Below are 87,369 nucleotides of genomic sequence, written 5' to 3'. Positions count from 1 at the left end.
GGGGACGGACGGCTCAGCGAAGGAGGACGCGTCCGCTGGGGCGGACGGCCGGGCGAGAGGCGAGGGATCCGCGGGGACGGACGGCTCAGCGAAGGAGGACGCGTCCGCTGGGGCGGACGGCCGGGCGAAGGGTGAAGGGTCCGTGGGGGCAGACGGTTGCGGCAGGGACGAGGGGTCGGCGCCCGCGCGGCCGCCGGCGGTGCCGTGCGGGGTCTGGGCGGTGCTGCCCTGCGAAGTCCGGCCCGTGCCGCCGTGCGCGGTCGTGCCGTAGGGCGAGCCGCCGTGGTCCTGGCCCAGGGCGGGTGCGGCGGCCTGGCGGGTGCGGTCGCCGTCCGCCGCACGGGGCGGGGGTGCCGCCACCGAGCGGGACATGCCCTGGGCGACCGCGTCGTGGATGGTGCCGGCGAGCCGGTGCGCCTGGGGCAGGCCCTGGTCGGTGAGGAGCTCGGCGAGGCCGCCGGCGTAGCCCTGACCGACGGCGCGCACCTTCCAGGCGCCCTGGCGGCGGTAGAGCTCCAGCGCGACGACCGCCGTCTCGGCCTCCAGGCCGGTGATGGTGTAGCTGGCGACCTCGCTGCCGTCGAGTCCGGTGACCGCGACGAAGGGGGCCGCCACGGCGCCGAAGCGTGCCGGTCCCCCGGCGCCGGTGGGCAGAGCGAGCAGCACATGGACGCGGTGCACCGCGTCCGGCAGGGCGTCCAGGTCCACCGCGAGACGGTGCTCGGCCGCCGCCTGGCGCGGTACCTCCAGTCCGGGCAGGGTGGGTGCGCCCGGGTGGGCCACCCGCTCCGTGTCCCGGACCTTGCCCTGCTCGTCGCCGATCGTGGCCGCGGCCACGATCGGCTTGCCGGCCGAGACCCTGATCTCTAGGCGGGCCTGGGGCAGCGGGTGGTTCTGCCCCCGCACCAGCTCGGCCGTCATCGCTCGATCCCCCTGTGTGGCAGTTGTTGTCGTGTGTCACTCACCCGCGCCGCGGGCGGGTGCCGCGCCCGGGCCTCGCCGGCTCAGAGGAGCGGCAGGATCGCCGGCATCAGGTCCTGGAAGGTGCGGCCGTTGGCCGGGGTGCCGAGGGCCGTCATGGACCAGCCCGTGCCCGCGCGGTGCACCTTCGCCATGATCTGGGCCGTGTAGGAGCCGCCACCGGCGAGCGTGTAGCGGGCCAGTTCCTGGCCGTTGGTCTCGTCCACGAGACGGCAGAAGGCGTTCTGCACCTCCTGGAAGGTCTGGCCCGTGAAGGAGTTCACGGTGAAGACGATCTGGTCGATGTGGACCGGAAGGCGCTCCAGGTCGACCAGGATCGCCTCGTCGTCGCCGCCCTGGCCCACACCGCCGACGAGGTTGTCGCCGGTGTGGCGCACCGAGCCGTCGTCGCTCACCAAGTGGCGGAAGAACACGACGTCGACCGGCTGCTTGTCCGCGAAGAGGACGGCGGAGGCGTCGAGGTCGATCTCCCGGGTGCGCGAGCCGAACAGGCCGCGACGCGGGGCCGCCTGCCAGCCGAGACCCATGCGCACCGCGGTCAGGCTGCCTCCGTCGTTCTTCTGCAGACTGATGGCCTGACCCTTGGTCATGTTGACGGTCACGCGCTGATTCCCCTCTCGAACAATCCCCTGTTGCCGCGAAGTCGCGGATGACCAGCACCTTACGCAGGGGCACTGACAGCGACGTAGGCCGGTCCGTACTTTGTGTCGGTCTTGCAACACAGCGCGTTCCGGCGGGGTCACAGGGGTCCCGCCGGCCCGTCAGGCCAGGCCGGCCTCCTTCATCTGGCGCAGTTCCTTCTTCATCTCCGACACCTCGTCGCGCAGCCGTGCCGCGATCTCGAACTGCAGGTCCGCGGCGGCGGCGCGCATCCGCTCCGTCAACTGCTCGATCTGCTCGGCGAGCTCCGCGGCCGGGCGGTCGGTCGGCACGGTCTCCGCGGCCTTGCCCTTGGCGCGCCTGGCGGGCTTCGCGTCATCGACCGCGTGGTCCTTCAAGGAGGGCACCGGGGCCCTCGTCCCGCGGCCGTCCTTGCGGGCCTGGCGGTAGCCCGTGCCGAGCAGCTGCTCGGTGTCGACGCCCTCACGCGCGATCTGCGCGACGATGTCGTTGATCTTCTTGCGCAACGGCTGGGGGTCGATGCCGTTCGCCTTGTTGTACGCGATCTGCTTCTCCCGGCGGCGGTTGGTCTCCTCGATGGCCTTCTCCATCGCCGGGGTGATCTTGTCGGCGTACATGTGGACCTGGCCGGAGACGTTGCGCGCCGCGCGGCCGATGGTCTGGATCAGCGAGGTGCCGGAGCGCAGGAAGCCCTCCTTGTCGGCGTCGAGGATCGCCACCAGGGACACCTCGGGCAGGTCGAGGCCCTCCCGGAGGAGGTTGATGCCGACCAGGACGTCGAACTCGCCGGAGCGCAGTTCGCGCAGCAGTTCGACGCGGCGCAGCGTGTCGACGTCGCTGTGCAGGTAGCGGACCTGGATGCCGAGTTCCAGGAAGTAGTCGGTGAGGTCCTCGGCCATCTTCTTGGTGAGCGTGGTGACCAGGACGCGCTCGTCCTTCTCCACCCGGGTGCGGATCTCGTGCACCAGGTCGTCGATCTGGCCCTCGGTGGGCTTGACCACGACTTCGGGATCGACCAGGCCGGTGGGCCGGATGATCTGTTCGACGACGCCGTCGGAACGGGACAGCTCGTACTGGCCGGGGGTGGCCGACAGGTAGACGGTCTGGCCGATGCGCTCCTGGAACTCCTCCCACTTCAGCGGGCGGTTGTCCAGGGCCGAGGGCAGCCGGAACCCGTGGTCCACGAGGGTGCGCTTGCGGGAGGCGTCGCCCTCGTACATGGCGCCGATCTGCGGCACGGTGACGTGCGACTCGTCGATGACGAGGAGGAAGTCCTCGGGGAAGTAGTCCAGCAGAGTGTTCGGCGGGGAGCCGGGCAGGCGGCCGTCGAAGTGCATCGAGTAGTTCTCCACGCCGGAGCAGGTGCCGATCTGGCGGAGCATCTCGATGTCGTACGTGGTGCGCATCCGCAGCCGCTGGGCCTCCAGGAGCTTGCCCTGCTTCTCCAGCTCGGCGAGCCGCTCCCCCAGCTCCTTCTCGATGTCGTTGACGGCCCGCTCCATGCGCTCGGGGCCGGCGACGTAGTGGGAGGCCGGGAAGACGTAGAGCTGCTGGTCGTCGCTGACGATCTCGCCCGTGAGCGGGTGCAGCGTCGACAGCGCCTCGATCTCGTCGCCGAACATCTCGATGCGGACGGCCAGCTCCTCGTACACCGGGAAGATCTCGATGGTGTCGCCGCGGACCCGGAAGGTGCCCCGGGTGAAGGCCATGTCGTTGCGCGTGTACTGGATGTCGACGAAGCGGCGCAGCAGCTGGTCGCGGTCGACCTCCTCGCCGACCCGCAGCGGCACCATGCGGTCGACGTACTCCTGCGGCGTGCCCAGGCCGTAGATGCAGGACACCGAGGCGACCACGACGACGTCGCGGCGGGTGAGCAGCGAGTTGGTCGCGGAGTGGCGCAGCCGCTCGACCTCCTCGTTGATCGAGGAGTCCTTCTCGATGTAGGTGTCCGACTGCGGGACGTACGCCTCGGGCTGGTAGTAGTCGTAGTACGAGACGAAGTACTCGACGGCGTTGTTCGGCAGCAGCTCGCGGAACTCGTTCGCCAGCTGGGCGGCCAGCGTCTTGTTCGGCGCCATCACCAGGGTGGGGCGCTGCAGCTTCTCGATCATCCACGCGGTGGTGGCGGACTTGCCGGTGCCGGTCGCGCCGAGCAGCACGACGTTCTTCTGCCCGGCTGCGATGCGCCGGGCGAGGTCGGCGATGGCCGCCGGCTGGTCGCCGCTCGGCTGGTAGGGGCTGACGACCTCGAAAGGCGCCACCGTGCGTTCGATCTTGGAAACGGGCCGCATGCCATCCACCGTACGACCCCGCACTGACAACCGGCTCCTATCAGCGGTTCTGCGGGGTGCGGGAGGTGCTGCGGGCCGGGATCCGGCGAGTGCGCGGCGTGAGCCGGCGGGGCGGGTGCGGCACCGCCGGGTGGGCCGGGACGCCGGGCTTGTGCTCGGGCCGGGGCACGGGCTCCTTGCCCATGACGATCAGCGGGTCGAACACGACGACGACGCCCGCGAGGAGCAGGAAGGCGAGCGGGCCGAGCAGCATGGGGGCGAGCAGCGCGGCGGGCGGGTCGCCCGAGACGGGGTCGGCGGTGCCGTGCAGGTGGACGCTGAGGGCCGCCATGCCCGTGTAGTGCATGCCCGTGACGGCGAGTCCCATGACGAGGCTGGCGCCCACGCTCCACAGGAGCCCTCTGACCTGTCCGGCCGCCCACAGGGCGGCGGTGGCGGCGATCATGGCGATGAGGACGGAGGCGGCGACGGTGAGCGTGTTGTACTCCAGCTCTCCGTCCAGCTGCATGCCGGCCATGCCCAGGTAATGCATCGACGCGATGCCGAGGCCGGTGATGGTGCCGCCGGTGAACAGGGCGGTGCCGGACGCGCCCCGGTAGCCGACGATGAAGATCCCGATGCCGACCATCAGGACGGCGACGCCCAGGCTGGCGTACGTCATCGGCTTGTCGAAGTGGATCGGCGCCTCCCGGACCGTGAAGCCCATCATCGCGATGAAGTGCATGGTCCAGATGCCGGAGGCGATCGCCACCGATCCCAGGGCCAGCCAGGAGGGGCGCCAGGAGCCGCCCACGAGAAAGGCTCTGGTGGTGCAGCGCAGGCCGAGGGCACCGCCGAGGCAGGCCATGACGAAGGCCACCAGCGGTGTGACGAGGCCGTAGCTGAATCCGTCGACCGTGCCCTGCATGTGCGGCTGTCCTTCCGCCCCGTTCCGTCCGGAATTACGCGAAATGCTCCCCCTCCCAGGACCGCCCGAGCGGTCAGGGTCGTGGCAGAGAGTATGACTCCCACCGGAATGGCCGAACGACTCTCCGGCAAAGAAACACGCCTCTGCCCCAGTTGTGCCGCACTGGTGTGCGACCTCGGGCTCCTCCATTCAATCTGTGTCCATCCTGTACCCCTCCGGAGTTGACCGTCCGCTGCCACGGTGGGGCCTGTCCGTGTCCGGTTCGACGCGAGGAGTCCGCATGCACGCGCGTGCAGCCGCCGCCACGACCACCGCGCTCCTGGGGGGCGTCGCCCTGCTGTTCCCGGTCTCCGACGCCGGAGCCGACGCCGGAGCCGAACGGCCTCCCTCGGTCTTCGCCCACCGGGGCGCCTCCGCCTACGCGCCCGAGAACACCCTGGCCGCCGTCGACAAGGCCGCCGAGCTGGGCGTCCAGTGGGTCGAGAACGACGTGCAGCGCACCAAGGACGGTGAGCTGGTGGTGATCCACGACGACAGCCTGCGGCGCACCACCGACGTGGAGCGGGTCTTCCCCGGCCGGTCCCCCTGGAAGGTCGGGGACTTCACCGCGGCCGAGATCGCTCGCCTGGACGCGGGGAGCTGGTTCGGGGCCGCCTACGCGGGCGCGCGCGTGCCGACGGTCGCGGAGTACCTGCGCCGGGTCGAGCACCACCATCAGAGGCTGCTGCTGGAGATCAAGCAGCCGGAGCTGTACCCGGGCATCGAGGGGCAGACGCTGGATGTCCTCGGCAACGAGGGCTGGCTGGACCGGCAGCACCTGGCGGACCGGCTGATCGTGCAGAGCTTCAGCGCGGACAGCATGCGGGCCGTGCACGAGCAGGAGCCCGCGGTCAGGACCGGCTTCCTCGGCACCCCCTCTCTGGCGCGCGTGGCGGAGTACGCCGGATTCGTCGACCAGATCAACCCGTCCCACACCCTGCTGACGCCCCGCTACGTCTCCGCGGTCCACCGGGTGACCGGTGCGCACGGCAGGCCGCTCGAGGTCCTCACCTGGACCGTCGACGACGCGGCCACCGCCCGCAAGGTCGCCGGGTACGGCGTCGACGGCGTCATCACCAACAAGCCCGACGTCGTCCGGGACGCGCTGGGCGGGCAGTGACGTTCCGGCACCGGTCCGGGGCGGGCGGTGTCAGTGGCGGGTCGTACCGTGGGCGCATGGACAGCCATGGGCAGTACGGGCAGCAGGTCGTGTGGACCGTCGTCGCCGCCGACATCGGTCCACTGCTGCTGGCCGCGACCGGCGAGGGCCTGGTCAACGTCGTCTTCCACGCCACGGACCCGGTGCGCGACCGGGCGCTCGGCCGGCTCGCGTCCCGGCTGGGCACCGAGCCCGCCGAGGCACCCGGCTCCCCTCTGCTGGCCGAGGCGATACGTCAGGTCCGGGCGTACTTCGCGGGTGAGCGCCGCGATGTCGAGCTGCCGCTGGACTGGTCGCTGATCTCGGGCTTCAACCGCCAGGTGCTGCGCGAGCTGGCGTCCGGCGTGCCGTACGGCACGGTCGTCGGGTACGGCGAGCTGGCCCGCCGGGTGGGTCAGCCCGGCGCGGCCCAGGCGGTGGGGACGGCCATGGGCGCCAACCCGCTGCCCGTGGTCGTGCCCTGCCATCGGGTGGTGGAGAGCGACGGCGGCATCGGCGGGTTCGGCGGCGGTCTGGAGACCAAGCGGCAACTGCTGGCGCTGGAGGGCGTGCTGCCCCAGCCGCTGTTCTGAGACACGGGGCCCCGCCGCGCGGGCCCCGTGCGTCCGGCTCAGGCGTAGTGGCGTGCCTCGAAGAAGTTGCCGTCGGGGTCACGGAAATAGAAGGTGCGCCGGGCGTTGCCGCGGGCGCCGAAGGAGTCGTGGCCGATGTCCGTCACCGGGACCGAGCGCTCCCGCAGACGGTCGCGCAGGGCGTCGAAGGCGTCCTCGGGCAGTGCGAGGCAGACGTGGTTGAGGGGGTGCCCCGAGCTCTCCGCCGCCCCGGGGAGCATCTCCATGCGTTCCGCCATGGTGAGCGGCATCAGATCGATGATCGTCTCGTCGTTGACGCGTACCGAGGGGAAGGGCGCCTGCCCCTCGGCGAACTCGCCGAGCCGGACCGGCTCCAGGCCGACCGCCTCCTCGTAGAACTCGGCGGCGGCCACCGGATCCCGCACCCAGAGGACGACGTGGTCGAGACGTGGCGTGTTGTCCGTCATGCCCCCAGGCTGGTGTCGTGCCGCGCCGGCCGCAAGGGTTTGACCGGGCGCAGGGCCCGCCAGGGATGAGGGATGACCGACGGACAGGAGGCGGGCCCGTGACGCTGGTGGTGTCCGAGGAGGTGCGGGAGGCGGTCCACGCGCGCCGGGCCGTGGTGGCCCTGGAGTCCACGATCATCGCGCACGGGCTGCCGCGTCCCCGGAACATGCAGGTGGCGCTGGAGCTGGAGGAGGCGGTACGGCGGCAGGGCGCCGTACCGGCCACGATCGCCGTGCTGGACGGGCGGCCCCGGGTCGGTCTGGACGAGGGGCAGCTGGAGCGGGTCGCGAACGAGGACGGAATCCGCAAGCTGGGCCACCGCGATCTGCCGCTCGCGGTGGCCACCGGGGCGAGCGGGGCGACCACGGTGTCGGCGACCGCGCTGCTGGCGGCGCTGGCGGGGATCCGGGTGTTCGCGACGGGCGGGCTCGGCGGGGTGCACCGGCGATGGACGGTGACGCAGGACGAGTCGGCCGACCTGGGTCTGCTGGCCCGTACGCGGATCACGGTGGTGTGCGCGGGCGTGAAGTCGATCCTGGACGTACCGGCGACGCTCCAGCGGCTGGAGACCCTCGGCGTCGCGGTGGCCGGATACGCCACGGACCGCTTCCCGGGCTTCTGTCTGGCGGACTCCGGGCACCCCGTGGACTGGACGCTGGACAGCCCCCGCCAGGTGGCCGACGTCATGCGGGCCCAGGACGCGCTCGGCGGGCCGGAATTGGCACTGGTCGTGGCCAACCCGGTACCGGAGACCGAGCAGCTGGACCCCGCGCTGCACGCGCGCGTGCTGGCCGACGCGTTGCGGTCGTGCGAGGCGGAGGGCGTCACCGGGCAGGCCGTCACGCCGTTCCTGCTCGACTACCTGGTACGGCACACCGAGGGCGCCTCGCTGAGTGCCAACCTGGCGGCCGTGCGCGGCAACGTCCGGCTGGCGGCACGGATCGCGGTGGCCTGGGCCGGGGCGTGAGCAGGGCCGGACCCGGCACGCGGGACAGCGGCCTGGGCCGAGACGTCAGCGAGGCCGCGCCCGGCGGGCGGGGCGGCGCCCGGCCGATCGTCGGGGACGTCGTGACGGACGTCGTCGCCCGGCACCGGGGGCCGCTGGCCGGGGGCACGGACACGGCCTCGGTGATCCGGACGCTGCCCGGTGGCGCGGGCGCCAACGTGGCCTGCCCAAAGGCCCATTGAGGATGGGCGGAGGTACGGCTGCTCGGCCGGGCCGGTGCGGACGCGGTGGCGTGGCACGAGCGGGCGCTGACCGCGGCGGGGGTGCGTCCCCGCCTGGAGGGGCGCACGGCGGGGACGCGAGCGGTCGAACAGGTGGGCGGCAGACCGCCCCTGCCCCCCGGTGCCGGATGAGCCGGCCGGGCGTCGGACCACCGGCAACTCCGTCGTCCACAACCGGGAACCAAGCGGAACGCACGCTTTCCACAGGCTTGCCCGCTGCTCACACGGTCCTGGCACACTGGCGCGACAGGCGCAGGATTGCGGCGCGAGAGGATCCACGCAAGGAGATCCAGATGTCCATGGCAGGGAATCTGCGGAAGGTCACGGGCCTCGGCAGGGTCGGCGGCCTCCGGAAGGTGGCGCGGCTGGCACGGCGAGGCCGCCGGGTCGACCTGAGCCACCCCGCGCGATCCCCGCTGGGCTCCTCGGTGGTCAACTGTGTGGCCTACGAGGAGGGGACCCGGCTGCCCCTCGACGGTGACCTCGTCGACACGGTGGAGCGGGTGCGCAAGCACGGCGCGGGTTTCGTCTGGCTGGGCCTGCACGAGCCGACGAACCAGGAGTTCGCGGGCATGGCCGGGCTCTTCGACCTGCATCCGCTCGCGGTCGAGGACGCGATCGAGGCGCATCAGCGCCCGAAGGTGGAGCGGTACGGTGAGACGCTGTTCGCCGTGTTCAAGACGGTCTGCTACGTCGAGCACGAAGAACTGACGGCGACCAGCGAGGTGGTGAGCACCGGTGAGCTCATGGTGTTCGTCGGCCAGGACTTCGTCATCACGGTGCGGCACGGCATGCACGGCTCGCTGGGCCCGCTGCGCGAGGAGCTGGAGGCCGACCCCGGCCAGCTCGCCAAGGGCCCGTCCGCGGTCCTGCACGCGGTCGCGGACCATGTCGTCGACGAGTACCTCAACGTCATCGACGCGGTGCAGGGGGACATCGAGCAGGTCGAGACGGACGTCTTCGCGGAGAACGGCGCCCGTGCCGACCCGGGCCGCATCTACCAGCTCAAGCGCGAACTGCTGGAGCTGAAGCGGGCCGTGGTCCCCCTGGGCCGACCGCTGCTGGACCTCTCCGACCGGCCGATGCGGGTGGTGGAGCCGGAGATACAGGCCTACTTCCGCGACGTCTCCGACCATCTGACGCGCGCCTCGGAACAGCTCGCCGGGTTCGACGAGTTGCTCAACTCGATCCTGCAGGCCCACCTCGCCCAGGTCACGGTCGCGCAGAACGCGGACATGCGGAAGATCACGGCGTGGGCCGCGATCGTCGCCGTCCCCACGATGGTCTGCGGGGTGTACGGCATGAACTTCGACCACATGCCCGAACTGCACTGGAAGTACGGCTACGGCATGGTCATCGGCGTCATATCCGTGGCCTGCCTGGCCCTGTACCGCGCCTTCCGGCGCAGCGGCTGGCTGTGACCGACCGGTGCGGGCGAGGCGGGCGGGCGGTCAGCGGTTCGTGCCCCTGGCGTAGACCCGCTCCGCCCAGGAGGCGATCTGGTCCTCCGTCAGGTGCTGGGCGAGGTCGGCTTCGCTGATCATGCCGACCAGGCGCTTGTTCTCGATGACGGGCAGCCTGCGGATCTGGTGGTCCTCCATCTCCTGGAGCACCTCGCCGATGTCGGCGTTCGCGTCGATCCAGCGCGGTGTGCCCTTGGCCATCTCGCCCGCGGTGACCTTGGACGGCTCATGGCCCAGGGCGACACAGCCGACCACGATGTCGCGGTCGGTGAGGATGCCGCAGAGCCGTTCGTTCTCGTCGCTGATGGGCAGCGCCCCGACGTTCAGCTCACGCATCAGCTGGGCTGCGCGGTCCAGGGTCTCGTGCGCGGGGATCCACTGGGCGCCCCGGTGCATGATCTCTCCGGCGGTGGTCATGGAGTACCTCCCGGTGCCGGCCGGCGCGGCGCGGGACGCACCGCTAGTCCCGGCGCCCTTCATTCTCGCCGGGTCACCGGGCGCACGCACCCGGGGCGGCGGTGGGGGACGCGTGCCGCGGGCGCGCGGGGGCGGCCCGGCGGCCGGCCCGGGCGGGCGGGGTGCGGTCAGCCGCTCCACGCCGGGCGGCGCGGATCGTCGGCGCGCACCAGGACGTCGGCGGCGCCGGCGGGGTCGGTCTCGGCCTCGTACCGCGCGAAGGCGGGCAGGGTCCAGTGCTCGGCCTGCGGTGTGCGGCGGCGCAGGGCGGCCGGGGAGAGCAGGAGGTGGACGGTCAGGTCGAAGGGGAACCAGTGGCGCAGCAGGATCGGACCGTGCAGCAGCAGCACACCTCCGGGCGGGAGTTGGACGTACGGACTGCGGGTGGCGCGGTCGGTGACCGGGTCCAGGAGGTCGGGCAGGACGCGCCCGTCGCCGCCGGGTTCGAGAGGGCCGAACACCTCGCGCCACAGGGCACCGGTGTCGAACCAGCCGTCGTAGTAGGCGTCCACGTCCTGGTGCCCGTGCTCCAGGCGGACGGAGGCCGGCCGCAGGAAGCCCTGGGTGCCGACGGCCAGCGAGGGGCGGCCGCGCAGGCGCAGGGCCTCGTGGACGCGTACGGCGAGCTCCCCGGGCCCGGCCGCCGGGGCGCCGTCGAAGGCGACACGCGGCCAGGGGCTGCCGTCGGCCGGCTCCAGGGCGAGCAGACGTTCGGTGAGGCGGTCGGCGAGCCGGTCCCAGGTGATCGCTTCGAGTCGCACATGACCATGATTGCGGATGCGGGGGTGGTGCGGGGAACGGCCGGCGCGCGGGGGCGTGGAGGCGGGCGTGCAGGGGGGAAGCAGGTGGGAAAGAAGCGGATATGGCCGTGCGTGCAACCCCGTCGTCCTCCGGCGAGGTCAGTCCTCTCACCGGTTCCCGGACCGCTCCCGTCGTCATCCAGTCACCGAAGAAGAAGCGCTGCGCCCGGTGCCGGCGCGGGCCGCTGTCGCTGCTCGTCATGGTGGAGGGGGCGCCGCGGTGCCTCGACTGTGCCGACCTGGGGCACCTGGTCTTCCTGCCGCGGGGCGACACCGCGCTGACGCGCAGGGCGCGCGAGGAGAGCGGGCTGTCGGCGGTCGTCGTGCGGTTCAACCGGCGCAGGAGCCGTTATGAGCGGCAGGGCGTCCTCGTCGAGGAGGCGGGGCTCGCGCGGGCCGAGGAGCGGTGCCTGGCGGACGCGGAGGCCCGGCGGCGCCGCCGGGCCAGGGACGCGCGGCGCAGGGCGGCGGAGGACGCCCGCTTCGCGGAGGCCTTCGCGGCGGAGGTCCTGCGGCTGTTCCCCGGGTGCCCGCCGGAGCGGGCGCGGGCGATCGCGGCGTACGCGTCCTTGCGGGGCAGCGGGCGCGTGGGGCGGACGGCGGCCGGGCGGGCGCTGACGGAAGGGGCGGTGACGTCGGCGGTGGTGGCGGCGGTGCGGCATGTGGACACGCCGTACGACCAACTGCTGATGAGCGGGGTGTCCTGGTACGAGGCACGGCGCAGGATCGCGGCGCCCGTGGCGGCGGTCCTGCGGGAGTGGCGGGCGGAAGGGCTGGGCTCCGTCGGGTGAGCGGCCGATGTTGAGTGAGCGGCCGAGGTCGAGTGAGCGGCCGAGGTCGAGTGAGCGGCCGGGCAAGGGGCGTGCGGGCGCGGGCGTGAGCCGCCTCGCGTCTTCCGCGCGCCGGACCCGGGCGCCCGGGCGGTCTCCCCCGGCCGGATGCTCGCGCGGAGAGCCGCGCGGTCGGGTCGTGGTCCGGTCCGGCCGGTCCGGGATTCACTGGTGGTGCAGGGTGGGGCAGGGGAAGGGCCGAGGAACCGGACGGGACCCGGCAGGGCGTGGGAGGAGTGGGTGACGTGGTGGACGGGCCGTACTTCGTGCTGACGGTCGCGGGGATCGTCGGGGCCGGGCTGGTGGCCGGGGTGTTCTGTGCCTTCTCGACGTTCGTGATGCAGGCGCTCGCCGCGCTGCCGCCCGCGCAGGGGGTGGCAGCGATGAAGGCGATCAACGTGACGGCGGTGCGGCCCGCCTTCATGGCCGTGTTCCTGGGATCGACGCTGCTGTGCGCGGTGATCGCCGTGGTGACCTTCGTGGTGTGGCCCGGCGCGGGGGCGGCGGAGCTGCTGGTGGGCAGCGCCCTGTACCTGTTCGGGTGCTTCGGGGTGACCGTGCTCGCGAACGTGCCGCGCAACAACGCGCTGGCCGAGGTGGAGGCCGGGACCGCGGAGGCGGCCGCGTACTGGCCGGCGTACGTGCGCGGGTGGACGGCGTGGAACCACGTCCGGACGGTCGCCGCGGCCGGCGCCGCGGTGGCGTACGTGCTGGCCCTGGTGTGAGCCGGCGCTGCGGGGCCCTGCGCGGGCGGCCGACGGGACGTATCGTGGCCCAAAGGGTGCCGCCGATGACGCACGGCCCGTCGTACCCCTACGCGAGGAAAACCGGCCATGGCCGATCCCAAGGGTTTCATGACCACCCCCCGCCAGGACTGGCCCCGCCGGCCGGTCGAGGAGCGGGTGCGGGACTGGAACGAGGTCTACGTCCCGGGGGCGCTGCTCCCCATCATCAACCAGCAGGCGGACCGCTGCATGGACTGCGGCATACCGTTCTGCCACCACGCCTGTCCGCTGGGCAATCTGATCCCGGAGTGGAACGACCTGGTCTCCCGGGACGACTGGCGGGTGGCGAGCGACCGGCTGCACGCCACGAACAACTTCCCCGAGTTCACGGGGCGGCTGTGCCCGGCGCCGTGCGAGGCGGGGTGCGTGCTCGCGATCAACCAGCCGGCGGTCACCATCAAGAACGTCGAGTGCGCGATCGCCGACCGGGCCTGGGCGGAGGGCTTCGCGCCGCCGAGCCCGCCGGAGCGGCTGAGCGGGCGGACGGTCGCGGTGATCGGCTCGGGGCCCACGGGGCTGGCGGCGGCACAGCAGCTGACGCGGGCGGGGCACACCGTCGCCGTGTACGAGAAGGACGACCGGCTCGGTGGGCTGATGCGGTACGGGATCCCCGAGTTCAAGATGGAGAAGCACCATCTGGAGCGGCGGCTGGAGCAGATGCGGGCCGAGGGCACCAAGTTCCGTACGTCGACGGCGGTCGGGCGGGACATCGGGGCGGCGGAGCTGCGCTCGCGGTACGACGCCGTGGTGATCGCGACCGGGGCGACGGCCTGGCGTGAACTCCCCGTCCCCGGGCGGGAGCTGGCCGGTGTCCACCAGGCGATGGAGTACCTGCCGCTGGCCAACCGGGTGTGCGAGGGCGATCTGGAGGCCTCGCCGCTCTCAGCGGCCGGCAAGCATGTCCTGATCGTCGGGGGCGGGGACACGGGCGCGGACTGCCTGGGCACGGCGGTACGGGAGGGGGCGGCGTCGGTGACGCAGCTGGACATCTACGCCCAGCCGGGGGCCGAGCGGGACGACGACACCGAGCCCTGGCCGACGTACCCGAAGATCTACCGGCTCTCGGCGGCGCACGAGGAGGCGCGCGAGCTGGAGAGCGCGCCGGCGGCGGACGCGGACGCGCGGCTGTTCGCGGCGTCCACGCTGCGCTTCACGGGGGACGCGGAGGGGCATGTGCGGTGGCTCCACCTGGTCGAGGTGGACGCGCGGCGGCAGCCGGTGCCCGGCACCGAGCGGGCGCTCCCCGCCGACCTGGTTCTGCTCGCCCTCGGCTTCTCCGGGCCCGACCGGGAGGACGGGCTCATCGACCAGCTGGGGCTGGGGGTCGAGCCACGCGGCACGCTCGCCCGGGACGCCGGCTTCGCGACGAACGCCCCCGGTGTCTTCGCCGCGGGGGACGCGGCCCGGGGACAGTCGCTCATCGTGTGGGCGATTGCGGAGGGGCGGGCGGTGGCGGCGGCTGTCGACCACTATCTGACGGGGAGTTCGGCCCTGCCCGCGCCCATCGGGCCGTACGACCGGCCGATGGCGGTGTGAGGGCGCGGCGGGGACGGGACCACCACGGCACGGCGGCGCCACCCGCGCGGATACTGCCCCGCACGGATACCGCCCCGCACGGATGACCACGGCACGGCAGCACTCCCGTCCTTCAGCGGCGGCGCTCCTCCGTCCCCGCCACCTTCGCCGTCGACAGCGCCACCCGGTTCCACGTGTTGATCGTGCAGATCAGGGCGATGACCTGGGCCAGTTCCCGGTCCTCGAAGTGGGCCGCGGCCCGCGCGTACACGGCGTCGGGGACGCCGGCGTCGGCGACCAGGGTGAGGCCTCGGTGAGCGCCAGGGCGGCCTGTTCCTTCGGTGTGAAGAAGTGCCGGGCCTCGCGCCACACGGCGACCATGTGCAGGCGGTCCTCGCTCTCGCCTGCCCCGCGGGCGTCGTTGGTGTGCATGTGCAGGCAGTACGCGCAGTGGTTGAGGTGCGAGGAGCGGATCTGGATCAGTTCGACGAGGGCCGGGTCGAGGCCCTCACGGGCCGCCGCGTCCAGTCCGATCAGGGCGCGGAAGGCCTTCGGGGCGAACCGGGCGAAGTCGAGCCGGGTGCGCTCCGCTCCGGCCCCGGCGGCGGCACGGGGCACGGCGCCCGCCGCCACCTCCCGTCCACCACGCTCGCAGCACTCGTAGTCGCACCCGCCGCACCCGTCGCACGCCGCCCGGCAGGGCGTCGCCCTCGACGGCCTCGCCGCGTTCCGGCACCCGGAGACCGCCATGGGCGCGGGGGACGGCCTGGTCGTCGGCTACGCGACCCCGCCGGAGCACGCCTGCGTGGCGGCACTGGACGCCCTGTGCGGCGTCCTGCCGCCCCCGTGACGCCCCCACGGGCGCAAACGCTCACGCCCCCTCCGCGTCAGCGTTTGCGCCCTCCACCGGGACACGAGCCGGCGCCGGCGCTCACGCCTTCCGCGCCACCGCCCCGTACCCCGGAATCACCCCGTCGTCCTGGCCCGGCACCGGCTCGCCCAGCTCCGGATGCCACTCGTGCACCACCACGACCCCCGGCTCGACCAGTTCCAGCCCGTCGAAGAACCGGGTGAACTCGTCCCGGGAGCGCAGCGCGAGCGTGACGCCCGCCGCCCTGAGCTTCTCGGTGGCCGCCGCCGAATCCTCCGGGGTGAAGTCGGAGGTGGCGTGGGTCATCATCAGGTAGCTGCCGGACGGGAACGCGGACAGCAGCTCGGTGACCAGCTCGTGCGCGCCGTCCTCGTCGGAGACGAAGTGCAGCAGCGCCACGAGGGAGAGCGCCACGGGCCGGCTGAGGTCCAGGACCTTGCTGGCCCCCTCGATGATGGCGGCGGGCTCGCGCACGTCCGCCTGGAGGTACTCGGTCACCCCCTCGGGCGTGCCGCGCAGCAGGGCCGCCGCGTGGGCCAGCACGATCGGGTCGTTGTCGCAGTACACCACGCGCGCGTCCGGCGCCACGGACTGAGCGATCTGGTGCAGGTTGGGCTCGGTCGGGATGCCCGTGCCGATGTCGAGGAACTGCCGTACGCCGTTCCCGGCCAGCCAGCGGGTGGCCCGGTGCATGAACGCGCGGTTGACGCGCGCCATCACCGGCACCCGCGGGTCCAGGGCCAGCATCTGCCGGCCCAGCTCCTCGTCGATCGGGTAGTTGTCCTTGCCGCCGAGATACCAGTCGTACATCCGCGCGGGATGGGGCCTGCTGGTGTCGATCCCGGTCATGAGGCACTCCGTAAGCGTCGATTGCGAAAAGTCATCAATTCAGCACCAGGATAAGGAAGTTAATCTGTCAAGCTTCAATAGGGTCTGCAAACACTCCAAACAATGAGCGTCACGAATTATCACGACAGAAGGAAGTCGGCCACCCCCGCCTTCGCGCCCTCGATGAACGCCGTCATCTCGTCGGAGGTGTAGATCAGCGCCGGCCCGTCCGGGTCGGTGGACTGCCGGACGGCGATACGGCCGTCGGCGAGCTTCATCGCCTCCAGGCAGTTGCCGCCGTTGCCGCCGCTCCACGGCTTGTGCCAGCCCTCGCTGCCCAGTTCGCGGGCCGGCATGCCGTTGTAGATCCGCTCGGCGCGGGCCCGCGGCTTGGGCTGGGACGTGATGCGATCCATTCACAGCTCCTTGCGGAGATCCTCGAGGATCTCCTTCGTGCGATGTGCCGTAGCGGCCTGCGCCGCCATGCGGTCCATGACCTCCAGGTGGGTCGCCACCTCGGCGCGCGCGTCCAGGTAGACGGCGCCGGTCAGGTACTCGCTGTAGACCATGTCCGGAAGTTCGGGCATGGCGAATCGGAACAGCACGAAGGGCCCGTACGTGCCGGGGTGCGGCCCCGTGGCGAACGGGACGACCTGCAACGTCACGTGGGGCAGCCGCGCGACGTCGAGCAGTTTGTCGATCTGGGCACGCATCACCTCAGGGCCGCCGACCGGGCGGTGCAGCGCGGTCTCGTCCATCACGGCCCACATCCGCGGCGCGTCCTGACGGGTGAGCAGGTCCTGGCGTTGCATCCGCAGGGCGACGTGCCGCTCGATGTCCTCGGGCCGGGTCTGGCCGACGGCGCCCGACGTCAGGACGCCGCGCGCGTAGTCCTCGGTCTGCAGGAGCCCGGGCACGAAGTGCGGTTCGTAGCTGCGGATGAGGGAGGCGGCGCCCTCCAGGCTGACGTACATCGAGAACCAGCCGGGCAGGATGTCGTGGAACCGCTGCCACCAGCCGGGCCTGTTGGCCTCCTCGGCCAGCTGGACGAAGGCGTCGGCCTCGGCGTCGGCGACGCCGTAGGCCTTCAGGAGCAGTTGCAGATACGGGATCTTGAAGGCGACCTCGGCGGTCTCCATGCGGCGGATGGTGGCGGGGGCGACGCGCAGGACGCGGGCCGCCTCCTCGCGCTTGAGACCGGCGCGTTCACGCAGGTCGAGCAGGCGCCGGCCGAGGACGACCTGGCCGACCGTCGGTGCCGACCGCGGCTCGCTCATGCTCCACCTCCCCTCATCGAGACCCCGACCCCTGTACGTTCCGTAAGGAGTACGAAACTGGCACAGAATCAGACGAATACCGACAGTCCGGCGGCGCCATTCGAAGATCTATTCGATAGCCGGTGCCGACCTCGGGGATCTCAACTGGCGCTGCATCACATGCTGTTGCGAGCAGTGTGCCATGGCCCTTCACTACGTCACACATCACTCTGCAATTTTCAGAGTGGCACTTGCCAAGCTGTTCGAGGCAGGGCGATAGTGGCAAGCGTGATTCCGTCCGCGCCCTTAGGAACAGATACCGCCGCAGGCCCTTCCGGCCTCGGTGCCGCCTCGGCAGCCGGCCCCGCGGGGTCCGCCGCCGAGCGCCGGTTCCGCTTCGAACTGGCCGCACACCCGGGCTCCCCCGCGCAGGCCAGACGCCTGACGCGGACCAGGCTGACCGGCTGGGCGGTGTGCGAGGACACCTGCGACACGGCCGCGCTGGTGGTGTCGGAGCTGGTCACCAACGCGATCCTGCACACCGCGAGCGACGTCGTCGTCTGCGAGCTGCACGACGGTGACGGCATGGTGCGTATCGCCGTGCGCGACCAGGGGTGCGCGGCGGGTGAGCCCCAGCCGTCACCGGGCCGGCCCGAGGAGGAGCACGGGAGGGGGCTCCTCCTCGTCGACGCGGTGTCGCACGCCTGGGGCGCGCAGGAGCAGGGCCCCGGGCTGCTGGTCTGGGCCGAGCTGCCGCGGCAGGCCTACGCTCCGAGCAGCGACCTGGGCTGGGGCGCCCGTCCCAAGCCGGATTCGTCCGGCGACTCGGACGAGGACGACCAGCCCCACGCGCGCGTGTGCCGGCCGGCGCGCGGTGAAACGGGGACCGGATGGGGCTGAGGGCTGCCTCCGGCGGGGCACGGACACACACCCTGGACACGCTCGTCCGGCTCCACCGCGGGCTGCGCCGGCCGGACGAACCGCCGCTGCGGCTGTCCGTGCCGGACGGCATGACGGCCCCGCTGGGCTGCGACGCGGTGCAGGTGCCCGCCCGCTTCGGCCCGCTCGTCCTGCCCCGCCTCCCGCGCGTGGGATGCGTCTACGCCGACGAGGCGCACTGGTGGTGGCTGGTCCCGTCCGACTCGGACTACGCCCTGGAGTGGCCCGCTCCCGCGCGTTACGCCACCGGCGCGGTCGTCCCCGAGGCGCCCCACCTGATCCACCGGCCCGACGGCACCCTGCCCTACACCCCGCCGATCCCGCTGTACCTCGCCCTGTGCCGCATCCTCGGGACGACGCCGAGCTGGTCGCGGGCGGTCACCGCGTAGGGCCCCGCGGGGGCGTCCCGGCGGAGCTCCAGCCCCGCGGCCGACACGCGCTCCCGGACGACGCGCCTCGCGGCCGCCCCGGGCTCCCGGACAGGCGCCCCGCAACCGACACGCGCTGGCGGACAGGCGCCCCGCGGCCGACCCGTTGCTGGCGGACGACGCGCCCCGCGCCCCCTCGCCCGCGAGCAACGCAGCCCGGAGACCCCGGGCCCCCGGACATCCGCGCCCCCGCGCCCCGCCCCACGGCTCAGAGCCGCTCACACCCCGGCGTGCGCCCCCACCCCCTCCCTGCGCCCTGCCCAGTCACCGGCCGTGCCGCGATAGTGGCCGTTCGTGCGGGACCGGGGAGGTCGGCGGTGGGAACGAGGGGCGGCGTGGGCGAGCCGGAGGTGTCCGAGTCGGAGCGGCTGCTCTTCGGTGGCCCCCTGCGCTACGACATGGGCTGGAACCAGCACGCGGACGCCTTCCTGGAGCTCACCTTCCGGGCCATGATCACGCGGATGCCCGCCCTGCTCGGTGCCAGCTTCCGGCTGGCCCGGCAGGCCGACCGGAGCGCCGCGCGAGTCGTCCTGGCGGCCGAGGCGGGCCGGGGCGTGGCACAGGCGGTGAGCCTGTTCGCGGTCAACAGCGTGCTCGGCCGGCTGATGGGCGCCGGGCCGGTCGAGGACCGGCTGCGCGGCGCCGTCCCCGCGCTGACCGCCATCGCCGTCGTCCTGCTGCTCGGCGCGCTGCTGCGGGCGGCGTCGACGTACGCCACCGGCCGGCTGGAGCCGAAGGTGGAGCGGGTCGCGACGGAGCGCTACCTGGAGCGGGCCGCGGCCGTCGAGCTCGCGGCGATCGAGGACCACGCCTTCCACAAGCTGCTGGACACCGCCCAGTACGGGGCGTCCTCGGCCCGCCGGATGATCATGTACGGCACACGCGTGGTGAACGCGGCGATCTCCCTGGTCGCGGCGGCCGGCGTGCTCACCGTGCTGCACCCGATGCTGCTGCCGCTGCTGGTGACGATGACGCTGCCCAGCGCGTGGAGCGCGCTGACGAACGCCCGGCGCCGCTACGAGTCGTTCCACACCTGGGTGCAGCACGCGCGCGCGGGACATCTGATCAGCAGCCTGCTGACGGAACCGGCGGCGGCCCCGGAGATCCGGGTGCACGGCGTGGGCCCGTTCCTCCTGCGTCACTTCCGCGCGATGTCGGAGGCGGCGGAGGCGGAGCAGGCCCGGCTGGCGCGGCTCGCGGCCCGGACCGGCCTGATCGCGGCGGCCTGGACGGGCCTGGCGACGGTGTCGACGTACGCCACCCTGGGCGGCCTGCTGCTCGCCGGGGCGATGTCGCTGGCGGTGGCGGGGACGGCCGTGATCGCGATCCGGACCGGCTCGGCGAGCCTGGAGACGCTGGTCCTGGAGATCAACCAGTTGCACGAGGAGGCTCTCTTCGTCGGCGATCTCGAACGTCTGTACGTCGAGGCCGCCGACCGGGCGATCCCGGCCGGCGGCACGGCCCTGCCGGAGGACCCGCGCGAGATACGCTTCGAGAACGTCACGTTCAGCTACCCGGGTGACGCCACCCGCCCCGCGCTCGACGACGTCACCCTGACGCTGCCGCTGGGCCGGATCATCGCGCTGGTCGGCGAGAACGGCTCCGGCAAGACCACCCTGGTGAAGCTGCTCGCCGGGCTGTACACACCGGACCGGGGCCGGATCCTGTGGGACGGCGTCGACGCGGCGACCGCGGACCGGCACCGGCTGGCCGAGCGCATCGCGATGGTGGCGCAGGACTTCAAGCGGTGGCCCTTCACGGCCCGGGTGAACGTCGCCGTGGGGCGGCCCTCGGTGCCGGTGACCGAGGAGCGGCTGGCCGCGGCGGTCACGGAGGCGGGCGCCGAGGAGGTGGTCGCGGACCTGCCGCGCGGTCTGGACACCCTGCTGGCCCGCAACTTCAGCGGCGGGCACGAGATGTCCGGCGGGCAGTGGCAGCGGCTCGGCATCGCCCGCGCGGCGTACCGGCGGGGCAGCATCCTGATCGTGGACGAGCCGACCGCGGCGCTGGACGCCCGGGCCGAGCTGGAGGTGTTCGACAAGATCCGCGCGCTGGCCGGGACCGGCCAGACGGTCGTGCTCATCACCCACCGCCTGGCGTCCGTACGCCATGCGGACCTGGTGCACGTCCTGGACGAGGGCCGGCTCGTGGAATCGGGAACTCCGGAGGAACTGCTCGTCAAGGGCGGCGTCTACGCGGAGCTGTACGGATTGCAGGCGGACCAGTTCACGATGCCGGCGCCCGCACCGAAAGCGGGCTGACCCCGCCCGCGCCGGCAACGGACCGGCATCGCCCCTGTCGAAGCGCCCGCGCGGACAGCGCGCCGATCCCGCTCAGTCCGTGCCGTCACCGCCCCGGACGATCACCAGGAACGTGTCCGTGGCGAGGTCCATCACCACCTCGGCGGGCAGGCCTTCCGACCGGCGCGCCTGCGCGAACTCCTCCGCCGGCCACGACCCTCGCGGCCCGCCTGCGGGAAAGCGCTCGAGCACCTTTCGCCCGTTCACCGCACCTCCAGAAAGCGTCGTACTTGTAGGAGTTAACGCCCTCCGAAGGGAAATCGCCTCGCCAAGTGACGCTACTGAGACGTAGTTGACACCCGTTCACCGCCAAGAGTGAGGAATTCCGCCCCCTCTGCGCATACACCGTTACCCTCCGCTTCACTCCTCGTACTCGTTGTGATAACGGATCGGCTCACTTCCCTCGATGCGCCATGGAGGAGCGGTCGGCGAAGCAGGTGACGCCGCCCCGGATCATCCCGGCGCGGGCGAGCCGCGCGCCCAACTCCACGTCCCGCTCGGTGAGGTGGGACTCGACGGGCCGTCGTTGGACCACTCCTCGACGGGCAGGTCCTCGGCGAGGCCGCGCACGGCGACCACGGGGGTGTGGGTGTGGCAGTCGACGCGTCCCGGCAGGGCGGCCTGCCCGGCGGCGTCGATGCGCTCGACGGCCGGCCGGTGCCGTACGGCGTCGGCGGTCGTGACCGACTCGACGGCTCCGCCGCGTACCACCACCTCGGCGTTCTCCTCGAACCCGATCCCCTCCCGGTCGTCGCGGACGAGGACGGCGCATCCGGTGACGACGAGGTCGGCGGGGGCGTGCGCGGGAGCGGGCGTCATCACGCCGACGTACGACGCGCTCCCCGGCTCGCCTGAAGTGAACGGCGCGTCCTGCCGTGGGGCTGTCCAGGCACCGCGAGCACGGGCACGCTGGCCTCACCGCACACCGCCGTCCGGCCTCTGAGAGGAGCCCGGCATGCTGCTCGGCACCTGGAACCTGGAGAACCTGTACCGGCCCGGCGGGCCGTTCGGCCCCGAGGACGAGGCCGCCTACGAGACCAAGCTCGCCGCCCTCGCCGACGTGATCACCCGGCTCGACCCGGCCCTGCTGGGGGTGCAGGAGGTCGGCGACGCGGACGCGCTGGCCGACCTGGCCGGAATGCTGGCCGGCACCTGGCACATCGCCCTGTCCGAGCACGCCGACAGCCGGGGGATCCGGGTCGGCTTCCTCAGCCGTACGCCGCTGGTGGTGCTCTCCGACACGACGGCGTTCCCGGCGCCGCTGCGCCCGGTGCAGGCGGACGACTCCGGGGCGGCGGTGGCGGAGGCGGGCCGCGGTCTGCTGGCGGTGCGGGCCGGTGCGCTGTCGGTGGCGGTCGCGCATCTGAAGTCGAAGCTGCTGTCGTACCCGGACCACCGTTTCCACCCCCGCGACGAGGGCGAACGCGCCCGCTGCGGGGCCTACGCCCTCTACCGGCGGACCGCCGAGGCGACGGCGCTGCGCGCGCTGGCCGACAAGCTGCTGGCGGGTGACGGGCGGGCGCGGGACGTCGTGGTGCTGGGCGACCTGAACGACGAGCCCCGGGCGGCGACCACCCAGATCCTGCTCGGCCCGCCCGGTTCGGAGATCGGCACGGCCGGTTTCGCGGCGGACGACAGGGGCGACGCGACCCGGCTGTGGAACGTGGCCCCGCTGATCCCCGTCGAACAGCGGTTCTCCCGGGTGAACTCCGGGCGGCGCGAGCTGATCGACCACGTCCTGTGCAGCCACCGGCTGATCCGCCGGGTGACGGCGGCGGGGACCGGACTGCCGAACTCCGGTGTGCCGGAGCTGCCGTCGGTGGGCCCGGACCCGGCACCGCGACGGAGTGCGGCGGGGTCGGATCACGCACCGGTGTGGGTGCGGGTCGGGAACTGAGGCGGGGCGGGGGTCCACGCGCCGGTACGGACCCGGTCGGGAACCCGGCACCCGGACACCCGGACACCGAGCACCCGAGCGCGGCGGAGTGCCGGGCGGTCAGACGGCGGCGGGCAGCTCCGATTCACGCAGGCCGAGGCGCCGGCGGCCGGCCCGGAGTTCGCCGGCGAGGGCGGCCAGCCGCTCGGTGTGGCGCGGCGTGAGCCGGCCGGTGTCGTCGAGGTGGACGGCGCAGGCGGTGGTCGTGTCGACAAGTCGCTCCAGGGTGCCGGCGACCTCGTCGGCGCCCGCCGTGTGCCGGGCGAGCGCGGGCAGTTCGGCGGCGGCCAGGGCGATGGTGCCGCGCGCCTCGGCGAGTGCGCGGTAGGCCTCGCGGCGCAGAGTCCAGCGGGCGGCCCGGTCGTCGGACCCGCTCAGCACGTGGGCGAGATAGGCCTGGGCCGCGCGTCCGGCCACGGCGAGCCGCGCCCGCACCCGCCCCCCGTGTTGCCCCGGCAGCGGCAGATGCCCGACGACGAGGACGATCGCGCAGGCCAGCAGGGTCTCCCCGATCCGGCCGGCGGAGGCCTGCGGCTCGCCGCCCGCCATCACGAGGGCGAGGACGAGCACGGTGACGACGGCGGTCTGGGCGGCGAAGTGCCGGGTGGCGACGGGGATGAGGGCCCCGCTGACGGCGACCAGCGCGACCAGCCCCTCGGGCCGGGGCAGCACCGCCGCGCACCCGGCGAAGAGGAGCGCGCCGAGCACGGTTCCGGCGGCACGGCACAGCACACGCGAGACGAGTGGCCCGAGGTCGGGCTTGACGAGGAAGACGACGGTGGCGGGGAGCCAGTACCAGTGCTCGTGCGGCCCGTACCACTGGGCGTGGCGCAACGCCTGGGCCAGGGCGACGCCGGCGCCCATGCACAGGGCGACGCGCAGGCCGTACTCCCGGCCGCCGGCCCCCAGGACGGCCCGCAGCAGGTCCCCGGCCGTGCGCCGCCGGCGGGGCGGGTCGCCGCCCTTGCCGCGGTCGAAGGCCTCGGCGGCGTGCAGCAGGGCGTCGTCGAGGGCGCGCAGGGCGGGCAGTGACCGGGACGGTGCGGGCAGCGGCCCGCTGTGCGTGTTCCCGCGGACGGCGGCGGCCAGCCGCCGCGGCCCCGCGGAGGCCCTCCCGCAGTGCCTCTCCCCCGCCCAGGCGAGCGCGGTGGCGGCTTCGGCGAGGGGCAGGGCGGCGGCGTACTGCGCGCGCAGCCGCCGCTCGGCGGCCGAGGAGGCGTACCGCCGCAGCCGGGGACCGGTGAGGGCGTCCTGCGCGTGGTCCAGGGCGGCGGTGAGGGCGGCGCGCCGGGCGGTGGCGTGCTCCGTGGCGACGGCGTCCAGCAGGTCGGCGACGGCGTCGTACACGTCGGCGACCGCCTGCCGCTCCCCGCCGTGGCGGTGGTCCCCGGCCGGCGCGCCGGGCGTGGGCAGGAGCAGTCGCAGCACGAGCAGCCACCCGGCGCCCGCGAGGAAGGCGAGCGCGCGCTGCCATCCCGGCTCGGGCAGCGGCATCCCGGCACCGACCGCGCTCGCGACGAGCAGCTGGGTACCGGCCGCGGAGGCCACGGGCCCGACGGCACTGACGCTTCCGGCGGCCAGTCCGAGCCCGGTGAGCAGCAGCGTCTGCGCCGTGGCGCCCGCGTGCTGTCCGGCGTACGTCCCGATGAGCAGCCCCGCCGCGCCCGCGAGCGCGGGCACCCCGAGCCGCCGGACGGCCGCCCGCCGGCTGCCGGGCCGGTCGTTGATCCCGGCGAGCATGGCGGCGATCGCGGCGACGACCCCGGCCGAGGGGCGCTCGAGGAGCACGGCGGCGCACAGCAGCGGCCCCGCGGCCAGCGCCCCGCGCCCGACGGCACTCCACGGCACGGGCCCGCGCTGGGCGCGGAGCGCGTGCGCGAGCCAGGGCGGAAGGGCACGGACGACACGGCGGTACACGGGGCTCCTGTCGGGGCGAGGGCGGGGGGTGCCATCGGACGACGGTGGCCGGGCGGTGGACGGTGCTGTCCACCGTAGATCGTGTTTTCGGAGAGCGGGAGACGGGGGCGTTTCCGGGACGTGACGGTGCCGGGAGGGGCGGCGTCAGGAGCGTGTCCCTCACGCGCACGCGGTCGCCGCGGAGGCCGGCCCCGGACCGTCAGGGGTGCTGCTCGCCGGCCGGTGCCGGAAGCTGCCCGGACCAGACCTCGCGCATCAGTGCCCGTCTCTCGTCGGCTGCGGGCAGTCGACGGAAACCGCGTGGCGGTACGCGGTGGACGCAGTCGATTCCGTAGCGGTGGAGGAGTTCCACGTCGGCGTGTTCCGGCGGCTCCGGGAACAGGGCGGTGAGGCGCCGGGCGGGGGACGGACTGTGCGGAGCGTAGTCGAGGAGCTGTGCCAGGGCCTCTCGCACGTAACGGTGGCCGGCGCAGCTCTTCGCCTCGATCAGCTCCGTCTCCCCGGCGGCGTCGAAGTACATGTCCGTGATGCCGGACGGGCAGAAGAAGCGACTGGCGGCCAGCCCGCGGCCGGCGAGGACATCACGGTACTCACGGACGAGCCGGGCCTCCCGACGGTCGACGACGATCAGGCCCCGCCTCGGCCGGTAACCCGTGCGGTGCGTGCGCAGCTCCTCCAGGGCGGCGACGCGCACCGGATCCGTGCCCTGAGCGGTGGGCTGTGGCGGTACGGACGGCTGCACCGTACTCGGCGTGATCAGGAAATCGTCGAGAACCGACCGCGCCTTGTCTCCCCTGAGGACCATCTGGCCGGGGAACTTGTAAGTGAGCTTGTATCCGATGGCCGTGTTGAGTTCTTCGTACGGGATGTCGGCGGGGACCAGGTCCAGAAGGCTGTAGACGGTGTGCCAGCTCGCGCCGCCGTCCCGGGGCGGCCACAGGAGGTCCGCCAGTTCGCGGTTGCGGAAGAGGGCGCCGACCTCGCCTATCGCGCGGACGTGGTTCTGTCCTGTGAACAGGACGACGTCACCCGTGTCCACGTCGGCGAACTTGCTGTCGTGCGCCGAGGTCGCGCCCCAGAACCGGGCGTGGCCTTCCGGATGGAGGGTCAGGAGCTTCGCCCGCTGGTCGGCGGTGAGCAGGCTGTCGAGTTCCGGCGCGGCGAAGTCCACCTGCCGGTCCACGGTGTCCGCCCAGTGGCGCCGCGTCTCGGAGCCGCCGTACGACGGGGATATGAGCACCCTCACCTTGCGTCCTTCCTCGTCCGATGATCAGTCGCCCGCGCCCAGGCGGTCCGCACTCCGGTCGTCCGCGACCCGGTGGTCCGCTGCTGAAACGGCCTGCGCGAAAAGTGCCTCGACCTGCCCGATCGCCGCGGTCAGAGAGTCCTGATCACTTCCTGCCGACAAGGACGCGATCACCCCGTCCACGGTTCGCAGCCCGGCCCGCTCCAGCAACCGCTTCTCATTGGTCACCCACTCCCCCCGCGCCGCCAGCACAGCGTGCCCGGTCTGCGCGGCCGCCGTGGCGACGGCGCCGGCGACCTCGGTGAGGCGGCCCGCCGGAGCGTGGTGGGTCTTCGCGTAGGCGAGGGTGGCGCAGGCGGTGCCGTACCAGCGTCGGCTCGCCGTGTGACGCAGCCTCTCCGGATACGCCGCCGGCCGCGGCAGCTCACCGCGCAGCACCCGGTTGACCGCCAGCTCCGCGACGACCAGGTAGCTGGGGATCCCGGCGAGATGGAACAGCAACGGCTCCACCCGGAAACGCCCCTCCGCCGCCTCCGCCAGCTCCCGCTCGACCACGTCGAGATCCCGGTAGTGGACATCGACGCGCCGCCCGTCGATCGTCAGCCACGCGCCCCCGTCGAACACGCCCCCGCCCCAGCCGCCGACCTCGGACACCTCGCCCTCCCAGCCGAGGGCGCGGAGGTGGGCCGGGTCGAAGGGGCCGCGGTAGTAGACGGCCAGGTCCCAGTCACTGCCGGGCCCATGGGTGCCCTGCGCGCGCGAACCGCCGAGCGCCACGGCCCGGACCGTGGGCAGCGCCGCCAGACGCTCGGCGGTGGAGTCGAGGAAGGCGTCGTCCTGCGTCACGAGACCCCCTGACGGGCCGCGTACCGGTCCGTCGTTGCGATCGGGAGATCCTTCGTCCCCGGCGCACCCGCGTCGTGCCCGGCCTCCTCCACCAGCAGCAGTTCGCTGCCGGGCCAGGCGTGGTGCAGTCGCCAGGCGGTTTCGAGCAGGTTGCCGAAGTCCAGGCCGCCCTGGACGAGGGTGCCGGGGATGCCCTTCAGCAGGTGGGCGTCGCGCAGGACGACCCTCTCGTCGCCCTCGCCCAGGAAGTGGCCGTTGCACCAGTAGTGGGTGACCGTACGGGCGAAGCCGCTGCGGAACACCGGGTCCTCGTAGCGCGGCACGGAGCGCGGCGCCGGAACGATCGCCGTCTCTAAGTCCGTCCGGTCCCGCACCGCCCGCTCCCGCGCACCCGCGTCCGTGGACCCCAGCAGCCGGTTGCAGGCGGCGGCGAGACGGCCGTCGCGGTCGCCGTCCGGCAGTGCGCCGACGAACCGCCCGAACGCCTCCGGGAAGATTCCGCCGAGGCCCCTGGTCAGCAGCGCCACCTCGGCGTTCGAGCCCGTCGCCGCGACGCCCGTCAGCATCAGATCGGACACCGCGCCGGGACGCGTCTGCGCATACCGCAGCCCCAGCACGGACCCCCACGACACACCCCACACCAGCCACCGTTCGATCCTCAGACGCCGTCGCAGCCGCTCCAGGTCGGCGATGAGATGAGCCGTCGTGTTGACGCTCACGTCGGTCTCGTACGCGCTCGCGCTCGGCGTCGAACGCCCGCACCCGCGCTGGTCCAGCAGCACGACGCGGTACGCCGCCGGGTCGAAGGAGCGCCGGAAGCCCGGGGAGCACCCGCTGCCCGGCCCTCCGTGCAGCACCACCGCGGGCTTGCCGCGCGGGTTCCCGCAGGTCTCCCGGTAGACGCGGTTGCCGTCGCCGACGTCGAGCATGCCGTGGTCGTACGGTTCGATCTCCGCGTAGAGGCCCGTCGCGGCACCGTAGCGCCGCCACGACGGCACCGTCCCCTCACTTCCGGGCCGCCGTCAGGCCCGCCGTACGCGCCGCCCGGCGCAGGACGTCCCGCAGCATCTCCGGGGTGAGGCGGCCGGTGAAGGTGTTGCGCTGGCTGACGTGGAAGCAGCCGAAGAGATGGAGGGGGGCGGCTCGGGGGTTCGCAGGGGCGGCTTCCTCAGAAGCCGGAGGGGCCGGGAGGGCTGAAGGGACCGGAGGGGCCTCGGAGGCCGGGAGCGTCACCTGGGCGCCGTGCGCGAAGGCGGGCCTCGGCCTCGGCACCGTCCAGCCCGCCGCCGTGAACGCCGGCAGCGCCGCCTGCCAGCCGAAGGCGCCGAGGACGACCACCGCCCTGAGCGTCGGCCGCAGCAGGGCCAGTTCCCGGACGAGCCAGGGGCGGCAGGTGTCGCGCTCCCCGGGGGTCGGCTTGTTGGCGGGCGGCGCGCAGTGGACGGGTGAGGTGACCCGCACGCCGTACAGCTCCAGCCCGTCGTCGGCCGACACGGACGTGGGCCGGGACGCGAGCCCCACGTCGTACAGCGCCTCGTACAGGACGTCCCCGGACCGGTCGCCGGTGAACATCCGCCCGGTGCGGTTCCCGCCGTGCGCCGCCGGGGCGAGCCCGACGATCAGCAGCCGGGCGTCCGGCGGACCGAAGCCGGGCACCGGCCGTCCCCAGTACGTCCAGTCGGCGAAGGAGGCGCGTCTGGTACGGGCCACCTCCTCACGCCAGGCGACCAGCCGAGGGCACGCCCGGCAGCCCGTGATCCGCTGGTCGAGGCCGGGGAGACCGGCGGGGGTACCGCTGTCCATGCGTCCACCGTAGGGCCGTGCCCCGCCACCGCGGGGCGCCTTCCAGGAGGCCGCCGACGCGGAGCCGGTAAGGGGGGTACGAAAAGCCGTCCGGGGTTCCGGGGCCGGGGAGCTAAGGTCAGTGGCATGGCTTCCGATCGCACGGACAAGGCGGGCAGCGGCGGGACCAGCCGGAACGCCCCCGACACGACCACGGACCCGGCCAGGGGCCCGGCCGCGGACCCGGTCGACGGCCGCGCCCTGCGGACACCCCCGGCCGGAGAGACCGGCGGCCGGGAGGCGGCCGACGCCCCGCGGACCGAGGCCCCGCACGCCGTCGACCCGAAGGTCGCCGCCGCGATCGCCGCCGCCGAGGCGGCCGGTCCGGGCAACGGCGAGAGCGTCCGGATCGACAGCTGGATCTGGTCCGTACGGCTGGTCAAGACCCGCTCCCAGGGCGCCACGGCCTGCCGGGGCGGTCATGTGCGGCTGAACGGCGAGCGGGTCAAGCCCGCCCACGCGGTGCGCGTCGGCGACGAGGTACGGCTCCGGCAGGAGGGCCGGGAGCGGATCGTCGTCGTCAAGCGGCTGATCCGCAAGCGGGTCGGCGCCCCCGTGGCCGTCCAGTGCTACGTCGACAACAGCCCGCCGCCCCCGCCCCGCGAGGCCGTCGCCCCCGCCGGGATCCGCGACCGCGGCGCCGGCCGCCCGACCAAGCGCGACCGCCGCGAGATCGAACGCCTGCACGGCTTGGGCGGTTTCGGCGGCCTGGCTGGGTTCGGGGGGCCAGGGGGACCGGGGGGTCCAGGCGGTCTCGGGGGTCCGGGGGTTCCTGGCGGCCCGGGAGGGCCTGGGGGTCCGGGCGGACGTGGCGGCCGCGGTGGACGGAGTGGCCGGGGCGGCCGGGGTGGCCCGGGTGATCTCGGCGGCGCGGGGGGATTCGGCAGCCCAGGCGGACGGGGCGGTCCAGGTGGCGGGCGGGGCGGTAAGGGCGGCCGCGGCGGTACGGGTGGAGCGGGCGGCGGCTCCGGTCGGCCGGGCGGCCCCAGTGGCCGTCCCGGAGGACGCTGAGCCGCGGGAACGGGCCTCAGCCGACACGGGTCAGCCGACTCGGGTCAGCCGACTCGGACCGGCGGAAAGGGCAAGCAGCGCGGCGTACGGCGGCCGCCGGTCGATCACCCAGGCCCCTAGCCCCCACCGCAGCAGCACCCGCGACAGCTCCGCGTTCCGCCCCCGCCGCGCCCAGGCGCCCACGCGCCCAGGCGATCAGGCGCCCACGCGATCAGGCCGAGCGGCGCCAGCAGGATCAGCGGTGTCGCCGCGTTCTGCCCGTCGAAGACGGTGAGCTGCACGACGAAGGCGCATGACGGACCGCTTCACGAGGAAACGCCATGGCCGAGACCACCGCTCCCGTGGTCACCGAGGCAGACCGGTCCCCGGGCCCGGGCTCGCCGGCGCCTTCGGCCGCTGCCGTGTCCCTGGAGAACGCCCGTAGCCGGGGGTACTTTTCAAGCGAGGAGTGGTGATCCGATGCGTACGGGCAGTGAGCCGGTGACCGCGCGCAGTGCGCTGCGGGCGCGCTTCTGGCTGAGTGTGTGGGGGCTGGCCTGGGCGATCTTCGGAACGGTCGCCTTCCTTCTCGTCGGCCGCCCTGGCTGGGCGATCGCCTGCGGCGTCCTCTGGCTGGTGATCTCCATCGACCTGGCCGTCATCGTCCGGCACATCCGCCAAGGCCCGCACTTCCAGCCGGGCCGGGACATCCCGCCGTACCGCCCCGTCCACGACCACCCACCGAACCGGCCCCCGGGCAACCGAGCACCGAACCGTCCCCCGGACGACCGCACGTCCTAGCCGCAGCCCGGCCGCCCGCCTCCGAAGTCCGCCCCGTGCCACCGGCGTACCGCCGACAAGCGAACCGACAGCCCCTCCCGCCCGGCTCAGCTGTCGAAACGCGCCGCCTTCACATACTCCGGCTTCGGATCCAGCGCGGCAGCCAGCCGGAAGTGCCGCTTGGCCTGCTCCGGCCGGTTCTGCCGCTCATACGTGCGCGCGAGCGCGAAGTGGGCGAACGCGTTGTCCGGCTCCCGCTCCAGAACGATCGTGAACTCCAGCTCCGCGGGCCGCAGTTGCGCGGCGGCGAAGAACGCACGCGCGCGCAGCAACCGCGCCGCGGTGTTCTCGGGGTGCGCGGCGATGACGGGATCGAGCAGCTTCACCGCGCCCCGCGGATCACGCGCGGCGAGCAACTGCTCGGCGGCGCGGAAGTCGATGACATGCGTCTCCGGCGAACGTCCGGTCGAACCGCTGGTCTCGGGCACGGCAGAGTCCTTCCCTTGCTGGCCGGTTTCAACGCCCGCGGGCGGCACCGCTATTCCCGCACGACGACTGCCCCACACCGGCTCCCGCACGACGAAGACCCTGCGACGACTGCCCCACACCGACTCCCGCACGACGAAGACCCTGCGACGGCTTCCGCACGACGGCGCCCCTGCGGCGACTCCCCTACGACGGACACCCGTACGACGACCGAAGACTCCCGTACGACGACTGACGCGCGAACGACTCCCGCACGACGGCGCCCCTGCGGCGACTCCCCTACGACGGACACCCTTACGACGACCGAAGACTCCCGTACGACGACTGACGCGCGAACGACTCCCGCACGACGGCGCCCCGTCCCCGGGCCGAGCAGCCCCTCGTCCGCCCCCGCCCGTCACCCCCCGGGCGACTCCTCCGGCTTGCCCTGAGCCCCACGCGCCCGGCGCACCAGCTCCGCCCACACGTCCTTCACGCGCCGCTGCACATCCGGCAGCGGGCCGTCGTTGTCGATCACGATGTCCGCGATCTCCAGACGCTGCTCCCGCGTCGCCTGCGCCGCCATACGCGCGCGGGCGTCCTCCTCCGTCATGCCCCGCAGCCGCAGGAGCCGGTCGAGCTGGGTCTCGGGGGCGGCGTCGACGACGATCACGAGGTCGTAGAGGGGCGCGAGGCCGTTCTCCGTGAGGAGCGGCACGTCGTGCACGACGACGGCGTCCGCGGCGGCCGCGGACTCCAGCTCACGGGAGCGGGCGCCCACCAGGGGGTGGACGATCGAGTTCAGGACGGCGAGCCTCTCCGGGTCGGCGAAGACGATGGAACCGAGCTTGGGCCGGTCGAGGCCGCCGTCCGCGGCGAGCACCTCCTCGCCGAAGGCCTCGACGACCGCGGTGAGTCCGGGAGTGCCCGGCGCGACCACCTCGCGCGCGATGCGGTCCGCGTCGATCAGCACGGCCCCGCACTCCACGAGCAGCCGCGACACCTCGCTCTTGCCGGCGCCGATCCCGCCGGTCAGGCCCACCTTCAGCATGAGCGGAAGCTTAGGCCCTGCCGGTGACGGCGCACCTCACGGGGCGGGCGGTGCTCCCCTCCGGTGGCCGGTCACGCCCCGCGGCCACCGGCCGGCCGCTTCCTCAGCCGTCCCCTTCACGCTCCGCCAGGAACCGCTCGAACTCCTGCCCGATCTCGTCCGCCGACGGGATCTCCACCGGCTCGGCGAGCATGTTGCCCCGCGTCTCGGCCCCCGCGACGGCGTCGTACTGGTGCTCCAGGCCCTGGACGAGCGCCGTGAGCTCCTCGTCGCCCTCCTGGACCTGCCGGTCGATCTCCGTCTGGGTGCGGTGGGCCTCGGTGCGCAGGGAGTGCGCGATGCCGGGCAGCACCAGTCCCGTGGCGGCCGTGACGGCCTCCAGGACGGTCAGCGCCGCGTCCGGGTACGCGGAGCGGGCGATGTAGTGCGGGACGTGCGCGGCGACGCCCAGGACGTCGTGCCCGGCCTGCATCAGGCGGTACTCGACGAGCGACTCGGCGCTGCCGGGCACCTGGGCCTCGTCGAAGGGGCTGCGGTGCCCCGGGACCAGGTCGGTACGGTTGCCGTGCGGGGTGAGGCCCACCGGGCGGGTGTGCGGCACGCCCATCGGGATGCCGTGGAAGTTCACGGCGAGGCGCACGCCGAGGCGCTCCACCACCTGTTCCACGGCCGCGGCGAAACGCTCCCACTCCACGTCCGGCTCCGGGCCGGACAGCAGCAGGAAGGGCGCCCCGGTGGCGTCCTGGACGACGCGGACGGCGAGCGTGGGCTCCTCGTAGTCGGTCCAGCGGTCGCGCTTGAAGGTCAGCAGCGGGCGGCGGGCGCGGTAGTCGATGAGCCGGTCGTGGTCGAAACGGGCGACGACCTGGTGGGGCACCGAGTCGAGGAGCCGGTCGACGATCTGGTCGCCGGTCTCGCCCGCGTCGATGTATCCGTCGAAGTGGTAGAGCATGACAAGGCCGGCCGATTCCTGGGCGAGCGCCATGTCCACCACGGCCAGGCCCTTCGGCTCCCACGTGTACAAACCCTGCGGATCAAGCACGGTGACCGCTCCTCCTCGTGTCCGTACGTGACAACGCGCGCACGCGCGCGGGCATTCCCGTAGGACAGGATCATGATCCGAACGAGGGACCCCGACCCGGACGAGCGCCACCGAGACCGGCTGAGCAGGACCCGGGCCCCTGGGCGACACCGGGCCCCGCTTGGGCAGCACCGAAGGCCCGCACCTCGAAAGGTGCGGGCCCTCGGTCATCGCCGGGTCTCAGCGGTGAGCGTTCAGCTCTGGCCGCCCGCCAGCTTCTCGCGCAGCGCGGCCAGCGCCTCGTCCGAGGCCAGCGCACCGGAGGTGTCGGCGCCCTCGGAGGAGTACGAGCCACCGCCCGCGGCCGGAGCCGCACCCGCGGCGTCGCCGCCCTCGGCAGCGGCGGCAGCGTCGGCCTCGCGGCTCTTGATGACCTGCTGCTGGTGCTGCTCGAAGCGCTGCTGCGCCTCGGCGTACTGGCGCTCCCACTCCTCGCGCTGCTTCTCGTAGCCCTCGAGCCAGTCGTTGGTCTCGGGGTCGAAGCCCTCGGGGTAGATGTAGTTGCCCTGGTCGTCGTAGGACGCGGCCATGCCGTACAGGGTCGGGTCGAACTCGACCGACGCCGGGTCGGCACCGAAGGACTCGTTGGCCTGCTTCAGCGAGAGGCTGATGCGGCGGCGCTCGAGGTCGATGTCGATGACCTTGACGAAGATCTCGTCGTTGACCTGGACGACCTGCTCCGGGATCTCCACGTGGCGCTCGGCCAGCTCGGAGATGTGGACCAGACCCTCGATGCCCTCGTCCACGCGGACGAACGCGCCGAACGGAACCAGCTTGGTGACCTTGCCGGGCACGACCTGGCCGATCTGGTGGGTCCGGGCGAACTGCTGCCACGGGTCTTCCTGGGTCGCCTTCAGCGACAGGGAGACGCGCTCGCGGTCCATGTCGACGTCGAGGACCTCGACGGTGACCTCCTGGCCGACCTCGACGACCTCGGAGGGGTGGTCGATGTGCTTCCAGGACAGCTCGGAGACGTGGACCAGACCGTCGACGCCACCCAGGTCCACGAAGGCACCGAAGTTGACGATCGAGGAGACGACGCCGGAACGGACCTGACCCTTCTGGAGGGTGGTGAGGAACGTCTGGCGGACCTCGGACTGGGTCTGCTCCAGCCAGGCACGGCGGGACAGGACCACGTTGTTGCGGTTCTTGTCCAGCTCGATGATCTTCGCCTCGAGCTCCTTGCCCACGTAGGGCTGGAGGTCGCGGACGCGGCGCATCTCGACCAGGGAGGCCGGCAGGAAGCCGCGGAGGCCGATGTCGAGGATGAGACCACCCTTGACGACCTCGATGACGGTACCGGTGACGATGCCGTCCTCTTCCTTGATCTTCTCGATGGTGCCCCAGGCACGCTCGTACTGGGCGCGCTTCTTCGAGAGGATCAGGCGGCCTTCCTTGTCCTCCTTCTGGAGGACCAGGGCCTCGATCTCGTCGCCGACGGCGACGACCTCGTTCGGGTCGACGTCGTGCTTGATCGAGAGTTCGCGGCTCGGGATGACACCTTCGGTCTTGTAACCGATGTCGAGCAGGACCTCGTCCCGGTCGACCTTCACGATGACGCCGTCGACGATGTCGCCGTCGTTGAAGTACTTGATCGTCTCGTCGATCGCTGCGAGGAAGGCTTCCTCGTTACCGATGTCGTTGACCGCTACCTGCGGGGTGGTGGCGGTGGTCTCGGTGCTGCTCGTCATGTGGGAAAGGGCTCCGGTACGGACATTGAAGTCGTAGGTACTGCTTACGCCGGGAGCCCGTTTCGCTCTGCAGAAGCCGGACAGCCAAGGAAGCGCCCTGCCGGCGAACCGGCGACGGCGCCTCGACAACCGAGGGGACATACAACAGATGCGAGCGCAGCCTGCTACGTCTGAGGTGCGCAGGCCCGCAGCGCAACTTGTAGCATACGGGGGCAGCCGGGCAGGGTCAATGCGCGAAGGCGCACACCCGGGGCGGATCATCCCATTCCCGGCACAAAAGCCGTCTTCTGAGGCCACGCGAGCCCGGGGAAACCCCTCCAGTGACACCCCCGAGGCGGGTCGGACGGAAGATCACGACGAGGGAGCCGATCATCCAAGAGCCGGAAGCGTTCGAACCGGAGGCCACCCGACGTGCGGCCGGGGTCACCGAGAGTGCCCGCGCCAACCGGGGCTGGTGGGACCGCAACGCGGACGAGTACCAGGTCGAGCACGGCACCTTCCTCGGCGACGACCGCTTCGTGTGGGGCCCCGAGGGCCTGGACGAGGTGGAGGCGGAACTGCTCGGCCCGCCGGAGGAACTGAAGGGCAGGGACGTCCTGGAGATCGGCGCCGGCGCGGCGCAGTGCGCGCGCTGGCTGGCCGGGCAGGGCGCCCGGCCGGTCGCCCTGGACCTCTCCCACCGGCAGCTCCAGCACGCGCTGCGCCTCGGCGGCTCGTTCCCGCTGGTGTGCGCCGACGCGGCCGCGCTGCCCTTCGCGGACGCCTCCTTCGACCTGGCGTGCTCGGCGTACGGGGCGCTGCCGTTCGTCGCGGATCCGCGGCTGGTGCTGCGGGAGGTGCGGCGGGTGCTGCGGCCGGGCGGCCGTCTGGTGTTCTCGGTGAGCCACCCGGTCCGCTGGGCGTTCCCGGACGAGCCCGGCGCGGAGGGGCTCAGCGTCTCGGGTTCGTACTTCGACCGCACGCCCTACGTCGAACAGGACGAGCACGGCCGCGCGGTCTACGTCGAGCACCACCGGACGCTGGGCGACCGCGTCCGGGACGTCGTCGCGTCCGGCTTCCGGCTGGTGGACCTGGTGGAGCCGGAGTGGCCCGCGTGGAACACCGCCGAGTGGGGCGGCTGGTCGCCGCTGCGCGGCCGGCTGATCCCCGGCACGGCGATCTTCGTGTGCGAGCGGGACTGAGCCCCCGGCCCGGCCGGCCGGGCCCGCGCGTGCGGGGCGGGCCGGCGGGCGTACGACACTGGGGTGCGTGATCCGATACGACGCCCTGGAGGCGCTGCCCGTCCGTACCGCGCTGCCCGCCCTGCGCGAGGCCCTGGACGGACACGGCACGGCCGTCCTCGTCGCGCCCCCGGGCACCGGAAAGACCACGCTCGTGCCGCTGGTGCTGGCCGGGCTGGTCGGCGAGGGGCCCGCCCGGCGGGTGGTCGTGGCCGAGCCGCGGCGGATCGCGGCCCGGGCCGCGGCCCGGCGGATGGCGTGGCTGCTGGGTGAGCCGGTCGGCGGGAGCGTCGGCTACACCGTGCGCGGGGAACGGGTCGTCGGGCGGCACGCGCGCGTGGAGGTCGTCACGACCGGTGTGCTGCTCCAGCGGCTCCAGCGGGACCAGGAGCTGGGCGGCGTCGACGTGGTGGTGCTCGACGAGTGTCACGAGCGGCATCTGGACGCGGACACGGTGGCGGCGTTCCTGTGGGACGTGCGGGAGGCGCTGCGGCCGGAGCTGCGGCTGGTGGCCGCCTCGGCGACGACCGACGCGCAGGGCTGGGCGCGGCTGCTCGGCGGGGCCCCCGTGGTGGCGGCGGAGGGTGTCTCGCACCCGGTCGAGGTGGTGTGGGCGCCGCCGGCGCGTCCGGTACGGCCGCCGCACGGCATGCGCGTCGATCCGGCGCTGCTCTCCCATGTGGCGTCGGTGGTGCGGCGGGCGCTGGCCGAGCGGGCGGGGGACGTGCTGTGCTTCCTGCCCGGGGTCGGGGAGATCGCCCGGGTCGCCGGGCGGCTGGGGGACCTGGGAGACGTCGAGGTACTGCACGTGCACGGGCGGGCGCCGGCGGACGTGCAGGACGCCGTGCTGTCGGCGGGGGCGCGGCGCCGGGTGGTGCTGGCGACCTCCGTGGCCGAGTCGTCCCTGACCGTCCCGGGGGTGCGGGTGGTCGTCGACGCGGGGCTGGCGCGCGAGCCGCGGGTGGACCACGCGCGCGGGCTGAGCGCGCTGACGACGGTGCGGGCCTCGCGGGCGGCCGGGCGGCAGCGGGCGGGGCGTGCCGGGCGGGAGGCCCCCGGGGTGGTGTACCGGTGCTGGGCGGAGGCCGAGGACGCGCGTCTGCCGCGGTTCCCGGCGCCGGAGATCCAGGTGGCCGACCTGACGGCGTTCGCGTTGCAGGCGGCCTGCTGGGGGGATCCGGAGGCGTCCGGGCTGGCCCTGCTGGACCCGCCGCCGGGCGGGGCGATGGCGGCGGCGCGGGGCGTACTGCGGGCGGTGGGGGCGGTCGGCACCGACGGGCGGGCGACGGAGCGCGGGGCGCGGCTGGCGCGGGTGTGGCTGCATCCGCGGCTGGGGCGGGCGCTGCTCGACGCGGCCCCGCTGGCCGGGGCCGAGCGGGCCGCCGAGGTCGTCGCCCTGCTGAGCGAGGAGGCGCCGCGGGAGTACGGGGACGAGCTGGCCGCGGCGATGCGGGCCGCGCGGCGCGGCGGTGACGCCTACGCCGGGCGGTGGCGTGCCGAGGTCGGGCGGCTGCGCGCCGTGGTGGCGGAGTCCGCCCCGGCGCCCGCGGCGGCCCCCGGGCCGGACGAGGCCGCTGCCGGAGCCGGGAACGCGGTCGGGGTGGTCGCCGCGCTCGCCTTCCCGGAGCGGGTCGCCCAGCGCGACGGCGAGTCGTACCTCATGGTCTCCGGGACCCGGGCCGAGGTCGGGGAGGCCTCGCCGCTGCGGGGCGCGCCCTGGATCGCGGTGGCCGTGGCCGACCGCCCCGTCGGCCGGGGGCACGCGCGCGTGCGGCTCGCCGCCGAGGTGGACGAGGACGTCGTGCGGCTCGCCGCGGGCGCCTTCCGCACCGAGGCGCAGGAGGTGCGCTGGGCGGACGGTGACGTCGTGGCACGGCGGGTGGAGCGGTTCGGGGCCGTGGAGTCGGCGGTGCGGCCGCTGCCCGGGGCCGCGCCCGGCCTCGTCCGCGCCGCGCTGCTGGACGGGCTGCGCCGGGAGGGGTTCGGCCTGCTGCGGTGGTCGCGGGAGGCGGACGTCCTGCGGCAGCGGCTCGCGTTCCTGCGGTGGCGTCTCGGGGAGCCGTGGCCGGACGTGTCCGACGAGGCGCTGCACGCGCGCGTCGAGGAGTGGCTGGAACCGGAGCTGGGCCGGGCGCGGCGGCGCGGTGACCTGGCGCGGATCGACGCCGGTGAGGCACTGGCCCGGCTGCTGCCCTGGGCCTCCGGGGAGGCGGCGCGCCTCGGCGAACTCGCCCCCGAGCGGTTCACGGTGCCGAGCGGGTCCCGGATTCGGATCGACTACACGAACCCCGAACGGCCGGTTCTGGCCGTGAAGTTGCAGGAGATGTTCGGGCTGGCGGAGTCGCCGTCCCTCGCCGGTGTCCCGGTGGTCGTGCACCTGCTCTCCCCCGCCGGCCGTCCCGCCGCCGTCACCGCCGACCTCGCCTCCTTCTGGCGGGACGGCTACCGGGGCGTACGGGCGGAGTTGCGGGGCCGCTACCCGAAGCATCCGTGGCCGGAGGACCCGGCCACCGCCGAGCCGACCCGGCACACCAACGCGCGGCTCAGGCGCTGACCGGGTCCGGTGCCGCGCACACCGAACCGGGCGCGACGGCGGCGGCGCCCCTGCCGGGAACCGGAGGGGCGCCGCCGCGGTCGTACGCGCTCTACGGGGTGGGCTCGGCCGACGCGGTCGCGCTCTCGGTGGGGGTGGCCGACGCGGTCGCGGTGGGGGTGGCCGACGCGGTCGCGCTCTCGGTGGGGGTGGCCGGCGTGGTGGTTTCGGCCGCCGTCACGGTCAGCGGGACGTCGAGCGTCGCGCCGCCCTCGGTGGTGAGCCGCAGCGTGTACGAGCCGGCGGTGGCGTCCGCGTACAGCTTCGGCAGCTTCAGCAGGCCGTTGGCGTCCGTCTCCAGGCCGGTCAGGGTGCGCACGGCGTTGCCGCTCGCGTCCTCGAAGTACGGGCCCGTGTCGTTCTCGGCCGGGTCGAGGACCGACCTGACCAGGGTGGCGGTGACCGCCACGCCGTCCGCGGCGGCGCCCCGGTAGGTCGCCTTCACCTCGACCTGGCCGGCGAACTCGCCGCCCGCCGTGCAGGTCAGCGGGGCGTCGCCGGTGCGGGCGAGGGCGTCGGCGGCGCGGGCGGTGACGGTCGCGGTGTAGTCCACGCCGGGGATCGTGCGGCCCACGACGGTGGCCCGCACGGTGAACGAGCCGGTCTTCTCGCCCGCCCGCAGGGCCGGCGCGACGGCCACGCCCGCGGTGCCGGTGACGACCGTGGCGACCTTCTCGCCGCCGGTGAAGGTGGCGTCCGTGTCCCCCACGACGGTGAAGCGGACGCGGACCTTGGCGACGCCCTTGCCGGCCTCGGTCTCGGCGCGGGTGCTGACCCGCTCGGCGAACGCGTCGCCCGCCGTCGCGGTGAGCTGCGCGGTGCCTCCGTCCTCCAGGTGGTCGACCGTGTCGGTGGCGGTCGGCGGAGTGGTGGGCGGGGTGGCCGGCGGCGTGGGCTTCGGAGTGGGCTTCGGGGAGGTGGTGCCGCCGCCCGAGGGCGGGGCCGGCTTCGGGCTCGGCGAGCCGGTCTGCGGCCGCTGCGACGGCGTCTGCGGCGAGGGGCCGGTCCCGGCCCGGTCGTCGCTGCGGTTGCCGGGCAGCGCGCCGGTGCCGTCGGGGATCTCGTGGGTGCCCTTGCGGTAGTACTCCAGCCAGGACAGGACGGTGTTCAGGTACTCCGTCGACTGGTTGTAGCTCAGGATCGCCGAGTGCAGGTCGTCCTCGACGGACAGGTCCCAGCCGAAGCGGCACAGGTAGTGGCCGGCCGCGAGGGCGGCGTCGTAGATGTTGTTGGGGTTCGCGACGCCGTCGCCGTTGCCGTCGCGGCCCGCCCAGGCCCAGGTGGACGGGATGAACTGCATCGGGCCCACGGCCCGGTCGTACGTGCTGTCCCCGTCGAACGCGCCGTCGTCGGTGTCGCTGATGTGCGCGAAGCCGTCGCCGTTCAGCGCGGGGCCGAGGATCGGGGTGATCGTGTCGCCGTTCGCGTTGACGTTGCCGCCGCTCGCCTGGCCGGACTCGACCTTGCCGATGGCGGCGAGCAGTTCCCAGGGCAGGTTGCAGCCGGGCGTGCTCCGGCGCAGCTCGGCGGCGGCCTGCCGGTAGGCGTCGAGGACGGTCGCGGGTATGCCCGCGGCGGCGTCGCCCGCGGCCTCCGGGCCGGTGGTGGGGCCGGTGGTGGGGCCGACGGTGGGCGCCGGGCTGGGGCTCTCCAGCGGCGGCAGGTCGGTGTAGTAGGGCGAGTTGCCGGTCGCGCTGTCCTCGGCGGGGGCGTCGGACGAGGGCTGGGTACCGGTGGCGGTCCGTCTGCCGGCGTCGTCGGGCTCGGCCCCCGGGGCCTGCGAGGCGACCAGTGCCGCCGCCACGGCCGCGGCCACGGCGGTGTTCGTCGCGCCCTTGCGCAGCCTCCTGCCGAAATGCGCCGCCATGAAGAGAACCCCTCCCCTGGGCGTCCGATTCGCCCGCATATGCCCTGTTTGCACTGTGGTGTTGACGCTGCTGTGGTGCATACTGCCCTGCCGGCGGCCGCGCGCACTCCCCGGTCCGTCAACTCAGGCGACCCTACGACAACTTCGTCGGGCCGGGCACCCGCTCCCGCGCGGTTTTCACCGCCCCGCCACACGGTGTTGGGGCGTCGGCCGCGGCCCAGGTCCGCCCGGCCGCGCGGGCCGCCGCTCATACTGGGCTGTCAGCGTCCGTCCCGGGGAGCACCGTTGCCGTTCACCCTCAGCCACGCGGCAGCCGTGCTGCCCGTCGTCCGCCCCGACGGGACCGGCCGCGGCCCGCTGGTCCCGGCCGTACTCGTCGCGGGATCGTTCGCGCCGGACGTGACCTACTACCTGGCGAGCGTGCTGTCCGGCGCGATGGGGTTCGGTGACGTGACGCACTCCTTCGCCGGTGTGTTCACGGTCGACGTGCTCATCGCCTGGGCGCTGGTGGGGGTGTGGCTGCTGGTGCGCGAACCCCTGGTGGCGCTGCTGCCGCACGGGTGGCAGCCCCGGGCGGCCGCACTGCTGCGCTGCGGGGCGGCCCGCGCGCGGGTACGTCCTTCCCTGGTGGCGCGGTGGTACGCGTCCGCCGCGCTCGGCGCCCTCACCCATGTCGTCTGGGACGCGTTCACGCACCTCGACCGGTGGGGGATGCGGCTGTTCCCGGTGCTGGGCCGGGAGGTCGCGGGCGCGCCGCTGTACTGGTACCTGCAGTACGGCGGCTCGGCGGTGGCGGCGGTGGTGATCGCCCTGTTCGTGGCGGTGGCGCTGCGACGGGTGCGGGCGGCCGGCCCAGTGGGCGTTCCCGCGCTGTCGGTACGGGACCGGGCGCTGGCCGGCGCCGTGATCGGCGGGTGCGCGGCGGTCGCGGCGGTGCACCGGTCGGCCCGGTGGTGGGCGTACTGGAAGGTCACGGCCAAGCCCTGGGAGCTGATCCCGACGCTGTGCTTCGGGGCCGGGGCGGGGCTGGTCCTGGGGGTGCTGGCGTACGCCGTCGCCGTGCGCGTGCGCCGGCCCGCCCCGGTGCCTAGGGGTGCGGCAGCGGCCGGCAGGGAGCGGGACCGGAGCCGTCCGGGGGCTTGATCGCTCCGGCGACGGTGGGGAGCGGCGCGGCGAACACGGTGAGGGTGCGCGCCGGGCGGGGCAGCCGGGTGAGGCCGCGGGCCAGACAGTCGCGGGCCAGCTTTGCCCATACCCGCCACGCGGCGCGGTCGCGGCGGCGCAGCGCGGCCTGGGCGGCGGTCCTGCGGCTCTCCCAGCGGGCGGCGACACGGCGGCGGAGGTCCACCGCGGCGTGGCACGGGGCCGACGCCGGGCCGGTGGGGACGCGGGCGGTGCTCGCACCGGCCGCATGGGCCGGGGGCGGAGCCTGAGCCGGTGCCGTTCGGCGGCTGAGCATGCGTATACCCATGGCGGCATCTTGACGGGCGCGGGGGGCGGGAGGCCTTTTCGCGGGGGCCACGCGGGTGACGGGTCCCAGGGGGTGTCTCGCCGATCAGGCCGGGGTCTTCGCGGGGAGGTGCGACGCGGCTCCGCGGGGCTGCCGGGGAGCCGCGCGACGATGCCACGGGGCCACAGGGACGAGCGACGGTATCGCAGGGCCGCCGGGGAGTCAGGCGACCGTTCCGCGAAGACGCCAGGGAGACAAGCGACCCTTCCGCGAAGACGCCAGGGAGACAGGCGACCCTTCCGCGAAGACGCCAGGGAGACAGGCGACCCTTCCGCAGAGACGTCCCAAGGGGAAGCGCCGTTCCCCCCGGCGTCCCTGCCGGGGGGAACGGCGGCAGCTTCCGGCACCCCTGCCGGGGGCTCCCTGTGCGGGCGGGGGGCGGCCGCCCTCCGCCGGCCGGCCGGCTAGTGCGCGGCCGACTCCCAGTCGGGGCCGACGCCCACCGAGACGTCCAAGGGCGCCCGGAGGTCGACCGCGTGGGCCATCTCCCGGCGGACCAGCTCCTCCGTCGCCTCACGCTCGCCCGGGGCGACCTCCAGGACGATCTCGTCGTGGACCTGGAGGAGCAGCCGGGAGGCGAGGCCGGCCTCGCGCAGCGCGCGGTCCACCTTCAGCATGGCGATCTTGACGATGTCGGCGGCCGTGCCCTGGATGGGCGCGTTGAGGGCCATCCGCTCGGCCGCCTCGCGGCGCTGGCGGTTGTCGCTGTTGAGGTCGGGGAGGTAGCGGCGCCGCCCGAAGAGCGTCGCCGTGTAGCCCGTCGCCCGCGCCTCGTCGACGGCCCGGCGCAGGTAGTCCCGGACGCCGCCGAACCGCTCGAAGTACGCGTCCATCAGGGCGCGGGCCTCGCCCGCGTCGATGTTCAGCTGCTGGGACAGGCCGAACGCGGACAGCCCGTACGCCAGGCCGTACGACATCGCCTTGATCTTGCGGCGCATCTCCGCGTCCACCGCCGAGCGGTCCACCGCGAAGACCTGCGAGGCCGCCGTGGTGTGCAGGTCCTCACCGGAGGTGAACGCCTCGATCAGGCCGGCGTCCTCGGACAGGTGGGCCATCACGCGCAGCTCGATCTGGCTGTAGTCGGCCGTCAGCAGCGACTCGTAGCCCTCGCCGACGACGAAGCCGCGGCGGATGGCCCGGCCCTCGTCCGTGCGGACCGGGATGTTCTGCAGGTTCGGGTCCGTGGAGGACAGGCGGCCGGTCGCGGCGACCGTCTGGTTGAACGTGGTGTGGATCCGGCCGTCCGTCGCGATGGTCTTGATCAGGCCCTCGACCGTGACGCGCAGCTTCGCCTGCTCGCGGTGGCGGAGCATGATCACCGGCAGTTCGTTGTCCGTCTGGGTGGCCAGCCAGGCCAGGGCGTCGGCGTCCGTGGTGTAGCCGGTCTTCGTCTTCTTCGTCTTCGGCAGGGCCAGCTCGCCGAAGAGGACCTCCTGGAGCTGCTTGGGCGAGCCCAGGTTGAACTCGTGCCCGGCCGCCGCGTGCGCCTCCTTCACGGCCTGCTGCACGGCACCGGCGAACATCTGCTCCATGGCGTCCAGGTGGGCGCGGTCGGCCGCGATGCCGTGGCGCTCCATCCGGGCCAGCAGGGCGGACGTCGGCAGCTCCACGTCGCGCAGCAGGTCCGCGGCGCCGACCTCCGCCAGCCGGCCCTCGAAGGCCTCACCCAGGTCGAGAACGGCCCGGGCCTGGATCATCAGCGCCTCGGCCTCGGCACCGTCGTCCGCGCCGAAGGCGAGCTGGCCGTCGGCCGCGGCGGCGGGGGCCAGCTCGCGGTGCAGGTACTCCAGGGACAGCGCGTCCAGGTCGAAGGAGCGGCGGCCCGGCTTGACCAGGTAGGCGGCGAGGGCGGTGTCCATGGTGACGCCCTCGACGGTCCAGCCGTGCTCGGCGAAGACCCGCATCGCGCCCTTGGCGTTGTGGAACACCTTGGGCCGGCCGGCGTCGGCCAGCCAGGCCGTGAACGCCTTCTCGTCGGCCTCGTCCAGCTCGGCCGGGTCGAACCAGGCGGCCGCGCCCCCGGGCGCGGCGAGCGCGACCTCGGCGACCGAGCCCGTGCCCAGCGCCCAGGTGTCGACGGTGGCGACACCGAGCGGGCCCGTGCCGTGCCCGGCGAGCCACGGCGCCAGCTCGCCCGTGCCCAGGACCGTGCCGTCCAGCTCCACGCCTTCCGTCACGACCGGGGTCGTCTCCGCCTCCTCGGCGCCCGGGTCGACGCCGAACAGCCGCTCGCGCAGGGAGGGGTTCCTGATCTCCAGGGTGTCCAGCACCATCGAGACGGCCTTGCGGTCGTACGGCACGCGCGCGAGGTCGGCGACGCCCCGGGGCAGCTCGACGTGCCGCTCCAGCTCGGTGAGCCGGCGGTTCAGCTTCACCGCCTCCAGGTGGTCGCGCAGGTTCTGCCCGGCCTTGCCCTTGACCTCGTCGACGCGCTCGACCAGCTCCGCGAACGAACCGAACTGGTTGATCCACTTGGCGGCCGTCTTCTCGCCGACGCCGGGGATGCCGGGCAGGTTGTCCGACGGGTCGCCGCGCAGCGCCGCGAAGTCGGGGTACTGCGCGGGCGTCAGCCCGTACTTCTCGAAGACCTTCTCCGGGGTGAACCGGGTCAGCTCCGAGACGCCCTTCGTGGGGTAGAGCACCGTGGTGTGCTCGGAGACGAGCTGGAAGGAGTCGCGGTCGCCGGTGACGATCAGCACCTCGAATCCCTCGGCCTCGGCCTGCGTGCCGAGCGTGGCGATGACGTCGTCCGCCTCGTACCCGTCGACCGCGAAGCGCGGGGCGTGCATCGCGTCGAGCAGCTCGCCGATCAGCTCGACCTGGCCCTTGAACTCGTCCGGGGTCTTGGAGCGGTTCGCCTTGTACTCCGTGAACTCCTCGGAGCGCCAGGTCTTGCGGGAGACGTCGAAGGCCACCGCGAAGTGCGTGGGCGCCTCGTCGCGCAGCGTGTTGGCCAGCATCGACGCGAAGCCGTAGATCGCGTTCGTCGGCTGGCCGGTCGCGGTGGTGAAGTTCTCCGCGGGCAGCGCGAAGAACGCGCGGTAGGCCAGCGAGTGCCCGTCCATGAGCATCAGGCGCGGACGGGTGCCGCCGGGGGTGTTCTCGGTCTTCTTCGATGCTGTCTCTGCCACGCCCCCGATCCTGCCACGCCCCACCGACAGTCGGCCCCGCCCGCCCCACGCGCCCCCGCCGCCGGCCCCCGCCCGCCCCTCACATGACCTCGCACCTCACATGGCCCGCCCGCCCACACGGCCCCGCAGTTCACACGGCCCCGTCCGCCTCACATGACCCCGCCCCCGGCCGGCTCGGCCCACGAGGTCCTGCCCCGGCCCCGGCTCGCGTCGCGCGCCCCGCCTCCGGCCCCGGCTCGCCCGAGGCGGCCCCGCTTCCAGCCCCGGCTCGGCCCGCGCGGCCCCGCCGCCGGCCAGCCCCGGCCCGCCCCCTCGCGACCCCGCTGCCGGCTGACCGCGGGACGAGGGTGCCCCCGGACGGTGAGGGCGTGACGCCGGTCCGTGTCGGCGGCACCCCGCCCCGCAACCATTGCGCGCGCCCCCCGCACGCCCGCCCCGCCCCGTTGTCGCCGCTCCGTGCGAGGATCGGAGACAGAGCCCACACGTGTAGGCGAAGGAGAGCCGCGATGGCAACGAAGCCGCCCAAGGCCGACCCGGTTCAGGACGCGCCGCATGTCGCCGAGCCGCAGCACGCGGCGGCCGGGCTGCCGGCCATCGGGCACACCCTGCGCGTCGCCCAGCAGCAGATGGGCGTCAAGCGGACCGCGCTGACGCTCCTCAGCGTCAATCAGAAGGAGGGTTTCGACTGCCCCGGCTGCGCCTGGCCGGAGCCGGACCACCGGCACAGGGCGGAGTTCTGCGAGAACGGCGCCAAGGCGGTCGCCGAGGAGGCCACCCTGCGCCGGGTCACCCCGGAGTTCTTCGCCGCGCACCCGGTGTCGGACCTGGCCCACCGCAGCGGCTACTGGCTGGGCCAGCAGGGCCGGCTCACGCACCCCATGTACCTCCCCGAGGGCGGGGACCACTACGAACCGGTCGCCTGGGAGCGCGCCTTCGACATCGTCGCCGAGGAGATCGCCGCCCTCGGCTCGCCCGACGAGGCCGTCTTCTACACCTCGGGACGCACCAGCAACGAGGCCGCGTTCCTCTACCAGCTCTTCGCGCGCGAGCTCGGCACGAACAACCTGCCCGACTGCTCCAACATGTGCCACGAGTCGTCCGGCTCGGCGCTGTCGGAGACCATCGGCGTCGGCAAGGGCAGTGTCCTGCTGGAGGACCTCTACCAGGCCGACCTGATCATCGTGGCCGGCCAGAACCCCGGCACCAACCACCCGCGGATGCTCTCCGCCCTGGAGAAGGCCAAGGCGAACGGCGCGCGGATCATCAGCGTCAATCCGCTGCCCGAGGCCGGCCTGGAGCGGTTCAAGAACCCGCAGACGGCCAGGGGCCTGGCCACCGGGTCCGCGCTCACCGACCTGTTCCTGCAGATCCGCATCGGCGGCGACCAGGCCCTGTTCCGCCTGCTCAACAAGCTGATCGTGGAGACCGAGGGGGCCGTCGACGAGCGGTTCGTGCGCGACCACACGCACGGCTACGAGGAGTTCGCCGCGGTCGCCCGCGCCGCCGACTGGGACGAGACGCTCACCGCGACCGGTCTCACGGCGCAGCGGATCCACGAGGCCCTGGACATGATCCTGGCCTCCGAGCGCACCATCGTGTGCTGGGCCATGGGCCTCACCCAGCACAAGCACTCCGTGCCCACCATCCGCGAGCTGGTCAACTTCCTCCTGCTGCGCGGCAACATCGGCCGGCCGGGCGCGGGCGTGTGCCCGGTGCGCGGCCACTCGAACGTGCAGGGCGACCGCACCATGGGCATCTACGAACGCCCGGCGCCCGCCTTCCTGGACGCCCTGGAGCGCGAGTTCGGCTTCGCGCCCCCGCGCGAGCACGGCTACGACGTCGTGGGCGCGATCCGCGCCCTGCGCGACGGCGAGGCGAAGGTCTTCTTCGCCATGGGCGGCAACTTCGTCTCGGCCTCCCCCGACACCGAGGTCACCGAGGCGGCGATGCGCCGCGCCCGCCTCACCGTGCACGTGTCGACGAAGCTCAACCGCAGCCACGTCGTCACCGGCGCGCGGGCGCTGATCCTGCCCACCCTGGGCCGCACGGAGCGCGACCTCCAGGGCGGCGGCGAGCAGTTCGTGACCGTCGAGGACTCCATGGGCATGGTGCACGCCTCCCGCGGCCGCCTGGAGCCCGCCGGCGGCCACCTGCTGTCGGAGCCGGCGATCGTGTGCCGTCTGGCACGCCGCGTGCTGGGCGACGCCAGCCGCACGCCCTGGGAGGAGTTCGAGAAGGACTACGCCACGATCCGCGACCGCATCGGGCGCGTGATCCCCGGCTTCGAGGACTTCAACGCCCGCGTGGCCCGCCCCGGCGGCTTCGCCCTCCCGCACGGCCCGCGCGACGAGCGCCGCTTCGCCACGGCCACCGGCAAGGCCAACTTCACCACCGCGCCCGTCGAGTACCCGAGGCCGCCCGAGGGCCGGCTGCTGCTGCAGACGCTGCGCTCGCACGACCAGTACAACACCACGATCTACGGTCTCGACGACCGCTACCGGGGCATCCGCAACGGCCGCCGGGTCGTGCTGGTCAACCCCGAGGACGCCCGGGAGCTGAAGGTCGCCGACGGGTCGTACGTCGACCTGGTCGGCGAGTGGACGGACGGCGTGGAGCGGCGGGCGCCCGGCTTCCGGGTCGTGCACTACCCGACCGCCCGGGGCTGCGCCGCCGCCTACTACCCCGAGACCAACGTCCTCGTCCCGCTGGACGCCACCGCCGACGTCAGCAACACTCCGGCCAGCAAGTCCGTCATCGTCCGTCTGGAACAATCGGCGACCGACTGAGCGTTTGCTCAGCGATGCGTCCGACGACGAAGACGACGAAACGGAGCCGGTCCCATGGGCGAGCAGCACCAGGTGAAGTTCCCGCAAGAGGTCATCGACGAGTACGCGGCGCTCGGCGTCGACCTGCCCGCCCTGTTCTCCGCCGGGCACCTGGGCACGCGTATGGGCGTGCAGATCACGGAGGCCTCGGCGGACCGCGTCGTGGGCACCATGCCGGTGGAGGGCAACACCCAGCCGTACGGCCTGCTGCACGGCGGCGCGTCCGCCGTGCTCGCCGAGACCCTCGGCTCGGTCGGCTCCATGCTGCACGGCGGCAGCTCCAGGATCGCCGTGGGTGTGGACCTGAACTGCACCCACCACCGCGGTGTCCGCTCCGGCCTGGTGACCGGCGTGGCCACGCCGGTGCACCGGGGCCGCTCCACGGCGACGTACGAGATCGTGATCAGCGACGAGGACGACCGGCGCGTGTGCACCGCCCGTCTGACCTGCCTGCTGCGGGACGCGCAGCCCGTCAACGGGGACGGGATACGGGCGGCGGGCTGACCTCCCCCGGCCCGGCCGGCCCGGGCCGCGCCCCCCACCGACCCAACCCCCCGGACGAGCCCTCCACTTGAGGTCGCCGCCGGCCGGCGCCCCGCCGATCGGGCGCGCCGGCCCCCTCACGCCGCCGCCGGGCGAGGCGGCGTGACGCCCGGACCGCGACGGCCGGGCCCCGCACCGGCGCGCGGCCGCCCGCGGCACTTTCCCCGGCGGCGATTCCCGCCCGGTATGCCCCCCATTCCGCACCGGACGGAATCCCCCACAAGATCGGGATCACCCTGAAGGCCGCCGATTACGCGAAAGCACCGCGGAACGTCTGACTCCTTTTCCCGCGCGTAACTCTGCGTAATACAGGTGCAATAAACTACCCACTTTCCTCCGGGGTGAGCGAGTTGCCCAGGGGTTTCGACCGCCCTTCCAGTAGCCTGCGGCAACGAGTTCCTGCCATCAGCAAAATCCGCGACACTCCTGATTAGGGGCGGAGAGTCCTGCGCGTCTCATCATGCGGACTGGGCGAATCAACCGGAATTCCGCGCTTCCACCCGCTCAGTACCGCTCTGCATTACGCCGTGTCATAACAAGAGCGTCACAGCCTTGGTCAGACTCTCCTCCGCGTTCCCCGCACGCGCTTAGAGTCACCGCCAGTCACCGCGCCGTCGGATTCGACGTCAATGGCCGTCTGTTCGGCCCCGCGCTCGACTCGGCGTCTTCCACCGGGGAGAGCCGTGCCAGGGAAAGGACTGATCGTGCGTCAACGTTCGCTCATCGCCATGACCGCCGCGCTGGCGGCGGGAGCGCTCACTCTCACCGCCTGCGGCTCGCGCGACGGGGACGGCGGCTCGGACTCCAGCGGCGGCACCACCGTCGTCATCGGCGTCGACGCCCCGCTGACCGGCGACCTGTCCGCACTGGGCCTGGGCATCAAGAACTCGGTGGACCTGGCCGTGAAGACGGCCAACAAGGAGAAGTACGTCGAGGGCGTCACCTTCAGGATGGAGGCGCTCGACGACCAGGCGCAGCCCTCGTCCGGCCAGCAGAACGCCACCAAGCTCGTCGCGAACAAGGACGTGCTCGGCGTGGTCGGCCCGCTGAACTCGTCCGTCGCCGAGTCCATGCAGAAGGTCCTCTCCGACGCCAAGCTGGTCGAGGTCTCGCCGGCCAACACCAACCCCGCCCTGACGCAGGGCCCGGACTGGCAGACCGAGAAGGTCCGCCCGTACACGTCGTACTTCCGCACCGCGACCACGGACGCCATCCAGGGCCCGTTCGGCGCGCAGTACGTCTTCAACAAGGCCAAGAAGAAGAAGGTCTTCGTCATCGACGACAAGAAGACCTACGGCGCCGGCCTGGCCGCCACCTTCTCCGAGGAGTTCGAGAAGCTCGGCGGCCAGGTCGTCGGCACCGAGCACATCGACCCCGACACCAAGGACTTCTCCGCGGTCGCCACCAAGGTCAAGAGTTCCGGCGCCGACGTCGTCTACTACGGCGGCGAGTACCCGCAGGCCGGCCCGCTGAGCAAGCAGATCAAGGCCGCCGGCGCCAAGATCCCCCTGGTCGGCGGCGACGCCCTCTACGACGCCACCTTCATCCAGCTGGCCGGCACCGAGAGCAAGGGCGACCTGGCCACCTCCGTCGGCGCGCCGATCGAGGAGCTGCCCTCCGCCAAGGAGTTCCTCGCCAACTACAAGGCCGAGGGGTACAAGGAGGGCTACGCGGCGTACGGCGGCTACTCCTACGACTCGGCCTGGGCGATCATCGAGGCCGTCAAGCAGGTCATCGAGGGCAACAACGGCGAACTGCCCGACGACGCCCGCGCCAAGGTCACCGAGGCCATGCAGGGCGTGTCGTTCGACGGCGTGACCGGCAAGGTCTCCTTCGACGAGTTCGGCGACACCACCAACAAGCAGCTCACCGTCTACTCGGTCGAGGGCAGCGACTGGAAGCCCGTCGACTCCGGCACCTACGAGGGCTGACCCACTTCCCGCACCGACACGCCGCGCGGGGCGCTGCACCACTGGCGCCCCGCGCGGACCCACATCCGGCCCTGTCGTCGAATCATCCGAACGTCTCGGAGGACATGCGGTGAACGAACTGCCGCAGCAGCTGGTCAACGGCCTGCTACTAGGATCCATGTACGGGCTGGTCGCCATCGGCTACACGATGGTCTATGGCATCGTCCAGCTCATCAACTTCGCCCACGGCGAGATCTTCATGGTGGGCGGCTTCGGTGCCCTCACCGTCTACCTCTACGTGCTGCCCGACGGCACGAACATCTGGGTGGCGCTGCCGCTGATGCTCCTCGGAGGCGTCATCGTCGCCGTCCTCGTCGCCGTGGGAGCGGAACGATTCGCCTACCGCCCCCTGCGCACGGCCCCCCGCCTGGCACCCCTCATCACCGCCATCGGCCTCTCCCTCGCGCTCCAGCAGGCGGTGTGGGCCTGGTACCCCGAGGCCCGCTCCGCCATCACGTTCCCGCAGATCGGCGGCGGCCCCTTCGAGATCGGCGGCGTCACCATACAGACCGGTGATGTCTTCCTGCTGGTCGCGGCCCCCATCAGCATGGCGATCCTCGCCTACTTCGTGATGAAGACCCGCACCGGCCGCGGTATGCAGGCCACCGCCCAGGACCCGGACACCGCCAAGCTGATGGGCATCAACACCGACCGCATCATCGTGGTCGCCTTCGCCCTCGGCGCCGCCTTCGCCGCCGTCGGAGCCGTCGCGTACGGACTGAAGTACGGCGAGGTCCAGTTCCGCATGGGCTTCATCCTCGGCCTCAAGGCCTTCACCGCCGCCGTCCTCGGCGGTATCGGCAACATCTACGGCGCCATGCTCGGCGGCGTGGTCCTCGGCGTCGCCGAAGCCCTCTCGACCGCCTACATCGCCGAGATCCCCGGCATGGACCAGTTCGGCAGCCAGTCCTGGGCCAACGTCTGGGCGTTCGTACTCCTCATCCTCGTGCTGCTGCTCAGGCCGCAGGGTCTGCTCGGCGAGCGCGTCGCGGACAGGGCGTGATCCACCGATGACCACACAGACCACCGCACCAGAGACCGCCCGCGAGGCCGACGCCGGCCGGCACGCCGGCCTCATCGGGATCCCCCCGCGGATCGGCCGCGCCCTCGCCACCGCCGGCGGCGCCCTGACGATCGTCTCGACCTTCCTCGCCTGGACCTGGACCGCCGAGTTCCCCGGCGACCTCACGGTCTACGGCTACCCGGGCGGACTGCAGGTCCTCGTCCTCGTCGGCGGCGCCCTCACCACGCTGTTCGGCCTCGCCTCCTACGGCGTCAAGGGCCTGCGCCGGCTCGCCCCCGCCGGTGCCGACAGCGCCCTGAAGCTGTCCGCGCTCGGCGCCTTCGCCACCGCCTGGTACACGATCGTCGCGATCAGCGTCCAGCTCGGCGGCCTGGTCAACCTGGAGCCGGGCGGCTGGGCGGCGGCGGTCGCCACCCTGGCCGCCGTGCTCGGCGCGTTCGCCCTGCCGTTCGACCGGCCCGTCGCCGAGCCCGCCGACCCCGAGGACTCCGCCAGGGACCGGTACCTGCAGCGGCGGCGGCACGCCCTCGCCGTCGTCAAGGCCTCCCTGGCCTCCGGCACCGCCGCGCCCGCGCGCACGCTGCCGGCGTACGCCGAGATCCTCGTCATCGTCGCCGCGCTCGCGCTCGGCCTGACCGTCTTCACCTACGGCATCGGCACCGAGTACGACGAGCTCTTCGTCGGCTTCCTCATCACCGCCGGCTTCGGTTTCGCCGCGGCCGCCAAGGCCGGTCTGGTCGGCCGCGTCTCGGCGCTCACCGCCAGGCACCGCAACGTGACGATGATCGGCGCGTTCGTCGCGGCCGCCGCCTTCCCCTTCACCCAGTCCGACGACCAGTACGCGACGATCGGCGTCTACATCCTGATCTTCGCCACCGTCGCCCTCGGCCTGAACATCGTCGTCGGCCTGGCCGGCCTGCTCGACCTCGGATACGTCGCCTTCCTCGGCGTCGGCGCCTACACCGCGGCGATGGTCTCCGGCTCGCCCTCCTCGCCGTTCGACATCCAGCTGCCCTTCTGGGCCTCGGCGCTGCTCGGCGCCGCCGTCGCCATGGTGTTCGGCGTCATCATCGGCGCCCCCACCCTGCGGCTGCGCGGTGACTACCTCGCCATCGTGACGCTGGGCTTCGGTGAGATCTTCCGGATCACCGTCCTCAACCTGGACGGCACCTCCGGCCCGGACGTCACCAACGGCTCCAACGGCATCTCCTCGATCCCCAACCTCGACATCCTGGGCTTCGACTTCGGCGTGGAGCACTCCATCGCCGGCTTCACCATCGCGCGGTTCGCCAACTACTTCCTGCTGATGCTCCTCATCACGCTGGTGGTCGTGGTCGTCTTCCGGCGCAGCAGCGACTCCCGGATCGGCCGGGCGTGGATCGCCATCCGCGAGGACGAGACCGCCGCCCTCGCCATGGGCATCAACGGCTTCCGGGTCAAGCTCATCGCCTTCGCCCTCGGCGCCGCGCTCGCCGGCCTCGCCGGTACGGTCCAGGCGCACGTCACCTACACCGTGACGCCCGAGCAGTACCAGTTCGCCCATGTGGTGCCCCCCAACTCGGCGTTCCTGCTGGCCGCGGTGGTCCTCGGCGGTATGGGCACCATCAGCGGCCCGCTCGTCGGCGCCGCGCTGCTCTACCTCATCCCCGCCAAGCTCCAGTTCCTCGGCGACTACCAGCTCTTCGCCTTCGGTCTCGCACTGGTCCTGCTGATGCGCTTCCGCCCGGAGGGCCTCATCCCCAACCGGCGCCGCCGGCTCGAGTTCCACGAAGAGACGGAAGCACCCACAGTCCTCAGCAAGGCAGGGGCCTGACCCATGACAACCGACACCATCACCACCGGTGAGGCCGTCCTCGACGCCCGCGGCGTCACCATGCGCTTCGGCGGCCTGACCGCCGTCCGCGGCGTCGACCTCCAGGTCAACAGCGGCGAGATCGTCGGCCTCATCGGCCCCAACGGCGCCGGCAAGACCACCTTCTTCAACTGCCTGACCGGCCTGTACGTCCCCACCGAGGGCGAGGTCCGCTACAAGGGCACGGTCCTGCCGCCGAAGTCCTTCAAGGTGACGGCGGCGGGCATCGCCCGCACCTTCCAGAACATCCGTCTGTTCGCCAACATGACGGTCCTGGAGAACGTGCTCGTCGGCCGCCACACCCGCACCAAGGAAGGGCTGTGGTCCGCCCTGCTGCGCGGCCCCGGCTTCCACAAGGCGGAGGCCGCCTCCCGCGAACGGGCCATGGAACTGCTGGAGTTCGTCGGCCTCGCGGCCAAGGCGGAGCACCTCGCGCGCAACCTGCCCTACGGCGAGCAGCGCAAGCTGGAGATCGCGCGGGCGCTGGCGAGCGAGCCGGGCCTGCTGCTGCTGGACGAGCCCACGGCCGGCATGAACCCGCAGGAGACGCGCGCCACCGAGGAACTGGTCTTCGCCATCCGCGACAAGGGCATCGCCGTGCTCGTCATCGAGCACGACATGCGGTTCATCTTCAACCTCTGCGACCGCGTCGCCGTCCTGGTCCAGGGCGAGAAGCTGGTCGAGGGCGACAGCGCCACCGTGCAGGGCGACGAGCGGGTCGTCGCCGCCTACCTCGGCGAGCCGTTCGAAGGCGCCCCCGGCACCGCCGAGGCCGCGGAGGTCGAGGCCGCGGAGCGCGGGGCCGCGGGGGCACAGGCCGACACCACGGCGTCCGGCAAGGAGAACGACCGATGACCGCACTGCTCGAAGTCGAGGACCTCCGGGTCGCGTACGGCAAGATCGAGGCCGTCAAGGGCATCTCGTTCACGGTCGACGCCGGCGAGGTCGTCACCCTCATCGGCACCAACGGCGCCGGCAAGACCACGACCCTGCGCACCCTGTCGGGCCTGCTGAAGCCGGCCGGCGGCCAGATCCGCTTCGACGGCAAGTCGCTGAGGAAGATCCCCGCCCACCAGATCGTCTCCCTCGGACTGGCGCACTCCCCCGAGGGCCGGCACATCTTCCCGCGCATGACGATCGAGGACAACCTGCGCCTCGGCGCGTTCCTGCGCAGCGACAAGCCGGGCATCGAGAGGGACATCCAGCGTGCCTACGACCTCTTCCCGATCCTCGGGGAGCGGCGCAAGCAGGCCGCGGGCACCCTCTCGGGCGGTGAGCAGCAGATGCTGGCGATGGGCCGCGCCCTGATGTCCCAGCCCAAGCTGCTCATGCTGGACGAGCCGTCGATGGGCCTCTCGCCGATCATGATGCAGAAGATCATGGCGACGATCGCCGAGCTGAAGGCCCAGGGCACGACCATCCTGCTGGTCGAGCAGAACGCCCAGGCCGCGCTGTCCCTGGCCGACCACGGACACGTCATGGAGGTCGGCGCCATCGTCCTGTCCGGCACCGGCCGGGACCTGCTGCACGACGAGTCGGTCCGCAAGGCCTACCTGGGCGAGGACTAGGCCGTCCGGCACCCCCGACGAGGCCCGCGTCCCCTCTGCACCAGGGGGACGCGGGCCTCGTGCCGCGGGGGGAGGTCAGCCCTTGTCGGAGGACTTGGCCGCCTTCTTCTCGGCGGCGTCCTGGATGACCGCCTCGGCGACCTGCTGCATGGACATCCGCCGGTCCATGGACGTCTTCTGGATCCACCGGAACGCGGCGGGCTCGGTCAGCCCGTACTCGGTCTGCAGGATCGACTTCGCCCGGTCGACGAGCTTGCGCGTCTCCAGGCGCTGGCTGAGGTCGGCGACCTCCCTCTCCAGCTCCTTCAGCTGCGTGTACCGCGAGACGGCCATCTCGATGGCCGGGACGACGTCGCTCTTGCTGAACGGCTTCACGAGGTACGCCATCGCTCCCGCGTCCCGGGCGCGCTCGACGAGGTCGCGCTGCGAGAAGGCGGTGAGCATGAGGACGGGCGCGATGGACTCCTCGGTGATCCTCTCGGCCGCGGAGATGCCGTCGAGCCTGGGCATCTTCACATCGAGGATCACCAGATCGGGCCGGTGCTCCCGGGCCAGCTCCACGGCCTGCTCACCGTCCCCGGCCTCACCGACGACCGTGTAGCCCTCTTCCTCCAGCATCTCTTTGAGGTCGAGCCGGATCAGGGCCTCGTCCTCGGCGATGACGACACGGGTCGTCAGCGGAGGCACGTGCGACGTGTCGTCGTCGGGCGCGTCAACGGGCTGGGGCGACTCGGGGGCGGTCACGGGGGCTCCTTGGTGCGGGCCGGCGGGTGCTGCTGCGTATGCAGCCTACCCAGAGGCAGCGGGCTGTGGTGACCCGGTATGCTTCCGTGCAGCCGGTCCTGCCGGGTTGGTGGAATGGCATACACGGATGTCTCAAACACATCTGCCCGTGAGGGCTTGCGGGTTCGAATCCCGCACCCGGCACCACGGACGACAGAAGGCGGAGGCCCACCCTCGGGTGGGCCTCCGCCTTCTGTCACGTGCCGACGCCCCCGGTCACGCCGGGCGACCGGCGCCGGGACAGTGCCACGGCAGGCGACGTTCGCCCGTCGCGACGCCCGCCACGGGCAAAAACGTCGCCTGCCGCGGCACTAGCACGAGGTCTCGCCGATGCGATGCACCCGCACCATGTTCGTCGTGCCCGGCAGGCCGGGAGGCGAGCCGGCCGTGATGATCACCGTGTCGCCGGGCGCGCAGCGGCCGTACTCGGTCAGCAGCTCGTCGACCTGGGCCACCATCGCGTCGGTCGACTCCACGTGCGGGCCCAGGAACGTCTCGACCCCCCACGTCAGGCTCAGCTGCGAGCGCGTCGCGGGCTCCGGGGTGAAGGCGAGCAGCGGGATCGGGGAGCGGTAGCGGGACAGGCGGCGGGCCGTGTCGCCGGACTGGGTGAACGCCACCAGGAACTTCGCGCCGAGGAAGTCACCCGTCTCCGCCGCCGCCCGGGCGACCGCGCCGCCCTGCGTGCGGGGCTTGTCGAGCGCGGCCAGCGGGGACAGTCCCTGGGCGAGCAGGTCCTCCTCGGCCGCCTCGACGATCTTCGCCATCGTCCGGACCGTCTCGATCGCGTACTTGCCGACGCTGGTCTCGCCGGAGAGCATCACCGCGTCCGTGCCGTCGATCACGGCGTTGGCGACGTCGCTGGCCTCGGCGCGGGTCGGCCGGGAGTTCTCGATCATCGAGTCCAGCATCTGCGTCGCCACGATCACCGGCTTGGCGTTCCGCCTGGCCAGCTTGACGGCGTGCTTCTGGACGATGGGCACCTGTTCGAGCGGCATCTCCACGCCCAGGTCGCCGCGGGCCACCATGATGCCGTCGAACGCCGCCACGATGTCCTCGATCGCGTCGACCGCCTGCGGCTTCTCCACCTTGGCGATCACCGGGAGGCGGCGCCCCTCCTCGTCCATGATGCGGTGGACGTCCTCGATGTCCCGGCCGCTGCGGACGAAGGACAGGGCGATGACGTCGAACCCGGTGCGCAGGGCCCAGCGCAGGTCGGCCTCGTCCTTCTCGGAGAGCGCGGGTACGGAGACCGCGACGCCGGGGAGGTTCAGCCCCTTGCTGTCGGAGACCATGCCGCCCTCGACGACCCTGGTGTGCACGCGGGGCCCGTCGACCTCGGTGACCTCCAGGCACACCTTGCCGTCGTCCACGAGGATGCGCTCGCCGGGGGCGACGTCGCCGGCGAGGCCCCGGTACGTGGTGCCGCACGCGTGCCGGTCGCCCTGGGCGCCCTCCTCCACGGTGATGGTGAAGGTGTCGCCGCGTTCAAGGAGTACAGGGCCTTCGGCGAAACGGCCGAGCCGGATCTTCGGGCCCTGAAGGTCGGCGAGCAGGCCGACGCTGCGGCCCGTCTCGTCGGAGGCCTTGCGAACGCGCTGGTAGCGCTCCTCGTGCTCGGCGTGTCCGCCGTGGCTGAGATTGAACCGGGCGACGTCCATTCCGGCGTCGACCAGTGCCTTGATCTGGTCGTACGAGTCGGTGGCGGGACCCAGGGTACAAACGATCTTTGCTCGGCGCATGAGGCGAGCCTAGGCCTTACCGGCCGGTAGACCATTGGCCCGGCATGACTACTCAACAACCTTTGCGTGAAGGGGTGTTGACAACCGTTGAAGTGTGCGGCAAGTCGCTCCGATGAGCGCCGCCGGGCCGTGCTCACAGCCGCGGCGGCACCATCGTGAAGCGCGCGTCGACCTGGGCCCGGACGTGCTGACGCCGGGGTTCGAGGTCGAGCGGGGCGGCGACCGCGTCCTCGGCGGCGCCCGCGTGGGCCGCGGACCGCATGCGCGCACCGGCGGCCTGCGGGTACGGCGGCGGGCTCTCGGCGCCGAGGTCGGCGAGTTCGACCAGGGCCGCCAGGGTCGTGCCCAGCGCCTCGGCGTATTCCCGGGCACGCTGCACCGCCTCGCGGACGGCCTGCTGACGGGCCTCGCGGTGGGCGGGGGAGTCCGGGCGCAGCCCCCACCGGGGGCCGTCGACGCGGGTGAGGTCGAGGTCGGCGAGGCGGGAGGTGAGCTCGCCGAGGGCGGTGAAGTCGGTCAGCTCGGCGGTGATGTGGACGACGCCGTGGTAGGTGCGCACCCGTTCGCCGCGGCCGTGCTCGGTGAGTTCCGGGGTGACGGAGAAGGCGCCGGTCTCGACGTGCGCGACGGCGTCGCCGTAGGACTTCACCAGGCCGAGGGCGGTGGCGTTGCGGCGGGTGAGGTCGCCCAGGGCGGAACGCCGGTCGCGGCCCCGGGCGGTGACGGTGACGCCGATCCGGGCGATCTCGGGGTCGACCTCCAGGCACGCCTCGCCGCGGACGGCGACACGGGGGGCGTCGGGGGTGCCGTAGGGGACGGCGGGCGGCCGGGTCTCCTCGGCGGGCGAGGCGCCGGCGGGCGGGGTGGGTGCGGTCATACGTCCCACTCTGTCACCGCCCGGCGGCGGGGGAACCTGGCCGGTCATCAGATCGCAACGTCCTGGACCTGTTGGTGGCAGTCATGTCCGGGTCAGAATCTACGCGCGTTGTCAGTTGTCCGAGGTTGACCTGGGAGTGCTCCACATGCCGTTGAACCGCCGGAAGTTCCTGAAGAAGTCCGCCGTCACCGGGGCGGGGGCGGCGATCGCCGGAGCGGCGGCGGCACCGGCGGAGGCGCACCAGGAGCAGGCCCGCACCCGGCACCCAAGCGGTACTCCCTCACCGTCATGGGCACCACCGACCTGCACGGGCACGTCTTCAACTGGGACTACTTCAAGGACGCGGAGTACTCCGACGCCAAGGGCAACGTCCAGGGCCTGGCCCGGATCTCGACGCTGGTCGAGCGGGTGCGCCAGGAGAAGGGCCGCCGCAACACGCTCCTGCTGGACGCCGGCGACACGATCCAGGGCACTCCGCTGACGTACTACTACGCCAAGGTCGACCCGATCACCGCCGAGGGCGGCCCGGTGCACCCGATGGCGCAGGCGATGAACGCCATCGGGTACGACGCGGTGGCACTCGGCAACCACGAGTTCAACTACGGCATCGAGACGCTGCGCAGGTTCGAGGAGCAGTGCCGCTTCCCACTGCTGGGCGCCAACGCCGTCGACGCCAGGACGCTCCGGCCCGCCTTCCCGCCGTACCTCATGAAGACGTTCCGGGTGCCGGGTGCCGCGCCGGTGAAGGTCGCCGTGCTCGGGCTGACCAACCCCGGCATCGCGATCTGGGACAAGGCGTACGTGCAGGGCAAGCTGGTCTTCCCGGGGCTGGTGGAGCAGGCGGCGAAGTGGGTGCCCAAGCTCAGGTCGATGGGCGCGGACGTGGTCGTGGTCTCCGCGCACAGCGGCTCCTCGGGCACGTCCTCGTACGGCGACCAGCTGCCGCACGTCGAGAACGCCGCCGCCGACGTGGCCCGGCAGGTGCCCGGCATCGACGCGATCCTGGTCGGCCACGCGCACGTGGAGATCGAGGAGCTGCTGGTCACGAACGAGCAGACCGGCCGGCCGGTGGTCCTGTCCGAACCGCTGTGCTACGCCGAACGGCTGACCCTGTTCGACTTCGAGCTGGTCTTCGAGCGGGGCCGGTGGCAGGTCGAGTCGGTCAGGGCGTCGCTGCGCAACTCCAACACGGTCGAGGACGACCCGAAGATCACCCGGCTGCTGTCGGACGAGCACGCGAAGGTCGTGGAGTACGTCAACCAGGTCGTCGGCACCGCGACCGAGACCCTGACGACGGCCGAGGCCCGCTGCACCGACGCCCCGATCATCGACCTGATCACCAAGGTGCAGGAGGACGTGGTCAAGGCCGCCCTGGCGGGCACCGAGCACGCGTCGCTGCCGGTGCTGGCGCAGGCGTCGCCGTTCTCGCGGACCTCCGAGATCCCGGCCGGCGAGGTGACGATCCGGGACCTGTCGAGCCTGTACGTGTACGACAACACGCTGGTCGCCAAGGTCATGACGGGCGCGCAGCTGCGGGCGTACCTGGAGTACTCGGCGGAGTACTTCGTGCAGACGGCGGCCGGCGCGCCCGTCGACGTGACCAAGCTGACCAACGCGGGCGGCCGCCCCGACTACAACTACGACTACGTGTCGGGGCTGACGTACGAGATCGACATCGCCCGGCCGGCCGGGTCGCGGATCAGGAACCTGGCCTTCGGCGGTGCCGCGCTGGACGACGACCGGCAGTTCGTGCTGGCGGTGAACAACTACCGGGCCAACGGCGGCGGCGCCTTCCCGCATGTGGCGTCGGCGCCGGAGCTGTGGTCGGAGTCGACGGAGATCCGGACCCGGATCGCGGAGTGGGTGACCGCCAGGGGCGTCCTGGACCCGAAGGACTTCGCGTCCGCGGACTGGCGGCTCACGCGGGACGGCACGCCGGTGTTCTAGGCGGGACCCCCTGGGGGCCGCGGGCCTCGCGGTGTCAGGTCCCGTCCCGCAGCGGGGTGAGCGTCCCCGGGTTCCGGGCGGGCGGGACCTGGGAGCGCTGCTCCAGGCCGAAGGTGGTGAACGCGGTGCGCTGCGGCAGCGGGTACGGCTCCTTGCCGGTCAGTGTGTTGAGGATGGTGGCGCTGCGCCACGCGGCGAGGCCGAGGTCCGGGGTGCCGACGCCGTGGGTGTGCGGCGAGGCGTTCTGGACGAAGACCGATCCGGTGACCGAGGGGTCCAGGGCCAGGCGGAACTCCTCGTCGACGCGCGGGCGTTCCTGGCTGTCGCGGCGCAGGTAGGGGTCGAGCCCGGCGAGCAGCCGGGTGTGCGGGCGTTCGCGGTAGCCGGTGGCGAGGACGACGGCGTCGGTGGTGAGCCGGGAGCGGGTGCCCTGCTGGAGGTGCTCCAGGTGGAGCTCGATCCGGGTGGTGGCGATCCGCCCGGCGGTGCGGACCCGGACGCCGGGGGTGAGCACGGCGTCGGGCCAGCCGCCGCCCAGGTTGCGCCGGTAGAGCTCGTCGTGGATGGCGGCGATGGTGCCCGCGTCGATGCCCCGGTGCAGCTGCCACTGCGCGGTGACGAGCTGCTCGCGGACCGGCTCGGCCAGGGCGTGGAAGTAGCGCGTGTAGTCGGGGGTGAAGTGCTCCAGGCCGAGCTTGGAGTACTCCATGGGCGCGAAGGCCTCGCTGCGGCCGATCCAGTGCAGCTTCTCGCGGCCGGCCGGCCGGTGCCGGAGCAGGTCGAGGAAGACCTCGGCGCCGGACTGCCCCGAGCCGACGACGGTGATGTGCTCGGCGGCGAGCAGGGTGGCGCGATGGCCGAGGTAGTCGGCGGCGTGCACCACGGGGACGCCGGGCGCGTCGACGAGGGGCCGCAGCGGGTCGGGGACGTGGGGCTCGGTGCCGATGCCGAGGACGATGCTCTTCGTGTACGTCCGGCTGGAGGACTCGGCCGCGCCGTCGGCGTCGAGCCGGGTGACGTCGACCTCGAAGACGTCCCGCTCGGGGTTCCAGCGGACGGCGTCGACCTGGTGGTGGAAGCGCAGCCCCGGCAGGTTCTCGGCGACCCAGCGGCAGTAGGCGTCGTACTCGGCGCGCCGGATGTGGAAACGCTCGGCGAAGTAGAAGGGGAAGAGCCGCTCGCGGGTCCTGAGGTAGCTGAGGAAGGACCAGCGGCTGGCGGGGTCGGCGAGGGTCACCAGGTCGGCGAGGAACGGCACCTGCACGGTGGCGCCGTCGATGAGCAGGCCGGGGTGCCAGTCGAAGGCGGGGCGCTGCTCGTAGAAGACGGCGTCGAGCTCGGCGAGGGGGTGGGCGAGTGCGGCGAGGGAGAGGTTCAGCGGGCCGATGCCGATGCCGACCAGGTCGCGCGGGGCCCGGGGTTCGTGCGGGGCCGGCTCGGCGGCGGTGCGGGGGCTCGCGCCGGCCGGGGACGGCGGTGTGGTCGGCGGATACGTCGGGCGGGTCATCGGGGGGTGTGTCCTTCCACCAGGTTCAGGAGGGCGGCCAGGTCGTGCGGCCGGGCGTGGGGGTTGAGGAGGGTGGCCTTGAGCCAGAGCCGGCCGTCCGGCCGGGCGCGGCCGAGGACCGCGCGGCCCGTGCCGAGCAGGGCGCGGCGTACGGCGGCCACGGCGTCGTCCGGGGCGCCGGCGGGCCGGAACAGGACCGTGCTGATGGTGGGCCGGGCGTACAGCTCGAAGCCCGGGTGCGCGGCGATCAGCCCGGCCAGCTCCTCGGCGCGCTCGCACACCTGGTCGACCAGCGACCCGAGCCCCCGGCGGCCGAGGCTCCTGAGCGTGACGGCGATCTTCAGGATGTCCGGACGCCGGGTGGTGTGCAGGGAGCGGCCCAGCAGGTCGGGGAGGCCGGCCTCGGTGTCGTCGCCCGCGTTGAGGTAGTCGGCGCGCTGGTCGAGCGCGGCGAGATCGCGGGCGTTCCGGACGGTGAGCAGACCGGCGGGGATCGGCTGCCAGCCGAGTTTGTGCAGGTCCAGGGAGACGGTGTCGGCGGCGTCCAGCCCGGTGAGCCGGTGGCGGTGCCGCTCGCTGAACAGCAGCCCGCCGCCGTAGGCGGCGTCCAGGTGCAGCCGGGCCCCGTGTGCGCGGCACCGGGCGGCGATCTCGGGCAGCGGGTCGATCAGCCCGGCGTCGGTGGTGCCCGCGGTGGCGGCGACGAGCACGGGCCCGGACAGGCCGGTGAGGGCCTCGTCCAGGGCGGCCGGGTCGAGGGTGCCGGCCGGGGCGGGCACGGTGACGGGCGCGGGCAGGCCGAGCAGCCAGGCGGCGCGGCCGAGGGAGTGGTGGGCGTTGGCCGCGGTGACCAGCCGGACGCCGCCGCCCTGTGCCTCGCGGGCGAGCAGCAGGGCGAGTTGGTTGGACTCGGTGGCGCCGGTGGTGACGAGGCAGTCGGCCGCCCCGGCCTCCTCGGCGAGCGCCCGGGTGACCAGGGCTTCCAGGGCGGAGGCGGCCGGAGCCTGGTCCCAGGAGTCCAGGGAGGGGTTGAGGACGCCCGCGGCGAGGTCGGCGGCGGTGGCCAGGGCGAGCGGCGGGCCGTGCAGGTGGCCCGCGCACAGCGGGTCGGCCGGGTCGGCGGCGCCCTCGGCGAGCGCGTGCACCAGGGCGCGCAGCGCGTCCGGGTCGCCCTCCTGCGGCAGGACCTCCCCGAGCGCGTCCCGGATCCGCGCGGTGACCGCCGCCGGGCCGCCCGCCGGGAGCGGGCCGCCGCGGGCCCGGCCGCCGGCGTCCAGCGCGTCGAGCACGGTGTCCAGCAACGGCCGCAGGGCGCCACGGCCTTCGGGACCTGAGGCGAGGGGCGGCGTGGGCATGGACCCAGCTTGTACGCGGAGGGGGCGATGCGCCCGGGACGTACCGGCAGAACGACCCGAAAGAGGGTACGCACCGGCCGCATGCCCGCACGTCGGAACCGGTGCGGCGGCGCGGCGGGGCCCCTGGGGCCCGCGCCGCCGCACCGGTCCGGTGGCCGGGCGTCAGGCGCCCCGCACCCGCAGGGCCCGTGCGAGGTCGTCCAGTTGGTCGGCCAGTCTGCGGCGCAGCGCGGGCGTCGGCTCCGCGTCGCGCAGGCACTCCTCGCCCAGCCTCAGGGTGTCGGCGTCGACGGCGTGGGCGGGGAAGGCCCAGCTGCCGGCGGCCTCGGCCATCGCGGGGCCGCGGCGGGCCGCCACGGCGACGGCGTCCGCGTAGTAGCGCGGCACGTACGCGCGGACCAGCTCGGCCTGCTCGGGCTGCCAGAAGCCCCGGGCGGTGGCCGTGAACAGGTAGTTGGACAGCTCGTCGCGCGCGAACATCGCCTCCCAGGCCGCCTGCTTGGCGGCGTGGTCGGGCAGGGCGGCGCGGCAGCGGGCGGCGCCCTCGTGGCCGGTGGCGCTCGGGTCGCGGTCGAGTTCGGCGGCGATGGCGGCCTCGTCGGTGGCGCCGAGCACGGCGAGCCGGCCCAGGATCCGCCAGCGCAGCTCGGGGTCGAGCTCGGGGCCGCCGGGGACGATGCCGTCGGCGAGCCACGCGGCGATCGTGTCGGGGTGGGCGGCGACGTCGACGAAGTGGCGCACGGCGAGCAGGCGCAGGCCGGGGTGGTCGCCGTCCTCGGTGCGGCGCAGCAGGTCGCGGCAGAGGGCGGAGAGGACGCCCAGGGCGGCGGGGCGTTGCTCGGGGGTGAGGTAGCGGTCGGCGATCTGGCGGGTGGCGAAGCCGAGGACGCCTTGGACGAGGGCGAGGTCGGTCTCGCGCGGGAGGTGGGTCCGGGCCGTCTCCAGGTAGGTCAGGGGCGGCAGTTCGGCGTCGCGGACGGCGTCTCTGAGGGCGTTCCACACCACCGCGCGGGTGAGGGGGTCGGGCAGGCCGGACAGGCTCGCGCGCACCGTCCGGAAGGACCGCTCGTCGAAGCGGACCTTGGCGTAGGAGAGGTCGCCGTCGTTGAGCAGGAGCAGGGCGGGGCGCTTGCCGATGGGGTGGCCGTCGGCGTGCGGGACGTCGAGGTGGAAGCATTCGCGCAGGGTGAGGCGGCCCTCGTCGCCGAGGTCCTGGTCGTACAGGCCGACGGCGACGCGGTGCGGGCGGCTGCCGGTGCGGTCGACGGTGAGGGTGCAGACGCCGTGGTCGCCGGTGGTGACGCGCGGGGTGAGGGTGTCGACGCCGGTGGTGCGCAGCCAGGCCTCGGCCCAGCCGTGCACGTCGCGTTCGGTGGCGGCGGCCAGGGAGTCGAGGAAGTCGGCGAGGCTGGCGTTGCCGAACCGGTGCCGGGCGACGTGGGTGTTGATGCCGTCGAGGAATTCCTTCTCGCCCAGCCAGGTGACGAGCTGGCGCAGGGCGGAGGCTCCCTTGGCGTAGGAGATGCCGTCGAAGTTGAGCAGGGCGGAGGCGGTGTCGGGGACGGCCTCGGGGGCGACGGGGTGGGTGGACGGGCGCTGGTCGGCGTCGTAGCCCCAGCCCTTGCGGGCGACGCCGAACTCGGTCCAGGTGCCGGTGAAGCGGGTGGCCTCGCTGAGGATCTGGTAGCCCATGTACTCGGCGAAGGACTCGTTCAGCCAGATGTCGTCCCACCACCGGAGGGTGACCAGGTCGCCGAACCACATGTGGGCCATCTCGTGGGCGATGACCATCGCCCGGGTCTGCCGCTCGGTGTCGGTGACGGCGGACCGGTGGACGAACTCGTCGCGGAAGGTGACCAGTCCGGGGTTCTCCATGGCGCCGGCGTTGAACTCGGGGACGAAGGCCTGGTCGTAGGAGTCGAACGGGTACGGCTCGTCGAACTTCTCGTGGTAGCGGTCGAAGCACGCGCGCGTGACGTCGAGGATCTCGTCGGCGTCCATGTCCAGGTGGGGCGCGAGCGAGCGGCGGCAGTGGATGCCGAAGGGCAGCCCGCGGTGTTGGCTGCGCACCGAGTGCCAGGGGCCGGCGGCGACCGCGACGAGGTAGGTGGAGATCAGCGGGGTCGGCGCGGCCCGCCAGACGCCGCCGGTGTGCTCGGTGACGCTGTTGGCGAGGACGGTCCAGCCCTCGGGCGCCCGCACCGACACCTCGAAGACGGCCTTCAGGTCGGGCTGGTCGAAGGCGGCGAAGACGCGCTGCACGTCGTCCAGGAACAGCTGGGTGTAGACGTACGTCTCGCCGTCGGTGGGGTCGGTGAAGCGGTGCATGCCCTCGCCGGTGCGGGAGTAGCGCATGGCGGCGTCGACGCGCAGTTCGTGGTCGCCGGCGGTGAGGTTCTTCAGCGGCAGGCGGTTGCCGTCGAGGGTCTCGGGGTCGAGGGGCTGTCCGTCCAGGGTGACCGAGCGCAGCTCGGCGGGCTTGAGCTCGACGAAGGTGTCCGCGTCCGCGCGGGCGCTGAACTCGATCACCGTGCGCGAGTCGAAGGTCTCGTCGCCGGTGGTCAGGTCGAGGTCGATCGTGTAGAGGCGGACGTCGATGAGCTGGGCACGGGTCTGCGCTTCGTCGCGCGTCAGTACGGACATGGATCACATGCTGCCTGATGCCACCGGCAGCGGGACAGGGGCGGACGGGTCTCGTGGCGCTACGTGCGGTCCTGCGCGGGCGCCTGGCCGCGCCGGTCGCGCTGTACGGGCAGCCGGGCGCCCGGCTCCTCGGGGTCCGCGGGGTCCGCCGGGTCCGCCGGGTCCGCCGGGTCCGCTCGGGGCTGCCGGAGGGCGCGCAGTGCGCGCACCTCGCGTTCGAGGGCCTGGTGGCGCCGGTGGGCGTCGTACAGGTAGCGGACCTTGGTGCGCAGCGCCCAGGGGTCGACGGGCTTCATCAGGAGGTCGGCGACGCCCAGCCCGAAGGCGGCGGAGGTCAGTTCGTGGTCCGGGCCGTAGCCGGTGAGCAGCACGACGGGGATGTGCTGGGTCTGCTCCAGGCGGCGCAGGTAGCGCACCACGTCGAGGCCGCTGACGCCGGGCATGCGCACATCGAGCAGCAGCAGGCCCACCTGGCCGCGGAGCACCTGCTTCAGGGCCTCGTCGCCGCTGGTGGCGCGGCCCAGGTCGTAGCCGAGCGGCGCCAGGGCGCTCTCCAGCGCGAACAGGGTGTCCTCGTGATCGTCCACGAGGAGGATCTTGGCGTCCGACCCCATGCCCGAACTCCCTCCGGCGTGGAGACCAGAGTAAGCGAGGTGCTGACGCGCAGTGGCCGGGCCCTGACGATCGGTGCGCGGTGCGGTCCGCCCGCTGCCTCGCCGGACCGGGCGGTGCCGGGCGGTGCCGGGCGGTGTCCGCCGAGGTCAGTCGGTCGCCGCGGCGGCGCCCTGGGCGGTGTCCTCGGCGATGCGCTCGTGGTGCCTGATCACTTCGCCGATGATGAAGTTGAGAAATTTCTCAGCGAATCCCGGGTCGAGCTTGGCACTCTCGGCGAGCGCGCGCAGCCGGTCGATCTGCCGTGCCTCGCGGGCCGGGTCGGCGGGCGGCAGCCGGTGCAGGGCCTTGAGCCGGCCGACCTGCTGGGTGCACTTGAAGCGCTCGGCGAGCATGTGGACGACGGCCGCGTCGATGTTGTCGATGCTGTCGCGCAGCCGGGAGAGTTCCTCGCGGACGGCCGGGTCGACGTCATCGGTGGTGGTGCTGCTGGTGCTCATGGGCGCCCACCCTACGCGGCGGGTGCCGTCCCGCGCTCCGGCGGCCGGCGGCCCGGTGCGGGGGCGCGTCCTCGTCACCGCCGGGAACTCCCGGCAGGCACCCCGCCGTGCGGAGACCGAGCGTGCGGCGACGGTTTCCCGCCGGCGGCGCTCTCCCCCTCCCCGTTCGCCCCCTCGTACAGTGGAAACGGGTTCACGGCGTCTTGGGGGTACGGGCGTGGCGAACGACGGACCGGTCGAGCACGGCTACCCGCATCTGGAGACGGTGCGGGCCGCCATCACCGCGCTGTACAGACGGCTGTCGTGCGACACGGTCCAGACGTTCGCGACCAGCGTGCTCCCGGCCGACGTGGCGTTCTGCGACACCGACGACCTCCATCTCGGCGCCCAGCGGGTGGCCCGGGAACTGGTCCGGCACTACCGGCTGCCGGACGCCCGCCTGATCGTCGGCTTCCGCGAGATGCACCACGCGGCCAACGTCGAACTGACCGCCGGCCCCGAGTACTTCGTGGAGCTGAACGACCGCTTCCGCACCCACCGCCGGGACATCGGCGCGGCGCTCGCGCACGAGATCATGCACGTCTACCTGCACCGCCTGGACCTGTCGTTCCCCGGCACGCGCGACAACGAGATCCTCACGGACACGGCGACGACGTACCTGGGCGCCGGCTGGCTGCTGCTCGACGCCTACCGGGAGGACGCGGCCTCCAGCCAGAAGCTCGGCTACCTCACCCCCGAGGAGTTCGGGTACGTCCTGGCCAAGCGGGCCCTGGTGTTCGGGGAGGACCCGTCGCCGTGGTTCACCAGCCCGCAGGCGTACACGGCGTACGTGAAGAGCATGGCCCTGGCCCGCCACGACGGGCAGCAGCCGCCGCTGACCGCGGCGGGCCGGGCGGGCCGCCGGCGCTACGCCCGCGACCGCCGCCACGCCCAGGAGCGCCACGCCCCGGTCACCGCGCCGGACACGCCGTACGCCTTCTCCCCCGACGCCCGCGGCCCGCTGCGGGTGTCGTTCCCCTGCCCGACCTGCCACCAGCGGATCAGGGTGCCGGTGCGGGGACGGGTGCGGGCGCGCTGCGCGCTGTGCCGGACGGTGCTGGAGTGCGACACCTGAGAGGCGGGCGGGCGCGGGACGTCGTCCTCAGTCTCAGTGCCCGCGCGTGATCTCCCGGTACTCCTCCGGCGTCGGCTTCGGGATGTGGCTGCCGGGCCCGAACATGGCCCGCGCCAGCCGCTCGCGCACCCGCTGGGAGACGGTGACGGGGCGCCGGACGCCGCCCGCGTCGACCCGCGGCCCGATCTCGTACGGCGGCGGCTGCTCGTGCTGGGTGAGGGTGTGCCGCTGGGCCTGCGTGAGGGGTGCGTGGACCTCGGCGTACTCGCCGTGCGGCAGCCGTTTGAGGGTGCCGGTCTCCCGGCCGTGCAGCACCTGGTCGCGGTCGCGGCGCTGCAGTCCCAGGCAGATCCGCTTGGTGACGACGAAGGCCAGCACCGGGGCGGCGAAGAACGCGATCCGCACGAACCAGGTGATGGCGTTGATCGACAGATGGAGATGGGTGGCGACGATGTCGTTGCCGCCGCCGATCAGGCAGACCACGTAGAGGGTGAGCCAGGCGACGCCGAGGCCGGTGCGGACGGGCGCGTTGCGCGGCCGGTCCAGGACGTGGTGCTCGCGCCGGTCGCCGGTGATCCAGGCCTCCAGGAACGGATAGACGCCGATGGCCGCCAGGATCAGCGGGAAGAGCGCGAAGGGGAGGAAGACCCCGGGGACGAGGGTGTGGCCCCCGAGGTCGATCTCCCATCCCGGCATCACCCGGATCAGGCCCTCGGAGAAGCCGAGGTACCAGTCGGGCTGGGCGCCGGTGGTGACGAGGTCGGCGCGGTACGGCCCGAACGCCCACACGGGGTTGATCTGCGCGAGGCCGCCCAGCACCGCGAGCACGCCGGAGACCAGGAAGAAGAAGCCGCCCGCCTTGGCCAGGTAGACCGGCAGGAAGGGCATGCCGACCACGGACTTCTCGTCCCGGCCGGGGCCGGGGTACTGGGTGTGCTTGTGGTGGAAGACCAGGACGAGGTGGGCCACCACCAGGCCCAGCATGATCCCGGGCAGCAGCAGGACGTGGACCGGGAACAGCCGCGAGATGATGTCGTGCCCCGGGAACTCGCCGCCGAACAGGAAGAACGCCGCGTAGGTGCCCACCACCGGGATGGACAGGATGGCGCCCTGGGCGAAGCGCAGCCCGGTGCCGGAGAGCAGGTCGTCGGGGAGCGAGTAGCCGGTCAGGCCGGTGATGACGCCGAGCAGCAGCAGGGTCCAGCCGAAGACCCAGTTGACCTCGCGGGGCTTGCGGTAGGCGCCGGTGAAGAACACCCGCATCATGTGCACGAGCATCCCGGCGACGAAGACCAGCGCGGCCCAGTGGTGGATCTGCCGGATGAGCAGCCCGCCGCGCACGTCGAAGCTGATCTCCAGGGTGGACTCGAAGGCCCGGGTCATCACGATGCCGTTGAGCGGCGTGTACGACCCGTCGTAGACCACCTCGGCGCTGCTGGGCTCGAAGAACAGCGTGAGGTAGACGCCGGTGAGGACGAGCACCAGGAAGCTGTAGAGGCAGACCTCGCCGAGCATGAAGGACCAGTGGTCCGGGAACACCTTGCGCAGGTTGGCCCGGGCCGGCACGTGCAGCCCGAGCCGCCCGTCGGCCCAGTCGGCCAGCCGCTCGCCGCGCCCCGGGCGGCCCGCCCGGCCCGCGGCCGTCCTCCTCGATCGTGCGCCGTCCATACGCCGTCGCCCTCCCGTCGGATCAACTTCAGGGTGGCACGGAGCGGCGCCCGGACCCAAGGTCCGGCGGGATCTCAGCCGGCCCGGACGATCCCCCGTGCCCGCGCGGCCGCCAGCCACTGCGGGAACCCGCCCACCAGGCGGTCGTACAGGTCGCTGTCGGAGATCCGCCGCGGGGCCTCGCCGGCGTGGAAGAACCCGGCGTTGTCGACCGGCCGGCGCTCCGGCACCGGCAGGTCGTCCAGGCGGCGCAGGAAGTCGAACTGCCGGCTGCCCGGCTCGCCGAAGCCGACGAACTGCCAGAACAGGGGCAGCTTCGCCGCCTTGCACAGGTACCGTTCGGCGGCGAGCTTGTTGATCGGGCCGCCGTCGGTCTGGAAGACGACGAGGGCGGGGTCCGGCGCGCCGCTGTCGAGGTAGTGGTCGATGACGGCGTCCATGGCCAGGTGGTAGCTGGTCCTGCCCATGTGCCCCAGGCCGGCCACGATCCGCTCGATCCGGTCCTGGTGACCGTCGAGCGCGATGTCGGAGACGGCGTCGACGTCCGTGGAGAAGAAGACGACCGGCACCCTGCCGTCGTCGTCCAGGTGCGCCGCCAGCCCCAGCACCCGGTCGGCGAGCGCCTGCACCGTGCCGTCCCTGTAGTACGGCTTCATCGACCCCGAGTAGTCCACGACGAGGTACACGGCGGCCCGCTGTCCCTCCAGGCCGTGCCGGCCGAGCGAGGCCCCGGCGCGCTTGTACAGGTCCACGAGCGCGGGCGCGCTCCGCTCGACCTTGCTGAGACTGATCGCTGCCACGCGGCGAGGGTACGGCACCCCGGCGCGGACGGACGACGGCGCCTGCCCAGTCGGTCCGGTCGGGGACTGGTCGGGCAGGCGCCGTCTGTGTTCCGTACGCCGTTGTACGGGACGTCTTCTCCGGGCCGTCAGACCGTCAGCGCGCGGTCCGTCGGGCGGACCGGGGCCGGCAGGTCGCTGGCGCCCGTGAGGAAGCGGTCGACGCCGCGGGCGGCCGAACGGCCCTCCGCGATCGCCCACACGATGAGGGACTGGCCGCGGCCGGCGTCGCCGGCGACGAACACGCCCGGCACATTGGTCTGGAAGTCGGCGTCGCGGGCGATGTTCCCGCGCTCGTCGAGGTCCAGGCCGAACTGCTCGACCAGGCCGTTCTCCCGGTCGGTGCCGGTGAAGCCCATCGCCAGCGTGACCAGCTGGGCGGGGATCTTGCGCTCCGTGCCCGGCTGCTGGGTCAGCTTGCCGTCGACGAACTCCACCTCGACCAGGTGCAGCCACTGGACGTTGCCGTCCTCGTCGCCCTCGAAGTGGGTGGTGGAGACGGAGTAGACCCGCTCGCCGCCCTCCTCGTGCGCGGAGGTGACCTTGTAGAGCATCGGGAAGGTCGGCCACGGCTGGTGCGGCGCCCGGTCCTCGCCGGGCCGCGGCATGATCTCCAGCTGGGTGACGGACGCCGCGCCCTGGCGGTGGGCGGTGCCCACGCAGTCGGCGCCCGTGTCGCCGCCGCCGATCACGACGACGTGCTTGCCCTCGGCCGAGACCGGCGGGGCGACGTAGTCGCCCTCCTGGACCTTGTTGGCCAGCGGCAGGTACTCCATCGCCTGGTAGACGCCCTTGAGCTCACGGCCGGGGACCGGCAGGTCGCGGGCGGTGGTCGCACCGGCGGCGATGACGACCGCGTCGTACCGCTTCTTCAGGTCCGTGGCCTTCAGGTCGCGGCCGATCTCCATGCCGGTGCGGAAGCGGGTGCCCTCCGCGCGCATCTGCTCGATACGGCGGTTGATGTGCCGCTTCTCCATCTTGAACTCGGGGATGCCGTAGCGCAGCAGGCCGCCGACGCGGTCCGCCCGCTCGTACACCGCCACCGTGTGGCCGGCCCGGGTCAGCTGCTGGGCGGCGGCCAGGCCCGCCGGGCCCGAGCCGATCACCGCGACCGTCTTGCCGGACAGGCGCTCCGGGATCTGCGGGGCGACGTCCCCGGTCTCCCACGCCTTGTCGATGATCGAGACCTCGACGTTCTTGATGGTGACCGGCGGCTGGTTGATGCCGAGCACACACGCCGACTCGCACGGGGCCGGGCACAGGCGGCCGGTGAACTCCGGGAAGTTGTTCGTGGCGTGCAGCCGCTCGGAGGCGGCGCCCCAGTCCTCGCGGTAGGCGTAGTCGTTCCACTCGGGGATCAGGTTCCCCAGCGGACAGCCGTTGTGGCAGAACGGGATGCCGCAGTCCATGCAGCGGCTGGCCTGCTTGCTGATGATCGGCAGCAGGGAGCCGGGGACATAGACCTCGTTCCAGTCCTTGACGCGCTCCTCGACGGGGCGGGACGTGGCGACCTCGCGGCCGTGGTTCAAGAAGCCCTTCGGGTCAGCCATTGATCGCCGCCTCCATCATCTTCTCGGTGATCTCGGACTCGGAGAGACCGGCTCGCTCGGCGGCGTCCTTGGCGGCGAGCACTGCCTTGTACGTGCTGGGAATGATCTTGCTGAAGCGGTCGACCGCCGTGTCCCACTCGGCCAGGAGCTTGCCGGCGACGGTGGAGCCGGTCTCCTCCTGGTGGCGGCGCACCACGTCGTGCAGCCACTGCTTGTCGGACTCCTCGAGCGCCTCGACCGCCTCCAGGTTGCCGACGTTGACGTTGTCGCGGTCGAGGTCGAGGACGTAGGCGACACCGCCGGACATGCCGGCCGCGAAGTTGCGGCCGGTCTCGCCGAGGACCACCGCGTGACCGCCCGTCATGTACTCGCAGCCGTGGTCGCCCACGCCCTCGGAGACCACCAGCGCGCCGGAGTTGCGGACGCAGAAGCGCTCGCCGACCTTGCCGCGCAGGTACATCTCGCCGCCGGTGGCGCCGTACGCGAGGGTGTTGCCCGCGATGACGCTGAACTCGGCGAGGTGGTCGGCGTTGCGGTGCGGGCGGATGATCAGGCGGCCGCCGGACAGGCCCTTGCCGACGTAGTCGTTGGCGTCGCCCTCCAGGCGCAGCGTGACGCCGCGCGGCACGAAGGCGCCGAAGGACTGGCCGGCGGACCCGGTGAAGGTGATGTCGATGGTGTCCTCGGGCAGCCCGGCGCCGCCGAACTTCTTCGTCACCTCGTGGCCGAGCATGGTGCCGACCGTGCGGTTGACGTTGCGGATGGCGACCTGGGCGCGCACCGGCTGGGCGTCCTCCACCGAGGAGGCGTTCAGCGCGTCGGCGGCGAGCTTGATCAGCTCGTTGTCCAGCGCCTTCTCCAGGCCGTGGTCCTGCCCGACGACCTGGTGGCGCACCGCGCCCTCGGGCAGCTCGGGCACGTGGAACAGCGGCTCCAGGTTCAGGCCCTGCGCCTTCCAGTGGTCGACGGCCCGCGTGACGTCGAGGGTCTCGGCGTGGCCGACGGCCTCCTCGATGGAGCGGAAGCCCAGCTCGGCCAGGAGCTCGCGCACCTCCTGGGCGATGAACTCGAAGAAGTTCACCACGAACTCGGGCTTGCCGGTGAACCGGTCGCGCAGCGTCGGGTTCTGGGTGGCGATGCCGACCGGGCAGGTGTCCAGGTGGCAGACGCGCATCATGACGCAGCCGGAGACGACGAGCGGCGCGGTGGCGAAACCGAACTCCTCGGCGCCGAGCAGCGCGGCGATGACGACGTCGCGGCCGGTCTTCAGCTGGCCGTCGGTCTGCACGACGATGCGGTCGCGCAACCCGTTGAGCAGCAGCGTCTGCTGGGTCTCGGCGAGGCCGAGCTCCCAGGGGCCGCCGGCGTGCTTCAGCGAGGTCAGCGGGGAGGCACCCGTGCCGCCGTCGTGGCCGGAGATCAGCACCACGTCCGCGTGCGCCTTCGACACACCGGCCGCGACCGTGCCGACGCCGACCTCGGAGACCAGCTTCACGTGGATCCGCGCCTGCGGGTTCGCGTTCTTCAGGTCGTGGATCAGCTGGGCCAGGTCCTCGATGGAGTAGATGTCGTGGTGCGGCGGCGGCGAGATCAGGCCGACACCCGGCGTCGAGTGGCGGGTCTTGGCGACCCACGGGTAGACCTTGTGGCCGGGCAGCTGACCGCCCTCGCCGGGCTTGGCGCCCTGGGCCATCTTGATCTGGATGTCGTCGGCGTTGACCAGGTACTCGCTGGTCACCCCGAAGCGGCCGGAGGCGACCTGCTTGATGGACGACCGGCGCGCCGGGTCGTAGAGCCGCTCCGGGTCCTCGCCGCCCTCACCGGTGTTGGACTTGCCGCCCAACTGGTTCATGGCGATGGCGAGCGTCTCGTGCGCCTCGCGGGAGATCGAGCCGTAGGACATGGCGCCCGTGGAGAACCGCTTGACGATCTCGCTGACCGGCTCGACCTCGTCGACGGGTATCGGCTGCCGGTCGGACGTGAAGCCGAACAGGCCGCGCAGCGTCATCAGCCGCTCGGACTGCTCGTTCACGCGCTCGGTGTACTTCTTGAAGATGTCGTAGCGGCCGGTGCGCGTGGAGTGCTGGAGGCGGAAGACCGTCTCCGGGTCGAACAGGTGCGGCTCGCCCTCGCGGCGCCACTGGTACTCGCCGCCTATCTCCAGCGCGCGGTGCGCCGGGGCGATGCCCGAGGCCGGGTACGCCTTGGCGTGCCGGGCGGCGACCTCCTGGGCGATGACGTCGATGCCGACGCCGCCGATCTTGGTGGCCGTGCCGTTGAAGTACTGCGTCACGAAGGCCTCGTCGAGACCGACGGCCTCGAAGACCTGGGCGCCGCGGTAGGAGGCGACGGTGGAGATGCCCATCTTGGACATGACCTTCAGCACGCCCTTGCCGAGCGCGTAGATCAGGTTGCGGATGGCCTTGCCGGGCTCGACGCCGGGCAGGAACGTGCCCGCGCGGACCAGGTCCTCGACGGACTCCATCGCCAGGTACGGGTTGACGGCGGCGGCGCCGTAGCCGATGAGCAGGGCGACGTGGTGGACCTCGCGGACGTCGCCGGCCTCGACCAGCAGGCCCACCTGGGTGCGCTGCTTGGTGCGGATGAGGTGGTGGTGGACGGCCGCGGTCAGCAGCAGCGACGGGATCGGCGCGTGCTCGGCGTCCGAGTGCCGGTCGGAGAGCACGATCAGCCGGGCGCCGTTGTCGATGGCGGCGTCGGCCTCGGCGCAGATCTCCTCGATGCGCGCGGCGAGGGCGTCACCGCCGCCGCCGACCCGGTACAGGCCGGACAGCGTGGCGGCCTTCATGCCGGGCATGTCGCCGTCGGCGTTGATGTGGATGAGCTTGGCCAGCTCGTCGTTGTCGATCACCGGGAAGGGCAGCACGACGCTGCGGCAGGAGGCGGCCGTCGGCTCCAGCAGGTTGCCCTGCGGGCCGAGGGGGCTGCGCAGCGAGGTGACCAGCTCCTCGCGGATCGCGTCCAGCGGCGGGTTGGTGACCTGCGCGAAGAGCTGGGTGAAGTAGTCGAAGAGCAGCCGCGGGCGGTCGGACAGGGCCGCGATCGGCGAGTCGGTGCCCATCGAACCGATCGGCTCGGCGCCGGACTTGGCCATGGGCGCCAGGATGACGCGCAGCTCCTCCTCGGTGTACCCGAAGGTCTGCTGGCGGCGGGTGACCGAGGCGTGGGTGTGCACGATGTGCTCGCGCTCGGGCAGGTCGCCCAGCTCGATCTCGCCGGCCTCCAGCCACTCGGCGTAGGGGTGCTCGGCGGCCAGGGCGGCCTTGATCTCGTCGTCCTCGATGATCCGGTGCTCGACGGTGTCCACCAGGAACATCCGGCCGGGCTGCAGACGGCCCTTGCGGACGACCTTCGAGGGGTCGATGTCGAGGACGCCGACCTCGGAGCCGAGGACGACCAGGCCGTCGTCGGTGACCCAGTAGCGGCCGGGGCGCAGGCCGTTGCGGTCCAGGACCGCGCCGACCTGGGTGCCGTCGGAGAAGGTGACGCAGGCCGGGCCGTCCCAGGGCTCCATCATCGTGGAGTGGTACTGGTAGAAGGCGCGCCGGGCCGGGTCCATGGAGTCGTGGTTCTCCCACGCCTCCGGGATCATCATCAGCACGGAGTGGGGCAGCGAACGGCCGCCCAGGTGCAGCAGCTCGAGCACCTCGTCGAAGGAGGCCGAGTCGGAGGCGTCCGGGGTGCAGATCGGGAAGACCCGGTCCAGCCGCTCCGGCGCGCCGAAGAGCCCCGAGCGCAGCTGGGACTCGCGGGCGCGCATCCAGTTGCGGTTGCCCTTGACGGTGTTGATCTCACCGTTGTGCGCGACGAACCGGTACGGGTGCGCCAGCGGCCACGACGGGAACGTGTTGGTGGAGAAGCGGGAGTGCACGACCGCGATCGCGGAGGCGAAGCGGCGGTCGGACAGGTCCGGGAAGAAGGGCTCCAGCTGACCCGTGGTCAGCATGCCCTTGTAGACGATCGTCCGCGCGGACAGCGACGCGAAGTAGACGTCGGCCTCGCGCTCGGCGCGCTTGCGCAGCACGAAGGCCTTGCGGTCGAGGGCGATGCCCTCCGAGACGCCGTCGGTGACGAAGAGCTGCCGGAAGGCGGGCATGGTCGACCGGGCGGTGGCGCCGAGCAGTTCGGGCGCGACGGGGACCTCGCGCCAGCCCAGGACGGTCAGGCCCTCCTCGGCCGCGATCGTCTCGATGCGCGAGACGGCCTCGTCGGTGGCGTGCTCCGGCAGGAAGGCGATACCGGCGGCGTAGCGGCCGGCCTGCGGCAGCTCACATCCGGCCACCTCGCGGAAGAAGGCGTCCGGCACCTGGGCGAGGATGCCCGCGCCGTCGCCGGAGTCCGGCTCGGAGCCGGTCGCGCCGCGGTGCTCGAGGTTGCGCAGCACTGTGAGCGCCTGCTCGACCAGCGCATGGCTCGCCTCGCCGGTGAGGGTGGCCACAAAGCCGACGCCACAGGCGTCGTGCTCGTTGCGGGGGTCGTACATACCCTGCGCAGCAGGGCGAGCATCCATGAACGACCAGTTCTGGCCATTCGTGGGCTGCTGGGACGGCTGGCGCGGCGTACGCATCGGCTCTCCCGTCGTCGTCATGTGGCATATACAGGTGCCGAGGGACGACGCTGGCCCTCCGCGTGAGATCAAAATTTCGTGCAGGTTACATGATGGAGCGATTCTCGGGAACCGGAAACACCGTTCCAACATGCGGACGCCGCGGGTCGCGGCGTGGGTACCGCGCACGGGCGGCGAAGGTATGGAGGGACCGGGACGGACAGGTCCCTGCCCGCCGGTCCGGAAGATCGGGAAAGCAGCGTCGCTCACCCGGAGGTGCGCGGCGGGCCTCATTGCCCACAGCGCTTACGGCTCATGCCCGGTCGTCGCGTACCCGAAACCAGTAAGTAACGGCTGCTTATGCGGCCCGACGCATACGTCCGATCCCCTTTATCCTACGGCCGTTCCGAACACATTGCCCAGGACGTACGTCACACCGGCCGCCGCACCACCGAGCGCGAGCTGCCGCAGTCCGCTGAACCACCAGGTCCGCGCGGTCACCTTGGCCACCACGGCTCCGCAGCCGAACAGCCCGAGCAGCGCGAGCAGCACCGCCGGCCACAGCGCGGTCGCCCCGAGCAGGTACGGCAGCACCGGGAGCAGGGCGCCCAGCGCGAAGGAGCCGAAGCTCGACACCGCGGCGACCAGCGGCGACGGCAGGTCCCGGGGGTCGACGCCGAGCTCCTCGCGGGCGTGGATCTCCAGCGCCTGCTCCGGGTCCGCGGACAGCTGCCGGGCCACCTCGCGGGCCAGCCCCGGCTCCACGCCCCGCGCCTCGTAGAGCCGGGCCAGCTCGGCCTCCTCGTCCTTGGGGTGCTTGCGCAGCTCCCGCCGCTCCACGTCCAGCTCGGCCTCGACCAGCTCCCGCTGGGAGGCCACGGACGTGTACTCGCCGGCGGCCATCGAGAAGGCGCCGGCGGCGAGGCCGGCGAGCCCGGTCAGCACGATGGCGTGCTGGCCGACCGATCCGCCGGCCACGCCGGTCATCAGGGCGAGGTTGGACACCAGGCCGTCCATGGCACCGAAGACGGCGGGGCGCAGCCAGCCGCCGTTCACGTCCCGGTGCGTGTGGTTGTCGCGGTGCGCCTCGTGCAGCGCCGCTTCGGTCTCGATGATGGCCATACCGGTCCCCCACAGATCAATCTGGACACGTTCTATTTTTTGACAACGCCCAGACTACGCCCGGCATGCCACCCCCGCCAGCAAGGAAAGGCTGCGCTAACCTGCGGTTTTACCGTTCTGCGCTCATTCGTATCATTAGTCGCTCACATGTCGACCGGGTGACGCTGGGCTCCGGGAGGCTGCGCACCACACCACACCGGGGGAGAGTTCCGCAAAGGGTTCCGCGCCTTGAGAGGTGCCTTACGCGCAAGGCCCCGAGGCGCTTCTGCGAGAACCCGAGAGGAGAGGCCGCGATGCCATCGATCGCCCGCGTTCCCTCGGTCCCGGCCCCCGGGGACGCCGCTGAACTCCGCGCCCGGGCCCGCGGCGCCCTGCTCGGCCTGGCCGTCGGCGACGCCCTGGGCGCCCCCGCCGAGAACATGAAGCCCTCCGAGATCCGCGCCCGCTTCGGCCGCATCACCGGATACGTCACCGACCGCCCGGCGGGCACCGACGACACCGAGTACGCGATCTTCTCGGGTCTGCTGCTGGCCCGGCACGGCTCCGCGCTCACCCCCGCCCATGTGGAGGCCGCCTGGCACGCCTGGATCGCGGACCGTGCCGAGGGGCAGTTCCGGGGGGCGGGGTTCAGCGAGCGCGGCACCCTGGAGAACCTCCGCCGCGGCCTCGCCGCGCCCATCTCCGCCCAGCACCGGCACGCCTGGAGCGACGGCCTGGCCATGCGGGCCGCGCCCTTCGGGGTGTTCGCGGCGGGCCGCCCCGCCGAGGCGGCCCGCCTGGTGGCGATCGACGGCTCGGTCAGCCATGAGGGCGAGGGCATCTACGGCGGCCAGGCGGTCGCGGCCGGGGTCGCGGCGGCGATGGGGGGCGCCCCGCCCGTCGCCGTGGTCGCCTCCGCCCTCGCCGTCGTGCCGGACGACTCCTGGACCGCCCGCTCGCTGCGCCGCGCCGTCGCCGTGGCGCACCGCGGCGAACGCGCGGTGCGCTCCGCCGTGGTCATCGGCGGCTACCCCTGGACCGACCTCGCGCCCGAGGCCGTCGCCCTGGCCTACGGCGCCTACGCGGCGGCCGACGGCGACTTCCGGGAGGCGGTGCTCACGGCCGTCAACATGGGGCGCGACGCCGACACGACCGCCGCCGTCGCGGGCGCCCTGGCCGGCGCGACGCAGGGCGAGCCGGCGATCCCGCGGGAGTGGGCGGCGGCGATCGGCCCCGCCCGGGGCAGCTGTCTGCCGTCGATGGCCGGTCACCACGTACGGGACGTGGCGGACCTGCTCACCGCGGGGGCGGCACCGGCCGGGGAGACCCGATGAGACCACCGGCACCGTGGGACGAGACCCCCCTGGCCCTGCACACCGCCCCCGGCGCTCCCCCGCCCACCGATGCGGACCCCACCGCCCTGGAGGCAACGCCCCCCAGCCGCGGCTCCGCCCCCGCCACCGCCCCCGCCATCACACCGGCACCCACATCCGCACCCGCACCCGCCGAGGGCGAGGACCCCCCACCGGGGCCGCCCGCACCCGACGACGCATCCCGCACGGATGGCGCGGGCGGGAAACGCCGGGCCGAAGGCGGAGCCGAGGCCGCACACCCCCGACCAGGCCGGCGCAAGCGGACCCGCGTCGAGGGCCTCCTCCTGGGCCTGGCCGCGGGCGACGCCGCCGGCTGGCCCGCCGCCCGGCACCGCGCCGCCCGCATGCCCGAATGGACCCGCCGCCTCACCCGCGAACTCGACACCTTCGCCGAGCACAACGCGACGACCACCCTCCCCGTCCCCATCGCCCTCAACCAGCCCCCCGAGCCGCTCCGCCTCGGCCCCTCCGACGACGCCGAGTGGGCGGCCTTCGCCGCGGAGGCGGTGCTGCGGGCCGGCGACGACACCGCGCTGGGCGACCTCAGCCGGGAACGCCGGGTGCGCGCCGCCATCGACCTCACCTGGACCGCCGTCGCCGGCGAGGTCGCGGCGGCCGCCGAACGCGCCCCCGAGGTCGAGTCCGCCGTCCTTCCGCTGCGCGCCCGCATCTCCGTCCGGGCCGGCCTCGGCAACCTCGCCGCCGGCCTGCGCCCGCCCGCCACCGGCCACGACAACCCGCACTACTTCGACGACGCGGCCTGCGTCCGGGCCTGCGTACTGGCCGTGGCCCACCCCGGCGACCCCGCGCTCGCCGCGTCGCTCGCCGAGTTCGACGCCCGCTACACCCAGGACGGCGACGGCGTGCACGGCGCCCGGGCGATGGCCGCCGCCGTGTCCCTGGCGCTGGCCGGCGCGGACGCGCACGCCTGCGTGACGGCCGCGCTCGCCGAACTGCCCGCGGAGACGGAGATCGGGCGCAACGCCCGCCACGCCGTGGCCCTCGCGGCGGACGCCGTCAGCGCCTTCGCGCTGATCCCCCTCCTGGAACACCAGATCGTGGACCACGTCTACAGCTACGGCGTCGCCGCCGCCGAGACGGTCCCGGTCGCCCTCGCCCTGACCCTCGCCGCACAGGGCCGGATCGCGGAGGCGGTACCCGCCGCGGCCTGCCTCTCCCGCGTCGCGGACTCCGCCCCGGCCCTCGCGGGCGCCCTCACCGGCGCGCTCGGCGGCGGCGCGTCGGTCCCGGCGTCCTGGCGCGACACCTGCCGCCACCTCTCCGGCTGCGTGCTCCCCCGCCTCACCGGAACCGACCTCGTGGAACTCGCCGAGCTGCTGGAAGCCGCACAACCGGCCCTGCCAGGGGGATGATTCGGCTCATGACCCCCAAAGGAGAAGAAAGCCGAGCAGACTCTCTCAATGACCGGATCACCGGCGCCCTCGTCGGCGCGGCCGTCGGCGACGCCCTCGGCGGCCCCGTCGAGGGCTGCTCCCCCGACCAGATCGCCGAACGGCACGGCGGCCGCGTGCACGGCGTGGTCGGCCCCTGGAACGGCGACGCCTGGCGCACCGCCCGGCCCATCGCGCCCTACCACAAGGGCGACGGCCACGTCACCGACGACACGTTGATGACGCACGCGCTGGTGCGCGTCTACGCCCGGGTCCGCGACCACCTCGACGCCTACGCCGTCGCCGACCACCTGGTCCCGGACCTGATCACGACCCCGCGCTGGATCCCGGAGCTGGAGTCGCAGGCCCTCCCCCTGCACCGGATCTTCCTGGCGGAGAAGTGGCTGGTGGCCCGGCTGCACTACGGTCACGTCGACCCCCGGGAGGCCGGCGTCGGCAACATCGTCAACTGCGGTGCCGCGATGTACATGGCGCCCGTCGGCCTGGTCAACGCCGCCAACCCGGCGGGCGCGTACGCCGAGGCGCTGGACGTCGCCGGCGCCCACCAGTCGTCGTACGGGCGCGAGGCGGCGGGCGTCTTCGCGGCGGCGGTGGCCGCGGCCTGCACCCCGGGGGCGACACCGGAGTCGGTGGTGCGGACCTGCCTGGAACTGGCGAAGGACGGCACCCGGGCGGCGATCGAGGCGGTCTGCGAAGTGGCCCGCCGGCACCGCGACTTCGAGTCGGCGCTGGCCCCGCTGCGCGCGGCGGTGGCCCCCTACGACACGGTGGGCCCCGACTACCGTTCCCCCTCCCTCGGCGCCCGCCGCCCCTCCCGCCTGCATTCGATCGAGGAACTCCCGGTCGCGCTGGGCATGTTGCTGGTCGCGGACGGCGACTACCGCCGGGCGGTGCTCGGTTCGGTGAACTACGGCCGCGACTGCGACTCGACCGCCACGATGGCGGGCGCGCTCGCGGGCGCGCTGGGCTCCCCCGTCCCCGAGGAGTGGTCGAAGACGGTGGCCGAGGCCAGCCGCCTGGACCTGTGGGAACCGGCGCGCACGCTCAGCGAGGTCGCGGCGGAGGTCTTCGGACGGGACGTACGCCGGCGCCGTGCCCACGAGCAGTCGTTCACCGCGCTGGGAGGCACCGCATGCTGCGCCTGACCTGGGTCCAGCCCGAGGACCTGATCGGCCACGAACTCCGCCAGGCACACCAGGACGGCCGCCGGCCCACGGCGATCGAGAAGCGCTGGCAGGCCGCGGGCGGCCCCGAGGCCCCGGTCCGCGCGGGTGCCTCGCCGCGGCCGGCCTCCCGCTACCTGCGCCAGCTGGCGGAGGACCTGCTGGACGAACTGGCGGACCTGCCGAGCTGGCTCCGGGACAAGGAGCCGACGGGCCTGGAGCGGATCAGGTCCCTGTGCCCGGACTGGCCGTCACCTCCCCGCGCGCCCCGCCCCCCGGCCGGCCTGGAGTCCCGCCTGCACGCCGCCTGGCTGGGCCGTGCGGTCGGCTGCCTGCTGGGCAAGCCGGTCGAGAAGCTGCCCCTCACCGGCATCCGCCAGCTCGCCCAGGCCGCCGGCAACTGGCCGCTGACCGCCTACTTCACCGCCCGGGGCGTCCCCGGGCCGCTCCTCGGCACCTACCCCTGGAACCGCCGCTCGGCCGGCACCTCCCTCGCCGAGAACATCGACGGCATGCCCGAGGACGACGACCTCAACTACCCCCTCCTCAATCTCCTGCTGCTGCAACGCCACGCCAAGGACTTCACCACCACGGACGTGGCCGGCCTCTGGCTCGACGAACTCCCCGCCGGGCGCGCCTTCACCGCGGAACGCGTCGCCTACCGCAACCTCCTCAGCGGCGTCGAGCCCCCGCACACCGCCCGCCACCGCAACCCCTTCCGCGAGTGGATCGGCGCCCTGATCCGCGCCGACCTGCACGGCTGGACCAACCCCGGCGACCCCGCCGGCGCGGCCGAACAGGCCTACCGGGACGCCACCCTCACCCACACCGCCAACGGCGTCTACGCCGCGATGTTCACCGCCGCCGCCATCGCCACCGCGGCCACCGGCACCGCCGACGTCCACACCTGCCTGCGTACCGGCCTGTCCGTCGTCCCCCCGCACGCGCGGCTGGCCGAGGCCGTCCGCCACGCGGTCCGGCTGGCCGCACACCACGAGGACTTCGCGACGGTCGTGGACGAACTCCACACCCGTCACGCCGCCTACCACTGGGTCCACGCCATCCCCAACACCGCCCTGATCGCCGCCGCCCTCACCCACGCGGACGGCGACTTCAGCGGCACGATCTGCCGTGCGGTCTCCGGCGGCTGGGACACCGACTCCAACGGGGCGACGGCCGGCAGCATCGCCGCGCTCCTCGCCGGCTCCCCCGCCGCCCTGCCCGACCGCTGGACGGCCCCCCTCAAGAACCGCCTCGCCACCTCCATCGCGGACTTCGACGGCACCGGCTTCGACACGCTGGCCCACCTCACCCACCTGGAGGCGACCCGCCCGTGACACCCACGCCCACCCCACCCCTGACCGGCCTGCGCGTCCTCGACATGGCCACCCTCTTCGCCGGTCCGCTCGCCGCCACCCTGCTCGGCGACTTCGGCGCGGAGGTGATCAAGATCGAGCACCCCACGAAACCGGACCCCTCCCGCGGCCACGGCCCGGCGAAGGACGGCATCGGCCTGTGGTGGAAACACCTCGGCCGCAACAAGCGCGCCATCACCCTCGACCTGTCCAGGCCCGGCGGGCAGTCCACCCTCCGCCGGCTGGCCGCCGGCGCGGACGTCGTCATCGAGAACTTCCGCCCCGGCACCCTGGAGAGATGGAACCTCGGCTGGCCGGAACTCGCCGCCGTCAACCCCCGCCTGGTCCTCACCCGGGTCACCGCCTTCGGCCAGTTCGGCCCCTACGCCCACCGCCCGGGCTTCGGCACCCTCGCCGAGGCGATGAGCGGCTTCGCCGCGATCACCGGCGAACCCGACGCGCCCCCCACGCTCCCGCCCTTCGGCCTCGCCGACTCCATCGCCGGACTGGCCACGGCGTACGCCGTCATGACCGCCCTCGCCGCCCGCGGCCGCACCGGCGCGGGACAGGTCGTCGACATGGCGATCATCGAACCGATCCTCACCGTCCTCGGCCCGCACCCCCTCTGGTACGACCAGCTCGGCCACGTCCAGCCCCGTACCGGCAACCGCTCCCAGAACAACGCCCCGCGCAACACCTACCGCACGGCCGACGGCAGCTGGGTCGCGGTCTCCACCTCCGCGCAGTCCGTCGCGGAACGCGTGATGCGGCTGGTCGGCCGCGCCGACCTGATCGACGAGCCCTGGTTCGCCACCGGCGCCGACCGGGCCCGGCACGCGGACGTCCTGGACGAGGCGGTCGGCGGCTGGATCGCCGCACGCCCCCGCGACGAGGTCCTGGCGGCCTTCGAGAAGGCGGAGGCGGCGGTGGCCCCGGTCCAGGACGTCCGGGACGTGATGACCGACCCCCAGTACGCGGCCCTGGACACCGTCACCACCGTCGACGACCCCGAGCTGGGCCCGCTGCGCATGCAGAACGTGCTGTTCCGCCTCTCCGCCACCCCCGGCACCATCCGCTGGGCGGGCCGCCCGCACGGCGCGGACACCGACGAGGTCCTCACCGAACTGGGGCTGACCCCGGCCGAACTGACCGCCCTGCGTGCGGAGGGCGCCCTGTGACCACCGCCCTGACCTGGCTGTACGCCCCCGGTGACCGCCCCGACGTGGTCGCGAAGGCCCTCGCCGCGGGCGCCGACGTCGTCGTCGTGGACCTGGAGGACGCGGTCGCCCCCGACCGCAAGGACTACGCCCGGGCCGCCACCGCGGACCTGCTCTCCGAGCCGTACCAGCCCACCCCGGTGCACGTCCGGGTGAACGCCCTGGCCACCCCGTGGGCCGAGACGGACCTGAAGACGCTGGCCGCCCTCCCCGGCCTGTCGGGGCTGCGCCTGCCGAAGGTGACGTCCGCCCGTGACATCGCGGACACGGCGAAGCGGGCGGGCACCGACGGCCGGCGTCCCCCGCTGTACGCCCTGCTGGAGTCGGCGCTCGCCGTCGAGAACGCCTACGCCGTGGCCTCCGCCCACCCCACCCTGCACGGCGTCTCCCTGGGCGAGGCCGATCTGCGGGCCGACCTCGGCGTGCGGGACGACAGTGGTCTGGACTGGCCGCGGTCCCGCGTCGTCAACGCGGCCCGGGCGGCCGGCCTGGCCCCGCCGCCGCAGTCGGTCCATCCGGACGTCCGCGACCTGGACGGCCTGGCGGCGACCTGCGCCCGCGGCCGGGCACTGGGCTTCCTGGGCCGGGCCGCCATCCACCCCCGGCAGCTCGCGGTCATCGAACGGGCCTACCTGCCCAGCCCGGAGGAGATCGAGAAGGCCGAGGCCGTCGTGAAGGCGGCGGCCACCAACAGATCCGCCCAGGCCCTGCCGGACGGCACGTTCATCGACGCGGCGGTGGTCGTCGAGGCGGCCCGGACCCTGACCCTGGCGCACCGCCGCTGACCTCGCCCGCTGACCGGTCCCCGGCAACGAGCGAGGGCGCCCGGAGACCCCGGGCGCCCTCGCCGCCGTTCACCGGCCGTCAGGTCTTCTTCGTCGTGGACCCGGCCTCGTCCCCGGCCGGCTCGACCGGGGCGTCCGCGGTCCCGCCGTCACCGTCGCCGTCGTCGGCGCCGCCGGCCTCGTCCGCGGCGTCGGATCCGGCCGCTCCGTCGGCCGCCGCCGGCTCCACCACGGCCTCGCGTCCCGGCCGCTTCTTCGCGGAGACCACGATGTAGGTCACGGCCAGCAGGAAGACGACCAGCGCGGTCCAGTTGTTCAGCCGCAGCCCCAGGATCTGGTGGGCGTCGTCCACCCGCAGGTACTCGATCCAGAAGCGGCCCGCGCAGTACGAGGCGACGTACAGTGCGAACGCCCGGCCGTGACCGAGGGTGAACCGCCGGTCGGCCCAGATCACCAGCACCGCGACGCCGACGCACCACAGGGACTCGTACAGGAACGTCGGGTGGTAGTAGCCGGGCACCCGGCCGTCCGCCGTGGACGTGATGTGCAGCGCCCACGGCAGATCGGTCTCGCGCCCGTACAGCTCCTGGTTGAACCAGTTGCCCCAGCGGCCGATCGCCTGCGCCAGCGCGATCCCGGGCGCCACGGCGTCGGCGTACGCGGGCAGCGGGATGCCCCGCCGGCGGCAGCCGATCCACGCGCCGACCGCGCCCAGCGCGACGGCGCCCCAGATGCCGAGGCCGCCCTCCCAGATCTTGAAGGCGTCCACCCAGTCACGGCCCTCGCTGAAGTACAGCTCGTAGTCCGTGATCACGTGGTAGAGCCGGCCGCCGACCAGGCCGAACGGCACCGCCCAGACCGCGATGTCGGCCACCGTGCCCGGCCGGCCGCCGCGGGCCAGCCAGCGCTTGTTGCCGTACCACACGGCCACGAAGACGCCGAGGATGATGCAGAACGCGTAGCCGCGCAGCGGGACGGGGCCGAGGTACAGCACTCCGCGCGACGGGCTGGGAATGTAGGCAAGTTCCATGGCAAGGTCGACGCTACCCTGCCGGGCACGCCCGGTGCCGGGCAGCCCGGCTACGGCTCCATAACGGGCCGGGCCCGCGCCTCAGTCCTGCGCGGCCTCCTGCACCTGCTGCTTCAGCTTGGCGGGGGTCATCGTCTGGTCCTGGTAGATGTTCTCGCCGTTGAGCAGCACGGTCGGCGTCCCGCTGAACCCGCCCTGCGAGAAGGCCTCGTTCGACGTGTCGACCCAGCCGGTGTGCCGGCCGTCCTCGACGCAGCCGCGGAACGCCGGGGTGTCCAGTCCCTGGACCTTCCCGGCGAGCTCGATCAGCTTCGCGTCGTCCGCGAAGGCGTCGTCGGTCTCCGGCGGCTGGTTGTCGTAGAGCACGTCGTGGTACGGCGTGAACCTGCCCGCGTCCTGTGCGCAGGCCGCGGCGTTGGCCGCCGCGCGGGAGCCGCTGCCGCCCATGTTGCCGTCGATGATCGTGGCCAGCCGGTACTCCACTCTCAGCCGGCCGGCGTCGGTCAGCTCGTGGATCGTCGAGCGGTAGGCCTTCTCGAAGGACCGGCAGGCCGGGCAGCGGAAGTCCTCCCAGATGGTGAGCGTGGACTTGGCGCTCTCCTTGCCGACCGGGATGACGAGGTCGTCCTCGCCGTTCGCCCCCGAGGGCGCCACGACCGGGCCCGCGCTGTCGTCGCCCTGCTTGCCGGCGCTCGCGGCGATCACGCCGATCACCGCCGCCAGACCCAGGACGGCCACGACCGCCGCACTCACGATCAGCGCCCGCCGGCGCTTCTCCGCGGCCTTCTGCTTCTCACGCTCGACCGCCAGCCGCTCCCGGGCGGTGCGCTTTCCGTCACGGTTCTTCTCGCTCACACCCCGCAGAACGAACCGGGGAGGCGCACCGCGCCTCCCCGGTCCCAGGTCCACCCGTACGAGGGACCCGTATGACGTACCGCCGGGCACCCGTCCGCGTGCCCGGCGCGCGTCCGTCCGGACGCCCGGCCCGCCCGCGGGCGGATGCCCGGCCGACCAGGCCCGGCCCGTCACGCCCTGCCGCGCACGCCCTGCGCCAGTTCGCCCGCGAGCGCGCGGACCGCCTCGACGCCGGCCGCCCGGTCCGGCGCGTCCAGCATCCGCTTGACGAAGGCCGAGCCGACGATCACGCCGTCGGCGAAGCCGGCCACCTCGGCCGCCTGCGCCGCGTCGGAGACGCCGAGCCCGACGCAGACCGGCAGGCCGGTACCGGTGTCCCGGGTCCGCCGCACCAGGTCCTCGGCCTGCGCGCCGACCGACTCACGGGTGCCGGTGACGCCCATCAGCGAGGCGGCGTAGACGAAGCCGCTGCCCGCCGCGGTGATCTGCGCCAGCCGCTCGTCCCTGCTGCTCGGCGCGACCACGAAGACCGTGGCCAGGCCGTGCTTCTCGGCGTGCTCGCGCCACAGCGCCGACTCCTGCACGGGCAGGTCGGGCAGGATGCAGCCGGCGCCGCCCGCCTCGGCCAGCTCGGCGGTGAAGCGCTCGACG

At 73.2% G+C, this 87,369-nt stretch carries 69 protein-coding genes, 1 tRNA gene and 5 pseudogenes (1 of these 75 only partly in view); 34 read left to right on the top strand and 41 right to left on the bottom strand.

All coding sequences use genetic code 11. From position 1 onward, the window contains the following. The 4 genes from ACFF45_RS01700 to ACFF45_RS01685 form a co-directional block, all read right to left on the bottom strand. Positions 1–921 (bottom strand): TerD family protein (locus tag ACFF45_RS01700; protein WP_381340867.1); only part of this gene is annotated, 921 nt, incomplete at its 3' end. An 83-nt stretch (positions 922–1,004) separates the two neighbouring features. Then, positions 1,005–1,583, bottom strand: coding sequence for a TerD family protein (locus ACFF45_RS01695; RefSeq protein ID WP_381340864.1), 579 nt, complete (start codon positions 1,581–1,583; stop codon positions 1,005–1,007). Positions 1,584–1,742: 159 nt separating this feature from the next. Next, positions 1,743–3,893 carry an excinuclease ABC subunit UvrB gene (gene uvrB / locus ACFF45_RS01690; RefSeq protein WP_381340862.1) on the bottom strand — a complete coding sequence of 717 codons (2,151 nt, stop codon included), beginning with the start codon at positions 3,891–3,893 and terminating at the stop codon, positions 1,743–1,745. Between the two features lie 40 nt (positions 3,894–3,933). Continuing rightward, positions 3,934–4,800, bottom strand: a complete 867-nt coding sequence (locus ACFF45_RS01685) for an MHYT domain-containing protein (RefSeq protein WP_381340859.1) — start codon at positions 4,798–4,800, stop codon at positions 3,934–3,936. A gap of 280 nt (positions 4,801–5,080) precedes the next feature. Between ACFF45_RS01685 and ACFF45_RS01680 the strand changes: the two genes are divergently transcribed. Next, entirely contained in the window at positions 5,081–5,959 is an 879-nt protein-coding gene (locus ACFF45_RS01680; protein ID WP_381340857.1) for a glycerophosphodiester phosphodiesterase, read from the top strand. 56 nt (positions 5,960–6,015) lie between these two features. After that, a complete protein-coding gene (locus ACFF45_RS01675) occupies positions 6,016–6,570 on the top strand; it encodes a methylated-DNA--[protein]-cysteine S-methyltransferase (RefSeq protein WP_381340854.1) in 555 nt (184 codons plus the stop codon). A gap of 38 nt (positions 6,571–6,608) precedes the next feature. On the opposite strand, the gene ACFF45_RS01670 is transcribed toward ACFF45_RS01675, so the two are convergent. Next, entirely contained in the window at positions 6,609–7,037 is a 429-nt protein-coding gene (locus tag ACFF45_RS01670; RefSeq protein ID WP_381340851.1) for a VOC family protein, read from the bottom strand. Positions 7,038–7,135: 98 nt separating this feature from the next. On the opposite strand from ACFF45_RS01670, the gene ACFF45_RS01665 reads away from it, so the two are divergent. The 3 genes and pseudogenes from ACFF45_RS01665 (at position 7,136) to ACFF45_RS01655 (ending at position 9,725) form a co-directional block, all read left to right on the top strand. Further along, positions 7,136–8,044: a pseudouridine-5'-phosphate glycosidase gene (locus ACFF45_RS01665; protein ID WP_381340848.1), complete on the top strand. Its 909-nt coding sequence runs from the start codon at positions 7,136–7,138 to the stop codon at positions 8,042–8,044. Between the two features lie 32 nt (positions 8,045–8,076). Beyond that, positions 8,077–8,361 (top strand): annotated as a pseudogene (locus tag ACFF45_RS01660) (PfkB family carbohydrate kinase); the annotation flags it as partial. Between the two features lie 236 nt (positions 8,362–8,597). Further along, positions 8,598–9,725, top strand: coding sequence for a magnesium and cobalt transport protein CorA (locus ACFF45_RS01655; protein WP_381340846.1), 1,128 nt, complete (start codon positions 8,598–8,600; stop codon positions 9,723–9,725). A 30-nt stretch (positions 9,726–9,755) separates the two neighbouring features. On the opposite strand, the gene ACFF45_RS01650 is transcribed toward ACFF45_RS01655, so the two are convergent. Together ACFF45_RS01650 and ACFF45_RS01645 are read right to left on the bottom strand one after the other, a co-directional pair. Next, positions 9,756–10,184, bottom strand: a complete 429-nt coding sequence (locus ACFF45_RS01650; RefSeq protein WP_381340843.1) for a CBS domain-containing protein — start codon at positions 10,182–10,184, stop codon at positions 9,756–9,758. 167 nt (positions 10,185–10,351) lie between these two features. Further along, positions 10,352–10,984 (bottom strand): nucleoside/nucleotide kinase family protein, encoded by a 633-nt coding sequence (locus tag ACFF45_RS01645; RefSeq protein WP_381340840.1) that lies wholly within the window; start codon positions 10,982–10,984, stop codon positions 10,352–10,354. A 101-nt stretch (positions 10,985–11,085) separates the two neighbouring features. Here ACFF45_RS01645 and ACFF45_RS01640 point away from each other — a divergent pair, with 101 nt between their 5' ends. From ACFF45_RS01640 to ACFF45_RS01630, 3 genes are all read left to right on the top strand, one after another. Next, positions 11,086–11,814 carry a DUF2293 domain-containing protein gene (locus ACFF45_RS01640; protein ID WP_381340838.1) on the top strand — a complete coding sequence of 243 codons (729 nt, stop codon included), beginning with the start codon at positions 11,086–11,088 and terminating at the stop codon, positions 11,812–11,814. A gap of 284 nt (positions 11,815–12,098) precedes the next feature. Next, on the top strand, positions 12,099–12,578 hold the full coding sequence (locus ACFF45_RS01635) for an anthrone oxygenase family protein (protein WP_381340835.1): 480 nt from the start codon (positions 12,099–12,101) through the stop codon (positions 12,576–12,578). Between the two features lie 108 nt (positions 12,579–12,686). Further along, entirely contained in the window at positions 12,687–14,174 is a 1,488-nt protein-coding gene (locus ACFF45_RS01630; protein WP_381340833.1) for a glutamate synthase subunit beta, read from the top strand. A 112-nt stretch (positions 14,175–14,286) separates the two neighbouring features. Here ACFF45_RS01630 and ACFF45_RS01625 read toward each other — a convergent pair. Beyond that, positions 14,287–14,771 (bottom strand): annotated as a pseudogene (locus ACFF45_RS01625) (carboxymuconolactone decarboxylase family protein). Between the two features lie 70 nt (positions 14,772–14,841). On the opposite strand from ACFF45_RS01625, the pseudogene ACFF45_RS01620 reads away from it, so the two are divergent. Beyond that, positions 14,842–15,003 (top strand): annotated as a pseudogene (locus ACFF45_RS01620) (PLP-dependent aminotransferase family protein); the annotation flags it as partial. Positions 15,004–15,084: 81 nt separating this feature from the next. Here the strand turns inward: ACFF45_RS01620 and ACFF45_RS01615 are convergent. The 3 genes from ACFF45_RS01615 to ACFF45_RS01605 all read right to left on the bottom strand — a co-directional run bounded on the left by ACFF45_RS01615 (position 15,085) and on the right by ACFF45_RS01605 (position 17,129). Beyond that, positions 15,085–15,873, bottom strand: a complete 789-nt coding sequence (locus tag ACFF45_RS01615; protein ID WP_381340830.1) for an SAM-dependent methyltransferase — start codon at positions 15,871–15,873, stop codon at positions 15,085–15,087. Between the two features lie 119 nt (positions 15,874–15,992). Then, positions 15,993–16,268: a DUF397 domain-containing protein gene (locus tag ACFF45_RS01610; protein WP_381340828.1), complete on the bottom strand. Its 276-nt coding sequence runs from the start codon at positions 16,266–16,268 to the stop codon at positions 15,993–15,995. Continuing rightward, positions 16,269–17,129, bottom strand: a complete 861-nt coding sequence (locus ACFF45_RS01605; protein ID WP_381340825.1) for a Sco1979 family transcriptional regulator — start codon at positions 17,127–17,129, stop codon at positions 16,269–16,271. Between the two features lie 258 nt (positions 17,130–17,387). On the opposite strand from ACFF45_RS01605, the gene ACFF45_RS01600 reads away from it, so the two are divergent. The 3 genes from ACFF45_RS01600 (at position 17,388) to ACFF45_RS01590 (ending at position 20,736) form a co-directional block, all read left to right on the top strand. Beyond that, on the top strand, positions 17,388–18,008 hold the full coding sequence (locus ACFF45_RS01600) for an ATP-binding protein (protein WP_381340822.1): 621 nt from the start codon (positions 17,388–17,390) through the stop codon (positions 18,006–18,008). Then, entirely contained in the window at positions 17,999–18,436 is a 438-nt protein-coding gene (locus ACFF45_RS01595) for a hypothetical protein (RefSeq protein ID WP_381340819.1), read from the top strand. The genes ACFF45_RS01600 and ACFF45_RS01595 overlap by 10 nt, the downstream gene beginning before the upstream one ends. A 437-nt stretch (positions 18,437–18,873) precedes the next feature. Further along, positions 18,874–20,736, top strand: coding sequence for an ABC transporter ATP-binding protein (locus tag ACFF45_RS01590; RefSeq protein ID WP_381340945.1), 1,863 nt, complete (start codon positions 18,874–18,876; stop codon positions 20,734–20,736). A 72-nt stretch (positions 20,737–20,808) separates the two neighbouring features. On the opposite strand, the gene ACFF45_RS01585 is transcribed toward ACFF45_RS01590, so the two are convergent. Together ACFF45_RS01585 and ACFF45_RS01580 are read right to left on the bottom strand one after the other, a co-directional pair. After that, on the bottom strand, positions 20,809–20,982 hold the full coding sequence (locus tag ACFF45_RS01585) for a DUF8839 family protein (RefSeq protein WP_381340816.1): 174 nt from the start codon (positions 20,980–20,982) through the stop codon (positions 20,809–20,811). A 217-nt stretch (positions 20,983–21,199) separates the two neighbouring features. Continuing rightward, positions 21,200–21,594: pseudogene (locus ACFF45_RS01580) on the bottom strand (amidohydrolase); the annotation flags it as partial. Positions 21,595–21,730: 136 nt separating this feature from the next. Between ACFF45_RS01580 and ACFF45_RS01575 the strand changes: the two are divergent. Next, positions 21,731–22,672 carry an endonuclease/exonuclease/phosphatase family protein gene (locus ACFF45_RS01575; RefSeq protein WP_381340814.1) on the top strand — a complete coding sequence of 314 codons (942 nt, stop codon included), beginning with the start codon at positions 21,731–21,733 and terminating at the stop codon, positions 22,670–22,672. Between the two features lie 99 nt (positions 22,673–22,771). On the opposite strand, the gene ACFF45_RS01570 is transcribed toward ACFF45_RS01575, so the two are convergent. The 5 genes from ACFF45_RS01570 to ACFF45_RS01550 form a co-directional block, all read right to left on the bottom strand. Beyond that, positions 22,772–24,628: an FUSC family protein gene (locus ACFF45_RS01570; RefSeq protein WP_381340811.1), complete on the bottom strand. Its 1,857-nt coding sequence runs from the start codon at positions 24,626–24,628 to the stop codon at positions 22,772–22,774. 199 nt (positions 24,629–24,827) lie between these two features. Then, a complete protein-coding gene (locus ACFF45_RS01565; RefSeq protein ID WP_381340809.1) occupies positions 24,828–25,874 on the bottom strand; it encodes a hypothetical protein in 1,047 nt (348 codons plus the stop codon). 24 nt (positions 25,875–25,898) lie between these two features. After that, positions 25,899–26,720 (bottom strand): nucleotidyltransferase domain-containing protein, encoded by an 822-nt coding sequence (locus tag ACFF45_RS01560; protein WP_381340806.1) that lies wholly within the window; start codon positions 26,718–26,720, stop codon positions 25,899–25,901. Beyond that, a complete protein-coding gene (locus ACFF45_RS01555) occupies positions 26,717–27,649 on the bottom strand; it encodes an alpha/beta fold hydrolase (RefSeq protein ID WP_381340943.1) in 933 nt (310 codons plus the stop codon). The genes ACFF45_RS01560 and ACFF45_RS01555 overlap by 4 nt, the downstream gene beginning before the upstream one ends. Positions 27,650–27,725: 76 nt before the next feature. Further along, positions 27,726–28,523: a uracil-DNA glycosylase gene (locus ACFF45_RS01550; protein WP_381340803.1), complete on the bottom strand. Its 798-nt coding sequence runs from the start codon at positions 28,521–28,523 to the stop codon at positions 27,726–27,728. A 126-nt stretch (positions 28,524–28,649) separates the two neighbouring features. On the opposite strand from ACFF45_RS01550, the gene ACFF45_RS01545 reads away from it, so the two are divergent. Beyond that, entirely contained in the window at positions 28,650–29,573 is a 924-nt protein-coding gene (locus tag ACFF45_RS01545; protein ID WP_381340800.1) for an Hsp15 family ribosome-associated heat shock protein, read from the top strand. A gap of 459 nt (positions 29,574–30,032) precedes the next feature. Continuing rightward, entirely contained in the window at positions 30,033–30,353 is a 321-nt protein-coding gene (locus ACFF45_RS01540; protein WP_381340798.1) for a DUF6343 family protein, read from the top strand. 86 nt (positions 30,354–30,439) lie between these two features. On the opposite strand, the gene ACFF45_RS01535 is transcribed toward ACFF45_RS01540, so the two are convergent. From ACFF45_RS01535 to rpsA, 4 genes are all read right to left on the bottom strand, one after another. Then, a complete protein-coding gene (locus ACFF45_RS01535; protein WP_381340795.1) occupies positions 30,440–30,820 on the bottom strand; it encodes a tetratricopeptide repeat protein in 381 nt (126 codons plus the stop codon). A gap of 395 nt (positions 30,821–31,215) precedes the next feature. Beyond that, positions 31,216–31,848 (bottom strand): dephospho-CoA kinase, encoded by a 633-nt coding sequence (gene coaE / locus ACFF45_RS01530; protein WP_381340792.1) that lies wholly within the window; start codon positions 31,846–31,848, stop codon positions 31,216–31,218. Between the two features lie 103 nt (positions 31,849–31,951). Beyond that, positions 31,952–32,890, bottom strand: a complete 939-nt coding sequence (locus ACFF45_RS01525; RefSeq protein WP_381340790.1) for a PAC2 family protein — start codon at positions 32,888–32,890, stop codon at positions 31,952–31,954. A 233-nt stretch (positions 32,891–33,123) separates the two neighbouring features. Further along, positions 33,124–34,620 carry a 30S ribosomal protein S1 gene (gene rpsA, locus ACFF45_RS01520; RefSeq protein ID WP_093504378.1) on the bottom strand — a complete coding sequence of 499 codons (1,497 nt, stop codon included), beginning with the start codon at positions 34,618–34,620 and terminating at the stop codon, positions 33,124–33,126. A gap of 320 nt (positions 34,621–34,940) precedes the next feature. On the opposite strand from rpsA, the gene ACFF45_RS01515 reads away from it, so the two are divergent. Both ACFF45_RS01515 and hrpB read left to right on the top strand, forming a co-directional pair. Beyond that, complete coding sequence (locus ACFF45_RS01515; RefSeq protein ID WP_381340787.1) at positions 34,941–35,801, top strand: class I SAM-dependent methyltransferase; 861 nt, start codon at positions 34,941–34,943, stop codon at positions 35,799–35,801. 67 nt (positions 35,802–35,868) lie between these two features. Further along, positions 35,869–38,394 carry an ATP-dependent helicase HrpB gene (hrpB, locus tag ACFF45_RS01510; RefSeq protein ID WP_381340785.1) on the top strand — a complete coding sequence of 842 codons (2,526 nt, stop codon included), beginning with the start codon at positions 35,869–35,871 and terminating at the stop codon, positions 38,392–38,394. A gap of 91 nt (positions 38,395–38,485) precedes the next feature. Here the strand turns inward: hrpB and ACFF45_RS01505 are convergent, their stop codons facing one another. Continuing rightward, a complete protein-coding gene (locus ACFF45_RS01505; protein ID WP_381340782.1) occupies positions 38,486–40,300 on the bottom strand; it encodes a lytic transglycosylase domain-containing protein in 1,815 nt (604 codons plus the stop codon). Between the two features lie 285 nt (positions 40,301–40,585). Between ACFF45_RS01505 and ACFF45_RS01500 the strand changes: the two genes are divergently transcribed. Further along, positions 40,586–41,443 carry a DUF4184 family protein gene (locus ACFF45_RS01500; protein WP_381340780.1) on the top strand — a complete coding sequence of 286 codons (858 nt, stop codon included), beginning with the start codon at positions 40,586–40,588 and terminating at the stop codon, positions 41,441–41,443. Here the strand turns inward: ACFF45_RS01500 and ACFF45_RS01495 are convergent. Both ACFF45_RS01495 and polA read right to left on the bottom strand, forming a co-directional pair. After that, positions 41,388–41,771: a hypothetical protein gene (locus ACFF45_RS01495; protein WP_381340777.1), complete on the bottom strand. Its 384-nt coding sequence runs from the start codon at positions 41,769–41,771 to the stop codon at positions 41,388–41,390. The two genes, ACFF45_RS01500 and ACFF45_RS01495, sit on opposite strands and share 56 nt — an antisense overlap. A 443-nt stretch (positions 41,772–42,214) precedes the next feature. Then, entirely contained in the window at positions 42,215–44,941 is a 2,727-nt protein-coding gene (polA, locus tag ACFF45_RS01490; RefSeq protein ID WP_381340774.1) for a DNA polymerase I, read from the bottom strand. A gap of 506 nt (positions 44,942–45,447) precedes the next feature. On the opposite strand from polA, the gene ACFF45_RS01485 reads away from it, so the two are divergent. The 7 genes from ACFF45_RS01485 (at position 45,448) to ACFF45_RS01455 (ending at position 54,723) form a co-directional block, all read left to right on the top strand. After that, the gene (locus tag ACFF45_RS01485; protein ID WP_381340771.1) at positions 45,448–47,727 is read left to right on the top strand and encodes an FdhF/YdeP family oxidoreductase; all 2,280 of its coding nucleotides are present in this window, start codon (positions 45,448–45,450) and stop codon (positions 47,725–47,727) included. A 54-nt stretch (positions 47,728–47,781) separates the two neighbouring features. Next, positions 47,782–48,270 (top strand): PaaI family thioesterase, encoded by a 489-nt coding sequence (locus ACFF45_RS01480; protein ID WP_381340768.1) that lies wholly within the window; start codon positions 47,782–47,784, stop codon positions 48,268–48,270. Between the two features lie 743 nt (positions 48,271–49,013). Next, positions 49,014–50,240: a branched-chain amino acid ABC transporter substrate-binding protein gene (locus ACFF45_RS01475; RefSeq protein ID WP_381340765.1), complete on the top strand. Its 1,227-nt coding sequence runs from the start codon at positions 49,014–49,016 to the stop codon at positions 50,238–50,240. Positions 50,241–50,349: 109 nt separating this feature from the next. Further along, positions 50,350–51,282, top strand: a complete 933-nt coding sequence (locus tag ACFF45_RS01470; RefSeq protein ID WP_381340763.1) for a branched-chain amino acid ABC transporter permease — start codon at positions 50,350–50,352, stop codon at positions 51,280–51,282. A 7-nt stretch (positions 51,283–51,289) separates the two neighbouring features. Then, positions 51,290–53,116, top strand: a complete 1,827-nt coding sequence (locus tag ACFF45_RS01465) for a branched-chain amino acid ABC transporter permease (RefSeq protein ID WP_381340762.1) — start codon at positions 51,290–51,292, stop codon at positions 53,114–53,116. 3 nt (positions 53,117–53,119) lie between these two features. After that, positions 53,120–54,010 carry an ABC transporter ATP-binding protein gene (locus ACFF45_RS01460; protein WP_381340760.1) on the top strand — a complete coding sequence of 297 codons (891 nt, stop codon included), beginning with the start codon at positions 53,120–53,122 and terminating at the stop codon, positions 54,008–54,010. Next, positions 54,007–54,723 (top strand): ABC transporter ATP-binding protein, encoded by a 717-nt coding sequence (locus ACFF45_RS01455; protein ID WP_381340759.1) that lies wholly within the window; start codon positions 54,007–54,009, stop codon positions 54,721–54,723. The genes ACFF45_RS01460 and ACFF45_RS01455 overlap by 4 nt, the downstream gene beginning before the upstream one ends. A 75-nt stretch (positions 54,724–54,798) precedes the next feature. Here ACFF45_RS01455 and ACFF45_RS01450 read toward each other — a convergent pair whose 3' ends face one another. Beyond that, the gene (locus ACFF45_RS01450; protein ID WP_381340758.1) at positions 54,799–55,467 is read right to left on the bottom strand and encodes an ANTAR domain-containing response regulator; all 669 of its coding nucleotides are present in this window, start codon (positions 55,465–55,467) and stop codon (positions 54,799–54,801) included. 100 nt (positions 55,468–55,567) lie between these two features. Between ACFF45_RS01450 and ACFF45_RS01445 the strand changes: the two genes are divergently transcribed. Next, positions 55,568–55,653: transfer RNA gene (locus ACFF45_RS01445), tRNA-Leu, on the top strand. Positions 55,654–55,817: 164 nt separating this feature from the next. Here ACFF45_RS01445 and pyk read toward each other — a convergent pair. Both pyk and ACFF45_RS01435 read right to left on the bottom strand, forming a co-directional pair. Then, positions 55,818–57,248 (bottom strand): pyruvate kinase, encoded by a 1,431-nt coding sequence (pyk, locus tag ACFF45_RS01440; RefSeq protein WP_381340756.1) that lies wholly within the window; start codon positions 57,246–57,248, stop codon positions 55,818–55,820. A 133-nt stretch (positions 57,249–57,381) separates the two neighbouring features. Continuing rightward, positions 57,382–58,125, bottom strand: coding sequence for an SIMPL domain-containing protein (locus ACFF45_RS01435; protein ID WP_381340753.1), 744 nt, complete (start codon positions 58,123–58,125; stop codon positions 57,382–57,384). A gap of 145 nt (positions 58,126–58,270) precedes the next feature. Between ACFF45_RS01435 and ACFF45_RS01430 the strand changes: the two are divergent. Then, positions 58,271–60,072: pseudogene (locus ACFF45_RS01430) on the top strand (bifunctional metallophosphatase/5'-nucleotidase). A 34-nt stretch (positions 60,073–60,106) separates the two neighbouring features. Here ACFF45_RS01430 and ACFF45_RS01425 read toward each other — a convergent pair. From ACFF45_RS01425 to ACFF45_RS01405, 5 genes are all read right to left on the bottom strand, one after another. Continuing rightward, positions 60,107–61,579 (bottom strand): lysine N(6)-hydroxylase/L-ornithine N(5)-oxygenase family protein, encoded by a 1,473-nt coding sequence (locus ACFF45_RS01425; RefSeq protein ID WP_381340751.1) that lies wholly within the window; start codon positions 61,577–61,579, stop codon positions 60,107–60,109. Beyond that, on the bottom strand, positions 61,576–62,934 hold the full coding sequence (locus ACFF45_RS01420; protein WP_381340748.1) for a pyridoxal phosphate-dependent decarboxylase family protein: 1,359 nt from the start codon (positions 62,932–62,934) through the stop codon (positions 61,576–61,578). Before ACFF45_RS01420 ends, ACFF45_RS01425 begins: the two co-directional genes overlap by 4 nt. Before the next feature lie 162 nt (positions 62,935–63,096). Then, positions 63,097–65,577 (bottom strand): aminopeptidase N, encoded by a 2,481-nt coding sequence (gene pepN / locus ACFF45_RS01415; protein WP_381340746.1) that lies wholly within the window; start codon positions 65,575–65,577, stop codon positions 63,097–63,099. Positions 65,578–65,636: 59 nt separating this feature from the next. Then, on the bottom strand, positions 65,637–66,191 hold the full coding sequence (locus tag ACFF45_RS01410) for a response regulator (protein WP_381340743.1): 555 nt from the start codon (positions 66,189–66,191) through the stop codon (positions 65,637–65,639). Between the two features lie 147 nt (positions 66,192–66,338). Beyond that, positions 66,339–66,689: a chorismate mutase gene (locus ACFF45_RS01405; protein ID WP_381340740.1), complete on the bottom strand. Its 351-nt coding sequence runs from the start codon at positions 66,687–66,689 to the stop codon at positions 66,339–66,341. A gap of 217 nt (positions 66,690–66,906) precedes the next feature. On the opposite strand from ACFF45_RS01405, the gene ACFF45_RS01400 reads away from it, so the two are divergent. Continuing rightward, a complete protein-coding gene (locus ACFF45_RS01400) occupies positions 66,907–67,803 on the top strand; it encodes a hypothetical protein (protein ID WP_381340737.1) in 897 nt (298 codons plus the stop codon). Positions 67,804–67,836: 33 nt separating this feature from the next. On the opposite strand, the gene qcrB is transcribed toward ACFF45_RS01400, so the two are convergent. From qcrB to ACFF45_RS01375, 5 genes are all read right to left on the bottom strand, one after another. Beyond that, positions 67,837–69,471, bottom strand: coding sequence for a cytochrome bc1 complex cytochrome b subunit (gene qcrB / locus ACFF45_RS01395; protein ID WP_381340735.1), 1,635 nt, complete (start codon positions 69,469–69,471; stop codon positions 67,837–67,839). Positions 69,472–69,545: 74 nt separating this feature from the next. Continuing rightward, the gene (locus tag ACFF45_RS01390) at positions 69,546–70,271 is read right to left on the bottom strand and encodes a VWA domain-containing protein (protein WP_381340732.1); all 726 of its coding nucleotides are present in this window, start codon (positions 70,269–70,271) and stop codon (positions 69,546–69,548) included. Positions 70,272–70,399: 128 nt separating this feature from the next. Further along, positions 70,400–71,860 carry a glutamate synthase subunit beta gene (locus ACFF45_RS01385; protein WP_381340729.1) on the bottom strand — a complete coding sequence of 487 codons (1,461 nt, stop codon included), beginning with the start codon at positions 71,858–71,860 and terminating at the stop codon, positions 70,400–70,402. Further along, positions 71,853–76,448 (bottom strand): glutamate synthase large subunit, encoded by a 4,596-nt coding sequence (gene gltB / locus ACFF45_RS01380; protein WP_381340940.1) that lies wholly within the window; start codon positions 76,446–76,448, stop codon positions 71,853–71,855. Before gltB ends, ACFF45_RS01385 begins: the two co-directional genes overlap by 8 nt. Before the next feature lie 369 nt (positions 76,449–76,817). After that, positions 76,818–77,549 carry a VIT1/CCC1 transporter family protein gene (locus tag ACFF45_RS01375; RefSeq protein WP_381340727.1) on the bottom strand — a complete coding sequence of 244 codons (732 nt, stop codon included), beginning with the start codon at positions 77,547–77,549 and terminating at the stop codon, positions 76,818–76,820. Between the two features lie 293 nt (positions 77,550–77,842). Between ACFF45_RS01375 and ACFF45_RS01370 the strand changes: the two genes are divergently transcribed. From ACFF45_RS01370 to ACFF45_RS01345, 6 genes are read left to right on the top strand one after another with little or no spacing between them, the layout of a single operon-like run. After that, the gene (locus ACFF45_RS01370; RefSeq protein WP_381340726.1) at positions 77,843–78,862 is read left to right on the top strand and encodes an ADP-ribosylglycohydrolase family protein; all 1,020 of its coding nucleotides are present in this window, start codon (positions 77,843–77,845) and stop codon (positions 78,860–78,862) included. Next, a complete protein-coding gene (locus tag ACFF45_RS01365; RefSeq protein ID WP_381340719.1) occupies positions 78,859–80,274 on the top strand; it encodes an ADP-ribosylglycohydrolase family protein in 1,416 nt (471 codons plus the stop codon). The genes ACFF45_RS01370 and ACFF45_RS01365 overlap by 4 nt, the downstream gene beginning before the upstream one ends. Before the next feature lie 8 nt (positions 80,275–80,282). Next, complete coding sequence (locus ACFF45_RS01360) at positions 80,283–81,458, top strand: ADP-ribosylglycohydrolase family protein (RefSeq protein WP_381340716.1); 1,176 nt, start codon at positions 80,283–80,285, stop codon at positions 81,456–81,458. Beyond that, positions 81,446–82,813 (top strand): ADP-ribosylglycohydrolase family protein, encoded by a 1,368-nt coding sequence (locus ACFF45_RS01355; protein WP_381340714.1) that lies wholly within the window; start codon positions 81,446–81,448, stop codon positions 82,811–82,813. Before ACFF45_RS01360 ends, ACFF45_RS01355 begins: the two co-directional genes overlap by 13 nt. A 44-nt stretch (positions 82,814–82,857) precedes the next feature. Continuing rightward, positions 82,858–84,009 (top strand): CaiB/BaiF CoA transferase family protein, encoded by a 1,152-nt coding sequence (locus tag ACFF45_RS01350; protein ID WP_381340938.1) that lies wholly within the window; start codon positions 82,858–82,860, stop codon positions 84,007–84,009. Further along, positions 84,006–84,833 carry an HpcH/HpaI aldolase/citrate lyase family protein gene (locus tag ACFF45_RS01345; RefSeq protein ID WP_381340711.1) on the top strand — a complete coding sequence of 276 codons (828 nt, stop codon included), beginning with the start codon at positions 84,006–84,008 and terminating at the stop codon, positions 84,831–84,833. The genes ACFF45_RS01350 and ACFF45_RS01345 overlap by 4 nt, the downstream gene beginning before the upstream one ends. A 79-nt stretch (positions 84,834–84,912) precedes the next feature. Here the strand turns inward: ACFF45_RS01345 and lgt are convergent, their stop codons facing one another. The 3 genes from lgt to trpA form a co-directional block, all read right to left on the bottom strand. Next, positions 84,913–85,863 (bottom strand): prolipoprotein diacylglyceryl transferase, encoded by a 951-nt coding sequence (gene lgt / locus ACFF45_RS01340; RefSeq protein ID WP_381340709.1) that lies wholly within the window; start codon positions 85,861–85,863, stop codon positions 84,913–84,915. Positions 85,864–85,944: 81 nt separating this feature from the next. Then, on the bottom strand, positions 85,945–86,718 hold the full coding sequence (locus tag ACFF45_RS01335) for a DsbA family protein (RefSeq protein ID WP_381340708.1): 774 nt from the start codon (positions 86,716–86,718) through the stop codon (positions 85,945–85,947). Positions 86,719–86,888: 170 nt separating this feature from the next. Further along, positions 86,889–87,369 carry the 3' portion of a tryptophan synthase subunit alpha gene (gene trpA, locus ACFF45_RS01330; RefSeq protein WP_381340705.1) on the bottom strand. The gene runs 338 nt beyond the window's last position, so the window shows 481 of its 819 coding nt (coding positions 339–819); its start codon lies off the right edge, out of view; its stop codon occupies positions 86,889–86,891.

The sequence above is a fragment of the Streptomyces cinereospinus genome (assembly GCF_042430725.1).
GTDB classification, from domain to species: Bacteria; Actinomycetota; Actinomycetes; order Streptomycetales; family Streptomycetaceae; genus Streptomyces; species Streptomyces cinereospinus.
This window is presented reverse-complemented; position numbering and strand designations above follow the sequence as displayed.

Coding starts and splice junctions, on each gene's coding strand:
- uvrB (WP_381340862.1), bottom strand. CDS start 3,893: ATGCGGCCCGTTTCCAAGATCGAACGCACGGTGGCGCCTTTCGAGGTC.
- ACFF45_RS01685 (WP_381340859.1), bottom strand. CDS start 4,800: ATGCAGGGCACGGTCGACGGATTCAGCTACGGCCTCGTCACACCGCTG.
- ACFF45_RS01680 (WP_381340857.1), top strand. CDS start 5,081: ATGCACGCGCGTGCAGCCGCCGCCACGACCACCGCGCTCCTGGGGGGC.
- ACFF45_RS01675 (WP_381340854.1), top strand. CDS start 6,016: ATGGACAGCCATGGGCAGTACGGGCAGCAGGTCGTGTGGACCGTCGTC.
- ACFF45_RS01670 (WP_381340851.1), bottom strand. CDS start 7,037: ATGACGGACAACACGCCACGTCTCGACCACGTCGTCCTCTGGGTGCGG.
- ACFF45_RS01655 (WP_381340846.1), top strand. CDS start 8,598: ATGTCCATGGCAGGGAATCTGCGGAAGGTCACGGGCCTCGGCAGGGTC.
- ACFF45_RS01650 (WP_381340843.1), bottom strand. CDS start 10,184: ATGACCACCGCCGGAGAGATCATGCACCGGGGCGCCCAGTGGATCCCC.
- ACFF45_RS01640 (WP_381340838.1), top strand. CDS start 11,086: ATGGCCGTGCGTGCAACCCCGTCGTCCTCCGGCGAGGTCAGTCCTCTC.
- ACFF45_RS01630 (WP_381340833.1), top strand. CDS start 12,687: ATGGCCGATCCCAAGGGTTTCATGACCACCCCCCGCCAGGACTGGCCC.
- ACFF45_RS01615 (WP_381340830.1), bottom strand. CDS start 15,873: ATGACCGGGATCGACACCAGCAGGCCCCATCCCGCGCGGATGTACGAC.
- ACFF45_RS01610 (WP_381340828.1), bottom strand. CDS start 16,268: ATGGATCGCATCACGTCCCAGCCCAAGCCGCGGGCCCGCGCCGAGCGG.
- ACFF45_RS01605 (WP_381340825.1), bottom strand. CDS start 17,129: ATGAGCGAGCCGCGGTCGGCACCGACGGTCGGCCAGGTCGTCCTCGGC.
- ACFF45_RS01595 (WP_381340819.1), top strand. CDS start 17,999: ATGGGGCTGAGGGCTGCCTCCGGCGGGGCACGGACACACACCCTGGAC.
- ACFF45_RS01590 (WP_381340945.1), top strand. CDS start 18,874: ATGGGCTGGAACCAGCACGCGGACGCCTTCCTGGAGCTCACCTTCCGG.
- ACFF45_RS01575 (WP_381340814.1), top strand. CDS start 21,731: ATGCTGCTCGGCACCTGGAACCTGGAGAACCTGTACCGGCCCGGCGGG.
- ACFF45_RS01555 (WP_381340943.1), bottom strand. CDS start 27,649: ATGCTCGACGTCGGCGACGGCAACCGCGTCTACCGGGAGACCTGCGGG.
- ACFF45_RS01550 (WP_381340803.1), bottom strand. CDS start 28,523: ATGGACAGCGGTACCCCCGCCGGTCTCCCCGGCCTCGACCAGCGGATC.
- ACFF45_RS01545 (WP_381340800.1), top strand. CDS start 28,650: ATGGCTTCCGATCGCACGGACAAGGCGGGCAGCGGCGGGACCAGCCGG.
- ACFF45_RS01540 (WP_381340798.1), top strand. CDS start 30,033: ATGCGTACGGGCAGTGAGCCGGTGACCGCGCGCAGTGCGCTGCGGGCG.
- coaE (WP_381340792.1), bottom strand. CDS start 31,848: ATGCTGAAGGTGGGCCTGACCGGCGGGATCGGCGCCGGCAAGAGCGAG.
- rpsA (WP_093504378.1), bottom strand. CDS start 34,620: ATGACGAGCAGCACCGAGACCACCGCCACCACCCCGCAGGTAGCGGTC.
- ACFF45_RS01505 (WP_381340782.1), bottom strand. CDS start 40,300: ATGGCGGCGCATTTCGGCAGGAGGCTGCGCAAGGGCGCGACGAACACC.
- ACFF45_RS01495 (WP_381340777.1), bottom strand. CDS start 41,771: ATGGGTATACGCATGCTCAGCCGCCGAACGGCACCGGCTCAGGCTCCG.
- ACFF45_RS01485 (WP_381340771.1), top strand. CDS start 45,448: ATGGCAACGAAGCCGCCCAAGGCCGACCCGGTTCAGGACGCGCCGCAT.
- ACFF45_RS01480 (WP_381340768.1), top strand. CDS start 47,782: ATGGGCGAGCAGCACCAGGTGAAGTTCCCGCAAGAGGTCATCGACGAG.
- ACFF45_RS01465 (WP_381340762.1), top strand. CDS start 51,290: ATGACCACACAGACCACCGCACCAGAGACCGCCCGCGAGGCCGACGCC.
- ACFF45_RS01460 (WP_381340760.1), top strand. CDS start 53,120: ATGACAACCGACACCATCACCACCGGTGAGGCCGTCCTCGACGCCCGC.
- ACFF45_RS01455 (WP_381340759.1), top strand. CDS start 54,007: ATGACCGCACTGCTCGAAGTCGAGGACCTCCGGGTCGCGTACGGCAAG.
- pyk (WP_381340756.1), bottom strand. CDS start 57,248: ATGCGCCGAGCAAAGATCGTTTGTACCCTGGGTCCCGCCACCGACTCG.
- ACFF45_RS01435 (WP_381340753.1), bottom strand. CDS start 58,125: ATGACCGCACCCACCCCGCCCGCCGGCGCCTCGCCCGCCGAGGAGACC.
- ACFF45_RS01425 (WP_381340751.1), bottom strand. CDS start 61,579: ATGACCCGCCCGACGTATCCGCCGACCACACCGCCGTCCCCGGCCGGC.
- ACFF45_RS01420 (WP_381340748.1), bottom strand. CDS start 62,934: ATGCCCACGCCGCCCCTCGCCTCAGGTCCCGAAGGCCGTGGCGCCCTG.
- pepN (WP_381340746.1), bottom strand. CDS start 65,577: ATGTCCGTACTGACGCGCGACGAAGCGCAGACCCGTGCCCAGCTCATC.
- ACFF45_RS01410 (WP_381340743.1), bottom strand. CDS start 66,191: ATGGGGTCGGACGCCAAGATCCTCCTCGTGGACGATCACGAGGACACC.
- ACFF45_RS01405 (WP_381340740.1), bottom strand. CDS start 66,689: ATGAGCACCAGCAGCACCACCACCGATGACGTCGACCCGGCCGTCCGC.
- qcrB (WP_381340735.1), bottom strand. CDS start 69,471: ATGGACGGCGCACGATCGAGGAGGACGGCCGCGGGCCGGGCGGGCCGC.
- ACFF45_RS01385 (WP_381340729.1), bottom strand. CDS start 71,860: ATGGCTGACCCGAAGGGCTTCTTGAACCACGGCCGCGAGGTCGCCACG.
- gltB (WP_381340940.1), bottom strand. CDS start 76,448: ATGCGTACGCCGCGCCAGCCGTCCCAGCAGCCCACGAATGGCCAGAAC.
- ACFF45_RS01375 (WP_381340727.1), bottom strand. CDS start 77,549: ATGGCCATCATCGAGACCGAAGCGGCGCTGCACGAGGCGCACCGCGAC.
- ACFF45_RS01370 (WP_381340726.1), top strand. CDS start 77,843: ATGCCATCGATCGCCCGCGTTCCCTCGGTCCCGGCCCCCGGGGACGCC.
- ACFF45_RS01365 (WP_381340719.1), top strand. CDS start 78,859: ATGAGACCACCGGCACCGTGGGACGAGACCCCCCTGGCCCTGCACACC.
- ACFF45_RS01360 (WP_381340716.1), top strand. CDS start 80,283: ATGACCCCCAAAGGAGAAGAAAGCCGAGCAGACTCTCTCAATGACCGG.
- ACFF45_RS01355 (WP_381340714.1), top strand. CDS start 81,446: ATGCTGCGCCTGACCTGGGTCCAGCCCGAGGACCTGATCGGCCACGAA.
- ACFF45_RS01350 (WP_381340938.1), top strand. CDS start 82,858: ATGGCCACCCTCTTCGCCGGTCCGCTCGCCGCCACCCTGCTCGGCGAC.
- lgt (WP_381340709.1), bottom strand. CDS start 85,863: ATGGAACTTGCCTACATTCCCAGCCCGTCGCGCGGAGTGCTGTACCTC.